General features: G+C 31.6%; 93 protein-coding genes, 4 tRNA genes and 1 pseudogene (1 of these 98 running past the window's edge). 46 read left to right on the plus strand and 52 right to left on the minus strand.

The window, feature by feature from the left end; all coding sequences use genetic code 4:
* Both ACWXVT_RS00005 and ACWXVT_RS00010 read right to left on the minus strand, forming a co-directional pair.
* Positions 1–1,128: P68 family surface lipoprotein (locus tag ACWXVT_RS00005; RefSeq protein WP_455967589.1), on the minus strand; the 1,128-nt coding region annotated here is incomplete at its 3' end.
* 191 nt (positions 1,129–1,319) lie between these two features.
* Entirely contained in the window at positions 1,320–3,119 is a 1,800-nt protein-coding gene (locus ACWXVT_RS00010; RefSeq protein WP_455967590.1) for an MATE family efflux transporter, read from the minus strand.
* Between the two features lie 236 nt (positions 3,120–3,355).
* On the opposite strand from ACWXVT_RS00010, the gene metK reads away from it, so the two are divergent.
* Positions 3,356–4,483: a methionine adenosyltransferase gene (gene metK / locus ACWXVT_RS00015; protein WP_438341604.1), complete on the plus strand. Its 1,128-nt coding sequence runs from the start codon at positions 3,356–3,358 to the stop codon at positions 4,481–4,483.
* 60 nt (positions 4,484–4,543) lie between these two features.
* Here metK and recO read toward each other — a convergent pair whose 3' ends face one another.
* The 3 genes from recO to ACWXVT_RS00030 form a co-directional block, all read right to left on the minus strand.
* Positions 4,544–5,203: a DNA repair protein RecO gene (recO, locus tag ACWXVT_RS00020; protein WP_438341603.1), complete on the minus strand. Its 660-nt coding sequence runs from the start codon at positions 5,201–5,203 to the stop codon at positions 4,544–4,546.
* Positions 5,204–5,322: 119 nt separating this feature from the next.
* Complete coding sequence (locus tag ACWXVT_RS00025; protein WP_438341602.1) at positions 5,323–6,930, minus strand: HinT-interacting membrane complex lipoprotein P60; 1,608 nt, start codon at positions 6,928–6,930, stop codon at positions 5,323–5,325.
* A gap of 2 nt (positions 6,931–6,932) precedes the next feature.
* On the minus strand, positions 6,933–9,101 hold the full coding sequence (locus tag ACWXVT_RS00030; RefSeq protein ID WP_455967591.1) for a HinT-interacting membrane complex protein P80: 2,169 nt from the start codon (positions 9,099–9,101) through the stop codon (positions 6,933–6,935).
* A 153-nt stretch (positions 9,102–9,254) separates the two neighbouring features.
* Here ACWXVT_RS00030 and ACWXVT_RS00035 point away from each other — a divergent pair, with 153 nt between their 5' ends.
* On the plus strand, positions 9,255–10,061 hold the full coding sequence (locus tag ACWXVT_RS00035) for a LicD family protein (protein WP_455967592.1): 807 nt from the start codon (positions 9,255–9,257) through the stop codon (positions 10,059–10,061).
* A gap of 81 nt (positions 10,062–10,142) precedes the next feature.
* Positions 10,143–10,541, plus strand: a complete 399-nt coding sequence (locus ACWXVT_RS00040) for an MscL family protein (RefSeq protein ID WP_455967593.1) — start codon at positions 10,143–10,145, stop codon at positions 10,539–10,541.
* A gap of 96 nt (positions 10,542–10,637) precedes the next feature.
* Here the strand turns inward: ACWXVT_RS00040 and ACWXVT_RS00045 are convergent, their stop codons facing one another.
* Positions 10,638–11,606, minus strand: coding sequence for a lactate/malate family dehydrogenase (locus tag ACWXVT_RS00045; protein WP_455967594.1), 969 nt, complete (start codon positions 11,604–11,606; stop codon positions 10,638–10,640).
* Positions 11,607–11,702: 96 nt separating this feature from the next.
* A complete protein-coding gene (locus ACWXVT_RS00050; protein ID WP_438341597.1) occupies positions 11,703–12,923 on the minus strand; it encodes an AEC family transporter in 1,221 nt (406 codons plus the stop codon).
* A 265-nt stretch (positions 12,924–13,188) separates the two neighbouring features.
* On the opposite strand from ACWXVT_RS00050, the gene ACWXVT_RS00055 reads away from it, so the two are divergent.
* The 8 genes from ACWXVT_RS00055 (at position 13,189) to ACWXVT_RS00090 (ending at position 19,911) form a co-directional block, all read left to right on the plus strand.
* A complete protein-coding gene (locus tag ACWXVT_RS00055; RefSeq protein ID WP_455967595.1) occupies positions 13,189–14,154 on the plus strand; it encodes a YwaF family protein in 966 nt (321 codons plus the stop codon).
* Between the two features lie 124 nt (positions 14,155–14,278).
* A complete protein-coding gene (gene dnaX, locus ACWXVT_RS00060; RefSeq protein WP_455967596.1) occupies positions 14,279–16,645 on the plus strand; it encodes a DNA polymerase III subunit gamma/tau in 2,367 nt (788 codons plus the stop codon).
* Between the two features lie 9 nt (positions 16,646–16,654).
* Entirely contained in the window at positions 16,655–16,948 is a 294-nt protein-coding gene (locus ACWXVT_RS00065) for a YbaB/EbfC family nucleoid-associated protein (protein WP_455967597.1), read from the plus strand.
* A gap of 2 nt (positions 16,949–16,950) precedes the next feature.
* Positions 16,951–17,532 (plus strand): toprim domain-containing protein, encoded by a 582-nt coding sequence (locus ACWXVT_RS00070; RefSeq protein ID WP_455967598.1) that lies wholly within the window; start codon positions 16,951–16,953, stop codon positions 17,530–17,532.
* A 10-nt stretch (positions 17,533–17,542) separates the two neighbouring features.
* The gene (tmk, locus tag ACWXVT_RS00075) at positions 17,543–18,199 is read left to right on the plus strand and encodes a dTMP kinase (protein WP_438341592.1); all 657 of its coding nucleotides are present in this window, start codon (positions 17,543–17,545) and stop codon (positions 18,197–18,199) included.
* Positions 18,199–19,092 (plus strand): hypothetical protein, encoded by an 894-nt coding sequence (locus ACWXVT_RS00080; RefSeq protein WP_455967599.1) that lies wholly within the window; start codon positions 18,199–18,201, stop codon positions 19,090–19,092. The genes tmk and ACWXVT_RS00080 overlap by 1 nt, the downstream gene beginning before the upstream one ends.
* Positions 19,082–19,795: a 16S rRNA (cytidine(1402)-2'-O)-methyltransferase gene (gene rsmI / locus ACWXVT_RS00085; RefSeq protein WP_438341590.1), complete on the plus strand. Its 714-nt coding sequence runs from the start codon at positions 19,082–19,084 to the stop codon at positions 19,793–19,795. The genes ACWXVT_RS00080 and rsmI overlap by 11 nt, the downstream gene beginning before the upstream one ends.
* Positions 19,796–19,835: 40 nt before the next feature.
* Positions 19,836–19,911, plus strand: a tRNA-His gene (locus ACWXVT_RS00090).
* Positions 19,912–20,116: 205 nt separating this feature from the next.
* Here ACWXVT_RS00090 and ACWXVT_RS00095 read toward each other — a convergent pair.
* Positions 20,117–20,671: a thymidine kinase gene (locus tag ACWXVT_RS00095; RefSeq protein ID WP_438341589.1), complete on the minus strand. Its 555-nt coding sequence runs from the start codon at positions 20,669–20,671 to the stop codon at positions 20,117–20,119.
* Positions 20,672–20,861: 190 nt separating this feature from the next.
* On the opposite strand from ACWXVT_RS00095, the gene ACWXVT_RS00100 reads away from it, so the two are divergent.
* The 4 genes from ACWXVT_RS00100 (at position 20,862) to ACWXVT_RS00115 (ending at position 26,536) form a co-directional block, all read left to right on the plus strand.
* A complete protein-coding gene (locus tag ACWXVT_RS00100) occupies positions 20,862–23,690 on the plus strand; it encodes an OppA family ABC transporter substrate-binding lipoprotein (protein WP_455967600.1) in 2,829 nt (942 codons plus the stop codon).
* A gap of 130 nt (positions 23,691–23,820) precedes the next feature.
* Entirely contained in the window at positions 23,821–24,645 is an 825-nt protein-coding gene (locus tag ACWXVT_RS00105) for an ABC transporter permease subunit (RefSeq protein ID WP_455967601.1), read from the plus strand.
* Between the two features lies 1 nt (position 24,646).
* The gene (locus ACWXVT_RS00110; RefSeq protein WP_438341586.1) at positions 24,647–25,723 is read left to right on the plus strand and encodes a hypothetical protein; all 1,077 of its coding nucleotides are present in this window, start codon (positions 24,647–24,649) and stop codon (positions 25,721–25,723) included.
* 9 nt (positions 25,724–25,732) lie between these two features.
* Entirely contained in the window at positions 25,733–26,536 is an 804-nt protein-coding gene (locus tag ACWXVT_RS00115; RefSeq protein WP_455967602.1) for an alpha/beta fold hydrolase, read from the plus strand.
* A gap of 225 nt (positions 26,537–26,761) precedes the next feature.
* Here ACWXVT_RS00115 and ACWXVT_RS00120 read toward each other — a convergent pair whose 3' ends face one another.
* Positions 26,762–27,082 (minus strand): carboxymuconolactone decarboxylase family protein, encoded by a 321-nt coding sequence (locus ACWXVT_RS00120; RefSeq protein WP_438341584.1) that lies wholly within the window; start codon positions 27,080–27,082, stop codon positions 26,762–26,764.
* 179 nt (positions 27,083–27,261) lie between these two features.
* Between ACWXVT_RS00120 and proS the strand changes: the two genes are divergently transcribed.
* From proS to ACWXVT_RS00200, 16 genes are all read left to right on the plus strand, one after another.
* Positions 27,262–28,701, plus strand: a complete 1,440-nt coding sequence (gene proS / locus ACWXVT_RS00125) for a proline--tRNA ligase (protein ID WP_438341583.1) — start codon at positions 27,262–27,264, stop codon at positions 28,699–28,701.
* Positions 28,702–28,812: 111 nt separating this feature from the next.
* The gene (locus tag ACWXVT_RS00130) at positions 28,813–29,118 is read left to right on the plus strand and encodes a thioredoxin domain-containing protein (RefSeq protein WP_438341582.1); all 306 of its coding nucleotides are present in this window, start codon (positions 28,813–28,815) and stop codon (positions 29,116–29,118) included.
* Complete coding sequence (locus ACWXVT_RS00135) at positions 29,118–29,912, plus strand: Cof-type HAD-IIB family hydrolase (protein ID WP_438341581.1); 795 nt, start codon at positions 29,118–29,120, stop codon at positions 29,910–29,912. The genes ACWXVT_RS00130 and ACWXVT_RS00135 overlap by 1 nt, the downstream gene beginning before the upstream one ends.
* Positions 29,913–30,470: 558 nt before the next feature.
* The gene (locus ACWXVT_RS00140; protein ID WP_455967603.1) at positions 30,471–30,863 is read left to right on the plus strand and encodes a hypothetical protein; all 393 of its coding nucleotides are present in this window, start codon (positions 30,471–30,473) and stop codon (positions 30,861–30,863) included.
* Between the two features lie 1,183 nt (positions 30,864–32,046).
* Positions 32,047–32,121: transfer RNA gene (locus ACWXVT_RS00145), tRNA-Cys, on the plus strand.
* A 4-nt stretch (positions 32,122–32,125) separates the two neighbouring features.
* Positions 32,126–32,202: transfer RNA gene (locus ACWXVT_RS00150), tRNA-Arg, on the plus strand.
* An 83-nt stretch (positions 32,203–32,285) separates the two neighbouring features.
* Positions 32,286–34,565: a P68 family surface lipoprotein gene (locus ACWXVT_RS00155; RefSeq protein ID WP_455967604.1), complete on the plus strand. Its 2,280-nt coding sequence runs from the start codon at positions 32,286–32,288 to the stop codon at positions 34,563–34,565.
* Between the two features lie 115 nt (positions 34,566–34,680).
* On the plus strand, positions 34,681–36,330 hold the full coding sequence (locus ACWXVT_RS00160) for a ribonuclease J (RefSeq protein WP_438341578.1): 1,650 nt from the start codon (positions 34,681–34,683) through the stop codon (positions 36,328–36,330).
* Positions 36,320–37,609, plus strand: coding sequence for a hypothetical protein (locus tag ACWXVT_RS00165; protein ID WP_438341577.1), 1,290 nt, complete (start codon positions 36,320–36,322; stop codon positions 37,607–37,609). Before ACWXVT_RS00160 ends, ACWXVT_RS00165 begins: the two co-directional genes overlap by 11 nt.
* A gap of 3 nt (positions 37,610–37,612) precedes the next feature.
* Positions 37,613–39,481: a hypothetical protein gene (locus tag ACWXVT_RS00170; protein ID WP_455967605.1), complete on the plus strand. Its 1,869-nt coding sequence runs from the start codon at positions 37,613–37,615 to the stop codon at positions 39,479–39,481.
* A 43-nt stretch (positions 39,482–39,524) separates the two neighbouring features.
* Positions 39,525–40,172 carry a LemA family protein gene (locus ACWXVT_RS00175; protein WP_455967606.1) on the plus strand — a complete coding sequence of 216 codons (648 nt, stop codon included), beginning with the start codon at positions 39,525–39,527 and terminating at the stop codon, positions 40,170–40,172.
* A 116-nt stretch (positions 40,173–40,288) separates the two neighbouring features.
* Positions 40,289–42,232 (plus strand): DNA topoisomerase (ATP-hydrolyzing) subunit B, encoded by a 1,944-nt coding sequence (gene gyrB, locus ACWXVT_RS00180; RefSeq protein ID WP_455967607.1) that lies wholly within the window; start codon positions 40,289–40,291, stop codon positions 42,230–42,232.
* 3 nt (positions 42,233–42,235) lie between these two features.
* The gene (locus tag ACWXVT_RS00185; protein ID WP_455967608.1) at positions 42,236–42,994 is read left to right on the plus strand and encodes a phosphotransferase; all 759 of its coding nucleotides are present in this window, start codon (positions 42,236–42,238) and stop codon (positions 42,992–42,994) included.
* Complete coding sequence (locus tag ACWXVT_RS00190) at positions 42,972–44,417, plus strand: phosphotransferase (protein WP_455967609.1); 1,446 nt, start codon at positions 42,972–42,974, stop codon at positions 44,415–44,417. The genes ACWXVT_RS00185 and ACWXVT_RS00190 overlap by 23 nt, the downstream gene beginning before the upstream one ends.
* Positions 44,418–44,480: 63 nt before the next feature.
* The gene (locus ACWXVT_RS00195; protein WP_438341570.1) at positions 44,481–45,290 is read left to right on the plus strand and encodes a hypothetical protein; all 810 of its coding nucleotides are present in this window, start codon (positions 44,481–44,483) and stop codon (positions 45,288–45,290) included.
* Positions 45,290–45,622, plus strand: coding sequence for a hypothetical protein (locus ACWXVT_RS00200; RefSeq protein ID WP_438341569.1), 333 nt, complete (start codon positions 45,290–45,292; stop codon positions 45,620–45,622). Before ACWXVT_RS00195 ends, ACWXVT_RS00200 begins: the two co-directional genes overlap by 1 nt.
* Before the next feature lie 85 nt (positions 45,623–45,707).
* Here the strand turns inward: ACWXVT_RS00200 and tuf are convergent, their stop codons facing one another.
* The 10 genes from tuf to rsmD form a co-directional block, all read right to left on the minus strand.
* Entirely contained in the window at positions 45,708–46,895 is a 1,188-nt protein-coding gene (gene tuf, locus ACWXVT_RS00205; protein WP_438341568.1) for an elongation factor Tu, read from the minus strand.
* 209 nt (positions 46,896–47,104) lie between these two features.
* Entirely contained in the window at positions 47,105–48,058 is a 954-nt protein-coding gene (gene tsaD / locus ACWXVT_RS00210) for a tRNA (adenosine(37)-N6)-threonylcarbamoyltransferase complex transferase subunit TsaD (RefSeq protein ID WP_438341567.1), read from the minus strand.
* Positions 48,058–48,597 carry a hypothetical protein gene (locus tag ACWXVT_RS00215; RefSeq protein ID WP_438341566.1) on the minus strand — a complete coding sequence of 180 codons (540 nt, stop codon included), beginning with the start codon at positions 48,595–48,597 and terminating at the stop codon, positions 48,058–48,060. The genes tsaD and ACWXVT_RS00215 overlap by 1 nt, the downstream gene beginning before the upstream one ends.
* Entirely contained in the window at positions 48,597–48,983 is a 387-nt protein-coding gene (gene tsaE / locus ACWXVT_RS00220; RefSeq protein ID WP_438341565.1) for a tRNA (adenosine(37)-N6)-threonylcarbamoyltransferase complex ATPase subunit type 1 TsaE, read from the minus strand. The genes ACWXVT_RS00215 and tsaE overlap by 1 nt, the downstream gene beginning before the upstream one ends.
* A 2-nt stretch (positions 48,984–48,985) precedes the next feature.
* Positions 48,986–49,645 (minus strand): ribulose-phosphate 3-epimerase, encoded by a 660-nt coding sequence (locus ACWXVT_RS00225; protein ID WP_455967610.1) that lies wholly within the window; start codon positions 49,643–49,645, stop codon positions 48,986–48,988.
* Positions 49,638–50,486, minus strand: a complete 849-nt coding sequence (gene rsgA / locus ACWXVT_RS00230) for a ribosome small subunit-dependent GTPase A (protein ID WP_438341563.1) — start codon at positions 50,484–50,486, stop codon at positions 49,638–49,640. The genes ACWXVT_RS00225 and rsgA overlap by 8 nt, the downstream gene beginning before the upstream one ends.
* Before the next feature lie 3 nt (positions 50,487–50,489).
* The gene (locus ACWXVT_RS00235) at positions 50,490–51,473 is read right to left on the minus strand and encodes a protein kinase domain-containing protein (protein WP_438341562.1); all 984 of its coding nucleotides are present in this window, start codon (positions 51,471–51,473) and stop codon (positions 50,490–50,492) included.
* Positions 51,473–52,222 (minus strand): PP2C family protein-serine/threonine phosphatase, encoded by a 750-nt coding sequence (locus ACWXVT_RS00240; protein ID WP_455967611.1) that lies wholly within the window; start codon positions 52,220–52,222, stop codon positions 51,473–51,475. Before ACWXVT_RS00240 ends, ACWXVT_RS00235 begins: the two co-directional genes overlap by 1 nt.
* Positions 52,223–52,225: 3 nt before the next feature.
* Positions 52,226–52,819, minus strand: coding sequence for a guanylate kinase (gene gmk, locus ACWXVT_RS00245; protein WP_438341560.1), 594 nt, complete (start codon positions 52,817–52,819; stop codon positions 52,226–52,228).
* A 43-nt stretch (positions 52,820–52,862) separates the two neighbouring features.
* Entirely contained in the window at positions 52,863–53,399 is a 537-nt protein-coding gene (gene rsmD, locus ACWXVT_RS00250) for a 16S rRNA (guanine(966)-N(2))-methyltransferase RsmD (protein WP_455967612.1), read from the minus strand.
* Between the two features lie 98 nt (positions 53,400–53,497).
* Between rsmD and def the strand changes: the two genes are divergently transcribed.
* The 3 genes from def (at position 53,498) to secA (ending at position 57,848) form a co-directional block, all read left to right on the plus strand.
* Positions 53,498–54,049, plus strand: coding sequence for a peptide deformylase (gene def, locus ACWXVT_RS00255; RefSeq protein ID WP_438341558.1), 552 nt, complete (start codon positions 53,498–53,500; stop codon positions 54,047–54,049).
* A gap of 1 nt (position 54,050) precedes the next feature.
* Complete coding sequence (locus ACWXVT_RS00260) at positions 54,051–55,121, plus strand: hypothetical protein (protein WP_455967613.1); 1,071 nt, start codon at positions 54,051–54,053, stop codon at positions 55,119–55,121.
* A 90-nt stretch (positions 55,122–55,211) separates the two neighbouring features.
* Positions 55,212–57,848 (plus strand): preprotein translocase subunit SecA, encoded by a 2,637-nt coding sequence (secA, locus tag ACWXVT_RS00265; protein WP_455967614.1) that lies wholly within the window; start codon positions 55,212–55,214, stop codon positions 57,846–57,848.
* A 36-nt stretch (positions 57,849–57,884) separates the two neighbouring features.
* Here the strand turns inward: secA and ACWXVT_RS00270 are convergent, their stop codons facing one another.
* A complete protein-coding gene (locus ACWXVT_RS00270) occupies positions 57,885–58,901 on the minus strand; it encodes a DHH family phosphoesterase (RefSeq protein WP_438341554.1) in 1,017 nt (338 codons plus the stop codon).
* A complete protein-coding gene (locus ACWXVT_RS00275) occupies positions 58,891–59,862 on the minus strand; it encodes a DHHA1 domain-containing protein (RefSeq protein ID WP_438341553.1) in 972 nt (323 codons plus the stop codon). Before ACWXVT_RS00275 ends, ACWXVT_RS00270 begins: the two co-directional genes overlap by 11 nt.
* 138 nt (positions 59,863–60,000) lie before the next feature.
* On the opposite strand from ACWXVT_RS00275, the gene leuS reads away from it, so the two are divergent.
* Together leuS and ACWXVT_RS00285 are read left to right on the plus strand one after the other, a co-directional pair.
* Positions 60,001–62,412 (plus strand): leucine--tRNA ligase, encoded by a 2,412-nt coding sequence (leuS, locus tag ACWXVT_RS00280; protein WP_455967615.1) that lies wholly within the window; start codon positions 60,001–60,003, stop codon positions 62,410–62,412.
* Positions 62,413–62,432: 20 nt separating this feature from the next.
* Positions 62,433–63,791: a M17 family metallopeptidase gene (locus ACWXVT_RS00285; RefSeq protein ID WP_455967616.1), complete on the plus strand. Its 1,359-nt coding sequence runs from the start codon at positions 62,433–62,435 to the stop codon at positions 63,789–63,791.
* 227 nt (positions 63,792–64,018) lie between these two features.
* Here the strand turns inward: ACWXVT_RS00285 and ACWXVT_RS00290 are convergent.
* The 6 genes from ACWXVT_RS00290 to cypl form a co-directional block, all read right to left on the minus strand.
* Positions 64,019–64,092: transfer RNA gene (locus ACWXVT_RS00290), tRNA-Trp, on the minus strand.
* Between the two features lie 5 nt (positions 64,093–64,097).
* Entirely contained in the window at positions 64,098–65,204 is a 1,107-nt protein-coding gene (gene ychF, locus ACWXVT_RS00295; protein WP_455967617.1) for a redox-regulated ATPase YchF, read from the minus strand.
* Positions 65,205–65,316: 112 nt separating this feature from the next.
* Positions 65,317–65,787 carry a hypothetical protein gene (locus tag ACWXVT_RS00300; RefSeq protein WP_438341549.1) on the minus strand — a complete coding sequence of 157 codons (471 nt, stop codon included), beginning with the start codon at positions 65,785–65,787 and terminating at the stop codon, positions 65,317–65,319.
* Positions 65,788–65,845: 58 nt separating this feature from the next.
* Complete coding sequence (locus ACWXVT_RS00305) at positions 65,846–66,346, minus strand: hypothetical protein (protein WP_455967618.1); 501 nt, start codon at positions 66,344–66,346, stop codon at positions 65,846–65,848.
* Positions 66,347–66,369: 23 nt separating this feature from the next.
* Complete coding sequence (locus tag ACWXVT_RS00310) at positions 66,370–67,941, minus strand: hypothetical protein (protein WP_455967619.1); 1,572 nt, start codon at positions 67,939–67,941, stop codon at positions 66,370–66,372.
* Positions 67,942–68,042: 101 nt separating this feature from the next.
* The gene (gene cypl / locus ACWXVT_RS00315; RefSeq protein ID WP_455967620.1) at positions 68,043–69,197 is read right to left on the minus strand and encodes an ABC transporter thiamine pyrophosphate-binding lipoprotein p37/Cypl; all 1,155 of its coding nucleotides are present in this window, start codon (positions 69,195–69,197) and stop codon (positions 68,043–68,045) included.
* An 89-nt stretch (positions 69,198–69,286) separates the two neighbouring features.
* Between cypl and ACWXVT_RS00320 the strand changes: the two genes are divergently transcribed.
* Genes ACWXVT_RS00320 through ACWXVT_RS00330 form a run of 3 tightly spaced genes read left to right on the plus strand, consistent with a single transcriptional unit; the run spans position 69,287 to position 72,073 of the window.
* Entirely contained in the window at positions 69,287–69,625 is a 339-nt protein-coding gene (locus ACWXVT_RS00320; protein ID WP_455967621.1) for a S1 RNA-binding domain-containing protein, read from the plus strand.
* Positions 69,609–70,904: a hypothetical protein gene (locus ACWXVT_RS00325; protein ID WP_455967622.1), complete on the plus strand. Its 1,296-nt coding sequence runs from the start codon at positions 69,609–69,611 to the stop codon at positions 70,902–70,904. Before ACWXVT_RS00320 ends, ACWXVT_RS00325 begins: the two co-directional genes overlap by 17 nt.
* Entirely contained in the window at positions 70,904–72,073 is a 1,170-nt protein-coding gene (locus ACWXVT_RS00330) for a 5'-methylthioadenosine/S-adenosylhomocysteine nucleosidase family protein (RefSeq protein ID WP_455967623.1), read from the plus strand. Before ACWXVT_RS00325 ends, ACWXVT_RS00330 begins: the two co-directional genes overlap by 1 nt.
* Positions 72,074–72,112: 39 nt before the next feature.
* Here ACWXVT_RS00330 and lpdA read toward each other — a convergent pair whose 3' ends face one another.
* The 6 genes and pseudogenes from lpdA to pdhA all read right to left on the minus strand — a co-directional run bounded on the left by lpdA (position 72,113) and on the right by pdhA (position 77,346).
* Positions 72,113–73,540: a dihydrolipoyl dehydrogenase gene (gene lpdA / locus ACWXVT_RS00335; protein WP_455967624.1), complete on the minus strand. Its 1,428-nt coding sequence runs from the start codon at positions 73,538–73,540 to the stop codon at positions 72,113–72,115.
* A 310-nt stretch (positions 73,541–73,850) separates the two neighbouring features.
* A pseudogene (locus ACWXVT_RS00340) lies at positions 73,851–74,081 on the minus strand (biotin/lipoyl-containing protein); the annotation flags it as partial.
* A gap of 2 nt (positions 74,082–74,083) precedes the next feature.
* Positions 74,084–74,812, minus strand: coding sequence for a 2-oxo acid dehydrogenase subunit E2 (locus ACWXVT_RS00345; RefSeq protein ID WP_455967625.1), 729 nt, complete (start codon positions 74,810–74,812; stop codon positions 74,084–74,086).
* Positions 74,813–74,815: 3 nt separating this feature from the next.
* Positions 74,816–75,037, minus strand: a complete 222-nt coding sequence (locus tag ACWXVT_RS00350; protein WP_455967626.1) for a hypothetical protein — start codon at positions 75,035–75,037, stop codon at positions 74,816–74,818.
* Positions 75,038–75,206: 169 nt separating this feature from the next.
* Positions 75,207–76,205: a transketolase C-terminal domain-containing protein gene (locus ACWXVT_RS00355; RefSeq protein ID WP_438341539.1), complete on the minus strand. Its 999-nt coding sequence runs from the start codon at positions 76,203–76,205 to the stop codon at positions 75,207–75,209.
* 43 nt (positions 76,206–76,248) lie between these two features.
* Entirely contained in the window at positions 76,249–77,346 is a 1,098-nt protein-coding gene (pdhA, locus tag ACWXVT_RS00360) for a pyruvate dehydrogenase (acetyl-transferring) E1 component subunit alpha (RefSeq protein WP_438341538.1), read from the minus strand.
* 262 nt (positions 77,347–77,608) lie between these two features.
* Here pdhA and ACWXVT_RS00365 point away from each other — a divergent pair, with 262 nt between their 5' ends.
* Positions 77,609–78,580, plus strand: a complete 972-nt coding sequence (locus ACWXVT_RS00365; protein WP_438341537.1) for a phosphate acyltransferase — start codon at positions 77,609–77,611, stop codon at positions 78,578–78,580.
* Between the two features lie 22 nt (positions 78,581–78,602).
* Complete coding sequence (locus ACWXVT_RS00370) at positions 78,603–79,790, plus strand: acetate/propionate family kinase (protein ID WP_455967627.1); 1,188 nt, start codon at positions 78,603–78,605, stop codon at positions 79,788–79,790.
* A gap of 721 nt (positions 79,791–80,511) precedes the next feature.
* Here the strand turns inward: ACWXVT_RS00370 and tig are convergent.
* From tig to ACWXVT_RS00385, 3 genes are read right to left on the minus strand one after another with little or no spacing between them, the layout of a single operon-like run.
* Positions 80,512–81,909, minus strand: a complete 1,398-nt coding sequence (gene tig / locus ACWXVT_RS00375) for a trigger factor (protein WP_455967628.1) — start codon at positions 81,907–81,909, stop codon at positions 80,512–80,514.
* A 58-nt stretch (positions 81,910–81,967) separates the two neighbouring features.
* Complete coding sequence (locus tag ACWXVT_RS00380; protein WP_455967629.1) at positions 81,968–82,678, minus strand: hypothetical protein; 711 nt, start codon at positions 82,676–82,678, stop codon at positions 81,968–81,970.
* The gene (locus ACWXVT_RS00385; protein WP_455967630.1) at positions 82,668–83,126 is read right to left on the minus strand and encodes a hypothetical protein; all 459 of its coding nucleotides are present in this window, start codon (positions 83,124–83,126) and stop codon (positions 82,668–82,670) included. Before ACWXVT_RS00385 ends, ACWXVT_RS00380 begins: the two co-directional genes overlap by 11 nt.
* Positions 83,127–83,261: 135 nt before the next feature.
* Between ACWXVT_RS00385 and eno the strand changes: the two genes are divergently transcribed.
* Positions 83,262–84,629 carry a phosphopyruvate hydratase gene (gene eno, locus ACWXVT_RS00390; RefSeq protein ID WP_455967631.1) on the plus strand — a complete coding sequence of 456 codons (1,368 nt, stop codon included), beginning with the start codon at positions 83,262–83,264 and terminating at the stop codon, positions 84,627–84,629.
* A gap of 37 nt (positions 84,630–84,666) precedes the next feature.
* Here eno and ACWXVT_RS00395 read toward each other — a convergent pair whose 3' ends face one another.
* The 7 genes from ACWXVT_RS00395 to ACWXVT_RS00425 all read right to left on the minus strand — a co-directional run bounded on the left by ACWXVT_RS00395 (position 84,667) and on the right by ACWXVT_RS00425 (position 99,002).
* A complete protein-coding gene (locus ACWXVT_RS00395; protein WP_455967632.1) occupies positions 84,667–85,659 on the minus strand; it encodes a hypothetical protein in 993 nt (330 codons plus the stop codon).
* A complete protein-coding gene (locus tag ACWXVT_RS00400) occupies positions 85,659–86,885 on the minus strand; it encodes an ATP-binding cassette domain-containing protein (RefSeq protein WP_438341803.1) in 1,227 nt (408 codons plus the stop codon). The genes ACWXVT_RS00395 and ACWXVT_RS00400 overlap by 1 nt, the downstream gene beginning before the upstream one ends.
* A 131-nt stretch (positions 86,886–87,016) precedes the next feature.
* A complete protein-coding gene (locus ACWXVT_RS00405) occupies positions 87,017–88,225 on the minus strand; it encodes an ABC transporter ATP-binding protein (RefSeq protein ID WP_455967633.1) in 1,209 nt (402 codons plus the stop codon).
* Between the two features lie 7 nt (positions 88,226–88,232).
* Positions 88,233–89,249, minus strand: coding sequence for an ABC transporter permease (locus ACWXVT_RS00410; protein ID WP_455967634.1), 1,017 nt, complete (start codon positions 89,247–89,249; stop codon positions 88,233–88,235).
* Positions 89,249–90,304 carry an ABC transporter permease gene (locus ACWXVT_RS00415; protein WP_455967635.1) on the minus strand — a complete coding sequence of 352 codons (1,056 nt, stop codon included), beginning with the start codon at positions 90,302–90,304 and terminating at the stop codon, positions 89,249–89,251. Before ACWXVT_RS00415 ends, ACWXVT_RS00410 begins: the two co-directional genes overlap by 1 nt.
* A gap of 2 nt (positions 90,305–90,306) precedes the next feature.
* Positions 90,307–93,342: an ABC transporter substrate-binding protein gene (locus ACWXVT_RS00420; RefSeq protein WP_455967636.1), complete on the minus strand. Its 3,036-nt coding sequence runs from the start codon at positions 93,340–93,342 to the stop codon at positions 90,307–90,309.
* Between the two features lie 8 nt (positions 93,343–93,350).
* Positions 93,351–99,002, minus strand: coding sequence for a PDxFFG protein (locus tag ACWXVT_RS00425; protein ID WP_455967637.1), 5,652 nt, complete (start codon positions 99,000–99,002; stop codon positions 93,351–93,353).
* A 231-nt stretch (positions 99,003–99,233) separates the two neighbouring features.
* Here ACWXVT_RS00425 and tpx point away from each other — a divergent pair, with 231 nt between their 5' ends.
* Positions 99,234–99,716 carry a thiol peroxidase gene (gene tpx, locus ACWXVT_RS00430; protein WP_438341525.1) on the plus strand — a complete coding sequence of 161 codons (483 nt, stop codon included), beginning with the start codon at positions 99,234–99,236 and terminating at the stop codon, positions 99,714–99,716.
* A 72-nt stretch (positions 99,717–99,788) separates the two neighbouring features.
* Here tpx and ACWXVT_RS00435 read toward each other — a convergent pair whose 3' ends face one another.
* The 3 genes from ACWXVT_RS00435 to ACWXVT_RS00445 are packed head-to-tail and all read right to left on the minus strand — an operon-like array spanning position 99,789 to position 102,535.
* Positions 99,789–100,004: an RNA-binding S4 domain-containing protein gene (locus ACWXVT_RS00435; protein WP_438341524.1), complete on the minus strand. Its 216-nt coding sequence runs from the start codon at positions 100,002–100,004 to the stop codon at positions 99,789–99,791.
* Positions 100,004–101,140: a DNA polymerase III subunit beta gene (gene dnaN / locus ACWXVT_RS00440; protein WP_455967638.1), complete on the minus strand. Its 1,137-nt coding sequence runs from the start codon at positions 101,138–101,140 to the stop codon at positions 100,004–100,006. Before dnaN ends, ACWXVT_RS00435 begins: the two co-directional genes overlap by 1 nt.
* 9 nt (positions 101,141–101,149) lie before the next feature.
* Positions 101,150–102,535 carry a DnaA ATPase domain-containing protein gene (locus tag ACWXVT_RS00445; RefSeq protein ID WP_455967639.1) on the minus strand — a complete coding sequence of 462 codons (1,386 nt, stop codon included), beginning with the start codon at positions 102,533–102,535 and terminating at the stop codon, positions 101,150–101,152.
* 309 nt (positions 102,536–102,844) lie between these two features.
* Here ACWXVT_RS00445 and rpmH point away from each other — a divergent pair, with 309 nt between their 5' ends.
* Genes rpmH through yidC form a run of 3 tightly spaced genes read left to right on the plus strand, consistent with a single transcriptional unit; the run spans position 102,845 to position 105,338 of the window.
* The gene (rpmH, locus tag ACWXVT_RS00450; protein WP_438341802.1) at positions 102,845–102,994 is read left to right on the plus strand and encodes a 50S ribosomal protein L34; all 150 of its coding nucleotides are present in this window, start codon (positions 102,845–102,847) and stop codon (positions 102,992–102,994) included.
* A gap of 6 nt (positions 102,995–103,000) precedes the next feature.
* Positions 103,001–103,333 (plus strand): ribonuclease P protein component, encoded by a 333-nt coding sequence (gene rnpA / locus ACWXVT_RS00455; RefSeq protein ID WP_438341521.1) that lies wholly within the window; start codon positions 103,001–103,003, stop codon positions 103,331–103,333.
* Positions 103,302–105,338: a membrane protein insertase YidC gene (gene yidC, locus ACWXVT_RS00460; protein ID WP_455967640.1), complete on the plus strand. Its 2,037-nt coding sequence runs from the start codon at positions 103,302–103,304 to the stop codon at positions 105,336–105,338. Before rnpA ends, yidC begins: the two co-directional genes overlap by 32 nt.
* Positions 105,339–105,490: 152 nt before the next feature.
* On the opposite strand, the gene ACWXVT_RS00465 is transcribed toward yidC, so the two are convergent.
* From ACWXVT_RS00465 to ACWXVT_RS00490, 6 genes are all read right to left on the minus strand, one after another.
* Positions 105,491–108,046 (minus strand): MIP family Ig-specific serine endopeptidase, encoded by a 2,556-nt coding sequence (locus ACWXVT_RS00465; RefSeq protein WP_455967641.1) that lies wholly within the window; start codon positions 108,044–108,046, stop codon positions 105,491–105,493.
* A 47-nt stretch (positions 108,047–108,093) separates the two neighbouring features.
* A complete protein-coding gene (gene ftsH / locus ACWXVT_RS00470; protein ID WP_455967642.1) occupies positions 108,094–110,376 on the minus strand; it encodes an ATP-dependent zinc metalloprotease FtsH in 2,283 nt (760 codons plus the stop codon).
* Between the two features lie 57 nt (positions 110,377–110,433).
* Positions 110,434–111,309 carry a tRNA lysidine(34) synthetase TilS gene (gene tilS / locus ACWXVT_RS00475; protein WP_455967643.1) on the minus strand — a complete coding sequence of 292 codons (876 nt, stop codon included), beginning with the start codon at positions 111,307–111,309 and terminating at the stop codon, positions 110,434–110,436.
* Positions 111,302–111,856 (minus strand): aminoacyl-tRNA hydrolase, encoded by a 555-nt coding sequence (pth, locus tag ACWXVT_RS00480; RefSeq protein WP_455967644.1) that lies wholly within the window; start codon positions 111,854–111,856, stop codon positions 111,302–111,304. The genes tilS and pth overlap by 8 nt, the downstream gene beginning before the upstream one ends.
* Positions 111,857–111,865: 9 nt before the next feature.
* The gene (locus ACWXVT_RS00485) at positions 111,866–114,043 is read right to left on the minus strand and encodes an AAA family ATPase (protein WP_455967645.1); all 2,178 of its coding nucleotides are present in this window, start codon (positions 114,041–114,043) and stop codon (positions 111,866–111,868) included.
* Positions 114,044–114,128: 85 nt separating this feature from the next.
* Positions 114,129–115,343 carry the 3' portion of a hypothetical protein gene (locus tag ACWXVT_RS00490; RefSeq protein WP_455967646.1) on the minus strand. The gene runs 7,227 nt beyond the window's last position, so only the last 1,215 of its 8,442 coding nucleotides appear in the window; the start codon falls outside the window, past its right edge — the gene reads right to left on this strand; its stop codon occupies positions 114,129–114,131.

Raw genomic sequence — 115,343 nt, forward strand, 5'->3', positions numbered from 1 at the left:
TTCTCCACCAATTCATAAACCTTTATATTGGAAAGCATCTTTCATTAAATCATATGCAGCTTTTAAACGTTTACCTTGTGGAGTGTTTTGATCCAGAAGATTCTTATAGTTGAATCCTCCATCTCTTACTTGTGAAGCATCTTTGTTGATTAATGAATCTTCATTTTGTCCTGCTAGTGATGCTGCAATTGTATAAACAGCATTAGGGTATGAGTCCATTCCCAAAACATAGTTTTTATTATTTGGGAAAACCCTTTTAGCGAAAGCAGTGAATTTTAATAAGTCTTCGTAATCTGTGAAGATATTATCATTCATTGTGTAATTTGCTAATGCTGCTTGTAATGAAGATTTTTGTGAATCATTGTATTTTCCACTATTTCAAGCTGCTTTTACTGCTAGTTTATCAGATTTTTCATCATCTGAAAGACCTTCTCAGTATGTTTTCAATTCATTTACAACTTTTGAGTTTTGAGTATCGATTTTTGCTCCGGCAGCAACTAATTCTGAAATTAGCATACCTGTTACTGGTTTGTTGATTGATAGCATTTCACCAGATTTTGAAGCAGGAATTGTAAGGATACTATTGTTTTTATTTCCTGCTATTAATTTATTTACTTCCAAGAAAGAACTTGAGTATAAATTGTTGATTTCTGTTTTAAGAGAATCGAAATTTAACCCCATTTGGTATTGTTGCAATACTGAAGCAACAGTAGGGTATTGAATAATCAAGTTGTAGAAGTCATTTTTAGCTTTTACTTTTAGTTTGCTAATGTATGAACTATCTGAATATCCTGAAGGTGCAATAACAATTACAACTGGTAAAATATTTTTATCTTTGTAATCTTCTTTCAATACTGCTTTTTTCACCTTACTGTTGTTTTCAATTTCTAATTCAGAAAAGTGTGATTTATTGTAAAAATCTACAAGCGCTTGTAAAGCAAGTCCTTGGTAGTTAGTTGCAGATCAAGGCGAGTAAATTCTTAGCAATCCATCATTATCTTGTTCAAATGAAGCAGGACCCCTTTCGTCTTTTGTTGTATTATTACTACAAGAAACTAATCCTGCTACCCCTGCTATTGGAACTGCAATAGCAGCTAAAGCTGTTAAAAATTTAGCTTTTTTTGTCATTTTCTTTCTCCTAAATTGTTCTTTATAAGAAAAAACAAGAAAACATATCAAGCGGGTACTTAAACCCGCACTTTTCTCAGTTTTCTTGTTACTTCATTTTGTGTTTTCATACTTAATCTTTTACACTCTAATTATATAAAAAAAAGCATAGTTGTCAAAAGTTTTACCTTCAATTGACAATATGCTTCTTACTATTTATATTGGTGTGTTTTTTCGTATTCAATGGCACGATTGAAAAAGGCATTTTCAATCTTCAAACTTCAAGTTTGTTTTTGTTTATCAATGTGTGGTAAACGTTTATATAGTCAGTGCACTGAAAAGATGGTAATGATAATACCAACAACCAGGGCGTTAACAACAAAACCAACACTAACCATGTATGAACAAGTTTCTTTGCTGTGTCCTGAATTGTATAAACCGAAACCTATTCCAACAAAAGTACCCATAACAAATCAGAAAGTGATAAATGATTCTAAAGCAACAACTAAAATCGCCATTTTAATGTTATTAGTTGCTCTAAATAACAATATTCCCCCAACCGCGAATGAGTAGAAAACCATTCTTACCATGTTTATTCTTAAGAATGTTGAAACTTCTTCCAGGCGTTCATTTGGTACATTTAAAATTTTGATGAAATATGGTGCTAAGATTGCCACTATTGAATAAACAAAAACGGCATAAATGACTGCAATCATTAGAGCATATCAGTACGTTTGTCTTACTCTTTGCACATTGCGTTTTGTGTAGTTGTAACTTAATAATGAACTAGATCCATCTGCTATTCCAAATAGAGCTAGGAAAAATAGTGTAATTGAAGGGGATGCCTTGGCTCAGTTATAAACGTTGACAAATCCATCACTATATGGTAAGTAATTGAATAGTAAAGTGATCATTAAGTTGGTAACTGCTACTCCAAAAGTACGTACAAAAGCACTTAATCCCAATAAAGATATTGGTGCTATCAAACGGTAACGAAATCTAAATTTAAATAAGTGTTTTAGATCAATTCAAGTGTCATTTTTCTTGTCACTAACAATGACATAAGCAAAGTAGGCTAGCACATTAACAATTCAACCTACGATTGTTGCTGCTGCTCCACCCAAAATTCCTCACTTTAGAACAATAATAAAAATTGCATCAAAAATTAATCCTACAATGTTGGCAATGATAGCTCATATCATTACATAAGAGTTTTTACCTTCTGCCCGAATTAAGTAAGAAAGTAATAAGTAAAATCCTTGCAATAAAGTTCCAGCGGCATAAACATAAATGTATTGTTGTGCTCATTTAACTGCTATTTTGTGACCGGCATCAAAATATTGACTTAATATAGCACCGGCATTAGGATTCGACAATTTTTCATTTAGTTCACTAAACTTAGTTACATCAAGGTGAGTGTGGCTTGCTACTTTATCTACAAGTCCTGCTCAAATGGCAATGAAAACAACTAACATTGCAAAAATAGCTAATCCTGAAGTTGTTCAAAAAGCAGTTGCTCATAAGTCTTTAGCAGTCATTTTAACACCTTTTGAGATGCATTTTGTGTAATAAACACTAGTTCCCATAGGTACTAAAATAACAACCGCGTTGCAGAAAACGACGAAGAAAATAGTTGCGTTAACACTCAAAGAAGCAATAACATCACTAGTTAAGTTACTAATATTTGCTCCACTTATTTGTTTATATGTGTTGAAAATGGTATTAAATTGCTCTCTTGTGACATGATTGGCTGCAAAAGAAGGATCTAAATAATTGTAAATTAGACCCGAAGTATTGGCAATATCGCCATCTAGCATCGCTAATGTTTTTGGCACAAAATTTAAAATAAAAACTTGATTAAAAAATGAATATAAACCCATCATCAACATGGTCAAAAGACCTGGTATTGCTACCATTCATATTGCTTTTTTAATAGGAGTCTTTTCAAAAAGCTCAACAGCTCTTTCTTGGCCTTGTTGCGAGTTATTTTTTCGCTTGTTTCAATGTTTCATAATCAAAAATTGTATTCCTATTTTTCAAATGTTGACATGAATTTTTACAGATTTTTTTGTTGCTTTGTTATAATGTTTAGCGTTACATAAGGAGTACGGAGCGTAGCTGCTATGAAGTCACCAACCTGCTAATAAGTAAGGTGGTAAGCGAGGGGTTAATAACCTAACATGTTGCTTTATTTCATATAAGATAATTAGAATCCTCCTACTCCTTTCATTTGAAAGGGGTTTTATTTATGAAAAAGTATTTTACTTCAGAAAGTGTTGGAGCAGGACATCCAGACAAAATTTGCGACCAAATTTCTGATGCTGTGTTAGACGCAATTTTAGCAAAAGATAAAAACGCAAGAGTTGCATGTGAAACATTTGCGACAAATCGTTTAATTGTTATTGGTGGAGAAATCACTACAACTGCCTATGTGGACTTGGTTTCTATTGCTTGAAAAGTAGTAAAAAAATTAGGATACAAAGAAAATGACTTTACTATTATTAGTGCTATCAATTCACAAAGTCCAGATATTGCAATGGGAGTCGACAGAAAAGATAGTGAATTAATTGGAGCAGGAGATCAAGGAATTATCTTTGGGTATGCTTGCAATGAAACTAAGGACTTTATGCCATTAAGCATTACTTTAGCACATGAGTTAGTCAAAAAAGCTGAAGAACTAAGACTCAAAAAGCAGCTACCACATGCTAAAAGTGATATGAAAAGTCAAGTTACAGTTGTTTATGAAGATAACAAAATTAAAATTGACAAAATTCTTATGTCAATTCAGCACTTGGAAAGCACAGACTTAAATCGTTTTAAACAAACTATTAAAACAAAAGTAGTTGATCCTGTTGTAAAAAAATATAATTTAAATTCCGATTTTGAATTTCTATTCAATCCAACAGGACGTTTTGTTGTTGGAGGACCAATCGGTGACACAGGTTTAACCGGAAGAAAAATTATTGTTGATACATATGGTGGGCATGCACACCATGGTGGTGGGGCATTCAGTGGTAAAGACTACACAAAAATCGATCGTTCAGCTGCTTACATGGCGCGTTATGTAGCAAAAAACATTGTTGCCGCTGGCTTAGCAAGCGAATTTGAAGTACAACTTTCATTTGCTATCGGTTTACCCTATCCACAGTCAATTTTTGTTAACTCATTTGGAACATCAAAATTAAGCGATCAAGAGTTTATAGATATAATTAATGCCAATTTTGACTTATCAACAAACGGAATTTTTAAAACCTTGGATTTAAAAAATGTTAAGTATCAGCCAACTGCAACATTTGGTCATTTTGGGCGTGACGACATTGAATTCAATTGAGAAAAATTGGATAAAGTAGATACCTTAAAACAATACTTAAAATAAAAACAAAAAATCACTCCTACAACTTTATGGGAGTGATTTTAATTTCCTTAAGTTTTGTTACTAAAGGAAAGTATTTTCCTTAATATAAATTCATAAATCTTCAATTATTTTCAAAACTGCATAACGGTTGGCATTATCAATATAGTTTTCAATATTACCAGTGGTTAAATACACAGTTTGTAAATAGTCAGGATGTTTAGAGTTTTTTGCATGTCGATTACACAAGAAACCACCTTCATGGGGTATGAAATCAACAATGTTGTTTTTCGTTTTGCATATCACACAACCATCAGTTTTGACTTTTAAACCAGTACAAGTTAAAAAATCGAAAATCAAAATCAGTAAGTAAAGATTATCATCGCCTTTACCGAATTTATTGACTAAAAAGAAAAAATCACTAACAAATTCATAAGGATTTGAGTCAATGTTTTGTGCCATTAATAATAATTTATTGGTTACATTAATGTTGGTATTAATGTCAAATTGGGCAATCAAATCAGCACGTTTGAGTTTACTCATTTTACCTTCAAGACGGGCTTGAAAAATTTCACATTCGACAACATTTAAAAGCTGTAATCTTGACCTGTTTTTAGATTGTATTTTTCTTGTTCCTTTAGCCAAAAATGTAATTGGTTTATTCATTGTCAAGATTGTAACAATTTCATCATATTCATCATAGTCAATTTTGTTGATAACTATTCCCTGGTGTATTGTTTCCATATCAAGATTATAACATTTAGCCTAAACATTACATAGTCGATGTTATACTGCCAAAAATGAAAGATTCGAGTAAAAGAAAGCAAAATAAAAGCCAGAAATTGTACTTCTGGCTATAAAAATTAAATAAGATTTTCGCTTTTTAGGTAGTCAATGATTTTTGTGTCGGTTTTACTTTTATCAATAGAAATTCCTAAATCTGAAAGATATTTAGTTGCAGTTTTATAAATGTCTTCATCTAAGAAAAGAATATTGTAAGCAATTTGTTTTTGTTTTGTTTCATCTTTTCAAGGAGTAACATCTAAACTTCATTTATAAACAACCTTGTTATCAACAATTGAAGAAGTTAAAACTGGTACTAATTTAATTAAATATTTAGCCTCAATTGTTTTTGAAGTAGGATTGTAGAAATTGATTGCTGTTGGTAAAGCGTTTTGGTTAAATTCTTTTGATTGGGTTTGTGAATCTTTTGTTAATTCAGTATCAAAATCGTATGTTAAACGAGTTTTTAAAGCAGGTATTGACACACTGATGTTTAGTTTGTAAACATTATCGCTTCTTTTTTCAACTGAAGCAACCTTAAATGTTACTGTGTAGTCTTTTGAATCATAGCTAAATGTCTTAGATCAGTCTACTGAATTTGAATTTGTATAACCTTCAGCTTCAATATCGGTTGGGTTAACGCTAGCTGTTGTGTTAGCAGTAGATCTAATTTTGAAAACAGGAGTGTTTTTTACTGCTTTTAATAAAATGTTACTGAATAAAAAGTCATCTTGGGAATAAACTACATTGCTTGTTGGGTTAACAAAACCACTGATTACTTGATCTTTTTTTAGTTCTCATAGTGAGAAGTTCAAGTCTCCGGAAGCTGTTGAAGAATATTTTGAAACACCTTTGTAACCTAATAACTGACTAAAATCGATGTTATCGTTTGAACCGACCAGAAGTGGATTGTTAGCGGCTGTTTTTAAAGTTAAATCATTTGGATTTGCTAAAGCATTAAAACTTGCCAAATCATTTACGTAAGCATTATTACGATATAAACTTAAATCACTGTTACGGCTATATTCTCAAGTTTCAATTAATTTGTTTTCTACTAAATATTTCATTAAGTATAAATTTTTAGCACTTTGATCGTAACCATTAAACGAATTTTTTTCATCAGTTGTCATTTTGCTTGTGTCAGTTAATGACAATACTTTGTCTTTAGAATTAGCAACGCTTAGTGATAACAAAGTATCATTTTTTATTAAATAGTTGTAGGCTACCATTTTTTGCAAAATGTTTAGTTTAATGTTGTCATCTAATTTGTCTGAATTATCATAAATAAATTTCATTTCAGCATCAGTTGGTACTTGTCAACCTTGTGGATTAAAAGAAGAAGTGTCAACTGATTTTTTGTTAAATTCTTGTACTAAATTCACGAAAAACATTGGGTTAGACTCAATTTGTTTGAATGCATAAATGTCAAAAAGGGTTTTGTAGTCTTTATAAAAACTTGAGCTAGTGTCCTCTAAGCCTTTTGAAACATCTGAACCATATAAAACTTGTAATTGTGTACTAGCTAAAGTTGTTAAAACTTTATTCTTTGTTGCTGTTGATGTTAGAATTGTGCCAGCACTTGGATCTGAAGTTTCAGTATTTTTACATGCAACTAAAGGAGCAGAAACTAACGATGTTGTGGCTAAAAGTGCCGCTGAACTAAATAATATTTTTTTTGTTTTAGTCATAACTAGTTTCCTCCTTGTAGATTTTTTTGAATAACAGAGAAAATAAATTGGTTATATTCTTTGTCTGTGTGGTCTTTAACTACTCACTTGTTATTTACTTTTTCATAATCAGCATTTAAGTTTTTAGTAATTAAATTATTTACATACTCTTTAATTTCACTGTTTTTGGCCACTAACAGCGAAATTAGACTTGCATATTGTTGTGAAGTAACATATTGTTTTGCTTTGGCAATAGTATCGTCATCAAAGTTTGCTTTTTCGCTACTTGTTTGTTTTTCATATTGTTGAGTTTTTAAATAAGTTACAAAATCAGGATTTGCAAGCATATTCAAGACTTCGTAGTTTTCATTAAATAATGAATTAAAAATGTTAGTCATGTTAAACAATGGTTTTAAGGCATTGTTGTCGTTTTTATTTGCACTTCTTTGTAAATCAGAAAGAATCAAAGCCAAAGCATTGCTTTTATCAGTTACTGTTTTGGTGTTTATAAATACTAAACCGCTTGAAGTAAAGAAAGCGAATTTATTTTCATCAATTTGGTAAACTGATGACACTTGATTTAGTTCATTTACTTGCAATGCTTGTTTAATAATTTCATCAATTAAACTTTCGTAATTCGAAAGTGAATCTAAATAATCACCAATGCGTTTGTTGTATTCTGCAGCTTTTTGCGCATTTTCGTTGCTTCATTCCATTGCATCTGCATTTAAAATAGTTTGTAATTCTTGTGAGTTAGCAAATAGTTTTTCAACAATTAATTTTTTGAAATTAGTAAAGAAATTATCTAGTTTGTGGGGAGTAAAAATGGCATTATTTTGAACTATTGATGTGTATGGTACATAGAATTCAGCTTTTTCTTTCGAATAAATTTCATTTAGTGATCTAAATCCTTGTGAACCATATGTTGAAGCATTGTTTTGTCCCAGATTTTCTAATAAGGTAGTGTCATTTTTAGCTTGCAATGCTTCTTCATCAGTCAAATTTTGACCACTAGCAATGTTTGTAATTCCTGCAAAAGAGTCTAAACGATTGATTGCTAAATCAATTACATTTTTGTCACTATTTGCATAACTGCCGAATGAAAGTAGTTTTTTCAAATCGTTTTTTGCAAAAGTGAATAATTGATCTGATGATTTTTGGTTTTGGGTAATGTTTAAATTAAATTGTGAATAAATTACTGGTTTTGTTTTTAGTCAATCTTCAATGTATTTAGTTGCGTTACGAGAGCTTGCAACAAATGATTTGGTTACAAAAATGTATGCTTTTGCTTTAGTTTCATCTAAAACATTTAGATTATTTGTAGGTAAGACTGTATTAACATAATCACCACTTAACGCGAAGTAGTCTTTTAAGTCGATTATTTCACCTTTTTTGGCTAAAGTAACAGTTTGCTCTTTATTTGCAGCTTCATCTCAGTAATGATAAATTACATCAGCATTAGCTTTAACACCATTTTTAATTTCGTCAATTGTAAAGTCAGTATTAATTTCAGTTGAAAATCTTCTTAAAGCATCAGTTTTTATTTCTTTTGAAACTAAATAATCAACAGCTTCTTGCTCTGTTTCGCTTTTTCCATAATTTTCTTTTGCTAATTCTTCTTTAAATTTGGATTCTCATTTTCCATAACCAAATTGTTTTTGGAAACGTTCTTTTAATGTTTCAATTTCTTTTTGCTTAGCTTCACGAATTGTTTTTAGCGATTTTAATGAAAGGCTTTTCTTTTCACTTAAAGTTTTGTCAGCATTATAAATTGCATTGTATTTGGCACTTGCTTCGTATTCTTGTTGATATAAATATTTATAAATTTGAGCGCTTGTAGCATTAAAGATTGTGCTATTTTCACTAGCACTTTCATTAATAGCTTTTAAGTCTTTGTATTTTAGTTCAACTGTTTTATCACTATTTGGGACTTTAACAGTGTAAACCACATCATCATCGTTGTAGTTTGTTTTTTCTTTTTTGTATTTTGCGCCTGCCACTGACAATGGAATAGCAAATCCAGCTACTAAAACTCCAACGATTGCTAAACCCAATACAACTTTAGGTCATTTCTTTTTAACAACCATTTCGTCATTGTGGTTTGCTTCTTGAAGTTTTTCTTTTTTGCGTTGTTCTGCTTTGGTGGTGTTGAAACGAGCAATTTTTTTAGCTCAACTATTGTTTTTTGCCATTTATACTCCTTTTAGGTTTTTTATATTTTAAATATAAAATCATTAAGAATTATACCAACAAATGCAATTTGCAATGGTATTTTGACAAAAAGGCAAAAATTACCGTGGCAAAAGACAAGTTGAAAATTTAATGAATAGTATAATTATGAGAATATGTATAACAAATTAGAATTATTGAAATATTTTATTGAGTTGTGTCAAAAATACAATCTTTGATACAGTTTGGATGGTTTAAGTTTGGTTTCAGCAACAACCAATAAAGACCTAACTACATCACTAGATTTTTTTGAAATAATGATGAAACAAGATTCATATGACAAATTAAAAATGATTGCTCCTGACAATGTTTTGGATAATACAAATTATTCTGAGTATTATGATTTTCAAAACAAATTTGTTGTTTCAAAAGAAAGTCTTTACAAAACCAATTTCTTCATAAAAATTAACATTATTGTACCTACAACAGTCAAAAAGGCAAAGAAATTTCTATCTTTTTACAACTTGCTAAGAAAAAGTTATCAAAAACACGCAAATTTTCAGGATGTCGCCATAGCAAGCATTTGAATCAAAAAGTGACTGCTTTTTGGAGCGTACAAAGATAAAATGTTAAACCCATTAACATACTGAATGTTTGGTAAAAAAATCACATATCGTGAAGCAATAAATAAACTTTCAGAAAGTAAATATGATGGTTTTTTAGTTATTGACGATTTCAAAACAAGATACAAACGAACTTGAATTACTAACCTTACAAACAAACTAATTTCAGTTCATTGAAATGGTTTGGATGCTAACGTTCTTTCAGAATACAAAGAATATCTTGAAAACCGTTACGGAAAGAATCTAAAAAGACTGCCAAGAAAACCACAACCATATGGATATAAAAACATTTTTGACTTATACAAGATTAAAAATACTGAAACGAATACTAATCTAAAAAGCGAGGAAAGTGCTGAATAATAAAGCATTTTTCGCTTTTTTGTTACTTTTAACAAACAAAAAGTTGTAGCATTTTCCGAAAAATAAGCTACAATTGTATTTATGTTTAAAAAATCATATAACGACGCTAAAAAAGTTGTTCTAAAAGGTAACATGTTCATGTTGGCTATTGGAATGGTACTTGGTACAGTATTTGGTGCTGTAGTAACATCTCTAGCTACAGATATTATCATGGGAGCAATTAACTACAGTGTACTATCTAAACTTCCAAAAGATATGTCATTAGAAAACCTATATGGAATGAACATCCAAAAATTCATTGGTGCTTTAATTGCATTTATCGTTGTAACATTCATTATATTCTTTGCTCTTCTATTAGTATTTTTAATTAAAAACTGAAGAGACTCTAAGAAGCCTGCTCCAACACCAGTTGCACCTGTTCCTACAACAGAAGAACTAATTTTAGCTGAACTTAAAAAAATGAACGCAAACAAAAAATAAAATATAGGAGAAATTAGAAACCCTGGCTTTTGAAAGCTGGGGTTTTTAGTTATAAAAGACAAAAAAAACCAACCCGAAGGTTGGCTTTGAAAAATATTATTGGAATGATTTTTTGATTCCGATTAAGTTCATAACATCTTCATGTACTTTAGCAATAGCTGAAGTTGATTTTTCAAATGCTGCTCATTCATCATTTGTCATGTTTGGTTTTGTAGGTAAGTATTCGTATCCATTTTCTCCTACGATAACTGGAATTGATGAATAAATTCCGGTATTTTTGTAGTTTTCTGGAAGTTTAACCCCTACGGTCATAACTTGACGTTTGTTGTTGATAATAGCATCTGTAATTTCATAAATTGATGTTCCAATTCCGAATTGTGTGTTTCCTTTACGTGCATAAATGTAAAGTCCTTCTGCTACTGTGTCTTTTAGAATTTGTTCTTTGTCAGCTTCTGTGAATTTTCCAGCTTTAATTAAATCTTCAATTTTTGCTTCTCCAACTTTTAACATTGATCACGGAGCCATTAATGAAGCACCGTGTTCTGCTAGAGTAACAGCTTGAACTGAATCTGCTGAAACTGATAGACGTTGAGCAATGAATTTTCTAAATCTTGCTGAGTCTAGAAGTGTTCCTGTTGAAATAACTTTATTGTATGGTAGTTCTGATGCATAGTGAATTGCTGCTGCCATAACATCACAAGGGTTAGCAGCGATAATAACTGTACCTTGGAATCCTGCTTTTTTAAGATCATCTCCAAATGATTTCATTAATTTAGCATTGTCTGCTGCTAGCTGTAGACGGTCTGCTAATTTTTTCATTGGGATTGATGCTGTAATAACCACAACATCTGCATCTTTTGCGTCTTCTAAAAGAGTTCCTCTTCTAAAAGTCGAGTTATTTCTTGGCATTAAAGCCACTTGATCTTCGAAGTCACGTGCATGTGCTACACACACTTCTTCATTTAAGTCTGCAAACACATAGTTTGCTTGTAATCCACGACTTACAGCGATGTTAACGAATGTGAATCCTACGTTTCCCATTCCTACTACAATAATTTTTTTCATTTTTATCCTTAAAAATATTAAAGTTTAGTTTTTGAAAGAAAAGAGCCAACCATTAACAATATTAATGATTTAGCCCTTAGTTTGTCATATATATTTCTATGCTGTTGCTGTGGCTGCTACTTTCGCAACTGGAGCTACTGCTTTTGTTGCGACGCTTGCAATAATTACTCACACAGGCATTGCAATTAAACATAATAATGTAGATAATGCTGAAACTTCAGCAGTTAATGCTACTTCTGGGTGTTTTGCAGAAACAGCAAAGATAATACATACGGCAGCTGGTGGAGTTGCACCAAATAGAACTAACAAGGTTCCTGTACTTGGAGATAACACTCCTGCATGTACCAATGGAAGAGCGATTACTAACATAATTAGTGGCATTAAAACTAATTTTAGCGCTGTTGCTACTCAAACTGATGGGTTTTTAGCTGCTGCCTTCAAGTTTGATGTAGCAAGTGTTCCACCAATAACTAGTCATGCTAATGGTGAAATAATAGATGTACCTGCATCTAGAATTTTTCCAAATACTGGTAGATTAGTTTTGAATCCATGTCAGAATTGCATTCCACCTTCAGAAACTTGAGTATATGGTTTACCATCAACAATTTTGTATGTGTGTGGAAGTGCAAATTGTAAAGCTCACATGAATAGTGAGAAGTATAGACAGCACATCATTGGGCTGAATACTGCTTTTAGAATTGGTTTAATGTTTTTTGCTGAGACTTTTTGTCCTGAATATTGAATCAATACGTATGAGAATGCTCCAATCATGTATGGAATACATCATACTTGAGCTAGTGCTAATGCACTTTCGTCAAAGATTGATCCTTTCATTGCTATAACCATAGGGTAAGCAAAGAATTGTAGTGAACCATATGAAATCATCATCATAATGGTTAACAATTTAGCTTCAATAGAAGCAATAGCTGCTTCTCTTTCGTTTTCACTAGCTTCTAGTGAACCATTTTGTTTTTCATATAAAACTAATGCTTTACGTTTTACTAAACCTGGAACCATTCTTGGTCCAAATTTAACAACTAATTTTGAAATAATTGCAGCAAGAATGTAGAATGCTGCACTTATTCCGATCATTGTACCTATTTCTTTACCCAACTTAGCAGAAGCTGGTTGCATAAATGCTATGATGCAAAGAAAAGGTAGAGCTCATTGAAGGGTGAATTTAGAAATCTTTTGATTTACTTCTTTAGTAAATAAACCCATCTTTGTAACTATAAAACCTATAGCAACGAAGGTACATGTAGCAAGAACTCCTCCCCACATACCTTGTTGACTTATAACATTTACAAAGTCTTTCATTTTTTTCCTTGATTTTTTGACACTCAAATGTGTCTTATAAAATATTTGATTTTTATTCGGCTTATGCCTCACTCATAATTATACAATAAGACACATATTTAAAAACTTTAAGCAACTCACTCAAATAAACAAAGAAATAATTTTTTAACCATGAATAGTGCTTTTACCAAGCATTTTTTTGCTTTTTTAGATACAAAAAATAAGACAAAAAACTTGTTTTTATTGTGTTTTGTAAACAATTATTTACTTTATAATTTTACTCAAGATGACCAGAACTAGCCTTGCATCTCTAGATCTTCCGACTCTAAAAGTCTTTGAAAAAGGATTTTTTCATTGAGCCGGCGGACACTGAAATTTTGAGCAATCCAAGCCACTTTATTATTCACTAGTTGCGTTAGTTGCACTAACGTGCATTTTGTTGTGATTGTTTCGTTCGCTGATTAGACAACGTTACGAAAAAAGAGCACAAATTCTTGGTTTAAAAAAGACAAGCTTTTGAACTTTGTTTGGAACTATATCTTTGATTTGTTTTTTTGGTAGACTATTGATTTTATTTACCAATGGGTTTCCTAATTATTGAGAAATAATACCTTTACACTATTGTCGTTTGTTTATATTTTTAGTAATTCTGTCAATTATCTTCAATCGCTTTGATTATTCAAAATATTATTGCATTTTTGCTTACATTGGAGCTTTAATAGCATTTAGTCTAACTGATTTGGCAAATAACGAATTTTGGCAAAGAGCAAATCACGGAATACCAATCCATTGAGGATTAGACTCATTTGCCTTTTGAGATTTCTTTTTTGCACATGCTTTTTTGTTAATTATGTCGACATTAATAACAATTTTAGGTAAGCAAAAAGTCACCAAGACAGTGATAAAAGACTCACTTATTACCATGATTTTGATTGCCATATTAGTTTTTAGTTTAAATTATTTGACTACAAAAATAACTGCCGATGTCCGTTGACATGCTAATTGGTTTTATATGGGAATTGATCAAGCTAATAGCCAAAAAGACAGTTTGGGTATACTTACTCGCTGGCCGTACCATTTATTTTTATACATTGGAATTTTTATTATTTTCTATTTCATCGGACTTGGTATTTGTTTTCTAGGTTCAAAAATCGGTTTATATAGAAATGAAGAAAACAAAATCAGATTTTTTGTGCAAAAATCACAAGTTTATGCAGATTTTAAACAATCGAAATGAATTGTTAGACATTAAAGCGCAAGCGGCGCTTTTTTGTTTAAAAATCAATCTCTTAAAACTTTAAATTTATAGCAATTTAGTCTATGATAAAATAAAATAAATTAAATTAGTATTATTTAATTTCATTCAAAGGAGTCTTATGGCTGATAATGGTTATATTGCTTTATATCGTCAATACCGTCCTCACACATTTGACGAAGTAAAAGGGCAAGATCATATTGTTAACACACTTAAAAATGTGATAAAAACACACAAAATTTCTCATGCTTATTTATTTTGTGGACCACGTGGTACTGGTAAAACATCAGTTGCCAAAATTTTTGCTTCAATTTTAAATTGCCAACATGCTGACAAAAGTGAAAACTCACCTTGTCAGGAGTGTTTAGTAAACATCGATCGTAATCTTGATATTTTAGAAATCGATGCTGCTTCAAATACTGGAGTTGATGACATCAGAACGTTAAAAGAAAATATTGATAACCTTCCATCTTCATCACCTTACAAAATCTACATTATCGATGAAGTTCACATGCTTTCAAAAAATGCTTGAAATGCGTTACTGAAAACCATTGAAGAACCACCTAAACATGTAATTTTCATTTTAGCAACAACTGATCCACAAAAAATTCCGGTTACTGTTTTAAGTCGGGTACAAAGATTTAATTTCAAGAGAATTGATAATGAAGTTATCTTCCAACAATTGGTAAACGTTTATAAACATGAAAATATTGGTTTTGAAGATAAGGCTTTGAAATTGATTGCTACCTTAGCAAATGGAGCAATGCGTGATGCCTTGAGTATGGCGGATCAAGTGTCAATATTTGCTGGTGAAAATGAAGTAAAAGTTGAAGATGTTGAAAAAATGTTTGGTTTGACATCAACACAAAATATCATCAACCTAATTAATCTCATTGCTGCTAAAAACATTAATGAAGTTTTAGAACTTGTCACCAGTTACATTGAAAATGGAGCCGACATTGAAAGAATGCTTTTAGCAATGGTGGAGGCGGTTAAAGATTTTGTTGTTTGAAATAAAACTAACAAAGCTAAATTTTTAAAATCTCTTTCAGTCGAACAAATTCAGCAATTGAAACTAAACATTGCAAGTGCTTATGTGATTTTGAACCAACTAGTGGACGCACTAAAAGACATTAAATATAGCGACACAGTACAACAAACTTTCGAATTGGCACTATTAAAAATTTGTACTAGTGATTTTGCAAGCCCTTCTGGTGAAAATATTGAAAGTCCAGAAGTACTAATGGAACAAAAAATCGCTAATTTACAAAATAGCTTCTTGGAAAAAGAAAAAAATATTGTCGATGAACAATATAGTAATTTAGAAAGAAAAACAATTGATTCAATTGTTGATGAAGCTCAAATAAAACCACAAACTAATAGTGTTGTTGAAGATTATTTTGAACAAAATGAAAGTCAGAGACAAGAAAAACAAACAATTCAAATTGACAATGTTTTCATTAATCCATCTATTGACAAATTCAATCTTAAAGAAAGTTATGAACAAGAGTTAAAAGAACAAAATAACGACTTTTTCGACTTTAAAAATGAAGAAACACTAGACAATGAAGATTTGTTGCAAGAAATTGAGACTGATGAACAAACTGCTATCACAACAACACACGTCCCTGAACCGATTGTCAGCCAAGCAACACTAAATCCAGTACAAAAATTGACAGAGTCACTAAATGAGTTGAGTGATTTAGATGGCGGTGAGTATAGTCAACAACATGCTAAAAAACATGAGAAAAATTATGACCGTCTAAACCAAATGCTAAGTTATGATGATATCTCAAACGATAGTTTTTATCCTCGTTCAAACGCAAGTGTTGAAGACGTTTTGCAAAAAACACAAGAATTTGCAGTTGAACAAAATCAAGTCACTGCTGAGTACAGTGTGATTGAAGAAGATATTCTAACAAATAATAAAACTGAAGAAAATTATGCAATCACCACAAAAGATATTTTTGGTTTAGATGATGTGATTGAAAACCAAAGCACTGACTTAACAATGGATGAGTTAATCAATTTAATGATGTTGTCAGCAATGTATAAAAGTAAAACTAATAATCCGCGGGCAACTAAAACTATTTATGATTCAAAAATAGCACAAGCTAAAGACTTAAACAAATATGATGAATTTACTCCATTTATCAACATTTTGGAAAATTTCAAAATTGTTATCAGTACCGATCAATTCATTATTTTCCAAAGTAATTATCAAAGTGTGGTTGATAAATTTAATCAACTAAAAAAACAAGATGATTATTGAAGATTTGTACAAAGTGTCTTTGGCAAAAGTTTACACCTTTTTGCTGCTACAGGACAACAGCTGGAAAGAGCAAAGAATTTTTACAAATCTAATTTTGAATTAATAAGATCAAGACAAGTTCGTCCTTTGCCACCGTTACCAACACTAAAAAAAGATGATAGTTATGAAAAACTACAAGACATTTTTGGTGATGCCTTAAAAACAGATTGAAGTTAGGAGATAAATATGAATATTAATGAAATGTTAAAACAAGCTAAAAAATTACAAGCTGAAATGGAATTAAAAGAAAAAGAAATCGCTAAAAAAGATTTTGTTGTTGAAAAACAAGGAATCAAACTAGTAATGAAAGGTTCAAGAACCATTACCTCTTTAAAATTAAATGAATTACTAGTTGACCCAGAAGATACAGAAACACTAGAAGATTTAATCATTATTACTATTAATGAAGCACTTGAAAAAATCGAAAATGAATATGAAGAATTAAGTAAACAAGTTCCAACAACAGGACTACCATTCTAATAATGAATAATGAGCAACTAGAATTGCTAAAACTAGCAATTAAAAAAACCTTTGGATTGTCACAGGGAATGGCAGAAAAAGTTGTTTTCAAAATTCTAAAAGCTAGCAGCAAGGAAATTGATAGTCTTTTAGAAGTAATAAAAAACACAAAAAGCACTATCATTGAGTGCAAATTGTGTCATAATTTTGGCAAAAATGAGATTTGTGAAATTTGTGAAGAACGCAAAAACTCCAAAAAAGTTGTTTTTGTAGAAAAAGCTCAGGACATTAAATCTTTCGAACAACTTGGCACTTACAAAGGAAAATACTTTGTTTTAAGTGATTTACTAAGCACTAAAAAACAAAATTTTGACCAAAAACTTATTGAAGAAATTTTGCAGTATTGCACTGGTATACAAGAAGTTATTTTAGCCTTGCCAACTAATCTAAACGGTCAAATAACCATGCAAAGACTAAAAACTATCTTGGGTGCTAATAATATTGAAGTTTTTCAATTAAGTACTGGAATTCCTTTTGGGGCAACCATTGACATTGTTGATCCGATCACCTTAAAACAATCATTAGAGTACAAAGTAAAGATGTAAGGAAGTCATTATGAATAAAAGAGCAAAATTTATCACATTTGAGGGTATGGATGGAGGTGGAAAAACTACTGCTTTAAAGCATGTCAAAGAGTACTTAAAAGCAAAACATCCAAACATTGAAGTAATTTACACAAGAGAACCAGGAAGCAGCAATTCTCGTGAAGCTGAACTAATTCGTCAAATGATTCTCGATAACAAAAATAATTTTAGTCCTGCTGTGGACGCTCTTCTATTCGTTACAAGTCGACGTCTAAATTTAGAAAAATGCATTTGACCTGCGCTACAAGAAAATAAAGTTGTAATTAGTGATCGCTACCTTCACTCATCTCTAATTTATCAAGGAGTGTTGGGTAATTTAGGTATTGATGATGTACGTCAATTAAACAAAATTGCTTTATCGCTAGGTAGCAATAAGCAAGTCATGCCAGATTTAGTGATTTATTTCGACCTAAAACCAGAACAATCACTAGCAAGAATTACTAATAATCGTCAGAATTTAGATCGCTTAGAAGATCATGAATTAGACTATTACCAAAAACTTTACGATGGATACCATAAACTTATCAGTCAGGAACCAGACAAATTCAAGATTGTTGATGCTTCTTTGCCAATCGAAGAAGTTTTAAAAACAGTAACTGAAATTTTAGAAAATCACTTGGTTAAATAATGGCAAGTGGCGAAAATATTTTTCAACTGATTGATAATGCAACGCACTACAATAAAAAAATTCAAACAATTTTATTTTCAACAAATCAAAAAGTCGACTTATCACCTTATGTCCTTTACTTTATAAATCATATTCAGGATATTAAATTTGATTCAATATCGCAAATGCAAAGTCATTTGAATTTTTCGATTTTAGAAAGCGATAAAGCTCTTACCAAAGAAGCAGTCAGTGAAGCTATTTATAAAACTACTCAATCAATGAATAGTTTAGAAAGCAAAATCATTCTTATTAAAAATATTGAAAATGGTAATGCTAGTTCGCTGAACTTACTTTTAAAATTCTTGGAAAACCTAGAGCCAAACGTTTTTGTAATAATGACTACTAATAACAAAAACAAGGTTTTGAAAACAATTTTTTCACGCTCGGTTGTAGTAGATATTAATTCAAAAAATGAAACAAACATTTTGAATAATACTTTGTTTGAAAATTCAAAATTTAAATATTTTTTTGCTTTCCTAACCGATAGCGCTCAATTTATTGAGTCTTTTTATACTCAAGAGATTGAAGATAGTCTAGAACTGTCATTGCAAGCATGTAACGAACAAAACTATTCACAACTAATCAATCTTTTGGTGCAAAACTTGACAAAAGAAAACAGTTGGATATTGTTACAATTTTTACACACTTACTATTCAGAAGTTTTATTACAACAAAATAATTTTTATCGTGAAGTTTTATTGATAAATCGTGAAGTTTTATCAAGCAATCTAGATATAAAACAGGCTATTGAAGTGACTAAAAAATATAAATTGCTATTGTCAAAAAACAACGTAAATTTCAATGCCCAAAAAGCACAATTTATACTTGAAATGAGTGATTTGTATGGAAAATAAACTATATATAGTAGGGACTCCAATTGGTAATCTAGAAGATATTAGTTATCGGGCAGTAAGAATCTTAAAAGAAGTAGATTTAATATTGTGCGAAGACACTCGAACATCGAAACCGCTACTGAAACATTATGAAATTTATACACCTACTTCAGCTTATCATAATTTCAATGAAAAAACTTTTGCACCAAAAGTTTTGCAAATGATCCAAGACAACAAATCTGTTGCTTTGATTAGTGATGCTGGAATGCCGGCTGTCAGCGATCCAGGATTCGAAATAGTTCGCTTATGCAAACAAAATGACGTAGATGTAGAAGTAATTGGAGGACCTACTGCTTTAATTCATGCTTTCATAAAAGCTAATTTCAGCTCGACATTCAGTTTTATTGGTTTTTTAAAAGATAAAAGCCAACAAAGAATAAATTATTTCAAAACATTGACTCCTAATACCTACATATCATATGTATCACCACATAAGCTAATAGCTACACTGAATGATTTTGATGTTGTTTTTGGAAACAATATTGAGCTATATTTAATAAAAGAAATGACTAAGAAATTCGAAGCTAGTTATCAAGGGAGTCCTAAACAAGTTTTAGAACAGCTTCAAGATAATACAAAAGGAGAATTCGTTTTAGTCTTTAATATCCCTGAAGTTAAAAAAGAAAAAGTCAATAAATACGCCCATTTAAAAAATGTGAGTTAATTTGCTTACGTTGTGCTATAATTTTATAGCTTAATAAATGGCGAAAGTGGCGAAGTGGCTAACGCACTGGGTTGTGGCTCCAGCATTCGCGGGTTCGATCCCCGTCTTTCGCCCCATTTTTTTTATACCTTTTTTCAAAATATTTCTTAATAAAGAACATTAAACTATTTATGACAGAGTAATATCAACTCTGTCTCTTTTTTATTAAAAATGTCATTTTCAAAGCAAGCAAATCGGTAAAAACTTATTTTTTAATTTTTAAGCAAATAAAAACACCCCACAAGGAGTGAATTACAAACAACAACTCATTTTTTTCTTTTACTATTTTTTTAGAATGTGACAATTACGACAACGTGCTTCGTATGAAGACTCATCATCAATTAGAATAGTTTTTTTGCTATTTACTGTCCGATAAGAACAAGAAGCACGATTTTTACATACAACACAAACGGCATATAATTTTGTAACTTTTTCAGCAATCGCCATTATCATCGCCATATTTTTAAAAGGTTTGCGACGATAATCTTGGTCTAAACCACTAACAATCACCAAGTATCCTTTGTTTGCTAAATCGTCAACAATTTCAACAATTTCATCACCAAAGAATTGCGCTTCATCAATAATAATGGCATTTGTATCTTCTTCTATTAATTGATAAATATCCTTTATATCTTGTAGTGAATGTGTCTCGTGTTTTATACCAGATCTTGAAACAATGTTATCCTTTCCAAATCTTGTATCAATTGCTGGCTTAATTATTGTCATCTTATAACCGGCATATTCCAACGTTCTTACTCTTTTTAATAATTCTTCACTTTTACCACTAAACATTGGTCCAGTAATAACTTGAATAATACCTTGATCAAAATATTGCATACAACTCCTCCCAACTAATATGCTTCTATTTTAACCCTTTTATTTTTTTGTTTTAACAATTACTAAATTTCCAAAAATATTGCATTTTTGCTAAAAAAGTGGACTATTTTGTTAAATTTTTAATTTTTTGTGTAATATTCTAGGATAAAAAATAATTTTTAAGCAATTTTTATAAAGAAAAGGACAAAAAATGAAAAAATCTTTTAAATCAAAATTTAAAGCCAAGCGTTACTTTTTAGCGCTAGGAGTTATGGCTTTGCCCATTTCATCAGTTGCTTTTATTGCTGCTTCTTGTGATGACAAGCAACAAGAAGTTTCAAAAGAAGTTGTTTTTAATTTAAAAGACAACCTTAGACAAGGTGCATACTTTTTAGACTATAGTGCAAAATTAAGCATCAACTATCAAGATAATCCAGTTTTAGAAACAGCTGTTTCAGGACAATTATTTAGAAATATTACTATTTCTTCACCAGAATATGATACAACAACTAAAGCACTTAAAAAATCAGGACAAGTTGCCTACAAATTTGAATTGGCAAAATCAATTACTATTACTTTAGAAGATGGTAGTCAAAAAGTTTATGACAAAGACGACTATGAACTATCAACATCAGACACCAACCCATATGAATATCAAAAATCTTCGGATTCACGTTCAATCAACTCAGAACAATTTATACAAGACATGCGTGCCGCAAACAAAATTTCTATTCAAGTTCGTGACGATGTTTATTGAACAGATGCTGATGGCAACAAAACACAATATAAAGTGGTAGCAGAAGACTTCTGATACTCATACTTACGTTCATACTTCCAAGGACGTTTCCAACGTCAAGAAGCTGGATATAATGGAACTCCAGATCAAGCTAAAGCAGTTGATAAAAATATTCAATCTGTTACAGGAGTTAGCCCAATTGAACGTTTCGGAAAACAACTATTCACTCACAATCAACTAATGGAAATAAATGGAATTAGTAGCGAAAAATTTAGAGCATACGACAAAACGACATATGCTCCAGTGAATGCTGTTAAAGACAATAGTTTAGTTCTAGAAATAGACGAAGATTTCAAACAACAAAAAGATATTTTTAATTACTGAAACTTAATGTTTATTAACTCAAACATTTTTGCAGCTGCCCCAAGTCAATACATTAAGGAATTGGCTCAAAAACCAGAGTACAACACTATGTCTACAGTAACAATGGAAAATCCGAAAACTAAAGAAAAATATGATGTTACAGTTAAAACATATGGTTACGACATTGTACATGCATCAGGTATTTATTTCTATGGTGTAAAAGATTGAGAAAATAACCTTTATGCTGGTGCATACATTCCATCAAAAGATTCAACAACTTCAAAATTCATTCTAAAACAAAATCCAAATTACTGAGACCAAGACTGAGCTAAGAGCAAAAATTCAGTAAAACAAATAGTTTTCAATTCTTTAAGTACAGACAACTCAAGAAATTACAGTAACTTTAAAAATGGTCAAAATGCGTTTATGACGTATGATGTTCAAGACCAAAGTACTAAAGACGCATTGAATAAAAACTCTTCAAACTACTCAGTTGTGCCTTTCAAACATTTCCTAAAGACTAAAACTACAATCAAGAGCGTGTTTAACTTTACTCCTGCTCCAAGAGTCGCATATGACGATGATACAAAAGTTGCAGAGGTAAACTATGAAAGTATTGCATTTAACAACAATTATGCAAAACTTGTTTATGGTGCTTCTATTGATGAAATTCAAAAAGGATATGTTGGTACAGACTTAAATCACGTGACTCGTTCAATTACTAAAGGTGCTCTAAGCCCATTATCAGCAAGTTTTAAAACAATGATTAACAAAGCAATCAACTGACAACAAATTGTTTCAAAACTTAACCCTGATGCAAATGTGGATCTATGATTAAATGGTGCAGCGCCTGATGCCAAAATTGGTGGAACAGACCAAGAGACATCGCAATACAAAACACCTCGTGATGCGAAAGATATCATCAATGATTTAATCGCTATTGATGCACAAGGAAATAAATTAACATTAACAGCTAACAACGCATACAAAAATGACACAAAATCAATATATTTTGACTCAATTAAACCAGCAATGAAAAAATTACTAGATGATTTCTACAAAGAAAATTCATTGTCAAGCGACCAAAAAATTACTTGATACATCTACAACAGCTCAGTTGTTAACACAGCGGAAGAAAAAGCATACAATGACATGATTCAAGTAATTAAAGACTTAGACAGTCGTTTAGATCCAGTTTTCAAGAAATTAAACACTAACGAAGATATTGTGAAAATTTTTGGAGCTGACAATGGTACAGGAGCTAACACTATTTCACAACATTTAGTTCTTAACTATGAAGATGACTCTCAAGCTTCATACCTAGATAAAATTACTCACGCAATTGGACAAAGTATGTTCCCATTATTCCAATTATTTGCTGATGCTGATAAAGGAAACAAATCACCACTTGCTCAAAACTTCCCAGAACTAACCAATTTCGCTAAATTTATGAAGAAACAATTCGACAACGGAAACTTCAAAATGAACGAAATTTACAAACCGAATGCTGCAGATAAAAATCTAGAAGCGCAATTTAAACCTCTAACTTGAAATGATCTAGACAAAATGAACTCATATGAAGAAAGAAACTTATATTTAAGGGGAATTTGAATAGATGATCTAAAAGCATATTCATATAGAGGACTAGGTGGGCCTGCATATAAATATGATGCTTCGAAAGGAATTTTCTCAATCGACAATATTACTGAGGCTGCTAAACTTGCTCGTGATTATTTAAAAACTGTAACTAACGAACAAGTTGTGCAACTACTGAGAGAACTAAATACCTGAAGAGGGGTAGAAATTAACTTAGAAAAATGAATTCCAAGTTTAAATAACTTAGATTACAGATATAGTCAAAAATACTTATCTGCTCCAATCGCATTTAATGATATAGATTATGTACAAGATATGAAAATCAATACTACAAAGGAAAAATAGACAACATTATTTTTGAAATTTTGTCACTAAAATAGCCTTAAGTTTAATCATTCTATTTCTTATTAACATCATCATCTATACCCTAACTACTGCTTTTCACCCGGTACCTTTAGACATTGAAAAAATGTCAATGGCGCCGGATCAAACAGGGTATGAAAGACTGTTAGAAATCTATCAACTGGATAAACCTTTGGCACAAAAAGTCTTCCAATATATTGGAAGGCTCTTTACTTTTAATTTTCTTAATTTTCAGGTTCTAGATCAATCAATTGGTGTCTTAAACCAAGAAAATTTGAAACTAAGTAACTACTGAATCACACAAAATCGTTACAGCTACACAATTGGTTTAATAAGTTTATTAATAAGCCTAATAATTGGTTATTGCCTAGGTTTGCTTGCAGCATACAAAAGAAACAAAGCTACTGACTATTTAATAAATTTTGGAGTTATCATTTTCATTTCGATTTCTTTATTGATATTAATTCCAATCATCAATTTATTGTTTTCAGAGACATCAATGATTATTGATTTTGACGTACACAAGTTTTCAACCTATTTGTTGCCAATACTCAGTCTTAGTCTTATTTCGATGTCTTCAATTGTGCAAGTGACAAGAAGTGAAACAATTAAAGTTCTTAATTCAAGTTACTATTTACATGCCACAACATTAGGAATGAATGGTTGACAAAAATACTGAAAAGTTGTAATTAAAAACTCAATTAGTCCAGTATTGACACTGATTCCTTTTGAAATATTGTCACTTTTCATTGCAAGTATCTTTTTAGAAAGTTATTATGCTGTGCCAGGAACTTGAAAATATTTATATTCAGTTATCGCCACCTATCACAATGAAGCACTTTGCTATTTAGTTGCCTTTTTATCAGTTACGTATTTAAGCTCACTATTAATCACAGAAACTATCAAATTATCAATTAACCCATTTGCAAAGGATTAGAATGGAAAAATCACTTTTTCGCTTTGCATCGCAACGCAAGCACAATCTCGATATTGTTGGTAAGAAGCAAAGTTACTTTAAAAGATTTTTTAGCAATAAAATAGCAGTCTTTTTATTGATAATTTGACTTTTGATGATATTTATTAGTTTCATAAATATCTTTTTAAACTCTTCTCCATATGAAGAATTTGCTAATTTGAACTTAGATAAAAACATAACAGCACATATCACCGTGTCAAAAGATAATCCTTTACTTTACACAATTGAAAAAAGAGAATCTGACAATATTTATCAAACTATTTACTCAATAGTAAGTAAAGAAGATAATCACATTTATCATACCTTTATAACTAACAATTTGCAAAGGGAGTATTTAGTTTTTAATTTAGATCAATTCTTTAGTTCTCAAGCTAAACATGACTACCGTTATGCATTACTAGGGACTGATAGAAATGGTTATGACGTTTTAGTTCATAGTTTAAAATTGTTTTTCTATTCTTTTGGTTGTGCGATGTTGTGTTTTGTTGTAGAAATGTTTTTTGGTTTTAGCTGTGGAATATTTTTAGCAAGAAAACAGAGTCAATTAAGATCATTTATCAAAAAATCACTTGGTTCAATTGTTGCTATTCCTGACATTATGTATATTTTGATTTCGCTTGTAATATGAAATTCAATTACTGGAGTAATTGTAGCAATCATTGTAACTGGATCGGTAAGACTAACTTACTGAGCTGCTTCTTATGCTGAAGAAGAATGAAATAAAGAATATGTAAAAGCTTTGATAGCAATGAATGCATCGGTTTTAAGAATTGTTTATGTTCACATTTTGTGAGCGATTTTTGGAAGAATACTCATTTTATTTGCAAGAAGATTGGGATATATTATTTTCCTGTTAGCAACAATAAGTTTTCTAGGTTTTACAATCAATTGAAATATTGCTTCACTATTCAAAGAAAATTGAACTGATCGCGCTAAGAATATGTGGCAAATTGTCTTTCCAACTTTATATTTATTTATTTTCTTGATAACAAATCAACTTTTAGCCATTCAAATAGCAAGAGTAGTTGATAACAATTAAGGAGTAAAAATGATTAAAACTTTTAAATGAAATGATTTAGAACTTGAATATTTGCACATTGATAACAAGAAGGATAAAAACTTAATTTTTGTTCATGGTTTTGGTTCGGAATTTGCTTTCTTTGAACCTTTGTTTAATTCATTTGCAAATGAGTACAACATTTGAGGCTTAAACATGCCAGCAAGTGGTAAAAGTCAATACAAACCGGAAGTCATGAAGTTTCTAACTTTTTGTGATATTTTTGATGCTTGAATTAAAGAAATTAATGTTGACAATCTTTATCTATTCGGACACTCAATGGGTGGAGGAATTTCAATGTCAGCTGTGTTGAAAAACAGTAAAAAAATCAAAAAGATTGCTCTTGTGGGGCCAATGTCACGTTCTGGATTAACAAGAGTAAAAGAATTTGACGAATGCTTCTTTCCATTGAATACTGAAGAATGAAAGAAACTAGTTAACCTTTGCTATTATGATCCTTCAAAATTGCTAAATGATGAAAACAAATTAAAACAAATGGATAAATATTTTGCAACTCACCAGGAAGAATTAAGAAACATCTATGCCCTTGGTAGAATCTTGCCAAGTTTAGAAAATATGGATAGAATTGACGAAGGAATTAAAAACACAAAAATGCCAGTAGGTCTTTTCATTGGTGCTTATGATGGAATAATTGATTTTGCTAATATTGCAAATTATTACCACAGTGTTAACAAAGATGTTCAAGTTTTCGAATTTCAAAAAGCAGGACATTCAATATGATTGGAAGACTTTGACAATTTTATTGATACTCTCAAAGATTTCTACGCAAATTAATTAACAAAGGCAAAAAAACATAATGCTTAAAAGCTTATTTGAACAGTACTTATTATTTACAACACGGCGCAATGCTGTGTTTTTTTGTACAAATTGAGTCTATTTTATTTTTTAAGTTTTTTCAAAAAAGTAACGTAAATTAATCTCCAAGTTATTTTTTAGTATATTTAGTAGTGTTTCAAGACAAAAAAAAAAAAAATCGAGCAGTGTTTGCTCGATACAAAATTATTTTTCTAACTCTTCCAAAAGTTCCATTACGTCGTTCACTACCGAACTATAAACAGGACCTCCACCGAAACCAACAGGAACCAATGCTGCATCCAAAATTTCTTCGTAATTAGCACCAGCTATATAGGCTTTTTTGATGTGTGCTTTCATGCATGGTTTACATCTTTTTGAAACTGCTACTCCAACAGCAACTAGTTCTTTAGTCTTTTCATCTAAGTAATTGGCAGAATAAAGCACTTTTGTAAGTTCACTGAATGCTTTAACAAATTCTGGTCTTTTTTCGACTAAAGTTTCATAACCACTTTTCTTTTTGTCCATAACTTCCTCCAAAAAATTACATTTATACCTAAATTTTAAAGCAAAAACACACTTTTTGAATAAAGCAATCATATTCAACCAGTATTTCAAAACTACATTTAGACTTGATTTTTGACCAATTTCTAATATAATTTAATTCAATGAACCATACAAATAATATTAAATAGAAAGTAATAAATATGGCAAAAAAAATAGACAAAATTACCCCATTAAAAGAAGATTTTTCAAAATGATATTTAGATGTTATTAAAAACGGAGATCTAATAAGTTACACTCAAGTTAGAGGTAGCATCATTTTCAAACCGCTTTCTTACGGAATTTGAGAAAACATTCAAAGAAATCTAGACAATGAATTTAAAAAACTAGGAGTACAAAATGTGTACTTTCCTTTACTTATTCCAGAAAGTTTAATCAATCGCGAAAAAGAACATGTCGAAGGTTTTAGTCCTGAATTGGCCACAGTAACTCATGTTGGAGACAAAAAATTAAGCGAAAACTATTACATCCGTCCCACTAGTGAAGTCTTATTCAATGAGTATTTCAAAAATGAAGTTGAAAGTTATAATGACTTGCCTTTAGTTTATAACCAGTGAGCTAATGTTGTGAGATGAGAAAAAACAACTAACCCTTTCTTAAGAACTACTGAATTCTTATGACAAGAAGGACACACAGTTCACAATAATGCAATTGAAGCAAGAAAATTGACTCGTACAATGCTAAAAGTTTATGCTAAGTTCTTAAAAAATTATCTTGCAATTCCGGTTATTCAAGGAAAGAAAACTCCGCGTGAAAAATTTAGTGGAGCATGTTCTACATACACAATTGAAGCAATGATGAAAGATGGTAGAGCATTACAAGCAGGAACAAGCCATTATCTTGCTCAAAACTTTACTAAAGCATTTGATATAACCTTTAAAAATAAAGAAAATAAAAGGGAACATGCTTATGGAACTAGCTGAGGAGTAACAACTAGATTATTGGGCGCATTAATAATGGCGCATGGAGATGATCATGGAATTATCATCCCACCGAAAGTGGCACCGACTCAAATTGATATTCTAGAAATTTTCGGACATAAAGATCCTGAGGTTAAAAAAATGGCAGAACAAGTTCGTTCAGTTCTTGCTAAAAGCTGAAGAGTAAAAGTAGATTCAAGTGAAAAAGGTCTTGGTTTCAAGGCTGCAAACAGTGAGATCCATGGTACTCCTTTGAGAATTGAAATCGGTTCAAACGAAGCTAAAGAAAGAAAAATGCTTCTTGTTCGTCGTGATACATTACAAAAGATTGAAGTTGCATTTGATTCTAATCTTAAGAAAACAGTTAAGACTCTTTTAGAAGATGTTCATAACAACCTTTACAACTCAGCCTACAATAGAATGATTGAAAATATTGTATTCACTGAAGACTACGAAGAATTTAAAAAACTTATTGCCGAAAACAAATGGGTAATGATGCCATTTTGTGGTTGTGAAGAAGCTGAAGCCAAAATTCAAGAAGAAACAGGAGCCACTGCACGTTGTATCCCATTTGAAGATCCTATCCCAACAAATAAAAATTGCACTTGTCCTGTTACTGGAAGCGAAACAAAACGTAATGTAATTTTTGCTAAAGCATATTAAAAGACAAAAAAAATGCAAAAGCACTCGTTTTTTTACTGAAAAATAACTTTTTTGCTTTTGTGTAATATAATTTAACATATTATTTATAACCCTAAAAAGGAGAGTAAAATTATGATCAAAAAAATCGAAAATGCTAATGATTTAGACATCAAAAACTTAAAAGGGAAAACATTCATTCTATTTTCAGCTGACTGATGTGGAATGTGTGTTATGTTAAAACCAGAAGTTCAAAAATTTGCTGAAAAACACCCAGAAGTTAATGTTCTAACAGTGGATGTTGATGAAAATAGAGACTTAGCAAGACAATGATCAATCAACTCAATTCCTGCTTACTTTGTTTTTGAAGATAACATTCAAAAATTCGGTGGAGTAGGGTATAACACAGTTGATAAATTAGAAAAAATTGCAGGATTCTAATGAATTTCCAACCAAAAGCTATATTTTTAGATCTTGACGGAACATTGGTTGATAAAAAATCAACAATTTCACAAGAGAACATAGAAACTATCAAAGAAATTAACAAGTCTGTACCTTGCTTTATTTCTACTGGTCGTGCTTTTAACGAAAACCTGTTGCAAATAACAAATACTCTTGGTTTAGACTACGGAATAGCTCAAAATGGAGCAATAATTTTCGACAAAACAGGAACAATAATTAGAAAAATTACTATCAACGATGAAAAATTCAATCAAATTATTAAGATTTTGATTGAAGATAAATTCTCGTTTATTGTAAATTCAAGTTCAACGATTTATTCAAATAACCTGTTTGCCAAAATGATTCCTGTTTTCAAAAAGAAAATATATGTTGCCACTTACAACAAAATGCCAAAACAAGATGATGTTACTAAAATTTTAGTTTTAAGCTTCTCAACAAAAAAATTGGCACTTTTGCAAAAGAAATTACTTAAATATGTTCCAAACATTAATGTCGCAATGACTGCAAACAATAAAGCGCTAGAAATAAATGATATTGAAGCCTCAAAAGGCTTTGCTGACAGCTATGTTTGTGCTTTAAAAAATATTGACCCACAAAAAGCCGTGCATTTAGGCGATAGTATGAATGATGCCAGTGCAAAACAGTATTTGGGTGCTTTGATTGCGATGAAAAATTCAAGCCCACAGCTAAAAAACCTTGCAACAGAAATCGGTGCGCACTATAAAAAAGCCGGAGTTTCTAAAATATTAAAAAAACTAATTAATGCAAAATAATAATTTTTCGAGCAAAACAAGTGTTTTTGCTCTTTTTTTTACACAATGTATTTCTTGATAAAATTAGACGAAATAAGTTAAGATAGTTCATTCAAATATCACAAAAATCGCTTTTTTTCTTTGTATTCAATGATGTTGTTCATATCAAAAGTCAAAATACAGTAATATACAAATATATAATTTAAATATGAATGATAAAAATAACAATAGAACATTATATTTTTTCAAAACTATTGACCAATGTTTGAATATTGATGAAATATGTGAATCGATTAAGGAAAAAAATATTCTAAGAGTGAAATCAGTTCAAATTTATTTTGTAGTCATTGTAAAATAGCGAGATTTACTCTTGCAACGAATGAAAACGGAACTTTATGAATTAGATCTTATCCAATTAAAACAAGTGGTAAGCACGATATTTCTTGCCCTTTTTTAAAAGAACAAAATAAAAGCGTAATTAATGCTGATAAAAATTACAAAGAAAATGAACTTTTGTCGTTTTTCTCTTCTTATATAAATAAAAATTCCAAAAGAGAAGGTAGTCATCATGATAAAGCTTTGAATGATGTTCAGAAACCTTCGGAACAACAACAAACAAGAAAACGAATTCAAATAATAACGCCAAACAATTTTGACAAAATAGAATATCACAAACTGTCGTTACTTAAAGGGAAATTTAAATGTCGTTTTATTTATAAAGATGACAGCAAGTTGTTCATAAATTTTTTAAACGAAAAGGGTATGACTGAATTTTCTGTTCTTTGAGACAGTGACATTCTAAAAAAAAGTGATGAATGACATCAAATGATTGAATGAGGAACTCGAAAAGAAATCTATTTTGAAAATAGATGTAGAATTATGCTTGAATGGTTTTACCAAGTCACAAAATCCAAATTACAAAGACAATGAAGGTTATTACAGCAGAATGCAATATCATCGACTAATCATTAAATTTAATAAAGTGAAATAAATTTATTTTAAAGTAGGATAAATTACTTATAATTAGTTATCTTTTACTCAGGAAGGCCGTGTGTTTTCAGTTAGATCTAGAGTATAGGATAAAAAGGTCGTACTTTCAAATAATAATGAAGTTTTCACTCCATCAATGATGGGGTGTTTTTCATTCAGGACAACATTGAATTTTTCATTGTTGTATCACTGGATATAATCTTTAACCAAATTTTTTCAATTAGCAAGAAGTCGTTTTATGGGTTGGTTGCGAATATAAACATTCCAATTTTAAAATAGAGAAAAAGTATTTAGTTTCTTCGCTATCTGAGACTGTTCATGCTTTTTCCATTGCGATACTTTTGCGCCATTTTTTATTGTATTAGTATATTCCGTTAGTGAATATCCATGAATGAATAACTCATTCTCCATCAAATGAATATTTCTAATATAGTTGGCAACAAGGTTAACATCATTTAAACGCTTAAGTTCAAATTAAGTACTTTTTTTATTTTTGTGATGTAATACTATTAACAAGAAAATTGATTTTGCGCAACATCTTTTATTGACGAAGATGAGTTACATTAGCAAAAATAGCATTTAATTTGTTTTTTCTAAAATTTCTTTTGACAAGATCCAAAAATTTAGTATTTGTGTTTTTAATTTCTCTTTATTTTATTTTTTGTCTAATTTTGCAGATTAAAGCACATATTTGCAGATATAATTTGTCTATTTTTCAAGATTTATTCTGTTTTGTAAATGTTTTTTTAAAGTAATGATGCAATTTTTAGTTATACACAAAAAACTATTCTAACTAAGAGTTTTTGAATATTTTTTAGTTCTTAAGAATTATTACTAGCTTTTGTCTGTTTATTTACTAGGTTTAGCAACTCTTTCTTTTTTTATGTGCAAAGCCGTTTTTAGAAAGAATATTATTTTGTATTTCAAAAGGTTCATTTTTTTACCCTATTTATTATTTAGTAACCTTTCAAACTCAAATTTTTAAAGATTAAAATTAAGTAATATACAAAATAAGGTGACAGTATGCAAAATCTAAATTTTAAATTAACCTTATTTTTAAAGTTGTGTACAACAGGTTATTGTTTGATATGAGTTTAATTTTTATCACAAAAATAAAAAAAGTATTATAATTTAATTTGCTTAATAGCATTAGAAGCTATGTGTTGCCACCATAGCCAAACGGCCAAGGCAAAGGTCTGCAACACCTCGATTACCGGTTCGAATCCGGTTGGTGGCTCCAAAATGCGCCCGTAGCTCAATTGGACAGAGTGTTTGGTTACGGCCCAAAAGGTTGCGGGTTCGACTCCTGCCGGGCGCGCCATTTCAAGAAATTGACCCTTAAAAGAGCGTTGTGCTCTTTTTTTGTTACTCTTTTAACACTCAAAACAAAGTATAATTAAATACATGCTTAAATTAAAAAAGACGAAAACGATATTATTTGCACTTGCGGCAGTTACTACACCAGTCGTGGCCTTAACATCTGCTTCATGTAACAAAACTAAGAGTGATTTTGAAATTCCTGAAAGAAATAGAGTAGTTTTAGCAACAACTTATACACCGCAAAGTGATTTAAAAAGATATAGTGCACTAGTTGATTTAGTCACTAAATATAACGAATATGTGGAAAAAACCAATAAAGAGATTAAAGAATCAAGCAATCCAAAGCAAAGTCTTTTAAAACCGGTGGAATTACAATATTTTGCTGGGTCACTAAATGACTTGTACTTGAATTTAAAATTAAAACTTAATGCCAAAGATGTCAACACTATCCCAAATGCAGTTCTCGCTTATCCTTCAACTGCTGTTCTGTTATCTAGTTACAACAAGCTTTTAGACTTAAAAAATGTTGACACTTCAGATATTAAAGATGAATTTTTAAAAGCTAATAGTAACCTAATTGGACCAAAAAATATTCAAGTGGGACTGCTTCCTTTTGGAAAAAGTAGTGAAGTAATGACAGTTGACTTACCTTTATTAGGTTACATATTAACAACACTAAACACAAAGTATGACTCTTATTTAAAGAATCTTACTCAAGAACAAAAAGTCAATTTAAAAACTAACTTGATTTCAGCTACAAATTCAGAAACCTTACAAAAAGCGATAAACCTTTGAAAATCAGATTCTATCAGTGAAAACGAAAGAAATTTAATTCAAGAGCTTTGAAAACTTGACAAAGCTAATTTTGATTTCAGTAAAGTACAAAACTTTACACTAGATGATTCGATTATTTACACATATGACAATCAAATTTCTTTTGCTAACTTCTTAGCAAATTCTTTAGAAACTAACACTAATGAGTTTTTTGTTCTTGGAGTTGACTCGGTTGTAAATTACTTGTACTTACAAATGTTCAATGTAGCAAAGGGTGATTTTAAAAATTATTATTTACAGCCAGGAATAAAGAAAGACTATCTAATTGATTATTGAAAAGTCTTGAATGATAATCAAAACGACACAAATTCTAAAGAGTTTTACTCAAGAATTAAACAAATTGTTGACTTAATTAACACAAAAAGATTTTATGTTCAAAGAGACTCATCAAGAGATTTTAACTCTTCACGTCTTCAAACAGCACACAAGGTTCTTTTTGGATCTGGTTCAACATTAGCATATAATTATGTACGCTTTGCTCAAGATCCTTTCTTCTACAAAAATCAAAATATTTCATACTGAGCTAATGGGGATTTAATCAAAGATCAAGAAACAACAAAAATGACAATTGGTTCAAAAAAATATATGTTACCGACTGACATTGACAAAAAACAAAAAGTTGTGAGTTTACTGAACTTTGACTCAAACAACAAACCTACTACTGCTTCAAAGACACAAATTTTGACTGAAAATCTTATTTCTATAAATAAATTTATGGAAAACGCAAACAATGCAAAAGTGTTATATAACTCAACAGAAGCCAAGGAATTTATCATTAATAATTTGAGCGATTTTGTTAAGTTTTATGTGTTTGACACATCAAACCCAATGACTGAAGAGCAATACAACTCAGTATACAAAACAATTGATGATATCAATACTGCTTATGCTTCTAATTTGGCAGTCAAGGACAAACTTGAAAAAATAAGCGAGCTTGAAAAAAGTCTTCCAAAGCAAGTAGATTCTTGATGATTGTTAAAAGATTTTAAGCCACAAGGAAACAAACTTTCATTAAAGAATACGTTAATCACTACACCACCACAAAAAAACAATGATGAAGACCCAAACTACAATGGGGCATATGTTCTACAGGGTCCTTCAATTGTTGCAATTGATGCTGGACAAAAAAATAATGCTTCAACTTTAGCATTTATCAATTGACTATATAGTGATGATTTTAAACAAAGCTGAAGTGACTTAAAAGAAGGTGTTGAATTAACCCCAGTCGAATATTTTGCTTATCGCGCTGGGTACTTGTTTCCGTCGAAAAATTTCATCGAACAAAGTCCAAATTTAAATACCAATGCCTTTTTGGATATTTTCATCAAGCAAGTGCAAAAAACCGAGCAAGGTGATGGTCAAGTTCCTTTCGAAGAACCAGCTGATAAAAACAGTGATAAATTCAGAGGAACGCTAAAAGGATTGTTTAATACTACTTATGCTTCACGTGATAATCAAGTGCAATTTAGTTATCAAGACTTCGTAAAGGTGCTAAAACAAACAATGGATATGGTAGAAGAGCGAGCATAACTCGCTTTTTTACTTTTAAAAATGTAATTTTTAAGTTATGGCAAGATAAAAAGTGTTATAAAATTAATAATATTAATTTACTGCAAGTTTCAAACAATAATATGAAAGGATTAATATGTCAAAGATTAACTTTTTTGCTCTTGGAGGACAAGACGAAAATGGTAAAAATTGTTATGTTTTAGAAATTGATTCCAAAATTTTTGTTATCAATGCCGGAACTAAAGTACCAATCAATTCACATAATGGAATTGATACTTTAATTGCTGATTTTGATTATTTAGAAAAACATGCCAATAAAATTGAAGGGATTTTCATTACTGATGTTCACAACGAAAGCTTTAGTGCTATTCCTTGAATGTTAATGAAAATCAAAAACGTCAAAATCTATACATCTACATTCAATAAGTTTGTTGTTTTAGACAGAATTTCAAAATACAGTATCGAACATAATGACTACGAAGTTATAGCAATTAACAAACCTTTTAACATTGGCAAAATAAAAATAACTCCACTACCTTTAGCAGGGGGATTGCCAGGAACATTAGGTTTAAATTTCAATACCGATAATCAAAACATTTTATTTATGACTAATTTCGTTATCGGTAACCTTGGCCCTTATGGGCAAACTAAATTGCAAGATATTCAGCAAAAAATTGGTTCTGATCCGATCAAAATATTAATTATGGACTCAGGAAAATCAAATCAACCAGGTAATACTATCAATAAACTTTGAGTAACTAATCAAATTGAATACAAATTTATGGAAGCAAAAGAAGACCAAAGAATCATTGTCGGACTATACGATGAAGACATGATTACCGCTAATGAAATCTTGCTTCTAGCTATCAAATACAATCGGCCAGTCATCACATACGGTAGAAATTATTCAATTTTGATTGATTTGTTGCAAAAAATGCATCCAAACATGAAAATGCCGGAAGTTATTGATTATCGCAATGCCAATAGTGTTCACAATGCTGTTATTTTAGTCACTGGAGCAATTGAAAGATTACACAATCGTTTCTTAAGAATTGCTTCAGGAAATGACGTTTACTTGACACTAAGAGGAAATGATAAAGTTATTATGATTGCTCCACCAGTTAATGGTTTAGAAGTTAATTATGCAGTTACACTGGATGAAATTGCTCGTACATGTTCAGACTTAATTGAACTAAGCTCAAGCGAATATTACTCATGTAATCCAGCTAAACAAGACATTATTGATGTTGTGAAATTCTTCCGTCCAGAATACTTTATCCCAATTCAAGGTCTATATCGTTATTTTGCATTAGCAATCAGTGAAGTAGTTAAACATGCTTTTATGAATCAGAACAATTGCATTATTTTGAATAATGGTAAAGTTGCTCAATTTGTTGATGGTAAACTATTTTCACAAAAACACACTTTAAGACATCATGGTGATGTAATAATTGATGGTTTTGGAATCGGAGATATCAGTCACGAAGTTATTAAAGAAAGAGAAACACTAGCAAGAGATGGTGTGATAGCAGTTTCAAGCTTAATTGACTACAAAACTAAACAGCCAATTGGACAATTAAATATTGCTAGTTATGGAATTATTTCCAAAGAAAATAAAGAAGAAGTTACACAATTGATTGAAAAAATGTTTAATAAAGAATTTGAAGAAGCAGAAGAAATTAATTTAAAAGATATTCAAGAAAAATTACGTCGTACAATTAGAAAAAAAATGTTTAAAGTGCTTTACAAAGAACCATTAGTGGTGGTGACTTTATATGAAATCTAGTAAATTTAATTTTTTAAAATTATCAAAAGAAAATAACACCAATAAAACCAAAAAACACTTTGGATCAAAACGATTGTGACTAATTTTAACAATTGTTTTAAGTGTCTTTTTCTTAGTTTTTTCATTCCTGCCTGTGCCAGTTATAACCACAATTCACAGTTACACAATGGGGGCATTATTTGGAGCTTTTTCGACATTCATTTACTTATTTGTTATCTTATTTGCACTAAAATCACTTTTTAAATTTGAAAGTAAATTTTCATGAAGAGCTTTTCATATTTCAATTAACAAATCTATTTTCTTGGTAATCAGTGTTGTTTTTTTGACAACCACTCTTTACACTATGAAACAAAGCTTGGGCGAAATCTCTGGAAAAATTGATGCACCACAAAACGCTTTCAAACCAATATTCAATATATGATTTTCACAATTTAGCAAAGCTTATAATGGTAATACTGCCTTACCAAATCAGTACACAATGGGAATTGTTCCAACATTCTTTTATGCAGCTTTTGCAAGCATGGGTTCAACAGTCTTGGCACTCGTTTTATCAATCGTTTTGTTGCTAACTAGCTTAGTTTTATTAATTGTTTCACCTACCGTTTTAAACCGTTTTGCTTTTTCTAAATCAAAACGTGAAAAGGCAAAGCTCGAATCACTTAAAACTACAACAACCAAATATACTCAAAATAAAGCTACACAAGCACAAATCAAAACATTTGATGATAAAAATGAAGACAATCTTGCTTTCTTGAATTTACAAGAAGACAAGCCTCAAGTTGACAATAACAAAATTGTTTACAATCAAAATCAACGCGTTTCTTATAACGAAAATATTGAAGAACTATCAGACATTAACAATGAACACCAAACTGATGAATTGATAATTCAAAACAATGAAATTCATCAAAAAAGTATACAAACACAAAGCAATATTGATTTTGATGTTGATCCGTTTGATACAAGAGAAATAAACATTGATTTTGATTCGCCAAGCGAGCAACAATTCACTGAAAATACACACGAAAACATTGAATCACATACACAAAGAGATAACGATTTTAATAACATTTTTTATCAACCAAGTCAAGAAACAGATGATCTGAGTGAATCTGAAATTACTGAAATTAGTTCTGAAGATTCAATTTCAAATAAAAATCTAGAAGATATATTTGAAGACAACAATATTCAACCATTTGAGAAAGAAGAAAAAGCATCAAGCCAGAAAACTACTAAAAAATATAGTTTGGTTGATGACGACGATTTAGGATTGGATTAATTTATGGAAAGAAGAATTGATGATAGCTTAGCAATAAACGACATTTTCATAAACCCGACAAAGACTTTTTTTGAAACTAATGAAAGCAAATTGGGCGACATTTTTGATGATTTTATCAATGAAAGAATAAAACAATTTGATCCAGAAGCTGCCAACAAGGTTACATCACTAAGAAAAGAGATATTAGACAAAAAAGTTTCAATCGAGAAGCTTTATCAACATCTAAACATTGGTGGTAAACGTTTTGGAAACATCATGATCATTTTGAGTTGTTTCATTCTGATAGGTTTTATATTTCTAGCAATGGGAATATACCGTAAAAATTGTGAAGCAATTGAATCGTTTGAAAATGAAAAACAAAAAGCATACAAAGAAGCTGATAATTTAAGAATTGAAAAAGAAGCAATTTTGTGTTCAGTTTTCAACACTTTCAGTCCAGAAGACTTAAGATCATATGCCTTTAGTAAAATAGGAATCAATAAAGTTGAAGTAACTGACTGAAGCGATCTAAAACCGGTTTTCGCAGACACAACTAACCCGGTTTTCATTCACGCAGTACAAAAATATGACATCCGGAACACATATTTTTACGACATTTTTTATCGTGTTTTAACGTATGAACCAATCGAGTATACAGGTTCGATTGTTGTTAGCTATAGAAATGGCGACAAAACTTATAGCAAAACTATTGTGGCCTATTATCAACACACTTCACCTTTTTTAAAAAGCCGTTCTTTATTCTTATACCCAAGTAATTACTTACCAGAATTAAGTTTCATTTCACAACCTCTTGAAAGTGAAAGGAAAATAAGAAAAACACTGAAAAAGAGCACAGTTTTACTGGAAAATCGTGATTTTTACCAACATTTTAATCTTGAATACAACAACGATGTTGCATTTGTAAACTTTTTCCAAATGTTAATACAACAAAGATACATAGATTGAAAAATATATAGTCAAAAATTAAATCTATTCACTCCTGATTTTGAGAAAAAACCAACTGCTTTCTTAATCAACAACTGAAACATAAATGATGCTAAATTTTATTCTGAACTTAACTACAATGCAGTTGAAAATATAAGATTTGAAGAATCAGATATTGATAGAGTTAAGAAGGCTTTATGACCATTCTTTTACACAAATATGTCAAATCTTTTGGCTTCGATAAATTTTGTTTTTCAAAATAAATATTTAGCGGCTGAAAAGTACACTAAACCAGGTCAACGTTATCAAATGGATTACAAAGATGATCAAATTGTGTCAAATCCAGTAGATACTAAATTAGATGATACTTTAATAGTTAAATCAAAAATTTACAAAGAAACTTACTTAGAAATGTATAGTAAAGAAAGATTGAGACCCATCATTTATGAAATTGATTCTCAACATAAATCTTCTGACACTTCGATTTTTAACATCATTGCAACAAGCTGATACGGAATTGAAAAAGTTGAATATGTTAGAGTTTATGACCACGATTGCGGTACTGTTAATGTTCCAGTTCCTTACACTGACTACACCATGTTTAAAGAGCCTAAAATCGTTCTATTTAACTCAAAAATACGTCTAGAAAAAGGACAAATGATTAATTCCGGACTTGTTAAAAAAACTTTTTCAAGAAATAATGCAACTAAGATAGATCAACAGCTAATTGATGATAATAGAATGTATTTCAACTATCATTTTGTGAAAAATGAAGAAAAAGCATTTACAACAACAAGATGAATCAATAATTTTAATCGTCAATTCAATAAATATAAAGATACATACAAATTAGAAATCAATGAGCATGGAATATTTGTCTTTATTGACAAGCCAGACAAATTGGAAAAAAGTGTTATCGATCAGATGGCTGCAGCAATGAAACTTTAAATTAAGATATAATTTAAAAGAGCATAAATTCTAAGGAGAAAAAATGTTATTTGATTCAAGAAATGAACAAGTGGAAGTTAAATTAAACGTTGACAACCACATTCAACCAGCTAAAGCAACTAGTGCACAAAAAGCTATGTATATCTTTTTCATTATCATATCTTTATTCATCTTCTTGATTTTTGCATACAAAAAGAAAAATTCTTTCAATACTATGCAAGTAGAAGCACAAGAAGCTAGTTCGCAAATTCAGGCTGCGCAAGCAAAAAGAAGAGCAACATTGATTAAAATGATGGATGGAGTAAAAAGCTACAGAAATCACGAAGCAGGACTACTAGAAAGAGTTACAGAATTACGTTCAAAGATCGCTGATGTTGATAAAACAAACAACTTACAAGAAAAACAAGCAATTCTAGAAAATGTTACTCGTGGACTTTCATTAACTTTCGAGCAATACCCAAATTTAAAGGCAGAAAGTCTATACTTGCAATTCAATACTGAAGTTGCTTTACAAGAAGATGAAATCTATGCAGCACGTAGAGTTTACAATATGAGAGTAAGACGTTTCAACCAAGAAATTTATGTTTTCCCTTGAATCGTTTTAGCTGAAAAAATGGGTCTACACAACCTAGCATTCTTCACAGCAACTGAAGAAGAAATTAAAGATGTAGATACTTCAAGCTTATTATAAGAATTTAAATCGCCTCTAAGGGCGGTTTTTTCTTGCTTTTTGCTAGTCATGGTGCTTCAAAATGCCTAAAATAAGGTAAAATTTTAATATATTTATATATTAAAAAAGAGGTAGCAATGGAGCAAAAAAATCATAATAATTACGATTCAAGCAGCATTGAAGTTTTAAAAGGTCTAGACCCAGTTCGTAAAAGACCGGGAATGTACATTGGAAGCATCGGTTTCAAAGGTCTTCACCACATGATTTGAGAAATTCTTGATAACTCAGTCGACGAAGCTTTGGCAGGTTTTTGTAATGAGATCACAGTTAACTTATATCCTGATAATGTAGTTGAGGTTATCGACAATGGTCGGGGAATACCGGTTGACAAACACCCAGGAACAGGACTAAGTACAGTCGAAACAGTTTTCACGGTTTTACATGCTGGTGGTAAATTTAACTCAGATGCCTATAAAGTTAGTGGGGGATTACACGGGGTAGGAGCTAGTGTTGTTAATGCCTTAAGTCAGGAATTTGAAGTATGAGTTACTAGAGATCAAAAAGTTTACTATCAAAAGTTTGCTAATGGAGGGCAAAAAGTAAATGAGTTGGCTGTTATTTCTGAAGCTCCTGAAGGAATTAGCGGAACTAGAGTTAAATTCAAACCTGATTTCACAATAATGGAAAAAAATGACTTTGACTTTTCAATCATTGCAGACCACGCAAAACAAACAGCATACCTTAACAAAGGATTAAAACTAAATATCAACGACAAAATTAAAAGTGTTGAAAAACAATTTTGTTTCGAAGGTGGAATAGTTGACTACGTGCGTGAGTTAGGGAAAGGTAAAAAAGTTATCAATCCAGAGATTGTATACGCTGAAGGAAGTTTCAAAGATCCAAGAATGGGTGAAGACGCAAAAGAAGTTAGTGTTGAAGTTGCTTTGCAATATAACGAAGGATTTTCAAATAATGTTGTTTCATATGCCAATAACATTTCAACAAATGAAGGTGGAACACATGAGCAAGGTTTTAGTGATGCTTTAGTAAGAATTTTTAATCACTGAGGTGAAGAAAATAAGCTAATCAAAGATGAAAAAAACCGTTTATCAAGAGATGATATTCGTGAAGGATTAGTGGCAATTATTTCAGTAAAACACGCAGATCCTATTTTCGAAGGTCAAACTAAGGGGAAACTAGAAAATAAAGATGCTCGTAGTGCAACTAACAAAGTTTTAAGTGAATCGCTAGAACGTTACATGTTAGAAAATCCTGCTATAGCTCGTTTGATTGTTGAAAAATGTATCAAAACTCAACAAGCTCGTTTAGCTGCTAAAGCAGCAAGTGAAGCGTCACGTAAAAAAGATGGACTTGAGTTTGGAAACCTACCAGGAAAGCTTGCTGACTGTTCAACTAAAAATGCTGAATTAACTGAACTTTACATTGTCGAAGGGAACTCTGCTGGTGGTAGTGCCAAAATGGGTCGTGACCGTTCAATTCAAGCAATTCTACCATTGCGGGGAAAAGTTATCAATGCCGAAAAGAACAATATTCAATCAGTGTTAGAAAATAAAGAAATTGGAACTTTAATTCACGCTCTTGGAACTGGAATTCGTGATGAATTCAATATTAACAAACTAAGATACCACAAAATCGTTATTATGACTGACGCCGATGTCGATGGAGCTCACATTACAACCTTATTGCTAACCTTTTTCTATCGTTATATGCGTCCTTTAATTGAATATGGTTTTGTTTACTTGGCGCAGCCACCACTATACAAAATAAGTTATGGTAAAAATGTACAATATGCTTACAATGACAAGCAAAAAGAAGAAATTTTAGCATCTATTGACAAATCAAAAGTTAACATCCAACGTTACAAAGGGTTGGGAGAAATGGATCCAGAACAATTGTGAGAAACCACAATGAATCCTGAAAATCGTCGCATGTTACAAGTACAAATCGAAGATGTAGCTGCAGCTGACACAATCTTTACCACTCTAATGGGTGAAGAAGTTGAACCACGTCGTGATTTCGTACAAGAAAATGCTAAATATGCTTCAAATATCGATTTTTAATTCATGAAACATCTATTAAAAAATCAAGGTTTTACCAATAAAACTTATTTTGATGATAAACAAAACACATTCATTAAAGAAAAACAATATGATGAATTCAATCACAAAATTGATTATCAAATCCTTAACAAATTTGATTTCAGCCCTAAAGTTTTATATGATGATGAAAAAACTTTAGTAACAGAATTTATCAAAGGTAAACAACCAGAATTAAACAAAGAAAACTTAATAAAAATCGGTCAAATGCTGATTACAATTCACAACTCAAAATTACGTTTTCCTGCTAACAATTTAGCAAGAAGATTCAAAGTATATCGCCAAAAGGTTAGTGAACTAGGACGCAAGATTGACGTTTTAGATAAACACTACAAAAAAATTAATCTCTTCTTGAAAAATATCGACAACTCTGCTCCTTGCCACAATGACTTGTGACTATTCAATTTTATTGAGGATGAAAACAAAAATCTCTTCATTACTGATTGAGAATACGCCACAATGGGAGATGTTCACTTTGACCTTGCTTACTTTATTGAATCACAAAATCTTACCGAAGAACAAACTCAGTGATTATATGAAGGTTATGGCGATGACTTTGAACCTTACTATGTTCACATTCACAAAATTTTGGTTAATGCTTTAGTTGTGCTATGGATAAACAAACATCCTGTTAAACCTTTTGATGACAGTCTTTACATTAAAAGAGTTGATGAATATATGAATCAACTAGAAGAAATTAAAAATGCTACAAGACAAACTCAATAAAACTGAGTCTAAACTTGTTATCGAAGAGTTAAGAGGAGTTTTTGGCTCGGTTATTAGTGAAAAAATAAGTGATATTTACTTTTACTATGAAGGCTTTAAGAACAAGACTTACCGTGCTAAATATCGTGGTGAAATGGTCCAAATCAGAATCCCAAAGTTTGACGAAGACTCAAAAATGACTGAAAAAGTCATTGCTAAGAATTTTGATGACTATTTATTTTACAAAGATGGGTACCTAATCAAGAAATGATATAATGGCCAAGATTTGACAAAAATCAAGATTAATCGAACAATTATTCGCAATCTTATTGTTGAAGTAAAAAAACTACACAACACAAAATTCAAGGCTCCAATTTTTAATTGATATAGTTGTAAAATTGATGACACAAAATATGATATGCTTCTAAAAAAATATGCCAATGATGACTTGGTATTGTGTCATAACAACATAAAGCGTTCGAATGTCATAGTTAATAGCCTGGGAAAAATTAAATTGATTGACTTTGGTGCTTGTTCTTACAATTACCCTGCTGCTGATGCTGCTATGATGTATATTAATTTAGGTATTTCAAAACAATTGTTATGTGATGAATTCGATATTACCTTAACTCAACTGGAAGATTTTATTTATTTAGTTAAGACAAGGGAAAAAGCAACTTTTAGCCAATTTTATTCACACCTTGAAACACCGCTGCCAAAAATAGCAAGAGCATTATATCCTTACCAAAACAAGTTCTATAACTACCAGTCTCGTTTCATAGTACAAAAAGTCAAGGATGGCTTTGGAGATCGTTTAAACATTGATTTACTAAATGAATTTTATTTTGTGCCAGTCTATGTGTATCAAGATGACAAAATTATCATTTGACGTTGAATGGAAGCAAACACAACAGGTTTTTTGACTGACAGGAAAATTCGTTCGATTGCTCGTGCTATTAAGATTTTGCATACTTCGAAAATTGAATTTCCGCCTTCAGTTTTAGATAAAAAGATTAAAAATTCTCTAAACCAAATTGGTATCGAAGCATTAAAGGAAGATTTTGACTCAATCTTTATTCATAATATGCGTAAGTGAGTATCTCAGTTAAACCTTAATGCTAACTGTCACAATTCACTTTCAATTGATAATATCTTTTTTTCAAAAAATCAAAGTGTTTATATTACTCAGTGAGATCAAGCTGCTAAAGGAGATCCATTGGTTGATATTGCTAATTTGTTTGAAAACATGGGATTGAATGAACACCAGGAAGCAATCTTTTGAAAGACTTATGGACGTAAATGTCCACAAGATTTCATTAAATACCGCGTCATAGCTCAGTTTCTTGCTTATTTAGCAAATAAAGTAAAACTTGATGATGAATTTCACTCGCGGATTAATATTAAAAGAATTAAAGATCTGATTTACGACTGAAACAAACACTAGTGAAAAGATGGCATAGCCATCTTTTTCATTGCTTTAGTGTCTTGTTTAGTATAATTTTTAATTATGGAAAATCAAAATCAAGAAATTATTCAGAAACCAAAAGCAAAAAAACATAAGCTGCGTTCTGCACTAATATTTTCAGGACTTGCACTTTGTTTTATTGGCTTGATAGCTATTATTCCAATTGTTACCAAAGCTAAAAAACATGAAACACAAAAACCACTTCTTGAAGGTTATGTCGGCGCAAATAAAGAGCAAGAAACAAAAGTAGAGCTAGTTCAAAACTCAGAATCAAAAAAATGAGAACTTCAGAGTCAAAAATATGATTTTGTCAATGCTTTTGCTTCTGGAACTATGATTAGAGAGTTTTCAGTTAAAAATAATAACGTCTTTAAATTTAAGATTAACGAACAATTAATTGGTACTCTAGTTAAAGAAAACTATGAAAAATACTTAAAAGAAATATATAAAGACGATAAACATTTTTCAAACGAAAGTTTCACCTATGAAAATGTAAAAAGCAATGATGAATTGGAGTTCAATGTGTCAAACATTTTCAAGGAATGATATGCAAACGATGAAGAGAAAAAGGATAGCAAACTAACATTTAAAACATTGCTAGACTACATCGATCACTTTGATTTTACTGCTACATATGGTTATATCAAAGACAGCACTACGAAATTTAAACTAACATCAGCTATAACAATCAAAGCTCTTTTTGTTGCTTTAAAAAATTATGAACACCAAAATCCACAACTAGCTGATCTAGAAGTAGAAAAAATGTCATTCAAAATAAAAATAATATTAGATGAAGTCAATCAAATGCAACACCTACTTTTTGAACCGATTTTGATTTTAAAAGGAGAATAATGACTAACGCAGATTTTGAACAAGAAAAAATGATGGCTTTACAAGCATGAAATGCTGTATATGGAAACAAACAAGAAGCAGAAGATTTTGCCGGGAGAAAAATAGTTCGTGATGAATATAAAACAGATTCAGAATTTTCTTGAGAAATAGATGTTCTGTATCCTGTCAAAAAAAATGAACTGCCTACTAATGATAATTTAATGATTATGAGTAGTTTAACACAAAGAGAAAAAGGACTAAACGGTACATTTAAAGCTAATAATAGACATTTTCAAATAAGAAAAACTCTTGACGGTTATGAATTATTTGAAATGTACAACGATGAAAAATAGGCAGCTAAAAGCTGCTTTTTTTGTGTTTTTGTCACCAAAAAGCAAAAAAGAAAAAGCAACTTGAAAGTTGCTTCTTTGAAAATAATTATTTTAGAACTTCTGTAACTGTTCCAGCTCCAACAGTTCTTCCACCTTCACGGATTGAGAATTTTGTTCCGTTTTCAACGGCGATAGGAGCGATTAGAGTAACTGTTAAGTCAACGTTTTCTCCTGGAACAACCATTTCACGTCCATCTGTGAATTTAATTCCACCTGTAACGTCTGTTGTACGGAAGTAGAATTGTGGTTTATAGTTAGCGAAGAATGGTGTGTGACGTCCCCCTTCTTCTTTTTTAAGTGCATAGATAGCAGCTTTGAATTCTGTGTGAGGGATAATTGTTTTAGGTTTTGCTAAAACTTGTCCACGTTGAACATCATCACGGTCAATTCCACGTAGTAATAGTCCAGCGTTGTCTCCAGCCATAGCTTCTTTTAGGTTTTTACGGAACATTTCAATTCCTGTAACAACTGTTTTTTTGGTGTCTTTTAGTCCAACGATTTCAACTTCTTCGTTTAGTTGTAGTTTTCCACGTTCAACTCTACCTGTTGCAACAGTTCCACGTCCTGTAATTGTGAAAACGTCTTCAACTGCCATTAGGAATGGTTTGTCAGTTTCTCTTGGAGGTTCGTCGATTCATGTGTCAACTGCATCCATTAATTCCATGATAGCAGCTTCATATTTTGGATCTCCTTGTAGAGCTTTAAGAGCTGATCCACGAATAACTGGTGTGTTGTCTCCGTCGAATTCGTATGATGATAATAGGTCACGAATATCCATTTCAACTAGGTCGATGATTTCTTCTTCACCTTCTAGCATGTCAACTTTATTTAGGAAAACAACCATTTTTGGAACTCCAACTTGTTTTGAAAGTAGGATGTGTTCACGTGTTTGAGGCATTGCTCCATCAGTTGCAGCAACTACTAGGATAGCTCCATCCATTTGAGCAGCTCCAGTAATCATGTTTTTAACATAGTCAGCGTGCCCTGGACAGTCAACGTGTGCATAGTGACGTTTTTCTGTGTTGTATTCGATGTGAGCTGTGTTAATTGTAATTCCACGTTCTTTTTCTTCTGGTGCATTATCGATAGAAGCATAATCACGAGCTTCTGATAGACCTTTTTTAGATAAAACAGTAGCAATAGCAGCTGTTAATGTTGTTTTACCGTGGTCAACGTGTCCGATTGTTCCAATGTTAACGTGAGCTTTTGAACGGTCAAAATCTAATTTTGCCATTGTATTTCCTTTCTGAAATTTGTTTGTAATTTATAAAACTATTTTTCGATTTTAATTTAACGCGTTAAACCAACCTAAGTATAGTCTTTCACCTATATCCTGTCCATTGCGTTAAATACTTATTAAATTTTAGCAAAAAAAACTCTTTTTTTTCTTATTGGTGTTTGTTCTCTACTTTGTAGAGAAACAAAATGAGTATTTGTTAAGAGTTATTTTTTAGCCTTCTTAAAACTATCTTTGTAAATTTCAATTGCTGCTTTTGCAATCATTGCTCCATTATCAGTGGCATATTCTTTAAGTGGAACCAAAGCATTTGGATGAATAGTTAGGAACATATTTCTAATCGCATTGTTAGCACTAACACCACCACACAAAACTATTGATTTTGGTTGAAAAGTTTCAATTGCTTTCGTCATTTTTTCTTTTAAATACTCAACAATGGTTTCTTGAAATTTGGCAGCTATATCCTCGACTGGAACTTGCTCATTTCGGTTGCGATAATTATTAATGAAGTTAATAAATTGAGTTTTTATTCCACTGAGTGAAAAATCATACTCATTTTCAGTGTGTGGGATAGAAAAATGATGCTTAATATTACTTTTATGAGTTGAAGCAATTTTGTCAATTTTTGGACCTCCTGGATGTTCTAAACCTAGTTTACGTCCGATCTTGTCATAACATTCTCCAACTGCATCATCAATTGTTGAGCCTATAACACTCATTTTAAAACTATTTTGAACAAGAATTATTTGTGTGTGTCCACCAGAAACTACCAATCCTAAAGCTGGATATTTGATTTTTTGACCTATTGAAGCTGAAAAAAAGTGACCTTCTATGTGATCAATAGGAACTATAGGTTTTTGCAGTGTCATAGCGATTGCCTTTGCTGCTAAAAAACCAATTTGAAGTGCACCAATCAAACCTGGTTTTGCTGTGTATGCAATCAAGTCAATTTTATTTAAATCAAAATCTTTTTTAATTTCCTCTAATGCTAGATAAATGTTTTTAACATGCAAACGTGAAGCAATTTCAGGAACAGTTCCGCCATATTTTTTGTGTACTTCAATTTGACTTATTGTTACTATTTTTAAAACACCTTTTCGACTGCTAACAATTGCTAGTGACGTATCATCGTGACTAGTTTCGATTCCTAATACAAGCATTATTCTAGTCCTCCAATTTGTGGGTCATGAAAATACTTAACATCAACGCTTTCTAAGTCTTCTACTAATGTGAAACATTTTTGATACTCTTTAAAATTTATAAGTAATTCACTGTAGTCAATTTCATCAACAACAATGTTTTTCACTAACTCGTGTTTTTCATCATTGTTTGTGTCAATTTTGTATGAAGCATATTTATTAGCCTTGATGAATAAAATGTCATTTTTCAGTTGTTTTTTCAGTAGTTGAATTGTCGAAGTAACATATAGTTGAGTGTTTTTGTGTATTTGGCAAATTGTTCTAGCAAAAGTAAGGGCGATTCTACTACCTGTAAAAGAACCTGGTCCTACATTGATATAAATAGCATTCAAATCAGTAACTTTTGCACTATTTTGAGTAAGAATTTTCTCGACCAAATGTGGTAAAACATCTACTTTTTTATTAAGTTTGTCAATGATAATTTTGTCTATAAGTTTTAATTTCGAGTTATATAAACCAATTGCCAAATCTTCTAAACAACCATCTAAAAATAAATTCATTACACTTCCTCTACTTCAAAAATGTGTTGACTATCCTTAAGATAAGCATTGACTTTTGCGTAGTGACTAAAATTGTGACTAATATTATCAGACCACTCAACAACCACCAAGTTATCCTCAAAATAATCTTCAAACCCAGACAATGAACCTGTTAGTTTATAAGCATCGATGTGTACTAATCCTTCATAAACAAGGATAGTATTGAATGTTGGTGACACAATTTCTTTTTCAATATTCAGCATTTTTGCAATACATTTGGTTAGAGTGGTCTTCCCTGCACCTAACTCACCATTCATCAAAATCGCTTCAACATTTAAAGACAGTAAATAAGAAGCCAGTGGCTCTAGTGATTGATTATGTTCAAAGATGAAAACCTTTTTTTGCATTTTTATCCAATCAGTTTATCAATTGTTTCTTTTGAAAAGTTTTTAACTAAGTATGAACCGACTACTGCTAATTTAACTCCTGAACTAAAAACATTTTCAATAGTAGAACCATTGATACCACCATCCATTTGAATTTCTATATCAAGGTTGTTTTCTTTGATGTACTTACTAAATTCTTTAGCTTTAGCAAGAGTTTCAGGCATTAATTTTTGCCCACCAAAACCAGGTTCAACACTCATAATTAAAATTCTTTTTACATTTTTTAGGATTTCAGGATCGATTGAAAATATGTCAGTTTTAGGTTTAACTGCCAGTCCTAAACCAACTTTTTTGTCAGCAAAATATTTTTGATAAATTTTTCTTAAGCGCTGAGTATCGACCGCTTCAACATGGAATGTTATAACATCGGCAAAAGAATTAAATTGTTCAATATATGACTCAACATCTTCAACCATCAAGTGAATATCCATAATGTGTTTAGGACATTTTTGTGAAATTTCTTTGATTATTTCAGTACTTAAAGCAATGTTTGGTACAAATTTATTATCCATAACGTCATAGTGAACATACTCAATTCCTCAGTCAATTAACTGCTTTACATACTCAACTTGCTTATCTTTAGGTACATCTAAAATCGAAGGTGATATTGTGTGCTTATGCATAGTTGTCCTCTTTCATTTTTCTTAAAAAAGTCAAATAGTTCTGATATCTTTCATGCTTAATTTCACCACTTTGAACCATTTTTTTAATTTCACAGTCATCAAGAGTTTCTTGATCATGTCTACAAGAACTAAATTTGCATTTGACTGCATTTTCGCGAAAAACTTTAAAGGCAGTTGGAAGTTCATCAATTGTCAAATCAAAATCAATCGAACTAAAACCAGGAGTGTCAATGATTTCTCCGCCATTGAATTCAATCAAACTAACTTCCCGAGTTGTATGTTTTCCTCTGTTCAAAGCTTTAGAAATTGCTTGAGTCTCAAAATTCGTTTTTGCTAAATAATTAATCAAAGTAGTTTTGCCTACTCCAGTCTGCCCTACAAAGAAACTAGTTTTATTTTTAAAAACAGCACTCAGACCTTCTAATGTTTGCGGTTGTGTGTAATCAATTTCAAAAACTTTGTAACCTTGTTTTTTGTAGTATGAAATTTTTGAGTCGCTTGTTAAATCTTTTTTTGTCAGAACTATAACTGGTTCAACATTTTTGTTTTCAATAATAATCAAAAATTTATCAATTAGGAGCGATGAGTATTCAGGTTCGACTAGCGACATGACTACAATCGCTTGATCAACATTAGCAATCTTGGGACGAATAAAAATGTTTTTACGTTCATAGATTTTATGAATCAAACCATCGGGAATGAAATCCACTCAATCTCCAACAGTGGGTTTAATATCTAGAAGACGTAGTTTACCACTTCCTCTAGTTCTAAAAATTTGACCGCTTTTAGTTTTCACATCGTAAAATCCAGCAACTGATTTTATTATTTTTCCGTATTCCATTTCTTAACCTTTAACTGCTAGATAAATCAAAATAGCCACAAAAATAGCAAATAGAACTGCTGTTACAACAATTAAAGAGACAGTGAACTTTTTATTGTGGAATCACTCAAAACTAGTCTTTTTCTTGTTTTTAGAAAATGAGATTTCGCTTTCAAAAGCACGATATGGATCTAAACAGGTGTTAAGATCATTGTATAACTCGAAACAACTTTCGTAGCGATCTTCAGGTTTTTTAGCACAACACTTGTTGATAATGTTTTGCACTGGCATTGGTATTGTACGATTTAAGTTTGTAAGTTTGGGAATTTCTTGATTTACATGACTTAGCAATTGATTTTTCATTCCTTCAACATTGCTATATGGGTTGTGCCCTTCTAACATTTCATACAACAAAATTCCAAATGAGTAAATATCGCTTTGTACTGAAGGACCTTGTGTTTTTTCAATCAGTTCTGGTGCTATATACTCTGGAGTACCAACCACTTTGTTGACTTGAGTTAATCTTGGACTCGCTTCATTTAAGGCAATACCGAAGTCAATAATTTTCGCGCTTCCTGTTTTTGTTTGAATAATATTACTTGATTTAAGATCACGATGAATTATACCTGCGCTGTGAATATCAGCTAAACCCAAAGCAATGTATTTTGCTAGTGTGATTGCTAGACCTGTTTCGAGACCACCAGTTTTTTTAATTAAGTCTTTTAAAACTGTTCCTTCAACATATTCCATAACTATTCAAGAAACATTGTCATCGATTTCTGCATCATAATAACGAACAACATAATTTGATTTAATTTGTTTCATTGTTTCAATTTCCGAAATGAAACGTTGTTTTTCGATCGTCGAATGGTCTGATTTTATGACTTTGACTGCTACTTGTTTTAAGGTTTCTCTACTGCGACACAGGAAAACGCTACCCATTCCCCCTGTCCCGATCTCGGAAACAATTTCGTATTTTTCTTCCATTTTTTGAGTATTTACGTTCATTATTTAATCTCCACTAGTAAACAGGTCATATTGTCATTTGATTTATTTTTCATTGCCGTATTGATTAATTGCTGGCATTTTTGCGAAAGAGTAGAATTAGAACTTTGCAAGATTTGCTCTATTGCAGGTTTACTTGCAAAATCATGAATTCCATCAGTAGTTAAAAGTAAAAGTTTAGGATGGTTTTCTTTTTTAAGTAAAAACACTTCACTTTTAGAAGGTTTGTTTGGTCCTAAAGCAGAAACTAGTTTTGCATAATTTCTATCTTGCATTGCAATCTCAGGAAGTATTTTCTGCTCATCAATCATAGTGTTTAAAACATTGTGATCTTTGGTTACTTGATGTAAAAATCCATTATATAAGTATGTGCGTGAGTCACCAATGTTTAATATGTAAACTGTTTTGGTCTTTTTAAAACACAAAAACATAGTGATAGTGGTCCCCATATCACTGCTTGCTTTTTTCAATTTAACAAGCTCTTTCATTTTTGCTTCAGCTTTTAAAATCCCTTTATTCAATCATGTGCGAACTTCCTCATGATTATTTTCATCAAGAAAATTAAAATCCGTTTCATTAAAATACTTGCTAAATTCATCCACTGCAACTTGTGAAGCAACTTCACCATTTTCATGGCCACCTAGTCCATCACAAACTACACCCATTGCAACAATGTCGTTTTGTAAAAAACAACCGTTGTCTTCATTATTACTGCGAACACCTATGTCTGACTTAAAACATCAGTCGAACATAGACTAAAGATTGAATTCCTTTTCAATAATTCTTTTGACTTCTTGGTAGGTTCCATCAACAGTATCATTTGTAACAACATAATTAAATTGACTTATGTAACGAACTTCGTCGTATGCTTTTTCCATCCGTTTTTTAAGAGTTTCAGGAGTTTCTGAACCACGTTCTTCAATTCTTCTTTTTAATTCTTGAAATGAAGGTGGCATAACGAAAATAGAAACAATCTTGTCAAGATTATTTTTCTTAGCATATTTGTTAATTATTTGTAATGCGCCATTAGTTTCAATTTCTAAAAATGGGATATATCCTGAAGAAGAAATTCTTTCTAGATCACTGTATAAAGTTCCATAGTAATTATCGAAGTGTTGTGAGTACTCCAATAGATCACCATTTTTTATGTGTTGTTCAAATTCTTCTTTGGTTTCAAAATAGTAGTGTACCCCTTCTTCTTCGCCAACACGTGGTTTACGAGTTGTTGCTGAAACTGAAAGCTTTAATTTTAATGCTACATCCCTGAAAAGTTGCTTTTCTATTGTTCCTTTTCCAACTCCAGAAGGCCCTGTAAAAATAATGATTTTTTTATTAAATTCTTTTGACATAAAACTCCTTAATTTTAGAATTATATTCTAAAAAGCAGTAAAACTAACGCTTTTCTAAAAAATAAACTCAGCTGATTGAATATTTCTTGACTTTTGTAGTTTCGAAAAGGGGTGTTGAAAAGTCTTCTCGAGCTGTTTCAAGAATAATTTTTCCATTTTCAGTCAATAAATCTCTTTCGCTTATCAATCTTAAAGATTCAGTATAAAGAGTTTGATTTGCATATGGCGGGTCGATAAAAATAAAGTCGAATTTTTGTTCCGTTTTTTGCAAAAAGATTAAAGCATCAGTGTTTTTTAACTCAAATTCAATCTTTTTGAATTTTTCGGCGTTTTTTGCAATAACCTTATATGCTTCGCGATTTTTCTCAATCAAAATGCTTTTTTTGACTCCTCGACTGATTGCTTCAAAACCAAAAGCGCCACTGCCTGCAAACAAATCCAAAAAGATTTTATCTTCAAGCTCAAAACTTAAAGATGAAAACAATGCTTCACGAAGTTTTTCACTACTTGCTCGAGTGATTTTTTTATCTGGTTGTTCTAAACGTGTATTTCGATATTTTCCAGCTACTATTCTTAACATACAAATAATTATAATACACTTGCATTTTTCAGTCATTTTGAGTATTTTTTAACATAGTTAAAGAGTTTGATAAGGCCTTTTTTGTTATAATTTCAAATATGTTTGAAGTAAAGTTAGTAAAGTTACCTAATAAGGTACTAAGAGAAAAGTCGAAAGACGTTCCAATTCCCCTGACTCAAGAAGATGATCTATTGATTCAAAAAATGATTTATCACATTGATGATAGTCAAAAAGAAGGATCAAAATTTAGAGCAGGTGTTGGAGTGGCCGCTGTTCAATATGGAATTTTGAAAAATATTTTTTACATTATGATTCAGGATGAAGAAGGTAATATGATTTTTCGTGATGCACTAGTTAATCCACGCGTGATTGCCCACTCAGAATTAAAACAATCGCTTGCTGAAGGAGAAGGGTGTCTAAGTGTTTCTGAAACATGACCACATCAAGAAGGATATGTTCCAAGATACCGTCGCATAAAAGTAAAAGCATACTCATATTTTGAAAAAAAAGAAAAAACATACGATGTTTCTGGTTATGAAGCAATTGTTATGCAACATGAATTAGATCACTTGCAAGGTAAATTATTCTTAGATCGCATTGACAAAAATAACCCTTGAAAAGAAGACAAAAATATGGAGCTGTTAGGATAATATGATTTGAGCATCAATTGGACTTGTTGTTGTACTGGCCATTATCGGATTTTTAATTGGATTTTTCAAGCGTTGATTGTGATCTTTAATTACTTTTGTTATTAGTGCTGTTATTGTTTTTTCAATTATTTTAGCAAGTGATCCAATATTTAACCTTGTTACAACAATCGAGGCATTTAAAAAATACAAAGATTACGCAGAAGTTGCAAAACCTTACATCATTACCATTGTTGCACTTGCAATTTTATTGGTAATTTGACTATTTTCTTTGATTGTTTTTGCAATTGCGTTCTATTTTGTAAGACGCAAAAGAATTTTAAGATGTTACAGCAAAGGTTGCGAAAAGAAACACATTGCTTCAAAAATTGTGGGTGGATTATTAACAATGGCAATTACTGCTCCTATTGGAATATTGGGTGGTTCAGTGGTTGCTTTAGCCAATAAAAACTACGAAGAAACTTGATGAGATAGACTTGTTATAAAACCAGCAATTAAAGCTATTACACTTGGAAAAGGTGAGTCAATTTCATCAGAAATACCAGTCATAACAAAAGCTATTGAATATTCAACAAATACTGAAAAAAGAGAAGAATTAACTAAAGATTTGGAACAAATTGCTAATGCTTTAGAGGACATTAAATCCGATGCAAATTCATCAAATGAATCTGGAAACGAAACGAAACAAACAGTTCCTATTACTCCAGAAACAATCAATACTGTTAGAACGATTTTAAATTCAGATTTAGCTTTACCAGTAATCAAAACCATTGTCAATAATCCTGAAAGTGATTTGGGTGAAAAACTTGAAAAAGTAAAATTCGATAAAGAAGCAGTAGACTACTTATCAAATCAAGAAAACATTGAAAAAGCGAAAAAAGAATTTGAAAACATGTCATTGGATTTAAATTTAACAGACAAAGAAGTAAGCAATCTAAAAGAAATAGTACGTACATCTTTTGTTAATACAGACTACCAAAAGGTATTGGAATCTTCACCACTTGAAAAACAGAGATTTGAAGATGTTTTAAATAATTTTGCCAATATTTTTACAAACAAAACTAAACAACAATAATTACAAATTCGCCATTGGCGAATTTTTCTTTACGTAAAGGGTTTTTTACTTTAAGTAAAAAATAGTCATTAAAAGGGTAAAATTGTAATTATGAGTAAAATTTTGAACAAAATTACTAAAACAAAAGACCAACAAGTCGATTCTACTGAATATGTTATTCCTCGCAGACCTGAAGAAAAAAGTAAATGATACAAACCTAAATTTAGAACTGCTGAAATGCGAATTGCTTACCTCACTCTAAATCAAATTAATAATTGAGAAAATGAAATTCAAAAGTTAAGTGATGATGAATTAAAGAACAAAACAGCTGAATTCAAAAATCGTTTATCAAAAGGTGAAACATTAGAAGATATTAGAGCAGAAGCGTTTGCAGTAAGTAGGGAAGCAACAAAAAGGGTTTTAGGAAAACGACCATTCGACGTACAAATGTTGGGTGGAGTTATTTTAGACTTAGGTTCAGTAGCTGAAATGAAAACAGGAGAAGGTAAAACCATTACTTCGATTGCTCCTGTTTATTTAAATGCACTCAGTGGAGAAAATGTTATCGTTTCAACTGTTAACGAGTATCTTGCAGAACGTGATGCTACTGAAATGGGTGAAGTATTCAATTGACTTGGTTTGAGTGTTGGAATTAACAAGGCACAAATGTCTCCGGAACTAAAACGTGAAGCTTACAACTGTGACATTACATACTCAATTCACTCAGAGCTGGGATTTGACTACCTAAGAGACAACATGGTAATGCGTAAAGAAGAAAAAGTTCAAAGAGGACTTAACTACATCCTTCTAGACGAAGTTGACTCAATTTTGATCGATGAAGCTAAGACGCCGTTAATCATTTCTGGTGGAGATACAGGTGAAAGTTACTTATACAACACAGCCGACTTGTTTGTTCGTAATTTAGATGAAGAAGATTATTACATTGATGAAGAAACAAAATCTGTTTATTTAACTGAGCAAGGTATTGATAAAGCTAACTTATATTTCGGTCTAGCTAACCTTTATGACATTGAAAATTCTGAACTAGTTCATAGAATTCAAAATGCCTTGAGAGCACACAAAATAATGAAAAATGATGTTGAGTACATTGTTCGCGACAACAAAATTGAGTTGGTTGACTCATTTACAGGACGTATTATGGAAGGGCGTGCTTACTCAGAAGGATTGCAACAAGCATTACAGGCAAAAGAACAACTAGAGATTGAACCAGAAAACAAAACACTTGCTACAATTACCTACCAAAACTTTTTCCGTTTATTCAAAAAATTGAGTGGTATGACTGGTACTGCCAAGACCGAAGAAAAAGAATTTATTGACATTTACAACATGCGTGTAAACGTTATTCCAACTAACAAACCGTTGCAAAGATATGATGATCAAGACTTAATATTTGTTGATATGCACTCAAAATATATGGCTATTGTTGAAGAAGTTAAAAAAGTGTATGCTCGTAAACAACCGATATTAATCGGAACAGCACAAGTAGAAGACTCGGAAAGATTACATGAGTACTTGGTTAAAGCAAACATTCCTCACACTGTCTTAAACGCAAAACAAAATGCTGAAGAAGCAGATATTATTGCTAAAGCAGGACAGCTAGGTGCAGTAACAATTGCTACTAATATGGCCGGTCGGGGAACTGACATCAAACCTTCTGACGAAGCAAAAGCTGTTGGAGGATTATATGTTTTAGGTACTGATAAGGCTGAATCTCGTCGGATCGATAACCAACTTAAAGGACGTTCTGGACGTCAAGGAGATGTCGGATACTCAAAATTCTTTTTAAGCTTAGACGATCAATTAATTTTACGTTTTAGTTTACAAGATAAATGAAAAGAAATGTTTGCAAGTTATAAAGATAGACCAATTGATGGTAAAGCTATTCAGATTGCCTTTTTAAGAGCACAAAAGAAAATCGAAGGTTTCAATTACGACAATCGTAAAAGCGTCCTAAACTATGATGATGTTATTCGTCAACAAAGAGATCTTATTTATCAACAAAGGGACTGAATTTTAGAACGGGACGATTTAAGTATCATTATTAACAAAATGATTATTTCGACTGTTAAACAAGCAGTAAATAACCGTTTTTTTGCTTTAAAAAACAATGCTATTGATTTTGAAAAATTTACTGAATATTTAAACAAAAATTGATTAGAAAATAACAGCGACTATCGTTTTTCAAAAGAAGAATTATCAAAATTTGAAAAACCAGAACTTGTTGAATTCATTAGCGATCGTTTAATTCAAGAGTATGCAATGATGCGTGAAAATGTGATTGAAAAATATGGAGTGTTTGCCCTTGTTTCAACTGAAAGAACAACTATTCTTAAAGTTTTTGATGCAGCTTGACAAGATCATATAAATACAATGGATAAATTACGTCAAGCATCCAACTTAGTTCAATACTCACAAAAAAACCCATATCAAGTTTATACACAAGAAGGATCAAAACGTTTCGAAGAATTAACTGAGCGTATTGCCTTAGAAAGTGTTGTAAATTTAATGAATAATCCTGAAGCAAGCAAACCAAACGCAGTCCATGAAAATATGGATGCCAATGCTAAAGACATTGCAAACAAAATTGGAATCATAGAACAAATTCTTGACTATCATAAAGACTCACTAATTAAAGAAGGAATGAGCGAACAAGAAATTGAAGAGCAAGTCGAAGCGATGCGCGGTTTACTAGAAAATCAACTTGGTATCAAATACACTAAAAAATAATAAAAGTTACAAAAAAAATAGAGCTCGAAAAGGGCTCTATTTTTTGTTGTCGTATCCTTCCAAATTAAGTGCTTCTTTTTCACAATCCGCAATTATCAGTGGGATTAACGAAGCATCGTTAATTTGTGCTCCTGAGGCACGATGGTGTCCACCACCACCTCATTTGACTGCGACATTTCTGACACATGCTCCATTAGAGCGAAATTCACAACGAATCTGATCTTGAGTGCTTCCGTCAGTACCTTTTGCTTTTTCTTGAGTGAAAAAAACTCAAATCTTGTTGTCATCAATGTTAGCTAACGTATAAGGTCGATTAGCTCTTAACGGATCTAAGATATTGAAGTTTCTTTGTGTTTCTAAATCAAAATAGAAACTTACAACTTGATCTTTTATTTGCATATTAGATTGAATAAAAGCGTCCACTTTCATATCTTGTGAAGATTTTTTCGCCATATTAACGAAAATTAAATCTTTTTTAGCACCACTTGCTCACAGTTTTGAAACTATGTCCAATGTGCGCGAATTAGTTGTGTTTGTTGTTAATCTAACGCTATCGGTATAGATTCCTAAAAATAGGTATGTTGCTGCTTGTGGTGAAATTTTTCAACCTAATTTTATTGCTATCTCAGCAACTTGTTGAGCAGCAGCAGGCGCTTCTGATTCGACTCAAACTAATGAAGCATTCAAGTCATCATCATTTGGGTGGTGGTCTACTCTAATAACTTCATCAAAAACATTTTCATCTAAGAATTGACGACACTCAATTCTTTCTTTAAAGTTAGCATCAACAATAATTGCTAGTGAATTTGGTAGTTTCTTTAGCTCTAAATTATCAAATTCAAAATCTAAATAACTGAATAAACCTTTTGAGTCTCCAATTGTGTAAACATTTTTGTTTGGAAAATTGGTTTTAATCAATTCTTTAAATCCAAATTGCGACCCTAAGCAATCACCGTCAGGACGAATGTGGTGAAAAATAACAATGTTTTCAGCTTTCTTAATTTTCTTTTCGATTGCTTTGAAAACTTTCATTTTTTGGCGATTATCTAGCATCGTTTTTCAAAACCTCTTGCAAGTCAGCTAATAATTTTTTCATTTCTGACTTGTTTTTAACTGTAGCTCCGGCAGCACATTCGTGCCCTCCGCCTCTTCATTTGTTAGCTACTTGATTAATTCACACACCATTTGATCTAATTCTTACTCTTGTGTCTCCATTGTCTGAATCAATGAAAAATACTCAAATTTTGCAATCTCCAATATTCGCTAGAACATTAACATCATTTGCTTGGTTTTCGTCAAGTTTGAATTTCTTTTGAATTCTTTTAGTAACGTGGAAGTAAAGAACTTGCCCATCTTTTTTGTAATTTAATAAAACATAAGCCATGAAACGTACTTTTTGTTCTTCACGGCGTGAAAGCGGTAAGTTAACATCGTAAACTTTAAATCCTTCAGCGTTATGTAAATAACTCACAACATCGAATGTACGTTTCACAACACTTTCAAATTGGAAACGACCACTATCAGTATTGATTGCTAGATAACATAATTCTGCAGCTCTTTTATTTAGTTTTCATTTCGCCTTCATTGCAATGTAACCCACTTGTTCTCCAGCTGCAACGTATTCATTATCTTCTCATGTATAGTCGTAGTCAATATCTGGATCAACTGGATGGTGGTCAATACGTAAAGTTTTAGTAAATCTTTTTTCAAGTATTAAATTAACGTCTTGAATTCTATTTGAAGAGTTAGCATCAACAACAATTGCTAAAGAATTTTTAAAGTTTTTAGCAGGAATGTTTTCAATTTTGTCATGTTCTAATTTCATGAATGGAAATGATCCAATAGTATCACCAATTGCATAAACGTTTTTGTCAGGGTAGTTTAGCTTAATCATTTCTTTTAAAGCAAACTGCGAACCTAAACAATCTCCGTCAGGACGAATGTGGTGAAAAATAAAAATATTTTTAGCTTCTTCGATTGCTTGGACAGCAATCTTGTAACTGTTTTTAGCCATGTAATTATCTCCTTGATTTTTATTTGCATTTTAACGATTACAAAATGTTTTTTGCAATTGTTTATAATATTAATATTATATTTATTTTAAGCCACTAAAATAATAAAAATTTAAGACAAATTTAGCAAAGGAATTTTTATGTACGATCACCGTAGTGTAGAGAAAAAATGACAGGCAGTTTGAGAAAAAACTAACGCATTTAAAACTGAAGAAAAAAGCAACAAAAAAGCCTACATATTAGACATGTTCCCGTATCCTTCAGGAGCAGGCTTGCACGTTGGACACCCAGAAGGTTACATTGCTACTGACATAGTGAGTCGTTATAAACGTTTAAATGGTTACGATGTTTTACATCCTATTGGATGGGACGCTTTTGGTTTACCAGCGGAACAATATGCTCTTAAAACTGGTAATGATCCAGCTGAATTCACTCTACATAATATTAATAATTTTCGCCGTCAACTAAAAATGCTAGGTTTTAGCTATGACTTTTCAAAAGAAGTTAATACATCTGATCCTAAGTTTTACATCACTACTCAATGAATTTTCAAACAACTTTACAAACATGGTTTAGCAAGTATTGAAATGGTTGATGTAAACTGATGTGAAGAATTAGGTACTGTACTAGCAAATGAAGAAATTTTGGAACAAAACGGACAAATGGTTTCAGAAAGAGGAAACTATCCTGTTGTTAAAAAACCAATGCGTCAATGAGTTTTAAAAATTACTGCATATGCTGAAAAATTGCTTGAAGGTTTAGATGAATTAGACTGAAATGACTCAATCAAAACATTACAAAGAAACTGAATCGGAAAGAGTGTTGGTACTGAAATTGATTTCAAGGTTGACAATAAAGATTTCAGCCTTACTGTTTTTACCACTCGTCCTGACACGATTTTTGGAGTTAGTTACTTGTCAATTGCTCCAGAACACAACTTAGTTTCAAAATTAGTGACTGAAGAAAACCGCCAAGCAGTTGAGCAATTACAACAAGCAGTGATTTCAATGAATCAAATCAAAAGATCAAATGACTCACGTCCTAAAAAAGGAGTATTCAGTGGTTCATATGCTATTCACCCAATTACACAAGAATTGATTCCAATTTTTGTATCAGATTATGTATTAAATAGCTATGGTACAGGAGTAGTCATGGCTGTTCCTTGTCATGACCAAAGAGACTGAGAATTTGCTAAAGCACACAATTTATTATTTAAACCAGTCATTGAAGGTTCATGAAGTGAAAAAGCATACACTGAAGATGGCGTTCATATTAATTCTCAATTCCTAGACGGTCTTAATAATAGTCAGGCAACTACAAAAATTAATGAGTATCTAGTTAATAACAAAATAGGAAAAATCCAAACAAAATATCGCTTAAGAGACTGAGTGTTTTCACGCCAAAGATACTGAGGAGAGCCATTTCCAGTCCTATTCGATGAAAACGATAATATTCTTTTAGTTGATGATATTGTTGAGCTACCGAAATCAAAAAATATCAAACCTTCAGGAACTGGAGAGAGTCCTTTAGCAAACTTAAAAGACTGATTGTATGTTGAAATCGATGGCAAAAAATATCGTCACGATACTAACACCATGCCACAATGAGCAGGTTCAAGCTGATATTTCTTGGCTTATATATTGAAAAACAGTGATGGAACTTATGAACCTATTGACAGTGAGGAAGCTAAAAGAAGATTTAAAAAATGATTACCTGTTGATCTATATGTAGGTGGACAAGAACATGCTGCCGGGCACTTGTTATATGCTCGCTTCTGACATCGTTTCTTATTTGATATTGGTATAGTTCCAACCAAAGAACCGTTCTTGAAATTAGTAAACCAAGGAATGATATTGGGAACTGATGGACAAAAGATGTCTAAATCATTAGGTAATGTTATAAACCCAGACGATATAGTTGAAGAATTAGGGGCTGACACATTACGTGTATACGAAATGTTTATGGGGCCTTTGACTGACACAAAACCTTGAAGTGTTGATCCAATAAATGGAATTAGAAAATGACTGGATAGAATTCTAAATCAAGTGACTCGTTTGATTAATCAACCTTTGAGTAAAGAAGTTAATATTGAACTAGAATCAGAAATAAATATTTTGATTTGTGAAGTAAGTGAAAATATTGAAAAAGTAAAATTCAATATTGCTATTTCAAAAATGATGGTCTTTATTAACTTTTTAGCAAAATGTGAAAGTATTCATGATCTAAAAATCTTGAGAGACTTTGCTATTTTACTTTCACCTTTTGCTCCTCACTTAGCAGAAGAAATTTTGGAAATGCTAAATGAAAAACAAATTAAAGAGCAAACTTGACCTTTATTGGATGAGTTTAAAATCATAAAACCACAAACTGTAATAGCAGTCCAAGTTAATGGAAAAGTGCGTGGTGAAATTGCAATAGAGGAAGATTGAACAGAAGAAAAAGTTGTGCAAGAAGCTCAAAAAGTTGAAAGTGTAAAAAGACACTTAGAAAATAAACAAATTGTTAAAGTTATTTACCGTCCGGGTGTTATACTTAACATAATTAGCAAATAATTAATTTTAAAGGAGTAAAAATGATTAAGTTAATTAATGAAAAAAATGATGCTTTAGTTCTAAAAGCAGCATTCGAAGAAAGCAAATTACCTGAAGTTGTTCTTAAAAAAGATAATGTAGTAACTGACTTATTCAACAAAAACACTTCATACGTATATTTAGGAAAAAAAGAAGAATTTAGTGCAGAAAAATTTGAGTCGTTTATTAAAGCGTTTACAGCAAATCTAAAACGTTCATACCAATTAGATGTTGCTACATTCACAAGTGCAAAATTAAGTGCAAGCGAAGTTGTTAAATTGGCGGTTGAGGCTTACGAATTCAATCAACCTATTTACAATCTAAAAACTAAAAAAGATGATAAAAAAAATGAATTAGATTTCTACTTATTGTCAAAACGTGATTTAAGCGCTGAATTTGAAGAAAGTTCAAAAGTCGCAAGCGTAGTTAGATGAGCAAGAAACCTACAACAAATGGCTCCAAACTATGCTACATCAGAATATTTAGCAAAAGCTTATGACGAAGAATTGTCAAAATACAAAAACCTTCACGTTAAAGTTTTAAACAGAAAACAAATTGAAGATCAAAAAATGGGACTATTTTTAAGTGTTAACAGAGGAAGTGTTTATGAACCTCGTCTAGTTGTAGTTGAATACAAAGGAAATCCAGACAGTGACCAAGTTTTAGGATTAGTTGGAAAAGGTATTGCTTTTGACTCAGGGGGATACTCATTAAAACCATCTAGATACATGCTAGGAATGAAATATGATATGTCAGGTAGTGCTGCTGTTGCTGCTGCTATGATGCTTATTTCTTACTACAAACCAAAAGCTAATGTTGTGGCTGTTATGCCTTTAACTGATAACCGTATCAATGGAGATGCATCATTACCAGACTCAGTATGAACATCAATGAATGGTAAAACAGTTGAAATCAACAACACTGATGCTGAAGGGCGTTTAGTTCTTGCTGATGGTATGACATATGCAATCAGAAATCTAAAAGCTACAAAAGTTGCTACTGTTGCTACTCTAACAGGTGCAATCTTAGTTGGACTAGGAACTACCTACACTGGTGTTTGAGCTTCAAATGATAAAGATTGAAAAGCAATTGAAAAATCTGCTAAAACTGCCAACGAACTAATGTGAAGAATGCCTCTACATGAAGACTTTGCTAAAAACATTAGATCTTCAAAAGTTGCTGACTTAAAAAATACTGACTTATCAGGAAATGGTGGAAGTATTGCTGCTGCTATGTTCTTAAAAGAATTCGCTGAAAAAGCAGACTTCATGCACTTTGATATCGCTGGTACAAATGAACTTTCAGAAATGCCACAAGGTGTTGCAATCAAAACTCTAGCTGAATTAGCAAAACACTTATAGTATCAATATAAAATAAAAATTGCTCTGACTGAAAAAGTCAGAGTTTTTTTGTCTCTTTAAGACTGAAAAAGTACTCAAAATAAGAGGTAAATTAAAAAAGCCAAGTTTTAAACTTGACTTTAATGTAAGTAAATTGAGAGAATAAAAAAATAAAGCATATTTAAACAAAAAATCAGTTGCCTGTTTTGTTGCTATGCTTTTTTACATTTTTATGGTGAATAAACACATGGCAGGGGCTACAGGATTCGAACCTGCACCGAAGGGTTTGGAGTCCTTAGTTCTGCCGTTAAACTAAGCCCCTTGACATTATTTGGCTATTTTGAAATAACAAACATCACCGTCTTGCATTATGTAACTTTTTCCTTCTAAGCGCATTTTGCCAGCTTCTTTAGCCGCTTGTTCTCCACCTAGAGAAACGTAGTCATCATATGAAATCACTTCTGCTTTTACGAATTTCTTTTCAAAGTCAGTATGAATAATTCCAGCACACTGAGCAGCATTTTGTCCATTTTTAAATACTCAAGCTCTTGCTTCTATTTCGCCTGCAGTAAAATATGTTTTTTGATCTAGCATGTAAAAGCTTGTGCGAATTAAATTATTAAGTCCACTTTCTGAAAGATTGTATTCATTTAAAAATGCAAGTTTTTCTTCTTCGTCTTCAAATTTTGAAAGTTCATATTCAAGAGAAACACAAATAGGAATTAATAAGTCTTGAGTCTTAGCAAGATGATTTTTCAGTGTTTGATAATGTTTGGCTTGTGTTAAATCACTTATTTCATCTTGTTTTAGGTTAGCAACATAAATAATTGGTTTAGCAGTTAAAAGCTGTCAAGATTTGATTATTGTTTTTTGCTCATCACTCAAATCTAACTCACGAACATTTTTCTCTTGCTCTAAAAAGCTACGAATGTCAAGCGCTGTTTGATATTCTAATTTTAAATCTTTATCGCCGGAATTTTGAGCTCTTTTACCAATTCTTGCAATCACATTTTCAACAGTTTGTAAGTCGGCTAAGATTAGTTCTAGATTAATTGTGTTTATGTCATCTAATGGATCAACTTTTCCATTAACATGCATTATATTTGAGTCTTCAAAACAACGCACTACATGAACAATTGCATCAACTTCACGAATGTTAGCTAAAAACTTATTCCCTAAACCTTCCCCTTTTGAAGCACCTTTAACCAATCCTGCTATATCAACAAATGTAAATGTTGCTGGAATTATAGTTTTTGTTTTAGCTAATTCTGCTAACTTGATCAATCTTGGATCATGCAATTTAACTATTGCTGTGTTGGGTTCAATTGTGGTAAATGCATAGTTTTGTGCCTCAGCCTCATTCAAAGTTAAAGCATTAAATAATGTACTTTTTCCGACATTTGGCAATCCTACTATACCTGCTTTTAAACTCATATTAACTCCTTTTTGGCAATAAATAGTATTATAAACAATTTTTACACACTTGTTAGTCTAGAGATTTCAAAAGTAAAAATAAATGCAGAAGGTATTCTTCTGCATGTAGAACTTATAAGTCTGATTTGATGTCGTTATCTGAATTGTTGTGGTTTTGATCTTCAATGTTATTATTCATTGTTGCTTGTAATTTTTTACCTTTAATTACAACAATAAGCGCTATAACTGCACCTACTAGTGAAAGAACACCAATAAATAATCCTACAAGTAAAAATATGAAAGCAACTAGTGAAAGTGATTCAATTTGCTTTACATCGTGGTTTGGTTGAGAACCTTCATTAATTGCTTGAGCACATTTTCTGATTGAGTGAATTGCAATTATTGTTAATATAGTCATTACAAGATTAACAATTGCAACAATTAAAGACACTACTTTTAGTGCTATGTAAGTGCTGAAATTGCTACTTAATGCTACACCAACAATTCAGAATACAAATCAAGCGACACTGATTACTAATGTTGTAATAATCAATTTAAAAGCTTTGGCTGACTTATTTTTCAAATCTTCCATTGAGTAAATCATTTTTCTCCTTAGAATTTATAATAATTTAAACATTAAATATTTTATAACATTCTAAGAATTAATCTAAGTTTTTTAATTTTGAAATAGTCATAAATTTAGCAATTAAACTAACTAATGGAATGAAGAAACCGATAATTAATAGGATTTTTATGTTCGATAATCCATCGGCAGCCATTTTTTTCTCCATGTTTTGTCTTGCTAAGGCAGGATCTGCATTTGTTTGCTCTTGTGAATAATAACCGGAACGCAAAAGTTTATTTTGTAGTTCGTCTACTTTAACAGTTAATATAATTGATAAGACAAAATTAATGATTCCTAAAATTGATAAAACTATTATTGGTGCACTAATGCTTGTAATAAGATCACTTAATGCTTTAGATGCTTCTGATAGGCTATCTGAGCTTGATTCATTAGTTGTTGCAATTTTAGAAACATTAATTGCAATTTTTATGATGAAAACTATGAATGTGATTCATATTGCAAAGTGAAGAATAATGCTCGAGATTGCTAAACCTTTAATTTTTTTAATACTTTCATTCAAATATTGATTGTTTTCCATAATACCTCTCTCTACTTAAAATTTTATCATGTCATTTTTTGAGATTTGGCTACTTTAAAGACTCGGGTTCCTTTTAGTCCAAAAAGAAAGAATGGTTTTGAGTGGTTTAGATAAAAATAACGAACTGTTTCCGAAACCAAATTTAGCATTAACAACAGTAGTAAACTTATTCATACATATGGAGATATATCCTGATAGTTATTTTTTTCGCCATAACTTATTGCTAATCCAAAACCAGAAGCCCCAAAAGTCCCATAGTTAATAAAATTACGAATGTTCTTTTCGATTTCTAAAAACAAAAACGTGTATATTGAAACTTTAACACTGGCTAAAATGAATGAATTAAATATTTTTAGCTTATTTCATCCTTGTTTTTTCAATGTTTCAATACTATTAGTTTCGATTTTACTAATCGCTTCATTGATTTGTTTAGAAACAACTGTCGATGAGTGTAAAGCAAAAGCAAACACAAATCCTGACACAACATTACTAAATGCGTATCAAAAAATATAGAAAATTGTCAAAGTCGGAATAATTCGTATAAAAGTAAAAATAAAGCGATTAATTCAAACAAAATATGCCTTATTTGTTTTATTGTTGGTTAGAAAAATGTTTACATAGCTGAACAAAATACAAAAAATAATTGTTACGAATACCTGCACTAACAAGTCAAAAATAAGTTTAAGCACATTCTCATTCGTTTGCAAAATTTTTCAATTTGGATTGAATAAATCATTCAGAATTGTATGGCTTTTTTTAATGCCAAAACTTGGCATTGTGACAAATGAGCAAATAACAAAAATCAAAATCAAAATCAAAAATATTCACTTCAAAGACTCATAAAGATTGAATTTTTTTAAACTATTGACGTGTGTTTTGTGTGATTTGAGTGATTTATTATTTTTGTTAACGACGCTGTGACTTAATCACTCAAGACCAAAAATAAAAGAAACCAAAAATAGCAAAGGAATCAATAACTCATGCATTTTATACATTGTCAATGATGCTTCATTCAATAACTCACCTATTCCAATCAAGCCTAAAAAACTAAACACTGAAGTTCAACGCATATTTGATTCGAAAGAGTAAAGAATATAAATGACAAATTTGTTGACTAATTGTGGCAACAAAAAACGAACAATAACGTGTGTTTTTGAAAAACCTTTTTTGAGTCAAATGTTGTATGCTTTGACATCTAAATTTTCAATTGCTTCACTCATAAATTTATGTAGTCATATTCAAGTAAATCAACTAATCAAAAGTGCTGTTGCTAGTTGCTTGTGAAAACTAAATACAAATAGATAAATATAAATAATTTCTGGAATGCTTCTGAGTAATAACATAAACACCTTAACAACAAAACTTCAGTACTTGTTGTTTGTTTTGTAGTTTGTTACTAATGCTGTTAAAAGTGCAAGAGATGCCCCTAGAATAGTTCCTAGTAATGTAATTTGAATAGTCAATAGTAAAAATTTGAAACTTAGTCAAATTAAAGATTCATTTTGAAGATATGATGATTGAAAATAAGGAGTAAAAATATTTTTAATTCCCTTTCAAAAATATTCAGACCCACCTAATGAAAAACTAAATTTCATATAGACAAGACATAGAACAAAAAGAACAATTAGCAGTAAAAAAATCAGTCATTTTAGACTTTTTTGTTTAAAATAGCGACTTTTAAAAAAGTTATTATTCATTATAAAGCCTTCTTGTAAAACTCGATAATTTTGTCAGCGTTTGTTTTTTCATAACCGTTAATTCCTACTCAGTAACCTCAGTCATCTTTTGAACTCAAAATTGCATTTTGTAATAAACTAATCACATCATCACTCATGTATTTATTAGCAACTACAACATTAAAAAGTATGGGATCTGTTGTTGTTAAAATTTCAACTTGTTCATCAGTTTTTGCTGGTGTGTAAAGGGTTGGTTCTTTTTGTGAATTGTGATATGCTCATTCACCTTCTTCTGCTAAAAAAATGTGTACTTCAGACATTGATTTCATATCTTTTGCTCCACTTCCTTTTGGGTAGGTGAAAAAATTAGAACTTGCTTTTTGTTTTTGAATAGCAAAAGAGTCAAATTGATTTTTTTTCAAATTGAAGTGCTTTTGAAATAAAAGTTCAACAAATTTATATTTTGAGGAAGATGAACTTTCACCCAACGCAATGTTAAAGGAGCGAAACGTTTGTCAATCCTTTTCATTTCAGGCAGTCTTGATCTTTGACCTAGTTTCTGGTGAACCTACTATTAAAATATCTCCGCGATAATATGGTATTTTTGTTTTTAAATCGTAAAAAGACTGATAAATTCCATTTTTATACTGATATTCATCGTTTTTTCATTCATTGAAAGGTTTCTTTGTCAGCAGTTCATTTCTTTGCATTACTGATTGTTGTAAGGCTTTAGCATTGTCTACTCAAAAAAATCCTTCACTGTCGTACTTAGGAGCAAGAGTTAAAGTTTGCAAAAAAGGCTTGACCAAATTAACTTGATAGTCAGTTAAAGATGCTCTTTGCAGTAAAAAATTAGAAGTAGTTATACTTATATTGTTTTTGTGTACCAGAGCACTATCGAACAATGTTCTATCGTCACTTATGATGTTAACTTTGATTTTTATGTCTGGCAAGTCTTTAGTTTTATCATTTAATTTTTTCAACTCATTGTATTTTTGTTCGATTTGTTTGAAAAAAGTTATTTTTTCTAAATTGAAACTTTTTGACCAGGCTTGTGGCACGTTAATAATTATTTCATTATCGTTTTGCGCACAAGATACAAGGATAGGACAAAAAAGACTGCTTCCAGTCAAAAGAAAAACAAGTGGTATTGTTTTTTTTAGCTTTATTGGCATCTTTCTTACCCCGTTTATTAATATATTTTAATTAATGTAATTATATAATTTTAATAATATGAAACAAAAAAACTCAACAAGGAGTCGACATGCAAGCAGGATTAATCGTCAGTGCTAAAGTAAAAAAAATTTATCGAACATTTGTTTTGCTTGAAACAAGACAAAAAAATACGTGTCGTTTGAACCTTAAAGAAGTAAGTGATTTTTTTATTGCTGATTTAGAAGATATCTTCAAAATTGGCGATATGGTCGATGTTCAAGTTTTGAATTATGATGACAAAAAAGAGACATATAGTGTTAGTTTTAAGTCAATTAGACCACGGTATTTAAGAAATCCATTTAGTTTTGTATTTGATGAAAAAAATGCTTCGTTTGAAAAATTAATGAAGTTTTGCAAGAAGGAGTTAAAAAATGACGGAAAAGATTAAAATAAATATCAAAAATGCTCTTAAAGACACAATCTATTTTACTTATAAAGATTTAGTAAAAGAAATTGATTACAAAATTCAGACTCGTACTGCAGAAGGGAATGAATTTTTTGGTTTTCTAGATTTACAAAGAGATGGAACTAAAATCATTGACACAAAAGATATTATCAAGACCGCAAAAGCATTGAAAAAAGATGTGCAAGCCTTAGTAGTTGTTGCTCCTAATTCACTTGCCTTACAGTCAAAAGCTGCTATCGAATTTTGTTTCGGTAAGCAAAACTGAGGAAATGTAGGTGATGTTGAAATCATCTACATCGACCACATTTTGAGTGGACGTGAAGCAGCATCTTTGAGTGAGTATTTGAGAAATAAAAAATTCGCCATTAATTTGATTTCAAAAAGCGGAAATGATATTGAAGTTTTGGCTAATTTCAAAATTGTTAAAGATATTTTAGAGCAACAAATCGGAACAAGAAATGCAAATAAATTCATAATCGCTACAACAAATGCTAACTCAGGTAGATTAAATCATTTAGCAAGAAAAAATGATTACAAAACCTTTGTTATTCTTGATGGCGTCTCAGATAGTTACTCTGCTCTTACTCCTGTTGGTCTTTTTGTTATGACAATGGCTGGTATTGATATCGATAAAGTACTGAAGGGCGCTAAAAAAGCACATGAAATCTTTAGTTTCAGTGAATTGAGCCAAAATGCAGCATATTGTTATGCTATAGCTCGTTTTGCATTACAAAAACACAACATTAATCACGAGCTGTTTGTTGCTTACGATGAAGATTTAAAATCGGTGGCAAAACTTTGACAATATCTTTTTGGCGAAGCCGATAGCAAACAAAAAAGATCACTTTATCTGGATACTGCGATATTTTCGAAGGACATTTCAACCCGAATTCAATTTATACAAGAAGGATTCAATAATTTATTTCAAACATTTTTAAGTATCGACAAAACTAACATGGATTACAGAATTCCAGTCGGTCAAGATGAAAGTGAAGACATCAAGTCACTTTCTTCGTTAACAACTAATTCACTTAAAAAACAATCTTATCAATCAATTATTAAAACGAATCACAGAATTGGGAAAATAAGAAACATTGAACTTATAGTAGAAGATCAAAGTTTCGAATCGTTTGGACATCTTATAGTTTTCTTACAAAATGCTAGTTTAATGAGCAGTTACCTACACGGACTAAGTCCTTTCCACAATCAATCGCAAGGTATCTATGAAACACAATTATTAGATGAATGAAAGGGAAGATAATGGCTAACGCAACAGTAATTAAAAAATTAGAAAAAATCAAAAAGTTTGTTGATGAATATGATACAAAAATACAAAAAGTACTTAACAAAACACACACAATAGTAAAAGATCCAGAGGCTGCATTTGACAAAGCATCGGTTGCTGCTGATATTTTATTTGTTATAGCTGATTATGATGATTTTGATCCATACAATCAATATTTCAACTTTATTCAAGAAACTGAAATGGATATGTATGATGATTATACTATTTACAAGTATGAAAGCAAACTATCGGGACATAGATTTGATGTTCTATTTTCAGGAGTAGGAAAAGTTAACGCATCACTTGCTTCAACTATTGCACGTTTATATCCAAATACATACTCAGTAGTTTACAATATTGGTTCAGCATGTTCTATTCGAAAAGATGTACCTGTTTTGAGTACTCACGCAATTAGTAATGCTCGGTACTGAGATGTTGATGCAACAGCAATAAAAGATGATTCAGGTTCATCTAAATACACTTTAGGTCAAATTCCTGGAGAACCTATTAGTTATAACATTTTACGTAATGAAGAACATAGTGTAATGACTGATTACCTAGGAATAGATCATGTTTCATGAATACTAACTGGCGACAGTTTTGTTACTAAAGATAATCCAATTTTAAGCAATCCGGAATTCAAAAAATATCAACTTGTAGATATGGAGGCAACTGGATTTATTCACGGATTAATGAAAGTTTTTGAATCAATAGGTGTAACCGGTATTTTTAAGGTTGTTTCTGACAATATTTATGATGATAATAACCCAAAAGATTATGAAAAAAATAGGGAATTGGTTTGTCAAAAGATTTGCAAATTGATGGATACACTAGTGTATGAAATTTCTATTTACGAACAAACATACCAAAAACTTATTTCATCCAAACATAAACAATTGAGCTCTATTAAAAGCAATTGCTCGTACCTGGAAGCACTTTATGTGGAAGCAAAATTAATGAATACAGATAACATGGATTTGGTCTTTAGTAAACAAAGAGATAGAGAGCTTATGTCATTTATTGACAATCAAGATGAAATAATGGAATTAGCAAAACATGCTAAATTTGGATTTTCTAAAAATCATTGAGATGATGACAATGAAGACTATGATGATTTCGATGATGATGATGACTGAGAAAATTAAGTAAAACAAAAAAGCAGCCTGCGCTGCTTTTATTATTAACTATTTTCCTAATTTGTGAACTGCTTGACGTGCTGTTTCTCATAAAATTTCTGAGAATGTTGGGTGTGGGTGAATTACGTTTGCTAGGTCGTAAACTGTCATTTTATGATCCATTGCCATAGCAATTTCTGAAATCATGTCAGTTGAGTTAGCTCCAACTAATTCAGCCCCCAAAATTTTTCCTGTTGATTTTTCAACAATTAATTTTGCAAATCCATAGTCACGGTGTGCAGCAATAGCTTTTCCTACAAATCCAAAGCTATATTTAGCAGCAACATATTCAACACCTTTGTCTTTTGCTGCATTTTCAGTAAGACCAACCGAAGCTACTTCAGGGTCAGTGTAGATACATCCTGGAACTGTTAGAGGATCGTAGTTAATGCTTAGGTCAGATTTTCCTTCTTTACGTAGAATATCGTAAACTGCAATAACTGCATGTTTGTATGCAACGTGAGCTAACATGTTTTGTCCCACTAGGTCCCCAATTGCGTAAACGTTTGAAACATTAGTTTCACATTTTGAGTTGATTAGAACTTCTTGTCTTTGTCCTAGTTCAACTCCTGTGTTTGATAAGTGAGCTGAATTTGGAATACGTCCAACAGCACTTAAAACAACATCTGCTTCAACTTTGTATTCTTGACCATCGATTTCGTAAACAACAAAATCCCCATCAAGAGCTTTAGTTTTAGCATTGAAAATAAATTCAACACCGTTAACATTTTTTAGGCGTTTTGTAACTTCATCAGTAACATCTTTGTCTAAATTGTAAAGAATTCTATCTAAGTTTTGAATGATTGTAACTTTTGTTCCAACAGCTGAGTAAACTTGAGCAAATTCAACTCCGATTACTCCTCCACCGATGATTACTAAACTTTTTGGAATTCTATTGAAATTGATTAGTCCAGTTGAAGTAACAACTTTACCTGATTTGTATCCTTCTTCGAAGCCTGGTAAGTTTAGACGACGGTTGTGTGAACCCATTGCATAAATCATGTATTTTCCACGGTATACTTTGTCTAACACTTTGATTTCGTGGCTTCCTACGAATTCAGCTTCAGCTTCGATAGTGTCTACTTTGCTTCCTTTCATTAACATTTTAACCCCAGCAGTTAATTTGTTAACTGTAGCCATTTTTTGTGCTTGCATTTTGTCTCAGTCAACTGCTACTGAGCTTAGGTCTAGATTAATTCCTAAACCTGCTAATTGGTTTTTAACTAATTTGTTGTATTCTTCTGTTGAGTGTAAAAGAGCTTTGGTTGGAATACATCCAACGTTTAAACAAACTCCTCCTCAGTATTTTTTCTCAACAATAAGAGTTTTTAGACCATGTTTACCAGCTTCTTCTGCTGCTAAGTATCCACCAGGACCTGCTCCAATAACGATTAAATCATATTCTGCATCAATTGGTCCGTTGTAATTTGAACTCATTTTTCTCCTTTTTGACGTTAAATTTAATAATTATAAATTATATAACTTTAGGTTAAAAATAGTCTTTAAAAGGCCAAAAAGTACCATTTTACACTTTTTTAAATTTTTGCCTACTTTGATAAAAAACTATTCTTTTGATTAAAAAGTGCAAAGAAATAGCAGCAACAATTGTTGCTCTAGGCTTTTAGATAATGAATGCTGAGAATATTTTTTCCAAAAATCACTCATTTTCTTTACAATTTGACGTTTTTACAAAAGAAGTAACAAAAAAACTGCCAAAGTGGCAGTTTGGCGAAGCAGATTATTAAGCTTCTTCGATGTAGAAAATTTCTTCTCCAACTGTGATTTCTTGTCCTGGTTGGATTAAAACTTTAGCAACTTTTCCTGAAACTGGTGCAGGAATTTCAGCTGTCATTTTATCTGTTTCAACTGAGAATAGGTTGTCACCTTCTTTAACTACGTCTCCTTCTTTAACGAAAACGTCAGCTACTGTTCCTTCGTGTAGACCTTCTCCGATGTCTGTAAATTGCATTTTAAACATAATTATAAATCTCCTAATTTTTCTGGTTGTTCTAATAATTCTTTAACTCTATAGTTAAATCTTCCCATATCTCCACCATCTACTCAACGGTGATCAGCTGCGATTGTTAGTCACATTGATTTTGCTGCTACAAATTGTTTGTCTTTAACAACAACATCATCAATGATTGCTCCAGTTGCTAAAATAGCAATTTCTGGATAGTTCATGATAGGTGTTCCGTAAAGAGCTCCTACGGTACCTATATTGGTAATTGTAAAGCAAGCTCCTTGCATATCTGACATTTTTAATTTTTTGTCTCTTGCTAATCCTGCTAAACGAACGATTTCTTGTTGAATTTCAACGATGCTTAGTTTTTCTACGTTTCTGATTACAGGAACAACAAGTCCGTATGGTGTATCAACAGCAATACCGATGTTTAATTCTCCTGGGAACTTTACTACTCCAGCTTCTTCATCAACTTTTGCTGAAAACATTGGTTGTTCTGATAATGTAATAGCAACAGCTTTTACAATAAATGATAGGAATGTTAATTTAACTCCTGTTTTTTCAACAACATCATTTAATACCGCTTTACGGTAGTTTCATAATTCAGTTGCATCTACTTTAGTTACTAAAGAACAATATGCAACATGATCCATAGCGTTTTTTAGATTTTTCGCAATAGCTTTACGAATAGGAGCTAGTTTTTCTTCTTTAGCTACTAATTCTTTTACTTTAACAATTTCTTCCATAAGTTATTTTCCTTGTTCTGCTTTTTGTTTTCTTTCAAGAATTGCTCTTTCACGTGGTGTTAGTTGTGCTTCATCTTTCGATTGAGCAGAGCATTCTCCGTCACATTTTTTAGGTTTTTTACTGAACATTGAAAAATCTAGTAAGTCGTTTGAAACTTGTAGTTGTCCTACAACAGCAGGAGCATCTTGTTCTTCGACTTGTGGTTTTTTATTTTCATCAGCCATTTAAAGCCTCCTTCATTTGATCAAGCAGATCGATAAAATTTATTAATTTATTTATACGTTAAATTATATATTAATTTACAAAAAAGAAGAAAAAACCTTGCCTTTTTTCGCTACAAATAGCGTTTTTGGCAAGATTTTTATTATTGAGTTTTCAAGTTAATTTTGATGACTATTTTAACATTTCTTTAATTGTTTGAGCAATCTTGTTTTTGTCAACCATGAATTCTGGTTCTAATGCAGGTAGAGGAATGGTTACGTCTGGAGCTGCTAAACGAACTGGTTGGTGTGTTAAGTAGTCAAATGCATGTTGGTTAACACGAGTAATAACTTCTGATGCGATTGAGAATGATTGAACTGATTCAGTAACAACAAGAACTTTTCCTGTTTTCTTAACTGATTTAATAATTGTTTCTGTATCTAATGGTTTTAGTGTACGTAAGTCAATTAGTTCAACTCTTCCAGCAATGTCAAATCCTTCTTCGTGAAGTTGTTTTAGAGCAGCAGTAGTTTCGTGAACCATGTGTCCGTAAGTAACTAATGTTAAGTCGTCTCCTTCAACAACTACGTTAGCTTTTCCTAATTCAACTGTGTAGTATCCTTCAGGAATTTCTTGTTTGAAAGCACGGTAGTCACGTTTGTGTTCTAAGAAGATAACTGGATCTGGTGATTCAATAGCAGCTAACATTAACCCTTTCATGTCGTAAGGTGTTGATGGCATAACAACTGTTAGACCTGGAATGTGAGCGTAGATAGCTTCGATTGATTCTGAGTGGTGTTCTAGAGCTTTAACCCCTCCTCCACAAGGCATTCTGAATACAGCAGGAACATGGTATTTTCCACGTGTTCTATTTCTTAAACGAGCAGCATTTGTACAAATTTGAGCAAGAGCGTAGAATGAGAAACCTGAGAATTGGAATTCAACAACTGGTTTTAGACCTGCAACAGCAGCTCCGATTCCCATACCAGCAAGTCCTGATTCTGAAATTGGAGCATCTCAAACTCTATCTGAACCAAAAGCTTTTTGTAGACCTTCTGTAGCACGGAAAACTCCACCTTCAAACCCTGCATCTTCTCCGTATAGAACTACTGATGGGTCACGTTCCATAGCAACGTGTAGGGCTTGGTTTAGAGCACCGATGTTATTTACTGAAATTAATTTTTTATCCATAAAAATTCTCCTAATAAATATTCTTTTAATAATTGACTAGCAATTATTTTTTGAATTTTAGTCCTTCTGCGTGTTGTTCTTTTAGTTCAGCAGGCATTTCTGCGTAGGTGTATTTGAAAATGTCGTCGTATCCTTCTTTTGCTAGGTCTTTTGTTGATTCTTCATATGCTTCTTTAGCTTCTTTTAGAGCTGCATCTCACATATTTTGTTTCATTTCTTCTGTAAGAATTCCATTGTCAAATAGGTATTTTTCAATACGGTGCATTGGTTCTCATTTTTCTTTTTCTGCTTCTTGTTCTGCTGTACGGTAGATACGTGGGTTATCTGATGTGGTGTGTTGTCCTTGACGTCATGTAACGAATTCAATTAAAACTGGACCATTTCCTTGACGGATGTAGTCAGCAGCTTCTTTAGCAACTTCGTAAGCTGCTAGTAAGTCGTTTCCATCTACACGTAGTCCTGGCATTCCATATGAAAATGCACGTTGTGAAAGTGTTGGAACGATGTAGCTGTTGTGTTCTGGAACCGAAATAGCTCATTGGTTGTTAATTGCAGCTACTAATACTGGTAGGTGACGAACTGCAGCTAGGTTTAGTCCTTCATGGAATTCCCCTTCGTTTGTTCCCCCGTTACCGATTGTTGTAACAGCAATAGCATCTTTTTTACCGGTTTGTTTTAGTGCATAAGCAACTCCAGCTGCTTGTGAAATTTGTGAACCGATAACAACTTGCATTGGTAAAGCATTAACATCTTTAGCAAAGTTTGAACCTTGTTCTGATCCTCTTCAGTAGTTAAACACGTCTTTCATTTTTACACCGTGTGATAGTTGTGCTGCAAGTACACGGTAGTGAGGAACGAATCAGTCTTGTTTTTGCATAACTGCTCCAAGAGCTGATAGGGTAGCTTCTTCTCCTAAGTTAGGAGCAAATGTTCCCATACGTCCTGTTTTTTGTAGTTGTAGAGCGTAGATATCTCATTGACGAGATCTAACCATTGTTTCATACATTTTCAATAGTTCTTCATTTGATGCTGATGGTTTGTATGATTTGTCAATTAAGTTTCCATCAACGTCTAATAAACGAACCATTTCGTTTTTATCTGACATAACATATGTAGCAGATTTAATATATTTGAAACTCATTTATTTTTCCTTTCATTTTTCTTACAAGTATTGCACTTAAATTATAAATAATTTTTAATTCTTTTTTACTTGCTTGAAGCGAAAATCTTTGCCCTCTATTTTCCTTAAATTTAATAGGTATTAAAGATTTGCAAAAAGTAAAAAGTAAGATATGGCCAATCAAAGCATATTAATATAAGGTTTTTAAAATATTTACTTTGAAAAGGGTAAAATTTAGATTATTATAGTTTTTTATATTCAAAACAAGATTTAAGGAGACAAAATGTCAAAATTTAGTGAATATATCAACAGTTTAATCAAAGAAAAAGCTGCTGAAAAAGTTCTAAGTGTTTTATTCATCGATGGGGATGATGAAAGAAGCCGTGAAGCTGCTAAATATCTACAAGAAAATAAATTAGCTAAACCTATTATGTTATTAGAAAACGAATCACAAATCGTAAATGATGGTTTAGAAAATATCGTTATGACACAAATGGCTGACAAGATTGAGGAATATGCTCAAAAACTTGTTGTTATCCGTAAAGGAAAAGAAGATTTAGATACATGCCGTAAAAATCTAAATCAAAGACCATACTTTGGAGCTATGATGATTAGAACCAAAGATGTCGATTCAGCAGTAGGGGGATTAATTTACTCAACAGCTGACATTCTAAGAGCTGCTTTTAAATGCATCGGAGCAAAACCAGGAATCAAAACCATTTCATCAATTATGGTAATGCACAAAGATGATGAAAAATTCATTCTAACTGATCCTTCAACAGTGGAAAAACCAACTGCTGAACAATTAGTTGACATCGCTAAAAATGCAACCGATTTCGCTCGCACAATGAAAATGAACGACTTGACCGGATTCTTAACATACTCAACAAATGGATCTGGAAAAGGAGAAAACCCTGACCTAGTTCGTGCCGCTGTTGCTTTAGCACAAGAAACAGACATTAACATGATTAATGGAGAAATGCAATTCGACTCAGCTTACGATTTAAAAGTTAGAGCACACAAGTTCCCTTCAGCACCTCAAAAAGAATTAGGAATTTACGTATTCCCTAACCTAGAAAGCTGTAACATTGGATGCAAAATTGCACAACGTTTAGGAAAATACGGAGCTGTTGGAGCTATTATGCAAGGAGTTAACGGAGCAATCAACGACTTTAGCCGTGGAGCAACAGTTCAAGACGTTATCGACGTTACTTCAATTACAGTTCTAAAAGGATACGAATTTTTAGACAAATAATTACTTAAGGATTAATAAAAATATGAAGAAAATTTTAGTTGTTAATGCAGGTTCTTCTTCTTTAAAATGAGCACTATACTCAGCTAACAAATTGGAACAACTTGCTAGCGGTCTATGTGAAAGAATTAACTTAGACGGAAACATTATTACCAAGTTTAACGATCAAAAATTTGAAGATCGTGCCGACTTACCAAACCACGTTGAAGCTGTTAAAAATTTAACTCGTTTATGAGTAAAATATGGAATTATCAAAAATTTAGACGAAGTAATCGGAATTGGTTTCAGAACTCCTTTATCAGGACACAAATATCTAACTCCTGTTCACTACAATGAAGATGTTAAAAAATCAATTGAAGAAGCTGCTAAATTCATTCCGTTACATGCGCCTGCTACACTAGCGGCTGTTGAGGCTTTTGAAAAAGAATTGCCACATGTACAAAAAATTATTGCTCAAGACACAGCTTTCCACGTAACAATTCCAAAAATTAATGCGACATTCCCAATCAATCAAGAATGAGCTAAAAAATACAACATCTATAAATTTGGTTACCATGGTTTAAGTTATGACTACATTAATGACAAAATGAAAACTATTTTAGGTAAAACTAAAAACAATATTGTTGTTGCACACTTAGGATCTGGAAGTTCAGTTTGTGCTATCAAAGACTCAAAATCATTAGACATTTCAGTAGGATTTAGTTCTCTAGATGGGTTGATGATGGGAACACGTTGTGGTGCAATTGATCCAGGAATTACTGACTACTTAGTGCGGGTAGAAAAACAAGATGTTGAAGAAGTATTCAACATGATGGTTAAAAAATCTGGTTTACTAGGTGTAAGTGGTATTTCTAACGACGTTCGCGATCTACATGCCGCTTGAGAAAATGACAAAAATGAAGATGCCAAATTTGCAATTGATTTATTCTGCCATAAAGTAGTAGATTACATTGCTCAATATATTAATAAAATTGGTAAACCTATTGATGCCATTGTCTTTACAGCTGGTATTGGTGAAAACGATGATATTGTTCGTGATCTAGTAGTTAAAGGTCTAAAATCATTCGGTGTTAGACTATCGGACAAAGCAAACAAAGAAAAATATGCAGATTACAAATTAATTTCTTCTCCTGCTTCAAAAATTCCAGTTTACAAAATTAGAACAGATGAAGAAGTTGTTATTGCTAAATATGTAAAAAGTTTAGCTAAATAATTAATGCATACAAATCCTTTATTGGCTTTGTTTTTTTTATAAGTTTTGAACTTAAAGTGCTCATCAGCAACGAAATAGAACAACAAATTGAATTTATAGCTTTAATTTATTTAAATCTCAAAATTTTTTATTTTCTTTTGTGAAACGTTTTTTTATAAGATGAGTATATAAAATCTTGGAAAATAGCTATATTTAAACAAATAAAAAATAGCCAACACACCTTTTTATAGAAAGCTAACTGTGACATAACTTATTAAAGGCAGCCTCTTTTAGTTGATGCGCTATAAAATCTCAACGTCATGAGAGATTAATGGTTTTTAAAAAATAACTGCTAGTGAGTTTTGACTCGTCCGTTTAAATATCTAAATATTCACTTAAATAAAAAAATCCCAGGGGATGCTGGGATGTCAATTTCTTTGTTAAAAGAACTGATATTTTTGTTGATTTTATTGCTAACTTTAATTAAGTTTTCAACAAAACACTAAGTTTTACTTGTTTTTTTACTGAGTTTTCGTCTAAAACTATTTGGTCTTTCTTTTTAAATAAAGTTAATTATTATTGATCAGCGAAGATTGTTTACTGAGTTAGCGAATCAAATGATATTTTTTCAATCTTTTTTAATTATTTTGGATATTTAATTCTTATCCTTCAATACTAAAATACCTATTGATTTTAAACAAAAAGCAAGACTGTAATCAATCTTGCTTAACTGTTTTACTTATTATTTTTCTGATTTTTTAGCACTTGCTTTTTTGGCAGGAGCTTTTTTGTCTTCGCCAGTTTTTACTTCTTCTTTTGGTTCTGGTAAAAGAATGTCACCAAAAACTGATTTGTAATTTTTAGGGTCATTGTATTTAGCTAAAGTAGCAATAATTTTTTTATTAATTAGAGGTAGTTGAATTTGTTCTTTTGTAATGTATTTTTTAATTTCTTCTACATCCATATTGTATAGTTTTGCTAACAATGAGTATTCATTTTCGTAATCAGCATCTTCAACTTTGATGTCTTCAGCTTTAGCAATAGCAGTGTATGTGAATGAAATTTTTAAATTGCGAACAACTTCAGTTCTGATTTCTTCTGCTAGTTTCTCTTTAGTACTTTTAACAACTTCTAAGTATTGTTCAACTGATGCACCTTGTTGTTTTAAAGATTGTTCAAAACGTTTGTAGTATTCTGACATTTCTTTGCGAACAATTTGATCTGGAAGTGGGTATTCTGAAGTTTCAAGTAATTTCTTCATAATTTCTGAAGCAAATTTTTCTTTTGATTGTTCGATTTTTTCACGTTTAGTTAGGTCTTTTAGGTAAGCTTTCAACTCTTCAACAGTGTTAACATCTTTAATTGCCAATGTTTTTACAAATTCATCGTTTAATTCTGAAAGTTGTGGTCTTTTAACTTCGTTAACTTTAATTTTGAAAGTAGCTTTTTTATCTCTCAAGTATTCCATGTGGTAATCTTTAGGGAAAACAATGTCAAATTCTCCTTCATCACCTTTTTTGAATTTCTTTAGGTTATCTTCAAATCCTGGGATAAATTGTTTTGAACCAATGATAATATCAAAGTTTTCAGCTTCTCCGCCATCAAATGCTTCACCGTCTACAAATCCTTTAAAGTTAAAGTTTACCCTGTCATCTTCTTGGATTAAGTCTTCAGCAACTTCTAACATTGCATGACGTTTTAGCATTTTTTGAATTTGTTCTTCAACATCTTTTTCGCTTACTTTGATTGAAGGTAATTTAATTCCTAAATCTTTGTATTCTCCTAGTTTAACTTCAGGTAGTAGTGGATAAACAAATTCTAAAACTAGTTTGTCTTTGTCTGCTTCTAAGATGTTTCATTCTGGAGCATCTAAAATAAAATCTTCTTCTTTAACTTTAGTTGCAGCTTGTTCAGCAGCCTTTGGTAATAATTCTTGAACTGCTTGAGCTTGTACTTGACCTTCAGTAATGTATTTATCTGCCTCTGCAGCTGGAACTTTACCTTTTCTAAAACCTTTAATTTCAACTTTTTTTCTTAGTTCTTTACGGGCTTTTTCTTGTGCTTCTTGTCAAACTTTAGCTTCGATTTCTACTGATACTGATAATTCAGATTTTTTCTTATCGATTTTTCTTTTTAACATAAAAAACTCCTTTGTTATATTCTATAAAATTATAAACTAAAAACACTTTGTTAGTGTCCTAGACATTGCTTGTTTTCTTCAACACTTCGAACAATTTAGTTTCTTCAGCATTCAAACTTTTTTCATCTTTAATTCCTAGCAATGTGTCAGTTACATTGACAATAGTGTCTAAACAATTAATTTCTTTGCCTAGCGCATAATCTTTTCAATTGCTAGTTATGAACACATAGAAAACTGATATTGCTGTTTTAGCTCTTACAACATCATTATTCATCGTGTCAACAATCATTTTTTGTGTGTTTGTAATTTCATCATTATCTTTCAAACTCACGCATTTTGCAGGATTTATGACTGTTTCGCCTATTTTGTAGTCATAGTCAATTTTCTTTTCGCTTAATAAAGTAAAAATCAAAATGTCAATGTCTTCTTTCTTATTAAACAATTTATTAAAATGAGTAGCTTTTTGTTTTAAGTCATCCTTCATTTTTAGAGCATTGTAAAAAAGCATTCAGTCATATCCCATTGGGTTTTCTACCAACAAATCAATCAATTGTTCTGTGGTGATTTGAGTTTCAATGTGTTCTCTTTTTTTCTCTAAAAGTCTGTGTAAGATTGCTTGTTCCAACTCTCTTAATTCTGGGCGATACTGAAACAAATCAACATCTTTGGCTGTTAATCTTAATTCATAAAGACTTGCAATTGGATCATTTTCTCAGTTAGCAAGTACTCGTGCTTTGACTTTTTGAAGTTCCAATTCTTTATTGTTCATTATTTTCCTCTTGGGCTTTTTTAGCCATTTCCAAGAAATTAGCAAGTTCTTTTTTCTCTTTTTCCAAAACTATTTTCTTATCGTTTACATCTTTTAGTCTACCTAATAAAATTAACACTAAATCTCATCCAGCTGAAATGATACTAATAGCAAAATATAAAATTGAGAATCCGATTGCCAAGATTCATCTAATAAATACTTTTGAATATGTTATATTACCTTCACTATCCTTAGCAATATCAGTAGTGTTTATAATTACAGCTCCAGTAATAATTAAAGCAGTCGCTAGAAGCCCTAATAAAAATCAAATAAGGGCATTAATTTTTTTTCCTAAATATAGACTCGGGATGCCAAATCCTTTAAAAATTAATAGACTCAATAAAATGGTTGATTTTTTGGTTGAATTTTGATCAATCACTTCTTGAATTTCTTCGGGTTTAAATACCATTTTTGTCCTTTCTATAATTTATATAAATTTTATTACAACATACACTCAGATTGACTATTTTGACACAAAGTTGGGAAAAAAATCCCTTGCTTTCTTATTCTAATTTGTATAAAATTAAGAATAAAGAGAGGTAATATGTCGAAAATTACAAAAATACACGCTCGTGAAATCCTTGATAGTCGAGGAAATCCAACTGTTGAAGTTGTTCTAACAACTGAAAAAGGAGTTACAGCAAGTGCTAAAGTTCCTTCAGGTGCTTCAACAGGTTTAAGAGAAGCTTTAGAGCTTCGTGATAAAAATTCACAGTATGCTTCAAACTGATTCGGAGCAAAAGGAGTAATGCTAGCAGTTGATAATGTTAATCAAAAAATCGCTCCTAAACTTGTTGGTTTTGAAGTTTTAAACCAAAGAGAAATTGACCGTGTGCTTAATGAACTAGATGGTACTGAATACAAGTCAGTGCTTGGTGCAAATGCAACATTGGCAGTTTCAATTGCCGCAGCTCGTGCCGCTAGTCAAGAACTAAACATTCCTTTATATCGCTACTTAGGAGGAGTAAATGCTCATTTATTGCCACTACCAATGTTAAACGTAATTAATGGCGGAGAGCATGCTTCAAACACTATTGACTTTCAAGAATTTATGATTATGCCAGTAGGGGCAAAATCATTCCGTCAAGCATTACAAATGGCTAACTTTGTATTTCATACTCTAGCTAAACTACTGAAAAAAGCAGGACACGGAGTACAAGTAGGAGATGAAGGTGGATTCGCACCTAACTTACACACTCACGAAGAAGTTTTAGATTTCTTAGTTGAAGCTATTAAGGAAGCAGGATTTGAGCCCGGACGTGAAGGTGATAATGCTGTTGCGATAGCAATGGATGCAGCTGCAAGCGAACTTTACAACGAAGAAACTCAAAAATACGTGTTTAAAAAATTCCATAATGCAGTTATAAACAAGATGCCCGGTTTTAGAAAATACAACAAAACAAAATACGAATTTACTAGTGATGAATTAGTTAAATACTATGGGAAATTAATTGATAAATATCCGATTATTTCAATCGAAGATTCGCACTCAGAAAAAGACTGAGCGGGATTTGAAAAAATGACTAAATTGTATGGAAACAGAGTGCAAATAGTTGGTGATGACTTAGTTGTAACTAACCCACGTTTCATCAAAAAAGCAATTGAAAACAAATCAATCAACTCAGTGTTAATTAAAATGAATCAAATTGGTACATTGACTGAAACAATTGAAGCTATTCAAATGGCAAACAAAGCTTCAATGACTGCTGTTGTCAGTCACCGTTCAGGAGAAACAGAAGACACAACATTAGCTGACTTAGCAGTTGCTTTCAACACAGTACAAATTAAAACTGGTTCTCTATCTAGAACTGACAGAATTGCCAAATACAATCGTTTGCTAGCAATTGAAGAAGAATTAGCAAAAGATAGTGAATTTAAAGGTTTAGCATCATTTTTCAATCTTTATAAATAAGTAACAAAAAAGACTCCGAAAGCCGGAGTCTTTTACTTTATTGTAGATTTCCAGAATTATTCATTTGCTCTAGTTTTCGCTTTAAATAAGTGTAGTTTATTTGTTGTTCTGGATCCATTGTATTTCTAAAATCATTATAATCCTTGCTTGGATCACCAAAAAGATTATTATATATATCTTCTGACATTCTCGCAGTATATATAGCGTAATCTATTCTTGAAATTACTGCTGTAGTAATTACTGATTGTGTTTTTCCTAATAGTCCCCATTTTGAAGTGAACGTATTTTGTCTAGTTTTCTTGTTTGCACCGATAACATTTGTAAGTGGTTCAAAGAAAGTGTCAATTACAAGCTGTCTTAGGTCTTTAAATTTATTCAATAATTCTAGATTTTCATTACTTGGAACTAAATTAATTCCCTCTTTGATTGTTGGTGCTTGTAGTGGAACAAAATAAGTAGGATTTGTTTTTGATCTACTGTCAAGTGTCAAGTATTCTAAAGTATCATCTTTAGCTCTTAAATCAGCATTTGGTATTGACGCAGTGCTTGCTGATGGTTTAACATCATTAATTTCAAAAGTACCTTTTTGTCCTTCTTCAGCAGAAACTTCAAACAATAATTTATTTTTTGCAAGGTCTATAGCAACTGCTGCCTTTAGTGTGGTGTTTGCTGGAACTTCAAAATCACTTGCTAGTTTAACCAATTCTCGATTAATTAGTTTCTTAACATTGTTCTCTGTTATTTCAGTTGTATAGTAGAATAGTTTTTTCTCTTGATCGTATTTAAGTTCTAATAAGTTACGAGCAGCATCATTTTGCAATCAGTCTTTAGTTTTTTGTTCTGATTGAGTATCAGAAGTGACTAGAGATAAGTTTTCAGCAATTCTTTCTGATAAAGATTTTTGTTGCACTGGATTTTTAGTGTCTTTGTTATTTGTTTCTACACAAGAGATAGCTGCTAAAGGCATAAAAGCAGTAAGAGAAAGTGTAGAAACAGCGAATATATTAAATATTTTTTTGTTTTTTCTCACTATTTGTATATTCCTTTCTTTCATTCTTCTAATTCTTGTTCGGTTGCTAGAACAAAGTGATCATCATTTACTTTCAATCATTTTGGTTGGTTTGATTCTGAATATTCATGAATTTTTGAATCATATACATACCCAATTAAGCTTCCTTGTTTTGAGTCAATTGAAGGAACTGCATCTAAAAGTGATTTTGTGTAAGGGTGTAATGAATTGTGCATTATTTGTTCAGTAGTTCCAACTTCTAGAACCACTCCTTTGTTCATAACAACTATTCTGTCACTAATGTATTCAACCATCCGCAAGTCGTGGGCAATAAATACAATAGTTAAGTCATATTTTTCTTTTAAATCGTTGAAGATATTAACAACTTGAGCCTGAATAGAAACGTCAAGCGCTGAAATCGGTTCGTCAGCAACAAGAAGAGTAGGTCTTAATACTACTGAACGACTGATACCAATACGTTGTTGTTGCCCTCCTGAAAATTCTAGTGGATAACGACGTAAAACCGAATCATCAAGTCCGACACTTTTTAAAATCTCCACAACTAAGATTTTTTTTGCTTCACGTTCTGTTATGTTTTCTTTTTCTTCACGAATTTTTTTGTGTTCCATTAGAACATCATGTGCTTCTTGTTCTCTATTTTCTAGAAGTTCTGAAGCAAAGTTTACATAAAGACATTCAAAAGCATCTTTTGGATCTTGCTTAATTTCTTTATATAAAATTGGTTTTCTTGTTTCAAATTTAGCTAAATCTTTAATTTTTTCATATGTTGCAATTATCGCTGCTTGATCTAAAGAATTTAAGTAAATTAAACGAGCATTCTTAGTGTTATTTAACCCTTCTGAAACAACTGATTCAACATTAATGTGTGGGTTAAGTGAGTTAGCAGGGTCTTGGAAAATCATTTGCACTTTATTAACCATGAAGTTTTCAATTTCTTTATATTCTTTCAGTGCTTTACCTACTTTTCAACCTCTTTGTAATTTTTTAGGTAATTCTCTACCTAACATCTTAATTTGGCCAAAACTATAAGGAATTAGTCCCACTAGTGCTTTACCAATGGTACTTTTTCCAGAACCTGACTCCCCTACAAGTCCTAGAACTTCGCCCTTATAAATATTTAAATTCAAGTCTTTTACTGCTTTGAAAGCTTTTGAACCAGAACCATAGGTAATATCTACGTTTCTGATAGTTGCTAACACTTCTTGATTATCTTTGTTAGCCAACATTTCGTTAGTTCCGGGAGTTTTGATTCTAATTTGTTGTTTTTTTACAAAACCTCATTTTTTGGTTGTTTCAATGTAAACATCATTTTCAGTAAGAAGTTTGTTTTCTGTATTGTTATTTGTTGTATCCATAACTATTTAGAATTTTTAAACTCCTTTCATAAGTCTTGAATCAATTGTGGTGGAACATATTCTGGCGCCCTTTTATCAAGTAGAGCTGATTTTACTCTGTGAGTTTCACTTACTCAGTAAAAATTTGGTTCTTGTACAAAGTCGATATCTAAAGCATAGTCGTTACGAACTGCAAAAGCATCACCGACAATGTTATTTAGATTCGAAGGAACTGAACCACGAATAGTTGCTAATCTAGAACTTTTATTAACATCAGGCATACTCATAATTAGTCCTCATGTGTATGGATGTTGCGGGTTTTTTAGAATTTCTCTAGTTAAACCTTCTTCGATGATTTGTCCCGCGTACATAATTGAAATGTAATCGGCTATTGACGCTACTACTCCGATGTCGTGAGTAATGAAAACGATTGATAATTTCAATTTTTGTTGTAAATCTTTAATGACATCTAAAACTAAAGCTTGAACAGTTGGGTCAAGAGCAGTTGTTGGTTCGTCCATAACTAGAATTTTTGGTTCTAGGGCAACAATTGCTGCGATAACTACCCGTTGAATCATTCCCCCACTCATTTCGTGTGGGTACAATTTCATAACAGCTTCTGGGTCATTAATTTTTGTCAATTGAAGGAATTCGATTGCTCTTGCACGAGCTTCTTTACGGGTTTTTACCACTCCGTTCAATAACATTCCTTCCATAATTTGTTCTCCAACTTTCATTGTCGGATTTAGTGTTGACATTGGGTTTTGAAAGACCGCTGACACAACTCTTCCACGATAATGACTACGTTCTCAATCTTTTAGACTGAATTTTTCAACATTGTTATTGTAAAGTTTAACTTCACCACTATCAATAATTGCATTTTCTCCGGTTAGCCCATATAGTAAAGAAGTGATAACACTCTTTCCAGAACCAGATTCACCAATGATGGCGTGAACTTTACCTTCATAAATTTTTAAACTTGGGCCACGTAAAACTTTGTTTTTTTGTCCTGGTACAGCAGGGTTTTTGAATGATAAATTAACATCTTTAATTTCTGCTGCAATTTTTAATTTTGTTCCGTCTTTAAATTCTTCGAATTGAACATCTTTGAAAAAATGGTCTAAGTCAAAGTGTTTTTGTTTTCCCGGGGTAAAAAAGTATTTTCAGTCAGTGTTTTTGACCTTATTTATAAATTTACGACTTCTTTTGATTAGGCAATATTTTTCATTCATATCAATCCTATCTTTGTCTTCTTAAAGCATCTTGCACACTAGCACCAATTAATTGCACGCTAGTTGTGATTAAAATCAAGATTGAAGAAGGAACAAAAACATATCTTAAGTATTGAGGGAACACTTTTTGACCTTGACTAATTAAGTTTCCAAGAGTTGAAACATCATCAATTGATAAACCTATGAAGGCTAGTGATGTTTCAGAAAGAATAACTCCAGGAATGGTAAATACTAATTGAGTAATTAAAATTGGCAAGATAACTGGAACATAATTTTTCAATATTTTTCAAGTAGGAGTACCTAAAACTTTTGAAGCAGATACTCATTCAAAGTATTTTGCTCTTTTAACTTGAGCTCTTATTTGGTTTGCCATTCCGGTTCATCCAGTTAGTGATAGTGAGAAGACAATTACTCAGAAACTTGGGCTAACAACAACAGTCATTAGAATCAAGATTAAGATGGTTGGAACAACTGAAATAATTTTGATAATGAAGGTTAAAACAACGTCAAATTTGTTGAATTGTCCCATCATAATACCAAATGTTACTCCAATCACAACTTCAATCAAAGTAACCATAAATGCAAGTCCTAATGAATAACGAAGACCATGTCATAATCTTGCTCAAATATCACGTCCTAGATCATCAGTTCCAAGGAAGTGGTAAACACCATTACTGTCAGAACTACTGAATGTTAAGAAACGATTATTAACGTCTTGGGTATTTGGGTTAAGAGTAAAGAATGGAATAATTAAGGCAAAAATAATTAAGATTGCAAGAATTAAGAATCCTACTACTCCTCCAAAGTTTTTAGAAAAACGATAGACGAATTCACGGAAGATTTTTGGTTGAGAACCCATGTGAGTATCAGCTTGATAATCAAATGCTTCTCCAATTAGTTTTCATTTTTGGTAGTTAATTGGTTGAATAAACTGATTTGGTGCATCCATGATATTTTCGCGGTTTGTTTTTCCCAATTCTTGTCTTTTCTTCATATTACTAAATTTATTTTTCAGTCAACTCATTATTTACCTCTTCTTCTTACCCGTGGGTCAATTGCTTCGTAAAGCATGTCACGGAAAGCATATGAAAGAATAGTTAATAGGGCAAACATAGCAATTAAGAAAAGAATAACGTTATAGTCTTTTGATTGAATTGCTTGTAGTAGAGTTGCTCCTGAACCAGCGATGAAGAAAATTTGTTCAATGAAGATACTTCCAATGAATGATCCAAAGATAACAGCAGGGAAGAAAGTGGCAATTGGGAAAAGTGAAGGTTTTAATGCATGTTTTCACACAAAACGGTTTTTCGATAAACCTTTTAAGTAAGCAAACTTAGCATGCACTGAATTTAGCTCACGGTTTAATTCGGTTCTTATATATTTAATGTAAACAATAATACTTCCAAGCGATAAAGCTAAACCAGGAAGAATGTAAGTTGCGAAGTTTTGTTCTTCAAAAATGTAAGGAAGATTAACTAGACGACCAATGAATAGTAACACTAGCGCAAAAACAATCGAAGGCACTGAACTGAAGATTGAAACAAAGAAGGTTGAAACGTTATCAACAATTTTTCCTGGGTTTTTTCCTACTCAGATTCCTAGTGGAATTCCGATTCCAACAGTTAGTAAGACTGAGAAAATTCCAACTAAGAATGATTTATAGAAACGAGATCAAATAAATGAGTTAATGTTTTGACCTGGGAAAAGAGATAATGAGATACCGAAATCTCCGTGGAATAGATTTTTTAGATAACTTAAGTATCTTAATCCTAGTGGTTGATCTAAACCGTATTTTTTCTCAATTGCTTGTCTTGATGCTTCATCTAGACCACTTGTTAATGAGTTAGAACCTGGGACTAAGTTAATTAAAAAGAAAGTAATGGTAATAACAATAAACGCAATAATGATAAATTCAAGAGCGATTTTTAGAACTTTTCAAAGTGCACGAAGAACAGGAGAATCGATAGCAGACATTTTTTGCATAAATGTCATTTTTCTGTTTCTCTGACTACCAAAATGCACTTTATTATCATTGAGCTGGTAGATTTTGTTATCGAATAAAACTTTTTCTTTTGCCATTATTATGTTCCTCTCTGTCTTGGTAGTCCTGGTCTTGGTGGTTTAGTTACATCATAAGCGTATTGCAAGTTGAATGTATATAGGCTTGAAGTTCCACCAACTTTTGTAATTTCTCAGTTGGTGTCAACTTCCATTAGTGGTACAACTGGGCTGGCATCACGCACAACTTTTTCTAATAAAGCAATAAATTGGAAAATGTTTGCTTCACTATCTCAGTATTGTTCTCTTTCTTCTTTTGTAAAGTTTCCTGAGAAGAAAGCACTTAGTCTAGCAGTGTAATCCACTAATGATTCACCTTCTCTTTGGTAAGCTAAATCAATAAATTTAGCTCAGTAGTCGGGTTGTGACTCAGTTGCATTTTTCAAGTGTTCATCAATCATAAGTCTTTCTTCAAGACTTTTTTCATCTGGATAGTTAGGATCTTTTTGTTTTGTAAAATCAATAATTTGATTGATTGTGTAAGTATGTTTTACATAAAGATTGAATAAACGATTTATTCTTGAAGCTTTAATGTTGTCATTTGTTGTTCAGTGGTATTCTAAAGCGTTTTTTACCACTGTGTCAGTTCATAGGTTTTCATCTTTTGATTCTGCTTTAAGAGCAAGTGATTTAGCAATAACTTGTGCATATTTTTGCACAAAATCACTTTGTTTAGCAGTGCTATCTGCATTTTGGAACTCGTCAGCAGCAACATCATTTGTTTCTTCTAAAACTTTGTTGATATAAGGCAGTACTGCTTTTTCTTTAGTTAAATCACTTTGCCCTGAATTTTGCAATGCTTGTAAAACATAGTCCGATAAGTAATCAGCGTATGTAAATGAACCAACTGGGTTGTTCTTAAATCCAATGTTTTTCTGTGAAAGTGAGTCAATTTCGTCAGTTTTAAAGAAAGCAACTACATAGTCAGACGCACCACTACCACCAATACGGTCATAGTTTTGGTAAATGATGTCATATTTTCCTTCTTCAATTCAAGAAGCATATGTGTTTTCTGGTAACGATTTGTTTTCAATCACAATAAATCCATCTGACATAACTTTTAATGCTTCTTTTAGATATTGACCGGCTTTTTTATGTTCATCTGTTGAATTATTTATGTAACGTAGTGATATTGATTTTAAGCCAGGGTGTTTTGCTTTGAATCTATTTAAGTAATATTTAGCAATATCTTGACTGTAAGCTAGGTCACGACGATCAGTTTTTTCAAAATTGTATGATTTTGACTGGTGTACAAAGAAATCATAGTTTTGAATTGGTAATTTCACATTGTTTCTTGTCAATGTGTCTTGATCATTGAAATATAACTCAATGTTTTTACCATCTGCTGCTTTATATTGTCCAAAAGCAGTTCAAGTAATAACTGGGAAACTAAAGTCTCAACCAACTGATTTAAGAATGGCTTCACGATCTACTGCATAGTAAATTGCATTTCTTAAATCTTGATCTTGAATATAACTTTGCGCATTTGTTTCATTATCTAGATTAAATCCAAATGCAATTGTTCCATATCCGGAGTTTTTGTTTAGATATTGTTTATAAACTGGATCAGATCAGTAATTATTAATTTTGTTTGCTGGAATGTATGCTTGTGAAACATAACCATCTTCAAACAATGTTGAGTTAATTGTTTTATCAGTTGAGAAATAAATCTTAATTTTGTTTGAAATTACATTATCTGCATCAAAGTAGTCTTTATTTTTAGTTAGGATTAAGTATCCTTGAGGCCCTAAAACAACATCACCATCTTTGATGATAAAAGGCCCTGAAGTTAAGAATTTTGAAGGTTCTGAACCATAATTATCAATTCCTCCAGCTTCCATTTCGACATATTTACGATTGATTGGATAAAGTTTGTCTAAAACTTGTGAAAGAAGGAAAGCTAAACTTGGTGTTTTGTTTTCATCAAAAACAATAGTGAATGCATTTTCATCGTTTGAAAGAGTGGCAATATCAGCAGTTATGGAACCATTTGCTGAATCTACAGTAAATGATTGATAAGGATTCAAGAATTCGTTTTTGATTAATTTTACTTTGTAGGTCTTACCATTTTTCAAAATTGTAAAGTCTTGAATGTCACTGTTAATTGAAAATGCTTTGTTTTCTGTTAGTGACAATGATTTGGCAACTTCTTCATTAGTGTAATCTCTAAAGATTTGCCCTGTGTAGAAACCAATGTTTTTTGCAGCTTTTTTGATTTTTTCAACGTATTCTTGGTCACCAGGAACTTGTGAGCTTCAAGCTTCTTCTGAGGCATCTTCAATGTATTCTTTTTTATCGTTAGTTGATCAAGGTGCTTCAATATATTTACGGTAACCAAAAGGATTTTTATAGTTTCTTCCGAATTTCAGTGCGTATTCTTTTTGAATTGCGATAAATTCATCAACACCTTTTAGACCAATTTTTTCAATGTTGTTTAGTTTTTGCGAACCTGTGTTTAGATCCAAAATGTATTCTAAGTAAGCACGAATATCGGCTGCAGTAACGAAATCTCCATTGCTTCATCTATTTTTTTGATCATTAACAAACCCTGTTACAGCCATGTAATTATTTGGGTTACGAGGGTTTCTGAAAGCATAAAGTGATGCAAGTCTAGTAGGATCTGCTCCTAAAGAAGGACGTCCGGTTCCTCCTAGAATTTGGAAATCATGAATTCCATAGTATGAACCACTAACTTCACCATATCCATTTTTTTCTTTCAATTTGTCTTTTGATATGTTGAAAAAGTCATCAAAATTTGATGAATCTTTTAGTTTTGAAGTATCAACCATTGACATATAGAAGTTATTTGTTTGAATGATTGATTTTAAGTTAGTTGTTGGCCCATTTTTAAGGAATGCATCAACTAGTGAAGGTAAAATTTTGTCCATTGATTTATAACGAACATAGTTTAGGTTATTGATTGGTTCAGCAGTCAGACCCAAGTCATAACTTAACTTTATTTCTTCGTTTGAACCACAAGAAACCGCAATAGCTGGTACTAATGCAATACTTGCGAGTGGCAGAGTGGACAGTAATTTTAACAAGTTATTTTTTTTCACTGTTCCTCCTATCCTGTTATGTTGAATTGATAGTCAATATCAATAATTACTTGGTTAATGTCGCCATTTGCGTTGGCTGCGTTATTAATTAATTTAACTGGTGCTTGCTCAACAGCTTTTCCGTTTTCTGACATAAAGTCAAATCCAGTCATGTTAAATCCTGGCAATGTTTCTTTGTTTTCGTTAGCAAAGTTTACATAGTATTTGTGTTTTGGTTCTAACAATGTGTTTCTATATTTAGCCATTAGAGCATAGTCACTTAGTCATGAAGTGTATCCATATTTATCTTCAAGGGTTTGTTTTGAAGTAATGTCACCTTGTTTTTCTAAATAGAATAAGTTATTAGTTTTAGCAATATTTACTGGTAGGTATAGCTTTTTACCACTATCAACATCAGTAAATTCTAGATATTTGATTTTTTCAGCTTGTTCTTTTTTAACAAAACCATACATTGAGATAGCATCAAGTTTTTTATTTCTGAAAATTCCAGCAACAGTTCTTTCACCAACTCCAAAGTTTTTCATTTGTGAAACAAAGAATGCTTCAGGACGGTTTGTGATTTTGTTTCCATTTCAATCCTTGATACGAATAGTATCGTCTTGGATAGCATTTAGATTATCATCGTAAAGCTCAGCACCAATAGTTTCTTTTTGTCAACGATCTTTGAAATATCCATTACTCTTAGTAATAAATTGTCCAAAGTATGAAGACCTACGCACTTGGTCCGTATTAATATCACTTGCTTGAATTGAATTTTTATTCATTTCTTCAGTTAATGCAACAAGTTCGTCTTGTCTTTCTTTCGAGATTTTTAATAATTCTTCAGCAAGAGCAAGTTGTTTCTTTTGAATATCCGCTTTTTCTTTGGCACTTAGAGTTTCACTATTGTCATTTAATTGCTGACTTAGTTTTTTGTATTCACTTTGTTTTTCTTTTAGATAGCTATATTTTTGATAGATAGCTTGATCTTTTTCTAGACGATCAACACGCGCTTTATATGATGACGCAAGTGCAACTGAATTAGCAATAGAATCAATATCGATTAGTGTTGAATTAATGTAATTTAGTTGTGTACCATCAACAACGTAGTCAAGTCCGGTTGTAGCTTCGTTTACATTGCTCAAATATTTAGGTAAGTTACCAAAGTTTTGAGTTGAAGGAATGTATGTAGTTTGCACATAATCACGTGTTAATGTTTCTGGTAAGTTGTAAACATAGTCAGTGAATTTATCTTGAATTTGTGATTCGGTTCTTGTTGCTGCATAGTCAATAACATCTGATGAAGGTTCACCATCTGACAATATTCCATAGTAGATATCTACGTAATATGAACGAATTCCGTAGTTTTGGAAATATAAGATATTACCCATAAACATCGATAAGTCATGAGCATCGAAGTTGTGCTCTAGAGTTTTTAAAAGGGTTTCTTTTTGTTCATCATCATTTGCTCTTCGATTAGCAATCGATTCCATTTGTTTCTTAACTGCATCAATAATTTGATCATATGAATAAGCAAGGCTGTTTTTGTCCTTTGCTTTTTGTTCAGCAACAAGTTGCGGATCTTCATAGTAATTAGCAAATATTGGGCTTAAAACATCAATTCCATAGTCTTTTGAAAGAAAGGCAGCATTTTTGTCTAAGCTTTCAACGACACTAAAGTTTTTAACCCCTAGGAATAGCCCTGAATGTCTGAAACGATACATCATTTCATTAGCTAGAGATTGTTCTGACTCAGTTATTTGATTTAATTTTTCATTGTCTTTTTCGTTTTCTAACAAGTATTCTTTGAAGCTATCTAAGTCAAATTTTGATTTTACATAATCAATGTCTCAGTTTCATGTTACTTTAGAATCGTTGATTGATTTAGTTGCCTTTGAGTAATCGATTGAACCGAAACTCATCAAGTCATACATTGACATGAATACTGGTGTAGGTTGTAATGAGTCACCTACTTTTACTTTTAATCATTTTGCGTTTTTGCTATTGATGAAGTTTACAAGTTTATATTTTTCTACTTGCATTGCATAACCAGTAGTTTTTATTGCAATACCGATAACTTCTCTTCCTTGTTCATCAAAAAGAGCATCTCTAAGTGCTCCGAACGAAGGAGTAGAAACTAATTCAGGAACTAATTTATTATCTTCAGTTTGAGTTGCTCTTACTAGCGCAAACTTGTTTTTTGCTAAGTCTTGTGGATCAGTGCTTCCACTAGATAAAACTCCTAAATAATCTAAAAATCCGAATCTAAAGTCAGACATTAACTTCCCATAGGCAGCTGGAGCTCTAAATCTTTGAAGTGCTGATTGTATGCTCTGTGTGAAACCATCATTAGATGAATAAATGTTTTTTAAGAAAGCAGCATCTTTAGCATATGGAAATACAAATTCATCATATTTTTTACCTGATTTTGTGAATCCTAGTACTTTCGCAAAGTTAGAATTATCAATTTGTGTATATGCTTTCTTACCTAACTGCACTTCTTGCAATAGTGTGTTGTAAGTTAGTCACAAGTCATAACCTAAGTTAGCTTGATTTCCTACTAAATTGAAACGAGTATATTCACCACGGTTTGGTTGTTGTGGGTCATTTATAAACAATTGGTTGTTGTTTGAAGAAGTGAAATCAGCAGCACTTGAATTTCTTTTAATTAGTGATTCTTCAACATCTGTAGAGATTCCTGATTCAGCAACACTTCTTGTTGAAACGTTAGCACTTCCACCTAAAAATGTTCCGGCATTATTTCATCCACTGTCATTAAATTGAGTGATTACTAAGTTGTTAATACTTGAGTTAATTAATTGTTCTTGAGTTCTTAGATAATTAATATCCGAAGCTGAAAGTGGAGTGTTTAATGTTACATTGAAAATTGGCTGATTGTCTTTTGTTTTTAAGTTAACTTTGGCAATAACCGTTTGACCATCTTGGTTGGTTGCCCATTCAAAAACTCTTACGTTGATTTCACCATCTGGTTGAACTGTTGAGAATTGTGATAATGGTGTGTTTTGTCCATCGGTAAAGTTACTTAAAACTTCTTGTGCGGTAGCAGGAACGAATTTGTAAGTTGCTAATTCACCAGCTCCTGCAGTCGCATTATTTTTTTCAGTTTTTGTAAATACTTTAGCATTATTAATTCCACTTAAAGCACTGCTAATGAATGGGTTTAGAGTTCCAGAATTTTCATCAAATGAGTTAGCAAAGAATAAATCTCTTAGCCCCACTCCTCTTAGCTTAGCGGCCTCAACGATTCCATCTCAGTCTTGCAAGAAACGGCGTTCTTTATTTGCAACAATTTCTGATGTTGAAGCACTTGTTGAACTTTTTCCTCAAATTAAGTCTTTTGTTTCGGTAATTCATTCACCCTTGTTGTTAATAAATTTGTATCTTACGAAATTCCCATTTTCAGTTGGGATTCCATTAGCATCTACACGGTCGAAATCTAAGTTAGTTCTAGCTTCTAAGTAATTTCTCAGCGCTTTTGCTGAATAGAATGAGCTATCTGTAGCTCCTCCACGAGTTGAAATTCCTCCAACTAGAACTGCATTGTTTGAATCATCAATAGCTTGAGTTCTTTCTAATGTTAAGTGGTGTCCATATTCGTGGGTTCCAACGTATTTTAAGAAGTCAGTTGAGATACCTTCAAAATCATCTAAAACTGCTTGCATTAGTAATGGTAATCCTACCCGATCAGAATCTTTAAATCCATAGAATTCTCCATTTTCTAGAGTATATTCATAGTAACCTTTGTCATTTAGATGTTTTGCAATGTGAGGTCCTGTTTGTTTAGAAAGAATTTCAGGGAATTTACGAACAATTTTATCTAAAAGTCCTGGGTAAGCTTCAATGTAAACTTGATATTTACGTCTTTCTAATTCTGGTAGTAAATTTCCTTTTTCATCAGTGGCACTAACATCAAGTGGAGTCATTCCAGTAATTAGTGGGTTAATTGATCCAACATATCCCAATGAATCTTTTAGTGAGGTAAATAAGTCAAGCTGTGCTTCATTTCCTTTGTTTGCAATATCTGTTGAAAATGAGCTTACACTGTTTAGAAGATTTGTGTCACTATCTTGGGTTGTATTTCTAGCTTGTGAATTATTTTTTGAAGAATTTAAAATTGATTGAATATCACTTCAATTTTTATCGCTGTCACCTTTAATTAAACTACCCAAGATATCATTTACTTTGTCAACTCATGCTACAGAAGAATTTTCTTGGCTAGCAAGTTGGTCTTTTTCAGCTTGTGCATCTTCAAAAGTGATTTTTAGATTTCATTTATCGTTTTCATTAACAACGTCTAATGATTTTATTGTTGCACTAATAAGTTTGAAATTTTGGCTTCTTGCTATTTTTGAGTTTAATGCTGATAGTTTTGAACCAAAGAATTGTTTTTGGCTTCCATCTTCACTGCTAATTAAATAAACTTTTTGATTTGCGTAATTTTGCACATCATAGAAGTCAAGGAACCCTTTGATATCTTCTTGCCAAGCTGATGATAGAGATAATTCACTTCTATTTTGTGTTAAGGTTTTTTTGTCTTTTACCAGAGCAGTGTCTACTACATTACCATCTTTGTCTTCAAATCTTACTCATAATATTTCATGACTACCTGCTGAAGTTTGTTTTGTTCCAGGAGCAAAACCTTTCAGGGTCATTAATTTATAATCACTCAAACTTGTATTTCAGTCTTTGTATTGTGAAAGTGTTCCGTTTTGTAGATTAGCAAACTCTTCCTGAGTAATATTTTTTGGAAGAATAATAGTTTTTAGATCTTCATTAACAACTGAAACAGAAGGGTCTTCGCTATATTGTAAGTTCTCTTTGTCTAAGACTAAAAATTGCTGCCCAATAAGCGCACTTGGATAGATGATAGCGTTAAAAGGTTTGACTGCTTTGCCATTAAATCCTTGAAGTTGTGTGTTTTGCAGTACTGTTGCTAAAGGAATATTCTTTAAGAATGTATCAATTGTTGCTTTGTCTTTATTGTCTTCGAATACTGAGAAAGTTAATGAGTCACTTGCATTTCCTTGTCCCCCAGCTGATGAGAACATAGGCATTGAACCAAAGAATGCATCTGGGAAGAATTTAATTTCACTTTCTTCCTTGTGAAGAGTTGAGTGTGATCCTAAAGTGATTGAGTTACCGTTTTGTTCAACTCCTGGCACGATTCTAAAACTATCTAAAGTCATTAAATCTGGTCCTCAAGCGACATTAGTGATAAATCATTTGGTAAATTCTAAGAATTGTTTCGGTTTAACTGCTAGAACATATTCATCGTAGAAGTGAAATGATCCATAAGTTACTTTGAAAATAAATGATTCTTGATAACGTTTGTAGTATTCTGAGTAGAATTGTTCAAACGTTAATTTTGTGTTTTTGTCTTCATTGAAGTAGAAAAATACATTTCCATCAGCATCTTCCACATAGCCAGCAACATCTTTGTCTTTTAGCGGGTTAGTAATTGCAATTTCAGGACTTAATTCATTGTTAGCATACATCTTGCTAAAGTCGTTGCTAAACTTATCTTTTTCAGTTGGAGAAATTTTCCCTCTAACTTCGTCCGAGTTTTTAGCAAAGGCAATCATAGTACCAATAACAGCACCGGATGCTGCTGCGATTGCTCCTAGAGTGATTGCTACTTTAACACTTAATTTTAATGCCATAAAAATCCCTTTCTGTTGACACTCACGACACATTCTGGTGTGTTATTGAGTGAAAATTTTGTATATATGAAATATATAAAAAATGAATATACTTAAAAAGTATAACATATAAAGAGGTTTTTTGTGTTGTTAACAGTTGAACTGTTCATTACAAAGGGGGCATTTTTGTGCATAAAAGTTTGTTAACTATTGATAAAATTAAGGTGATTAACCACTCACTAAGGAGATAAAATGCAAGTTAAATTTAAAGGAAACAATGTAACTTTAGAAGCTTCACAATTAAAAGTTGGAGACAGCTTTCCAGAATTTGTTGCAACAAATCTAGATCTTTCAGACTTTAGTTCAGCCGATCTAAAAGGACAAAAGCGTCTAATTTTTTCAATCCCTTCAATTGACACAGGTGTTTGTGAAATGGAAACAACAAGATTCATGAATGAATTTAAATCGAAACCTAATCCAGTTGTTGTTATTTCAATGGATTTACCTTTCGCTTTGAATCGTTGATGTGCAGCAAAAAATAATGAAAAAGTTGTAACAGTAAGTGATTTTAAATATCGTGACTTTAGTAAAAAAACAGGAACAAGAATTGCTGAATTAGGACTTTTAACAAGAGCAGTGTTTGTAGTTGACGAAAATGACAAAGTTGTTCATGTTGAATATTGTCAAGAAGTTGCTTCAGAACCTAACTATGAAGAAGTAATGAAATTCTTTTAGACTGAAAAAGTACTCAAAATAAGCACTTTTTTCAACAAATAAGCAGCCCGTAAAAGGCTGCTTTTGTTTTAATTATTCTTGTTTTTCAACGATTTTATAAATTTCATCATCAATTCAAACGATATCACCAACATAGACTTTTTGTCCACGACTTGTTACTTTTTCACCATTGACAGTTACTTCGTGTGTAGCGATGAAATATCTTGCTCTTCCACCTGTTTCAATGATGCGCATTTTTTTTAATAGTTGCGAAATTTTAATTTCTTTACCTGTTATTTCAATTAGCATTATGAACTGTGTCCTTTCTGTGGTGTAAGTAATTGTACAATATTTTTATTTTCTTGACTAGTTACAACTATTCTCTGATTATTTTGTGCGAATAAGATATTTAATTGTCCTTCAAAAACATTGATGGCATCAGTCAAGTAACGATTAATTACAAGAATATCAAGTTTTTCTTCTCCATATTTGAAATCAGTAGTTTTAATTTCTGCTTTACCAACTTCACTTGTTTGACTTGAAACGCTTAATACACCATTAGCAATGGTAAGCCTAATTTTGTTGTTTTTTTCACTATTTAATAATTTTGCTTTCGTCAAAAGACTGCTTAAATTTTTCTTATCGATTACTAAAACGCTGTCAAAAGTTTTGGGAATAACCTTTGAAGTATCTTTATATTGAAGACGTGAAATGCTTGATTGAATGATTGTTCCATCATAAGTAAGACTGATTTTTGACTCGTCAACATTAAAATCAACTTCGCCCTTAATTTCGAAATTCAAGATATCTCTTAAGTTTTTAGGTAATATCAAGAATGAAAATTCAACATCTTTATCAAATGGAATTGACATTTTTGCTAGTCTAAAACTATTAGTTGCAGTGGCTATTAAAGCTCCATTTTTTGCTTCAATGTTAATCATATTCAAAACTATTTGATTTGTCACATTGTTAAAATCTGTTGCAAAAGCGACATTTTTGTAAATTGATTTTAAATCTTCAATATTCAAGCTTACATTGTTTCCGATTTGTCTGAAATCCATTTCTGGATATTCAAATGGATCCATTAGGCTGATTTCAAATTTGTCGTTTTCGGTTTTTACCAATAAATTTTGTCCGCTTTTCTTAAGTTCAATAATACCATCTAAGTTTTTTACTATGTTTCTAAATAAAATTAAAGGAACCAAAATTTTTCCGGCTTCAATTACCTGACATGTTTCCATGTCATAATGTTCAATTTCTTTACCTGTCGAAAGAATAGTATGTTTGATTGCCAATTGTTCATTTGAGACAATGAATGTAACTTTTGAGTCGATCGCTTCAATCAAAATTCCTTTCAGCGAAGCTAGATATGTGTTTCCGTCGTAAATTTTAGCCGCTCTTTCTAAGGCTTTATCTAGTTGAGTTTTTGAAATTTTTATATACATCTTGATCTCCTATTTCAACTTGCGAATATTATCATCAATTTTTTTTAGTGCTGTTTTTAAAGCATTGTTTGTTTTAGCTTCTGCTTCAATGCTTTCAACACTTGCCATTACACTTGAGTGTGCTTGAGCAAAAATGTCTCCAATTTCCTGGAATGTTTTATCTAGGTTAGTACGAATCACAAACATTGCAATCCGGCGTGCTTGCACAATTGGCTTAAGTCTTGTTTTGCCAAGAATATCCTTTTTGTTGATATTGTAATATTTACCAACAGTTTCTATAATTTTTTCTGGTGTTATTGAATCTATGTCAGCTTCAGTGTTTTGGAATACTGTGCGTTTTAGATAAGTTAATGTTGGTCTAAAATCAGTATCATTCTTTTTGAAAAGCGCTATTTTATTGATTGCTCCTAAAATTGCCCGTACTGATGAAGAAAAATTCCGCACAAAAAAGCTATAACACTCTTCATCGAAAATGTTTGGATCGATATCAGCTTGTTTGAATTGAAATCTAAACATTTCTTCAACATCATTATTATTAAAACGGTTAATTTGCAAAACTAATCCTGCTGAAAAACGAGTAATAAAACGATCTTCAAATCCACCCAGTTCACGTGGTTCTTTGTCAGCAGTTACAATAATTTGTTTCTTTTTGGCAATATGGTTGTTGAAAATGTTAAAAAGTACACTCTGCGTTGAGTCTCTACTTCCATATTCTTGCACATCATCAAACATTAAACAATCATATTGTCCTAAACTTTCAATTAATTTAGCAATAGCTTGTTGATTTTTATTTTGCAAATTTAAAACTATGTCACGAGTAAAAAGCTCAGGAGTAATATAAAAGCAACTTTTACCCTTTTTTTCTAACTCATTAGCGATAGCATGCAACAAGTGGGTTTTTCCAAATCCTGATGCTGAATAGAAAAATACTGGAGTATAAGTAGCCTCTTCTCCATCGTTAATTATTACTTTTGCTCCCATTAATGCTGACTTGTTAAATTCTAATTGCGCATATTTATCCAGTGTTAATGATGATGAAATTCTGTAAGACTTTGCTACACGTGAACTAGGTTTTTGGCGAGCACTGCTTTGAATATTTTTAGGCAAATCATTGATATCAGTTATATAAATTACGTGCTTGTTTTCATTAAAAACATCCTTGATTACCCGAAACACATAAGCTTTAACATTTTCATCTTCAGTCAGTTTTAAATTATTCTTGTTAGTTAACAAGAAAACTCTATCATCATACTCTGCAACTAACTTTAGTTCACTCAAAAATGTGTCATAAAGAATTTGGTCAGTATTAGAAGAAAGAAAATCTTCTTGAATTAGGGTGTTTTTGCTTTCTAAGTCGAATTCTTTTGAAGTAAATTCACTGTGATTTGAAGTCATAAAAAAAATTATAAATAACATTTACTTTATAAAGTAAATTTGAAATAAAAATTGTCAATTTGTAAAGTTATTTACATAGTTATTGACAATTTATTTACACAAAAAGCACACAAAATGAGTGTTTTTTTTGTTTTATTGACAAAATTTGCTTGTCGTTTTTAAATTTTTTGTTTAAGGGTTGCAAACAATACTTTGCTCGCTGCCCCTTTATACTTAATGTATAAAAGAATAAGGTTTTTGGTAAAATAATATTACATATTTTCAAATTTATCAGCTTGAAGATAATCAAAATATTAGTTAAAAGGAGTAATTGTGAAAAGAACATATCAACCTAAAAAACGTAAACACATTAAAGTTCACGGTTTCCGTGCTCGTATGCAAACTAAAAATGGTAGAAAAGTTTTAGCTGCAAGAAGAGCTAAAGGAAGAGCTAAATTAACAGTTTCAGATGAAAAATAGTTAACAATGAATAAAAAACACGTTGTTAAGAAAAATTGAGAGTTCCAAAAAATAATTGATGGCAAGAAGCAGTTTGTTTCTCGCTATGTAATCGTTTATTATGAAAAATGACCTACATTTCAAGTTGGAATCTCTATTCCCAAAGCTTTTGCAAATGCTTGCACTCGTAACAAATATAAAAATCAAATACGCCAAATTGTTCGTAAAAGCGATTTTTTTAATATCAGTGCTCGCAGTGTCATCATTGTAAGAAAAGATTTTTTTACAATCGATTTCGCTAAAAAAGAATTGGAAATAAAAAAACTATATGAAAGGATTCGTAGTGTCGTACAAAAATAGATCTAAACATTACGACTTCTTTAGCCCTAAATCAAAACAAGGAGCAAATACACCTGAGGGTCGGAAAAATATCCTGAAAAAGATTTGAAAATGAATCAAGATTTTACTAATTATTTTCGTAATCGGAACAGGACTTGCTGGCTGTGTGCAATCGTTTGTTCTTCGTTCACCAGTTAAAATCGGAACAGGTTTTGAAATGTACGGTGCGAAAGAAGAAGTTTCGCCTAACGTAGCGCCTCTACGTTACAACGACAATACTGGTACTTTTGAAAACGTCAACACTGGCGGATTCACAAATGGTAACCCTTATGTTTGAAAAGAAGATAAGCAAGAACTAGAAGCTATCAAAAACCAAATCAATAACAACGGTGGAAAATATGGTGAAAAATACACACGTAACCTTGCTTTCCAATTGCGTGATAGTAGTAATGCTTTAATTAACAACTCAGATGCTAATAAGGGTGCAGTTTATAACAATGGTACAAACTACATGGTTCTGTCTTATGGACAAACCAATAAAGATGGAAGTGTGTCAAACGCCATTACAAACTACGACTATGTAACAAAATTAGAAGACATTTATTTCTTTGACTTTGCTATTACAAGTCTTCCAAAAACAAATAACTCAACTGATGCTACAACTAACAATAATTCAGAAGCAACAACAAATGATCAAGTTAGTGATAAATACAAACTGGCAATCAGTAGTTTCTCAGTCCTACCGGCATACAGTAACGCCAACGGTAATGCACTAATTAAGTTCTACCGTGACATGTACCAAGCATTTATTAACGAAGGTAGTGAACAATTCAAAAAACGCTATGACAAACAAGATCTTAATGATGCAAGCTTGTATGTTGATAAAGAAAAAACAACAACATACTGACAAAAAATAGCTTCAGAATCAGGATTGACTGAAGAACAATTGCAAAATGCTTCAGCGCTTGATGTTATTAATGCATTTATCTTGAATTTCAAAAATAACAAACAAAATGTTGAAGTTGATGAAGCATATTACAAAACCATTAGTAAACTTAGAGAAATTTCAAATAACAATTTCAGAACTTATGGTTCATACACAGGATACAGATTATTAACAAACAAAACTGATAAAAATGGTGCTAATTTAGTAGGTTACACATTGCTAGATAATTACAATAACTATGTAAATCCTAGCCAATTGCTAAGTGGACTAGTTGGAGAAGCACAACGCCCTATTGCTACATATGGAGATTATTGATCATACGGACCATTCTATGGAATCTTCGTTTGACCTATCTTCAAAATGTTAGTGGGTATGATGCGGGCAATGGATAGTATTGGTGGTTGATCATTCATTATTGCAATTATTATTACTATTATTGTTACTCGTCTAATCACAATTCTATTGTCATACAAGAGTATTCTTGCTTCAACAAAACAAACAGAATTAAATGCTAAAAAAGCAAAAATTGAAGCAAAATATGCACCTTACAAAGGTGACAAACAAATGGAACAAAAAAAACGGATGGAAATTAACGAAATGTATAAAAAGAACAAAGCCAATCCGTTTACCGCTTTAATTAGCTCATTTATAACATTACCTATTCTTTTGGTTATGTTTAGGGTTATTCAAGGGTCTCCTGATATTAAAAGCACAGTGTTCCTTGGTTTAGATCTAACTGCAACTTCTTGAAGAAATTTAGTATACAATCGCGAATTCGGGTACTTACCGGTTATATTGATTTCAGTTGTAATTCAATTATTCGCTCAACTTTTACCAAGAATATTGAATCGAAAAAAAGATAAGTTACGTACTAATGCTGTTGAAAGAGAAGCGTTTAAGAAATCTAACCGTACTCAAACAATTATTACAATAGTATTCGTTGGTTTTGGAGTTATCTTCCAGGCTGGACTTCAAATTTACTGAATCTTTACTGGTATTTGACAAATATGTCAAACATTGGCAGTTTATAAATTAGAAAGAACCTCATTCTATAAAACGAAAATCTTGCCAAGATTATAAAGTATGATAAAAAGCACGCTCTTAACTGACGCGTGCTTTTATTCATATCAAATTAGAGAAATGTTTCAAATATATTTATGTTTAAAAAAGTTATTTTAAACACACTAACATTATATTACTTCACTGATTTAAAGTCAAGTACATAAGTGAATCTATTTAAAAAGTTTCGTCTTGTAATTGCTTCCATATTTAGCAATTAGCTGTTCACGATAAGAACTTGTTTGGTGTGGATATTTTTGTTTGTCTGTGCCATCTATTAAATTAAAAGCATAGGCAATTCCATTTTCAGTATATATGTCTTTTTGTTGTGTAAAAGGTTGCACTATATTAAGTGAATACTTACTCATTGTACCATCATCATTTTGCAAATCATATCAGTCTTGATTACCGTAAATTAAACCAATAGGCATCATTTGTGCATTCAATACCATCCCACCGCTGACTCCACCTACTGGGCCTACTTTTTGATAAATACCATACGAAAGTCCATAGTACAGCGATTTAGCGCTTTCATTAAACTTAGCACCGTGACTTGCAATTGGTTGATTGTGAAACAGGGATTGAACTGTAAAAATGCTCTTAGTAACCCCATCTTCTTTATTGACATTATTTGTTGCTAAATATTGATTAGGTACTGAAGCTAAAAATTTTCATTCAATACCATTCACTAAAGGAAACCCAGCTCAATACACATTATCAGTAGATGAATTATATTGATAACCATGTAAGTATTTTTTCACAAGTGCTGACTGTGATTTTGCTTGCTGTTCGCTCGTAGGTAATGCAGATTCGAAGGTTTTTGTAACATTACCTGATTTTTTTATGTCATTGGCAGTGGAATAATCTAAGCTCAATAACTTGTCGGTTTTAGTTGCATTGATAAAAGTATCTACATCTGGATTTATGTCAAAATTGTTAACAATTCTCAACAATTTTCTCCTGAATTCAAGAGCATCTTGTTTTGTGGTCTTATATTTGATAGCACTCAATTCATTAAGGTCAACAGTTCATTCAATAACAGCGAAATCAGCATAATGGTAAGGATTTTGATTGTAATCCATAGCAGTTGAATCCATAAAGTTTTGAGCTAAGAAGAAAATTCTTGGTCAATTATCCTTTGGCAAATTTAGTAAATACGATGGTGTGTTAGATGAAGAATTATCTTTTCAATTTTTAGGACTTAGCAATCTAATATTTGTTATTGTATTAGTTCTTTTTAATTGCTGATACTCTTTAAAATCTTTGTCTCCTTGATAAAGTTCCAAGGCAACATGATAATTGGTGGCAAAGTAAAATGTGTATTTAGAATCAGTTAATTTTTTATAGTCTAAAACTCATACTGTTCCGGCTGTGTTTGTTCCGTCTTGAAAATCTCACATTAATGAAAAACTTTGATCAACAATCTTTTGCACGTATTGTTCATTAGTTCAGTTTACAGGCCTATTTTCACTTGTTTCTTGATACTGTTTTTCTTCTGGATGTTGTTTAAAAAATTCAACTGCATCAAAAGTTTGTTCTTCAGAATTTGCTTCCGAATCAGTGTTATTTTGTTTTTTGAAATTTTCTATTTGCTTGTTTAGTTCTAATATTTTTGCTTCCAGATCCAAATTCTTTTGTTGAATTTGATTGTAGTCTTTAAGTTTTTCTTCTAGAGAAGATATAGCATCCTGATTTTGAGTAATAGTTTGTTGTAAAGACTTAATATTTTCACCTTGTTGCTTGTTAGTTTGTTGTAACAAGTTTAACTGATTTTGCAAGTTTTTATTTTGTTCTTGAATAGTGTTTATTTGATTTTGATACTGAGTGATTTGAGTATTCAATTGAGTGGATAATGAGTCTTTTTCAGTCTTTAGCTGTGTGAGTTTCTGCTGCAGATCACTAATCTGTTTTAAATAGTTAGAATCTTTTGTCTTTAATGCTTCTAACTCTTGCTTTGCTTTTAATATCTCTTTATCCTTCGTGTTAACTTGTTCTATAAGTGTTTGAATGGTAAATTTCAATTGTGCAATCTGTGCATTTTCATCGTTTTCGTTTGAATGTTTTGTTTCTTCTAATTGTTTTTTAAGAATTTCAATTAATTGGTCTTTATTTTTAATTTCAGTATTCAAATCAATAATTTGTGTATTTAAACGTAAAGAAAGAGCGTTATTTTCAATGTTTTTGGCGCTAATTTGTTTTTTTAATTCTGAAATTAGTTCATCTTTGTGTTTTAGGATCTTATTAAGATTGTCTACCTGGGCCTTTAACAATTGAATGTCTTTGTTATCAGTGTGAGACTCACTCGTTGAAGAAGTTTTTTTAACATCATCCAAGTCATCTTTAAGCTGTTCAATTTCTTTATCTTTTAACAAAATTTTGGCTTTTAAATCATCAATTGTACTTTGATAACTTTGAATTTTTAGGCCGCTTTTATCCTCGTTATCTTTAAGTTTTTCTTGAGCTGTTATGAGATTATTTTTATATTCATTCACTAACTTGTTTAAATCGCTAATTTTGATCAAAAGATTACTTTTTTCAGTTTCGTTAGTTGCAAGTTTTTTGCTAAGTGAAATGGTTTGATTTTTTAAGTCTTGAATTTGTTTTTCAAGTATATTTATATTGTTTTGTTTTTTATTATTTTGATTTATTAAAACACCACAGGCAATAGATGTGGGAATAATTGCGGATGCTAATAATGCTAAAACTGACAAAAGGATTTTTTTCTTCATTAGTATATTAATTGTATTAAAAAAGCCAGCTTAAAGCTGACTTTGGACTAATTATTAGAGTCTTTTTTATTTTCTTCGTCTTGTTGAGCTTTTTTTCTTCTTTCAAGAATTGCTTTTTCACGAGGTGTCAAATTGTTTTCATCCAAGACTTTTTCTTCTTTTTTAGATTCAGATGTTTTCTTTGAAAACATTGAAAAATCTAAAACGTCATTTGAAACTTTTAGTTGTCCTACTACTGCAGGAGCTGAGTCTTCAGCTTTTTCTTCAACCTTAGTTTCTTGTTGTGGTTTTGCTTCCTCTTTGTTTGGTTGTGTTGCTAATGAAACTAACTCTTCAAATGAAGGCTCATCATCATTTTTAACATCATAATGTTCTTTATCTTTTAGAACTTCCTCAGGCAATGACATATGTTTTTCAATATATTCAATTTCTTCTGCAACAATAGTTTCTTTAATAATTAGAGCTTGTTTAATTAATTCTAATAATTCGCGATTTTGAGAAATGATTTCTTCAGCTTTTCTTTCTGCTTCAGTAATGATGTGTCTAATTGCTAAGTCAATTTCTTGCGCCACTTTAGAACCAAATGAAGCACTTTTAGCATAGTCACGCCCTAAGAATGGGTTAGAACTATCTTCTTCATATTTGATAGGTCCTAATTCACTCATACCTCACTCAGTAACCATACGACGAGCAATTTGAGTTGCACGAGAAATATCATCACTAGCACCTGTTGAAACATTGTCGGCACCGTAAATTATCTTCTCTGCTGCTCTTCCACCCATGTATGAAGTTATCACAGCAATTAAGTCATGTTTAGACATATTGTATTTTTCTTCTTCAGGCATCATCAAGTTGTAACCACCAGCATTTCCACGAGGAATGATGGTAATTTTTTGAACTTTGTTTCCGCCTTTCATTTTTAGCCCAACAACAGCGTGTCCGGCTTCGTGATAGGCAACTGCAATGTTTTCATCTTTTGAAATTGTTCTTGATTTTTTAGCAGGTCCTGCCATTACTCTATCGATTGCTTCATCAATTTGATCCAGAGTAATAACTGAAGAATTTTCTCTAACGCTTAGTAATGAAGCCTCATTAATAACGTTTTCTAATTGTGCTCCACTAAAACCTGGGGTACGTTTTGCAACTTTAGCAAAACTTACGTTTTTATCCACTCTTTTTCCGCGAGCATGTAGTTTTAGAATTGCTTCACGCTCTTTAACGTCTGGTAATCCTACAGTGATGGTTCTGTCGAAACGTCCAGGACGCAATAGTGCAGGATCTAAAACGTCAGTACGGTTTGTTGCTGCCATAATCAGCACACCACTATTTTCTGTAATACCGTCCATTTCAACTAGCAATTGGTTAAGAGTTTGTTCTCTTTCATCATGTCCTCCACCAATACCAGCTCCACGCGTACGACCAACCGCATCTAGCTCATCGATGAAAATGATAGCCGGTGCATATTTTCTTGCTTCACGGAACATTTCTCTAACTCTTCTTGCTCCCATTCCAACAAATAGTTCAACGAAACTTGAAGCAGAGATAAAGAAGAAAGGCACATTAGCTTCTCCAGCAGTTGCTTTTGCAAGTAAAGTTTTTCCTGTTCCTGGAGGACCTCCTAATAAAATACCTTTAGGAATTCTTGCTCCCGCAGCAGTATATTTCTTAGGATTTTTAAGGAAATCGACAAGTTCCATAACTTCTTCTTTTGCTTCTTCATTTCCAGCAATATCACTAAATTTAGTTTTTGAATGAATTCTGATAGCTTGACTTTTTGAAGCATTTGCCCCCAAGCCACCACTTTGTCCTTGTCTCATCATTAAGAACATGATTAGACCAAAGAATAAGACATAAATGATGATTGGTAATAGAAGACGAATTCATGAAACAAATCCGTTTTCTCTTGGTACTTCAACTGATTTAAATGAACCTATAACAGTTTTTCCATCTTTTACATAAGATAAAGCATCAGTTCAGATTGCATTGTTTACTGGGTATAGTTCATATAAGCTCTTCATCTGATTTGACGAAGCATAAACATAACCATTCAATGCCGATCCATTGTTTACATATTCAAAAGCTATTTGATTTGTAAATGGATTATCGCTAATCGAAGTAAAGTAGATGTTATCTGATGTACTTGCAGATGCATCTTTTAAGGCTTGTTGGAATGTGTTAAGATCAATTGCAGTAGCATTTGTTCTTCTTAAAACACTAACAACAACGATTCCGATAATAATTGCAACAAGAACTAAAATAACTATTGCTCATTTAGTTGCTTTTGAGCGGAAGAAACCATTTTTTTTCGGTTTGTTGTTTTGGTTATCCATTACTCTCCTTTCAAATTATTAATAAAATTATATGTGTTTTTATTCAAAATAAGTCTTTTACTTGATTACTAAGATGTTGTTTTTCTTCGCTAAAAAGATATCATTTGCCAATTTGTATTGCTTTGCACCATTTTTTGCTTCAATAAATTGTCAAATTGAATTCATTTTTTTACTGCTGATATTAATTGAACCAAAATGAATAGTTAGAAAAAGATATAGTACTTCATTTTTATTTTTAATAGCTTTTAAAACTTCAGGACGACAAGAGAAAAGATTGCTTTCTCAATATTTGTATTGTCTTTTTACTTTTAAATTACTAATACTTTTTAGTAAATTTATGAATCTAAATTTTCAAAAAATCAATTGCTTATAGAAATAAGATTTTGACTTTAATTGATTGCGAATTTTGTTTCTTTCATAAATATCTAAATCGTTAGTATAGTCTAAAGCATAAGGAATTTTCTTGCTTGCTAATTTCTTTAAAATTTGTTTTTTGCTAAGTTTATAAATAAATGGGCGATAAACATTCATCCCATTTATATAAGTATGTTTTTTGATGCCAAAAAAAATTTTTTTTCGTTTTTGTTGTTTTTGCAGCAAACAAGTTTCAATAAAGTCGTCTTTGTGGTGAGCAACTACTAGCTGATAACAATTTTCTCGCTCATAAATTGTTTTAAAGAACTCATAACGAATTTTTCTAGCATGATCTTGGAAGTTGCTAACTTTTTCTTCTTTTTCATTAACATTTAGAACTTCAAGTTTTAAATTGTATTTTTTGCAAAAATCACGCACAACCTGTTCATCAATGTCGCTATCAACACGTTTGTGATAGTTGACGCAAGCAACAATAACATTTGGTTCTTTGCGATACTTGTAAGCAAGTAACATTGAATCAGGACCACCACTGACTGCAAGCAAAATGTTTCTAGTCATTATTCTCTGTGTTAAATTGCGTTATTGCAAAGCGAATATCATTAAAAATGCATGTTTCTAATACTTGTGCTGATTTTTCCATCACTTGTCTTACTATTTTGTCTTGTTCAGGACTAAAACGATTAAGAACATAATTTTTTAGATTACCAATTGGTCTTCCAATTCCAATCTTTAATCTCTTAATTTCTTTTGTTCCTAACTTTTGAATTATGTCATCTAAACCATTGTGTCCACCAGCCGAACCTGAAGTTTTAATTACTGCCTTTCCTACTGCATGATCCATATCATCATAGACAACAATCAAGTCATCTATGTTAATTTTGTAAAATTGCATTAAAGCTTTAACAAAATCCCCACTGCTGTTCATAAAAGTTAGTGGTTTAGCAAGAATGTAGTCGTCAGTTTTACTATATTCTCCTTTAAATTTTTCACGAAAAGCAGGAGCTTGTAATCTTGAAGCTAGAATATCGATAACATCAAAACCAACATTGTGGCGTGTGTGTTCGTATTCTTTGCCAGGGTTGCCTAAACCAACAATAAGTTTCATGTTACCTCCTTATAATTTTTGTCACAACAATTTGATTGATGTGTCTCTTTTTGAATCGTTGTCATTTTGAATTCCAAATTCTAGTGCGCTTTGTTCACCATAAATAATTGAAAGTTCTTTTGCTCGTGTTATCGCAGTATAAATCAGTTTCTTGGATAGCAATCTTTTGGCTTCGCTAAATAAAACTGTCAGTACAACATCACATTCTGAACCTTGATATTTATGCACGCTAGTGCAATAAGCAAGCATAGTTTTGTTTTTAAACTCAGAAGGAGTATAAGCTATTGTTTTTCCATCTTCAAAAACTACGTATACAAATAAAACATTACCTTCTTCATTAGCTTTGGAATAACTAATTCTATCGACATAGCCAATTTCACCATTGAAAACATTTCTTTGCACATCATTTTCTAAATTAATGACTTTATCATTCAGAAAAACTTTTCTTCCGTTTACATTGTGCTCTTTTTTGTTTTCATGCTGCGATCAGAAATTTTGTAATTTTTCATTTAAGTTATCTATTCCGACTGGGAAATCATAAATCGGTGAAAGGATAGCAATTTGTTTCTTGTTAAAACCTTGAGAAATCAATCTTTTTACTTCATCAATAATTTGGTCTGTTAAGTTTAAACGTTGTGTTGGTATAAATTTTGAACGTTGTTGAGAAAACAACGGCAAAAGACCCTGATTTATTTGCTTTGCATCATCAATGATGGCAAAGTTTTCTTTCTGACGATAATTTTTTTCTAGATAGATAGTTTTAAAAATATTGTTCTCAATAAAATCACTAATCAAGTTACCAGGACCTATTGCTGGTAATTGATCGCAATCGCCTACTAGAATAATTTTTTGTAAACTGTTGTTCTTTATTCCTTTTAGTAAGTGATAAAAAATTGTATTTGAAACCATTGAAAACTCATCAATGATTAGAACTTTGATGTCTAAAGCATTATTTTCATTAATATAGAATTTTTGTGCGTCTGTATCTCATTTCAAAAGTGAGTGAATAGTTGAAGCACGTACAGTGTTTTTTTTATTAAGATTAATGGTCGCCCTTCCGGTTGGGGTTACAACAGCTATGTCATCTTCATGGTATAAAGTCATTAACTTGCGAATTATTTCAGTTGTTACAACTGTTTTTCCAGTTCCTGGGGCTCCAGTAATTAGTGATAATGGGTTATTCAGTGCTTCTTGAACTGCATTTGTTTGAATGTTATCAAGATATGATGATGAGTAACTCACTTTTTTTACATTAGCATTATTAGTAATGTATTTTAATCTTCTAACAATGTAAGTTTCCTGCTCGAACAATTCCCGCGGTTCTAAGATGTTATAGTTTCCGCGTTTAATTTTTAAAATGTGTTTATTTTGTTCTAGAGTATCAACTACTTTTTTAAAATCTGCAGAGGTTAAAACAATATTCTTTGCTTCTAATTCAGTTCATATTTTTGACTCAAAAACTCTTGTATTTCCTGAACTAAAACAAAAATCAAGAATTAGATCATAGATTAAAGCCATAGTTTTTCAGAAAGCATCATTTTTGTCTAATTTTGATGCTATTTTTTCAACGTCCTTGAACTTCGCTTCTGCCATGTCAAAGTAAAGTTGTCAAGGATTCGAACCATATAAATCAAAAAAGCTGTTGCTTTTGCAATGTTTCACTAAATTTGAGTAAAAGTTGTCGCTAAGCCCACATTCATATAAGAAAAGTTTAAGCTTGATGTTGTCTTGTGAAGAAGTTAAATCTGTTTTTAATAACTCAAAAGTTTCTCTTGAAATATTAAGATCTTTTTCTGAAACCAAGTTTTGCTTAATTTTTTCTAACACGTCTATACCCAAGCTGTCCACAATTTCCTTGGCTTTTGTTGCTCCTATTGATTTATAAGCATTCGAAGATAACAACTTTATCACGTTTTGATAATCGGCATTTGTTAACTTTTCCATTTTCACAACTAGATAAGTGTCTTTGTAACGCGCGTTATTAGCGTTCATCAAGTCTAGTTTATAAATGGAGTTAAACTCAAAATCGACATTCGAAGTATTGATAGAAATGCTACGAAACCTGTTTAAAACAAAGCTGGGGCTTGTTTTAACTTGTTCATCAACTACAAAACTTGAAATTCTAAAGGTATTATCTTTAGAAACGAATATATCTCTGACAAATCTTCCTTTTACTGTTTCACTCATAATATTTATTAATTTTACACATTTATACTGGCTTAAAACTAAAGTTTTAAGAAAAATTACCCAGCATTCAAACTGGGTAATTATATTATCTAATCTTGAATTTAAAGAATTTTGTTCCTGAGTTAAAGATAAGTGGTTTTTGTGTTAGATCTGATGTTGTGGTTGTTTGAGTTGGGTTATCACTAGATGATCAAATCAATTTTCCTCTTCCGCTCGCTTTGTATATTTTAGCAAATGCATCTGATGAGATGAAGTCATTATCTTTTAAATAACCTTTGCCATATCCACTTGTCGTAACTGTTGAATTGTTGTTAGGTACAACACTTCCTGTATCTACATTGCTTGCATACTTATTTAAAACATTGGCAGCAATATTGATAATTCATTTTTCTGGTGCAACTTGTCAAATTTGAGTGTCTGGTGTTCCACCAGTATATGAAATAGTGTAAGGGGTATAGTTTGAAGATAAACTTGGATTTGCTGAATCATGGAACGATGGATCTTTGTAATAACTTTGTGTTTCCATTCAACTATTGTATAAATACATCTTGTTATCTGATTCATTGTATTCAAACTTGAATTTGTATAGATAAACAGTAGCAGCAGGCATTGTGTATTGATTTTGGTACACAGAAATACCAGCTTTTGTAGGTGCATATGCCTTTCCTTGACCAACTAGATCACCATATTCACTAGAATTGGCAGCAGCTGCTGCAGTTGGCCCAGAAACTAATGTACCAGGTACAACTTCCACTAGAACTATTTCCTTATTGGTATCATCGGCATTTATCACAATCATTTGGTTAGCTAAATCTTGATAAATAGCTGAGAAGCCAGCTCTTTCATAATTTAGAACAGGTGAGTTTAAAAATTCAATTTTCATGTTTTCAATGTCAGTGTTGCTTGGTTTAAACATCACTAAAGCATTATTATTTTCTTTTTGAACTACTTGGTTTTTATTTAAATCAGAATTATTTGCTTTCAATGTATTTCTGAAAGCTTCGAACATTTTGTTTTCATATTGTTCTTTGGTCAAACCAGTTGCTCAACCAGCATCATTAACATCTAATAGAGCAACTTTTGATTGATAACCAGCGTTTTCACCTTGGAAAATTAGCTCACTACTTCCATCTGAAACTTGAGCTCAATCTACTGAATTAAATGATAATGTGATATCATCAAAACTCATTTCACCTGTTTTAACACCGTTTGTGTAAACATCGTACGGATCACTCCCTGTGATGATTGAAAGACTTTCAATGTTTTTGAACTCAGTTAAGTTGTTTGGTGTATATTCATA

This window comes from Mycoplasma sp. 1573 (assembly GCF_053851775.1).